The organism is Streptosporangium sp. NPDC002524, from assembly GCF_040295985.1.
GTDB lineage: Bacteria > Actinomycetota > Actinomycetes > Streptosporangiales > Streptosporangiaceae > Streptosporangium.
Genome location: NZ_JBEOWK010000003.1, coordinates 400,372 through 495,075, shown reverse-complemented (window position 1 = coordinate 495,075; position 94,704 = coordinate 400,372). Strand labels below are relative to the sequence as shown.

Here is a 94,704-nt window from a genome sequence, read left to right as displayed (position 1 = left end):
CCCGGGAGACGACCGGGTTGATAGGCTGGAAGTGGAAGCGCAGTAATGTGTGGAGCTGACCAGTACTAATAGGCCGAGGACTTGACCACAAAGCAACTTTTGCTCGCGTCCACTAGGCAATTCTGAGACAACAAACAGAGGTTTGTGTGTTTCATAGGGTTACGGCGGTTATGGCGAAGGGGAAACACCCGGTTACATTCCGAACCCGGAAGTTAAGCTCTTCAGCGCCGATGGTACTGCACCGGGGACGGTGTGGGAGAGTAGGTCACCGCCGGACAATCATTCATGAGGGCCCCCACCATTGTGGGGGCCTTCGTTGTTGTGTGCTGTGACGAGGCAGACGAGGCAGGGGCCTTCACCGCTGGGTGGGGGCCTTTTTCGCGTTGTGGTGGCGTTCTTTGGACGCTCTTCGGCTCTGTCCCGGTCCTCATGAACAACGCGGTGACGTCGGGTCAGACGGCTTCGTGGCCCTCTCAAGAATCGCTCGCAACGGACCCGCTGTCATGGCCATGATCATTTGTGGTTGCGGAGGGAAGGGTGTGTGGACTTTCAGGGGCTTGCTAGGCTGGACAGGCCGGGCCACCCCACCTGCGGGTGGCCTTCGTCGCGCCAGACCACGATAGGGCGGGGCAGCGATAGCGAACGGGGCGCACCCCGCGGCCGGAGACCGCCCGCACAGCGAATCGTCCTATTCGATCGAAGAGACGATCGAAGAGATGGGACGCGCTCGCAGAGTGAGCCAACGAATGGACCAGAAGTGAACAGTGACAACGGGCCTGAGGGCGCCGGCCGACGCGAAGAGGGCGAAAACCGCGGATCCGGTGGCCAGGGAGGCCACCGCAGCGATCGCGCAGGTGGTGACAGGGGACGTCCGGGCGACGGTCCCCGATATGGTGAGCGCCAAGAGGGGCGCCCGAGTGGTTCTTACGGCTCTCGTGATCGTGGCGACCGGCCGTCCTACAACCGTGACGACCGTGGTTCTGGTCGCCCTGCGTTCAACCGCGACGACCGCCCGGGTGGCGGACAGAGGCCCTCAGGGCCGCGCGGCGAGGGTCAGCGTTCTTACGGTGACCGTGACCAGTCCCGCGGTGGTTCCTACGGAGCCCGTGACCGCGGGGACCGGCCGTCCTACAACCGCGACGACCGTGGTTCCGGCCGTCCCCCGTCCAGCCGCGACAACAGCGGTGAGCGCAGGCCGTTTAACCGCGACGACCGCCCCGGTGGCGGGTATCGCGGTGATCGTCCTTCGTTCAACCGTGACAGTCGTGACAGCCGTGGTGGGGACCGTCCGCCGTTCAATCGCGATGACCGTGGTTCGGGGCGTCCTCCGTTCAACCGCGATGACCGTCCCGGTGGTGAGCGTCGTTCCTACGGGGATCGCGATCAGTCGCGTGGTCAGTATGGTTCGCGTCCTGACAGTGGTGAGCGCAGGCCGTTCAACCGTGACGACCGCCCCGGTGGGGGGCGTCCTCCGTTCAATCGTGACGACCGGCCGGGTGGTGGTTACCGGGGTGATCGTGGTGATCGTCCTTCTTTCAACCGTGACAGTCGTGACAGCCGTGGTGGGGACCGTCCGCCGTTCAATCGCGATGACCGTGGTTCAGGTCGTCCGCCGTTCAACCGTGACGACCGTCCCGGTGGTGAGCGTCGTTCCTACGGGGACCGTGACCAGTCGCGTGGTCAGTATGGTTCGCGTCCTGACAGTGGTGAGCGCAGGCCGTTCAACCGTGACGACCGCCCCGGTGGCGGGCGTCCTCCCTTCAATCGTGATGACCGTCCCGGTGGCGGGCGCCCGCCGTTCAATCGCGATGACCGTCCCGGTGGTGGCTACCGTGGTGATCGGCCCGGTTTCAACCGTGATGATCGTGGTGGGGACCGTCCGTCGTTCAATCGCGATGACCGTGGTGAGCGCAGGCCGTTCAACCGTGACGACCGTCCCGGTGGGGGGCGCCCGCCCTTCAATCGCGACGACCGGCCGGGTGGTGGTTACCGGGGTGATCGCGGTGATCGGCCTTCGTTCAACCGTGACAGTCGTGACAGCCGTGGTGGGGACCGTCCGCCGTTCAACCGCGATGACCGTGGTTCGGGGCGTCCCCCGTTCAATCGTGACGACCGTCCCGGTGGTGAGCGTCGTTCGTACGGGGACCGCGACCAGACCCGTAGCCGCTATGGTTCGCGCCCGGATGGTGAGCGCCCGCCGTTCAACCGTGACGATCGTTCCGGTGGGGGGCGTCCGCCGTTCAATCGCGATGACCGTCCCGGTGGCGGGTATCGCGGTGATCGGCCCGGTTTCAACCGTGATGATCGTAGTGGGGACCGTCCGTCGTTCAACCGCGACGACCGTGGTGAGCGCAGGCCGTTCAATCGTGACGACCGTCCCGGTGGCGGGCGTCCTTTCGGGAACCGCGACCGCGACGGTGAGGGGTCCCGTACCCGCTACGGCCGGGATGACCGGTCCGGTGGCCGTGACGAGGCTCCCAGCGGCCAGCGTGAGGAGTTGCCGGAGCTCGCCCCGGACATCACCGCGGAGGAGCTCGACAAGGAGATCCGCGAAGAACTGCGTTCCCTCCCGCTCGACCTCGCGGAGCTGATCTCCCGCCACCTGGTGGCGGCCGAGAGGGCTCTCGGTGAGGACGACGCGGAGCGGGCGTACGAGCACACGAAGGTCGCCCGTCGCTTCGCGGCCAGGATCGGGGTGATTCGCGAGGCCGTCGGCATCGCGGCCTACCGCGCGGGCCACTTCTCCGAGGCGCTCAGCGATCTGCGCGCGGCTCGCCGGATGACGGGCTCCGACTCGTTCCTGCCGATCATGGCGGACTGCGAGCGTGGCCTCGGCCGTCCCGAGCGCGCCCTTGATCTGGTCCGCTCCAAGGAGGCCGAGCGGCTCGACCGCGTCGGCAAGATCGAACTCGCCATCGTGGAGTCCGGCGCCCGGAGGGATCTCGGCCAGAACGACGCCGCGGTCATCACCCTCCAGCGCCTTCCCGAGCTGCGTGACACCCGTCCTCAGCCCTGGTCGGCCCGCCTCGCCTTCGCCTACGCCGACGCGCTGTCGGTGGCGGGTCACGAGGGGCCGGCCACCGAGTGGTTCGGCCGGGCGATGGCCTTCGACGAGGACGGCGAGACCGACGCGGCCGAGCGTTACGCGGAGCTGACGGGCGCCGTCATCGAGGATCTCGAAGAGGACGACGACGAGGACGGGGAGGTCATCGACGATGACACCCGCTCCCAGGGCGGCGCCGGTGACGAGATCGACACCGATGAGGGCGACGACGGCGATGTCGACGAGGACGGTGATGACGTCCTCCACATCGACGATGACGCCGACATCGACGACGTCGCGGATCTGGACGCGGAGATCGAGGCCGAAGACGATCTCTTCGACGACGAGTTCGGCGAGGGCCGGGCCGCTGCCGGTGACGCTCCGGACAACGGCTCCTCCGGCGAAGGGGACTCTCCCGAGAAGGTCTCCGAGTCCGGGAAGAGCTCTGAGCCCGGGAAGGTCTCCGGGGCCGAGAAGGGCACCGAGTCTGGCAAGGGCACCGAGTCTGACAATGTCTCCGAGGAGACGGTCGACGCCGAGCGGAAGGTGAAGGAGAAGCCCGGCAAGGTGGAGCGCGCTGTCGGCCCGGCCTTCATCGAGCCTGACTTCGGCGACATTCTCAGTGACGCCCCCGATGCCGGCTCTGACGAGGACGACGACCTGGACGAGGATCGGGACGGGGACGACGAGCAGGGCCGGAGCCGGGGCAAGACCGAGAAGAAGTAGTTTCCGAGGACCTTCACCACATTCCGGGTGGGCGAGCCGTGCACCCGGAATGTGGAAGGCGCCTTCAGGATGATCCCGGCCTCACGTCCTCATGGCTGGACCCGGTCCAGCCAGTGCAGGATGCCGGCCACGTTGGACGTGGGGCCGCTCAGCAGCTCGAACCGCTCGGCGGTCGTCTCGTCCATGTTCAGGGCCGCGTAGCGGCTGCGGGTGCGCTCCCTGACCATGGCGGCGGCGTGATCCAGCTCCATTTCCTCCGTACGGGCCTGGCGGGTCGTATCGACCCAGACGCGAAGCTCCTCGGCGGAGCGTCCCAGGATCTCCTGCACGTCCGCGACCGGCCCGTAGTGACTGAAGAGCAGTCTCTGCGGGCCCAGCGCCTCGAACAGGGCGATCGAGTCCAGCGCGGTCCGCAGGTCGAAGTCCGGCGGGGGCGTGGCGGGGCGCAGGTCGCCCGTTTCGGGAAGGTAGACCCCGGCCGCGTCGCCGACGTAGAGGTCTCCGGTGCCGGAGTCGATGAGCCCCACATGGTGTCTGGCGTGCCCTGGTGAGTAATGGCTGTTCAGGGTGCGTCCGTTGCCGAGGTCGATCGTGCCGGTGTCGCCGAGCGCGCGGATCCGCGAGGCTTCCGTGGGGGAGAGCTCGCCGAACAGGGTGTCCAGTTTGTCGCCCCAGACCATCCGCGCGCTGGCCATCAGCCTGGACGGGTCGGCGAGATGCCGGGCACCCTTCTCGTGAACCACGATCTCCGCGTCCGGGTAGAAACCGGCGATGTCGCCGACCCCGCCCGCGTGATCCAGGTGGATGTGCGTGACGACGACCGTGGCGAGATCTCCCGGGCCGACGCCCAACGCGGTCAGCGCGTCCCGGACCACGGGAGCGGAGGTGGAGGTACCGGTCTCCACCAGGCAGGGACGGTCTCCGAGGATCAGGTATCCGGCCGTGATGCTCGTATATCCGGCCATCCTCGTGTCGATCTCATAGACGTCCCCGCCGAGGGCGGTGATGTTTTCCACAGGCCACCTCATAACTGGAACCGGCGTCCACAGAACAGTATTCGGCCATTCCTGCGCGGCTCACATCGTAGAGAGTCGTCCTCGACCGGCAGGATCGAGGAGGATCGCATGGATCGTAACGAGGTCATTCTCGTGGGCCGCCTACCTGAGGCGGCCCACATCAGGTTGTTGCCGAGCGGGAGCAGGCTCGGCACCTGGCGTCTGATCGTCCGGCGGCAGCACCGCGGGCGTGGTGCGCGGGTCGACACCATTCCGTGCGCGTCGTTCGAGCTCGAGGTGATCGAGGCCGTGGCGGGCTGGCTGCCCGATGACATCGTCGAGGTGACGGGTTCGCTGCGCCGCCGCTGGTGGGGAAGTGAGGGGTCGAAATCGTCCGGGTACGAGGTCGAGGTGTGTTCGGTGAGACGTCTCGAGCGCAGGGTGACCACGATCCTGACCGGAGACGAGGGAGCTCCGGTGCCCGCCCCGCCTCGGTCGATGCGCTCACTGCTGCACGCGGAGCCGGGGGATGCCGGGCAGGAGGACGCGGGACAGGGGGACGCAGGACGGGGAGACGCGGGGCTGAGGGATACCGGGCAGGAGCACACGGGGCAGGGGGCGGAGCCGCGGCTCACCTCGGCCAAGCCCGGTCTCACCTCGGCCGGACCGGCTCTCGCTCCGACCGGACCGGATTCCGCCCCGGTCGAAGAACCGAATTCCGTCCTGGCCGGACCGGTTTCCATCCCGCCGGTTGGGCCGAATGTCGCTTCGGTCGGATCGACTTCTGCTCCGGTTGGGTCAAACATCCCTTCAGCCGGACCGGCTTCTGCTCTGGCCGGGCCAAATGTCACATCGTTCGGATCGACTTCCGCTCTGGTCGGGTCGGATATCACTTCGGCCGGAAGACCGGATTCCGCCTTGGTTGGACCGGATGTCACCTCGGTCGGATCGGATCTTGTCGGGCCGGATTCCGTCCCGGTCAGACCGGGGCCCGTCCCGGTCGGGTGGGATTCGGGTCCGGGCGGGCCGGGGCTCACTCCGGTCGGGCGGGATCCCGCCTTGGCGGGGCCTGACAACCTCAGCCCGCCTCGATCGGATCTCGCGCCGGAAGAAGGTGCGGCGGTGGCGATGCCGGTAGCGGTGCCGGTGCAGCGAGCCGTGGAGGCGTCGGTTTCGGGCCGCTCGCGGGCACCTCATCTCGCGACGCGCGCGGACGCGGTCTCCGGAGCGAACAAGTGACTGATGTCCTTCTTCACGTACGTCCGAGATCGCGGGATCCCGGAGTTGCTCGGGATCTCGGAGTTGCTCGGGGACCCGGCGTCCTCTCGGGATTCGGGCTCCTCGGACTCTCAGGGACTGGGCTTCTCGGAGGGCGGGTTCTTCGTGGGTGGTGTCCGCGCGGGGGTGAGCAGGCGCAGGACGAGGCCGGTCCTGGGCTTCGGGCCGAAGGAGGTGGATTTGCGAGGCACCCGCTCCCCCTGAGCCGCGACCGCGAGCACATCGTCGACGGCGAGCGGGCGCAACAGCACCGCGGTCCCACCGGAGGTCTGTGCGAGCCGTACGGCGGCCTCCGGGTCGTGGTGGACGATGCGCACCGACAGCTCGTCGTCCCGCATCCCCCAGACCTTCGGCAGGAGAAACTCCGCGAGGACGGAGGTGTTAAGCGCTCGCCACCTGGTCGAGCGCTCGGAGGGCATGGCGTGTTCGAGCTGGTCGGGGTCGGGGTCGCTGAGAAGGTGGGTGAGCCCGCCGGAGGAGAGCAGGTAGGCCGGTCCGCTGGTCTCGTCCAGCGCGGCCAGGCCTTCCGACAGGTCCGGGTGCTCCTGCACTCGCCACGAGCCCTTGGCCTTGGCCAGCGCCTCCTCGAGCGGCAGTTGGGGAATGACCCGGTGGATGGCCTTCAGATCCGGTGGATAGGCACTGGAGTCCACCAGGAGCGCAAGACCGAAGTCCCACGGCTCGGGCTCCACGGTGCTCAATGGCGTCGCCGATTCCACAGGTGCCATCGATTCCACGGAGCTCAGCGGCATCGCCGGTTCCGTGGGTGCCGCCGATTCCACGGAGGTCACGGGTGTGGTGGGTTCCGTTGGGGTCACCGGTTCCACCGATGTCAGGGGGTTTCCTCGTGTCAAGGAGTCTTCCTGTGTCAGGGGAGCTTCCTCTGTCAACGGAGTCACGGATCTCGTGGCATGCGCGGGCTCCGCCGGTGTCACGGGTGCGGGGTTTGCCGGTGTCACCCCTTCCACGGTCTCCACCCACCCCGAGGGCGTCCCTGCCGTGCCTGTCGAGGCTGCTGTGTCGGTCGTGGCCGTGGCTTCGCTTGGGGGAGTGGCACGGTGTTTCCGCTGGAGCGCGAGGTAGGTGGCGTAACGATGGTGCCCGTCGGCGATGAGGGCCTGGCGGGGGCGGAGGTCGGCGTCGATGGAGGCGAGTTCCCCGGTGTCGGTGACGGCCCACAGCCGGTGCCTGACCCCGTCGTCGGTCCTCGTCTCCACCAGCGGAGGCCGGGACGCGGCGACACGGTCGACGAGGCGGGTGGTGGCGCCGCCCGCGCCGTCGTAGAGCAGGAAGATGGGTTCGAGGTTGGCCTCCGTGGTGCTCATCAGCGCCAGCCGGTCGGCGACCGGTCCGGGCATCACGTTCTCGTGAGGCAGGACGATGTGCAGTTCCGGACCGGCCAGGCCCACGTCGCCGATGATCCCGCGCTGCAGGACCCCGGGGCCCGACTGCTCGTAGACGTAGACCGCGGGCGTCTCGTCGGCGGCAAGCACCCCGGAGGAGAGCCATTGGTGAAGCGTCTCTCGCGCCTCGGCGTATCTGTGCTGGTCGGTGCCGGGAAGGATCAAGCGCACCACGTTGTTGGGATGGGTGTCGAGCAGCTTTCGCACGCCGGCCTCGTCGATGAGGTCGTAAGGCGGTGAGGTGACCCCGGCCAGATCGTCGACCGTGAACCGTACGCCACGGAACGGGCGTAGCACCAGCCCGCCGGGTATCGGCAGTTCAGGATTCGCCATAGAGGGCATGCTGCCATAAAGGCCTGAAACGGCCGGGGGCCGCTTCGAGTCTGTGGTGCCCGGTCCGTCAGGGAATCGGCCAGATCTGTCGTCTGTCGATGAAGGAGGCCTCACATAATGGTCCAAGGACGTGGCGGTCCGTCTGATTCCCCCAGCCCCGAGACGGGCGCTCCGGTCGGGGACGTCTACGAATGGTTCCAACGAGGGATGAGATTGCTGGCCGAGGGCAGTCCGGCGGCGGCGGCCGCGCTGCTGGAGCGGGCGGCCGACGCGGAGCCGGAGTCACGGAGCATCCGGGAGGCTCTCGCCAGGGCACAGTTCAACTCCCGGCAGTACTCCGACGCCGCCGACAGTTTTCGATGGATCATCGATGCAAATCCGGCCGAGGACTACGCGTATTTCGGGCTCGGGCTCGCCCTCTGGCGTACCGGGGACATGGAGGGGGCTCAGGAGCCGCTGGCCATCGCCGTCGCGATGCGCCCCGACCTGCGGCACTACGTTTCCGCGCTGAAAAGTGTTCGTGCCACGTTGCGCGCCCGCAGGATGTGATCTGTAAGAGTACGTCGCCTTGATCCCGTGTTCGCAGGATGTGATCCATGCAATTCATGCGATCCACGTGATCCATGCGGTCCAAGGCGGTTCGCGCGATCTGTGCGGGCTTGTCAGTGTGGTGGTAGGTGCCTGTCGTATGTGATCTGTGTGGGGTTGTCGGTGTGGCTGTGGGTGTCCGCTGTATGTGATGTGTGTGGGTTCGCTGGTGTGGTCGTCGGTGTCTGTCGTGTGTGATGCGTGTGAGGTCGCCGGTGTGACGGCGTGGGCGCCTGCCGTGCGCGAAGCCATGTCGGCCCGCAGGTGTGGCCCATAGTCGCTTAGTCGCTTGTCAGATGTGATCTGGGTGGGTTCGCCGGGTGTGATCCAGGCGTCTTCGTCGCATGGATCCGTGCGGGTGGTGGAACGCGGGTGATGAAATGGGCCGGTGGACACGAATACGCTGATCGACCCGTACGACACTCTTCTCCTTGACCTCGACGGGGTGGTGTATCTCGGGCGCGACGCCGTGCCGGCGGCTCCCGAGGCCCTGAACCGGGCGGCGGAGCGTGGTGTGCGCCTCGCCTACGTCACCAACAACGCCTCGCGCACCCCCGCGGCCATCGCCCAGCACCTGCGTGCGCTGGGCGCTCCGGCGGCCCCGGAGGATGTCGTGACCTCCGCCCAGGCCGCCGCGCGGCTCGTGGCCGAGCGGGTCGGACCGGGCGCCGCGGTGCTGGTGGTCGGCGGGATGGGGCTGCGCTCCGCGCTGCGCGCCCACGGGCTGCGTCCGGTCAGCACCGCCCTGGACGCCCCGGTCGCGGTCGTCCAGGGCATCGCTCCCGATCTCTCCTACGGCCTGCTGGCCGAGGGAACGCTCGCCGTGAGGCAGGGGGCGCTCTTCGTCGCCGCCAACGCCGACGCGACCATGCCGACCGGCAGGGGCGAGCTTCCCGGCAACGGCGCGATGATCAGGGTCATCGCCACGGCGACCGGGGTGGAGCCGATCGTCGCGGGAAAGCCCGAGACGCCCCTGCACCGGGAGTCGATGCTCCGTACCGGATCGCGGCGGCCCCTGGTGGTCGGTGACCGGCTCGACACCGACATCGAGGGGGCGAACAACGCGGGGGTGGACAGCCTGCTGGTCCTGACCGGGGTGGCGAGCCCGCTCGACGTGCTGACCGCCGTCCCACGGCACCGGCCCACCTACGTCGCGGGTGATCTGTCCGACCTGCACCGGCCCTACCCCGAGGTGCGGCGGAACGGGAACGGATGGACCTGCGAGGGGTGGACGGCCCGCTGGGAGGGGGGCGCGCTCACCCTCGAAGGCGAGGGCGAGCCGCTCGACGGGCTCCGCGCCGCGTCCGCCGCGACCTGGGAGGCGGTGGGCGAGGGCCGGGCGGACGAGGACGTGGTGAAGGCCGCACTCGACTTCGCGCTCCCGCCGCGCACCCCCCGTACCTCGCGCACCTCGCGCTCCGGCTGAGACGGCCGCCCCGGCCCCCTTGACTCCCGGACCCCTGACTTCCGGACCCCTGCTCCCGGCCCCTGACTCCCGGTCGTGCGGACCCCGCAGGGCTCACGCCGCGTGATGGCCGGGAGGCCGGAGCCGAATGGTCGTCGCAGGCTTCGGGGACGCCTCTCCCGCGTGATCCCGCCCCGGGGCGGGATCCTCAGAGCAGCTTGCGCAGGCGGAGGAGGTCGCCGAAGCTGGCGTCGACCTTGACCCGCCCGCTGAAGACGGCCCGTCCCATGTCGAGCTCCCCGTTGACGAGGGAGATGAGATCGTCGCTGCCGATGGTCAGTTTCACCTCGGCCTGCCTGCCGTCATTCGCGGCCAGATCCTCGAAGGGGCCGAGGCCGCCGTGGTGGATGTGGCCGTAGAAGGTGACGCCGAGGTCCTTGACGTGGCAGCTGATGCTGCGCTCGACCACATGCTTGGCGCGGCTTTCCTGGTCAACCTCGTCGAACTGCTCGCCGAGTTTGCGCAGTGCCACCCGGCACTCGTCGACGGTCGCCATCGCGTGGCGCTCCCTTCTCTCCCTGACCGATCCGAATCCCTTTTCAGATACGGACGGTAGCGTTCCACATGGGTACGGCATGCAATCCGGCGCGGGGGTGTGCCGGAGAAAGAGGCGTCTGTCATGGCGTCGGAACATCACGTGGGTACGCGCCGGCGGTCGCCGACCTTAATGGAATGACAACGAGCGAGGCCCCCGTGATAGTTCACGGTTTACCCATTTTTGGAGAACCCCTTCCCTGCCGGTCCACGCCGGTGCCCGATCGCCCCATACGAGACCGGGCGATGCGGGAAGGCGGGTCTCGTACGGGAGCGTGGGGACGGCTCGGGGACGGCGAGGCCGTGAGCGCGGGGGGCATGGTGAGGGCGGGGAAAGCGGGAGGGCCCGCCGTGAGGACGAGGGGCACGGGTTCCGATACGGTCGGGGAATCCACGGGCGCGGAGCCGCCGAGCGTCGTGCTCGTGCGGCGGCCGTGTCCGTGCGTTCGTACGGAGGAAGGGCCGCGGAGACGGCCACGAGGGCCGAGGCGGCCAGGAGCGGTTCCGGAGGGGGCGCATGACGGACCTGCTGGAGGAGACGGACGAGACGGGCGACGAGCGGGTGGACGCCGCGCTGGGCGGGCTGACCCGTCTCGGCGCCCTGCCCGTCTCGGCGCACGCGGACGTCTTCGAGGAGGTGTTCGGCGGGCTGGAGCGGGCGCTCGCCTCGGTGAACGACGCCTCGGGGCGGGAGCCCGCCGCGGTCGGCGACACCCCGGGCCGGGCGGCGATCACTCCGGCGCACGATGCGCCGGGACAGGGTTCGCCGAGCCAGGGCCAGGGCCAGGGGCAGGGGCCGGGGGCGGGGTCAGGGCCGGTTCCGACGCCCGGTGTCTCAAGGCAGGGGGCGGGCCCGAGGCCAGGGCCGAGACCGGGGCCGGCGTACGACGTCTCGGGGCGGCTGTCGGCTCTGGCGGACGGTGTTTCCAGAGCGGGCGGTGTTTCCGGATTGGACGGTGTCTCCGGACTGGACGGCCGTCCGGGACAGGGGACGGCACGCGGTGTCTCCGGGCGGGAACAGGGGCCGGAACCGGTGGACGGCGTCCAGGACGGGCGCCCGTGAGCCGGCGGACACGCCTCGACAGCGAGCTCGTCCGCCGGAAACTGGCGCGGTCCCGGGAGCAGGCGGCCCAGCTCATCGAGGCCGGCCGGGTCAGCGTCGGCGGCCAGGTGGCAGCCAAGCCCGCGACCCAGGTCGACACGGCCTCGGCGATCGTGGTCGCGGAGGCGGCCGAGGGGCCCGACTACGTCTCGCGGGGCGCGCACAAGCTCCTCGGCGCGCTGGAGGCCTTCGGCCCCCTCGGCCTCACCGTCGAGGGGCGTCGCTGCCTGGACGCGGGCGCCTCGACCGGGGGCTTCACCGACGTGCTGCTGCGCGCCGGAGCGGCCCACGTGCTGGCCGTCGACGTCGGGTACGGCCAGCTCGCGTGGTCGCTGCGGACCGACGACAGGGTCACGGTCATGGAACGGGTCAACGTCAGGGACCTGAAACCCGACATGGTCGGCGAGGCCCCCACCCTGATCGTCGGTGATCTCTCCTTCATCTCCCTGCGTCTGGTGCTGCCGGCCCTGGCCCTGTGCGCCGCCGGGCGGGCCGACTTCGCGATGCTGGTCAAACCCCAGTTCGAGGTCGGCAGGGAGCGGGTCGGCGCGGGCGGGGTCGTCCGCGACCCGGAGCTTCGCGCCGGGGCCGTGCGGGACGTGGCCGGGGCCGCGCGAACCCTCGGACTGAGCGTGCGAGGGGTCACCGCGAGCCCGCTGCCGGGCCCGTCGGGCAACGTCGAGTACGTCATCTGGCTGGGCAAGGGAGAGGGCGCTCCGCCGGTCCCCGACCTTGACGCGGAGATCGAACGGGCGGTGGCGGAAGGCCCCCGGTAGGTCCGAAGGCCCCGGTAGGTCCGGCAGGCCCCGGTAGGTCCGGCAGGCCCCCGGCAGGTCCGCAGGTCCGTCACCGGGGACTCCGAGACTCCGAGACCCCGGGACCCCGGGACCCCGGGACCCTGCAGACTCTGTAGACCCTGGACTCTGTAGACCCTGGACTCTGTAGACCACACCCCCTGGAGATCCCCGCAATTCTCCGGAACCCTCCGGACCCCCGAAATCCCCCTGCGAAGGGGATTCACACGATCATCGATGAGAGTTCCCGATCCACCGCCGGTCGCCCGCGTCGCCCGCCAGGAGAAATCCCTTGAGGTCCTACACCAGCTCCACAGGCGTTTCACCTCCCCGCAGGTCCGGCGGGGGCATCGCCGGGCACACTCGTAGTGGCCCGGTCGTCGCCATCGCCGGGCACGGTACCGAAACGCGCGGCGCCGCGCCGCGTCTCCTTCCCCGCCTCGGGGCGAGGGTCTCCACGCTCAAGGAGAGTCGATGACTGCCAAGCGCACCGTGCTGGTCACCGCGCACACCGGGCGGGAGGCGGCCGTCGACAGCGCCCGGATGGTGATCCAGCGGTTCGTGGACGCCGGGCTGAACGTACGCGTCCTCAGCGCCGAGGCCGACGAGATCGCCTGCGCCGGGGCCGACGTGGTGCCCGCGGGTTCGGCGGCGGTCGACGCCGCCGAGATGATGATCGTGCTCGGCGGCGACGGCAGCCTCCTGAGGGCCGCCGAGCTCGCCCGCCCGGCGGGGGTGCCGCTGCTGGGGGTGAACCTCGGCCACGTGGGCTTCCTGGCCGAGGCCGAGGTGGAGGACCTGGCGGACGCGGTCGACAGCGTGGTGGACGGCCGCTACGACGTCGAGGAGCGGATGACCATCGAGGTCACCGCCCGCCTCAACGGCAAGCTGCTGGCCGACAGCTGGGCGCTGAACGAGGCCACCGTCGAGAAGAGCGAGCGGATGCTGGAGGTGGTCGCCGAGATCGACGGCCGCCCGCTGTCGCGCTGGGGGTGCGACGGGGTGATCTGCGCCACGCCGACCGGTTCGACCGCGTATGCCTTCTCCGCCGGAGGCCCGGTCGTGTGGCCCGAGGTGGAGGCCCTGCTGCTGGTGCCCATCAGCGCCCACGCCCTGTTCGCCCGGCCTCTGGTGGTCTCCCCCCGCTCCAAGCTGGCGCTGGAGATCCAGACGGAGACGGCGGGCGCGGTGCTGTGGTGCGACGGCCGCCGCAGGTTCGACCTGCCCGCCGGGGCGAGGGTGGAGCTCAGGCGGGCCGAGCTGCCGGTACGGCTGGCGAGGCTGCACGGCCTGGAGGACACCGGGGCGCCGTTCACCGACAGGCTGGTCGCCAAGTTCGATCTCCCTGTACAGGGGTGGCGTGGCCGTGTGAGGCCCTAGTTCGTCCGGGCGGGCGACGCCTCGAGCGCGTAGGATCGTGCCCGCGCACCGCACTGATGTTCGGTGAATTCGATGTGACGGGAGGGACCAGTGCGACCTAGAGTCGAGGAGGTCCGCATCCAGGGGCTCGGCGTGATCGACGAGGCCGTCCTGGTGCTGGCGCCGGGATTCACCGTGGTCACGGGCGAGACGGGCGCGGGTAAGACCATGGTGGTGACCGGTCTGGGGCTGCTGTTCGGCGGCCGGGCCGACCCCGCCCGGGTCCGCCCCGGCTCCGGCAAGACCACCATCGAGGGCACGCTGGTCGTCGACCCCGCGGGACGGGTCGCCCAGCAGGTGCAGGACGTGGGCGGCGTGGTCGAGGACGGCGAGCTGATCATCTCGCGGACGGTCTCCGTCGAGGGGCGCAGCCGCGCCTGGCTGGGGGGCCGCACCGTCCCCGTCGGCACCCTCACCTACCTGGCCGAGGACCTGGTGGCCGTGCACGGCCAGATGGACCAGCAGCGGCTGCTGCAGCCGGGCCGCCAGCGGGCCGCCCTCGACCGCTACGCCGGTGAGGAGCTGGTCAAGCCGCTGCGGGCCTACGAGCAGGCCTACAAGCGGCACAGGAAGGCCGCGGAGCAGCTGGCCGAGCTGACCACCAGGGCCAGGGAGCGCGCCCAGGAGGCCGACCAGCTCAGGTTCGGGCTCGGCGAGGTCGAGAAGGCCGACCCCAAGGCCGGCGAGGAGATCGAGCTGCGCGAGGAGGAGGAGCGGCTCTCCCACGCCGACTCCCTCAGGGGCGCGGCGGAGACGGCGCACCGGGCGCTGCTCGGCGACCCGCTGTCCGGCGAGCAGGCCATGCCGGACGCCATCGCGCTCGTCGGCGAGGCCCGTACGGCCGTCGAGGCGGTGCGCGACTTCGACCCCACGCTCGCCGGGATCGCCGACCGGCTCGCGGAGGCGGGCTATCTGATCTCCGACGTCGCCACCGAGCTGGCCGCGTACTTCGAGTCGGTCGACGCCGACCCGGGCAGGCTCGCGGTCGTGCAGGAGCGGCGGGCCGTGCTCACCCACGTCATCCGCAGGTACGGCCAGGACACCGCGGAGGTGATCGCCTGGGCCGCGCGGGCCGCCGCCCGGGTGGCGGAGCTCGACGGCGACGACGACCGCATCGGCGAGCTCACCCGCGAGCACGAGGAGCTCACCGAGCTCCTCACCGAGCTGGCCGCCGAGCTGACCCGGGTCAGGACGGCGGCCGCGGAGCGGTTCGGGCAGGCCGTGACCGAGGAGCTCACCGCGCTGGCCATGCCGCACGCCAGGGTGGTGGTCACCATCGCCGCCGCCCCCGAGTTCGGCCCGCAGGGCGTCGACGAGGTCGAGCTGCGCATGGCGCCGCACCCGGCCTCGCCGCTGCTGCCGCTGAACAAGGGCGCCTCCGGCGGTGAGCTGAGCCGGGTGATGCTCGCCATCGAGGTGGTGTTCGCCGGGGCCGACCCGGTCCCGACGTTCGTCTTCGACGAGGTCGACGCGGGCGTGGGCGGCAAGGCCGCGGTGGAGATCGGCCGCAGGCTGGCGCGGCTGGCCCGCACCTCCCAGGTGATCGTCGTCACCCACCTCCCGCAGGTCGCGGCCTTCGCCGACCAGCATCTCGTCGTGGAGAAGGCCGACGACGGGAGCGTGGTGCGCAGCGGCGTGATCGCCCTCGACAAGGACGGCCGGGCCCGGGAGCTCTCCCGCATGCTCGCCGGGCTCGAGGACTCCGAGCTGGGCCGCGCGCACGCCGAGGAGCTGCTGTCGATCGCCGCCGCCGACAAGGCGTGAGCGAGCGGGCCGCCGACGAGGCGTGACCGGGCGGGCCGCCGACGAAGCGGGACGGGGCGTGATCGGGCAGGCCGCCGACGAGGCGGGACGAGCCGTGACGGGGCGGCGGAAACGGCTCGAACGAGCCGGATAACGAAGTGACGGGGCATGTGACGGGTTGAGAGAGTAATTCGGATGTTCCGGGGGAGCAGGGGCCGGGGGTTTCGGGTGACGGATCTGACACGCTGCCGGCTGTTTGGCTCTCCCGGTCGTTCCCTCTGGCAGGATGGTCGTGATGAAGGTGCCGATTGACGGGCTGAAAGACAGGCTCACCGGGTACCTCCGCCGCAGGAAGGTCACCGACCTTCCCGGGGTGACGGCAGTGGCGAGAATCGATCGGCGGACCAAGAGGCTGACCAAGCGCCTCAGGGCCGGGGAAATCGCGATTATCGATCACGTTGACGTTGACCGGGTGAGCGCGGAGGCGCTTGTCGCGTGCGGCGCGGCGGGTGTCGTCAACATCGCCTCCGGCATCAGCGGCCGCTACCCCAACCTGGGCCCGCAGATCATCGTCGACGCCGGGGTGCCGTTCGTCGACAACGCCACCCCCGAGCTGTTCGAGCGGATCAAGGACGGCGACCTGGTCAGGCTGTACGAGGGCGTCATCCACCTCGACGACGAGGTGGTCGGCAAGGGCGACGTGCAGACGTCCGAGTCCGTCGAGGCCGCGATGAGCGAGGCGCGGGCCGGGCTGACCGTGCAGATCGAGGCGTTCGCGGCCAACACCATGGAGTACGTCCGCCGCGAGCGCGACCTCCTCATCGACGGGATCGGCGTCCCCGACGTCCGGACCGTCATGGAGGGCAGGCACGTCCTCATCGTGGTGCGCGGTTACCACTACAAGGAGGACATCGCCGCCCTCCGCCCCTACATCCGCGAGTACCGCCCGGTCATGATCGGCGTGGACGGCGGCGCGGACGCGCTGCTGGAGGCCGGATACCTGCCCGACATCATCGTCGGGGACTTCGACTCGGTCTCCACCAAGGCGCTCACCACCGGTGCCGAGCTGGTCGTGCACGCCTACCGCGACGGCAGGGCGCCGGGCCTGGAGCGGGTCCAGCAGCTGGGCCGCACCGCGGTGCTCTTCCCGGCGATCGGCACCAGCGAGGACATCGCGATGCTGCTCGCCGACGACAAGGGCGCCGATCTCATCGTCGCCGTCGGCACCCACGCGACCCTGGTGGAGTTCCTCGACAAGGGCCGCTCCGGCATGGCCAGCACCTTCCTCACCCGCCTGCGGGTGGGCAGCAAGCTCGTCGACGCGAAAGGCGTCAGCCGGCTCTACCGCAGCCGGATCTCCACACCGTCCCTGCTCCTGCTCGTCGCCACCACGCTGATCACCATGGGGGTGGCGATCGTCGTCTCCCCGGTGGGCAAGATCTGGCTGGACAGCATGCGCGACGTCTGGAGCGGCTTCATCTTCTGGCTGGTCGGACTCTTCTCGTGATCGATTTCCGCTATCACCTCGTCTCCATCGTCGCGATCTTCCTCGCGCTGTCGGTGGGCATCGTGCTGGGCACCACCCTGCTCGAGGACCCCGTCATCAAGGCGAGCGAGCTGGCCGTCAACCAGTTCCGCGAGGGCAACAGCGAGCTCCGCGACCAGGTGGAGGCCCTGCAGAAGCGCGAGGCCGCCAACGACGCCTTCGTGACCGCCGACACCCCTCGGCTGGTCAGGGACGCGCTCGCCGGCGAGAGCATCGTGATCGTCGAGGCCCCGGGCAGCACGGCGAGCGTGCGCGAGGCGGCGCAGCAGGTGATCGAGGAGGCCGGGGCGACCGTGACCGGCCGGATCACCCTCACCGAGCGATACGCCGACCCCGCCCAGGAGGGCTTCGTCGACAAGCTGGCCGTCGCCGCCAAGGCTCCCGAGACGGTCTTCTCCGTCGAGGACACGGCGTACGACAAGGCGGCCGAGGTGCTCGCCGGGGCGATCCTGACCAGTGACGCCAGCCAGGTGGGCAAGGAGCACCCGGCCGGGGCCGGCATCCTCGACGCCTTCCAGCGCGGCGGCCTGCTCACCGTCACCGGCGAGCCCGTCAAGCGCGCGGAGGCGGCCCTGGTGATCGTCCCGGCGGAGGCGTACACCGGGGAGACCGCGGCCGGGCAGGCGGGCGCGCTCGTGACGCTGGCGGTCGGCCTGGACGACGCGGGCCAGGGCACCGTGCTGGCCGGTACGCAGACCTCGGCCGCGACCGGCGGGGTCATCGCCGCGCTCCGCGAGGACACGGCCCTCACCGAGAAGGTCTCCAGCGTCGACACCGCCGATATGCCCGCGGGACGGGTCGTGGTGGTCTACGCTCTCCGAGAGCAACTCACCGGGCTGGCCGGCCAGTACGGCATCGGCCCCGGCGTCTCCGGCATCGAGCCCAGCGCGACGCCGACCCCCACGGCAGCCCCCTCGGCCGCCACGGCCACCTCCGGAGGATGACCCGATGGCTCGTCGCGCTTTTCCCCGCGCCCTCGCGGGTGCCCTCGCCGGCGCGTTCCTCGGCGCGGCCGCCGCGCGTGCCGCGTACACCGCCTTCACCCGCAGGCCCCCGGTCGGCGACGCGGAGACCTGGACGAGGACGAACCACCGGGGCGAGCCGATCACCCTGCTGGAGGGCCCGGCCTTAGTCGCCGGTGCCGGGGCCGCCGCGGCCGTGGTCCCGGGGCTGCCCGGCGGGGTCCGGGTGGCGGCGCTGCTGGCGGTGGCGGGCGGCGGCGGCCTCGGAGCCTACGACGACCTGTACGGCGCGACCTCGTCCAAGGGGTTCAGGGGGCATCTGAGCGCCCTGGCCAAGGGTGAGGTCACCAGCGGGGCCGTGAAGATCCTCGGCATCGGCGCGACCGGTCTCGCCGCCGCCGCCGTCACCTCCCGCGACCCCTTCGACGTGGTCGTCAACGGCGGGCTGATCGCCGGGAGCGCCAACCTGGCCAACCTCTTCGACCTGCGGCCGGGCCGCGCCGTGAAGGTGGGCCTGCTCGCCGGGGCGCCCCTGCTCGCCGCGGGGCTGCTCAAGAAGGACCCCGTCCCGGCCACCCTGGCCGCGCTCCCCATGGGGGCCGCCGCCGCGCTGCTGCCCGAGGACCTCGGCGAGCGGGCGATGCTCGGTGACGCGGGGGCCAACGCGCTGGGCGCGCTCCTCGGCCTGGCCGCCGCCGTCACGCTGGGCCGTCCCGGGCGGCTCGCCGTGCTCGGCACCGTGGTCGCGCTGACCGCCGCCTCGGAGAAGGTCAGCTTCACCAAGGTGATCGCGGGCAACCCCCTCCTGCACCGCGTCGACATGCTCGGCCGTCGCCCTGTGGAGCAGGCACCCACCCCCCGATGAGCACGAGGATCGCGCGGGGGGTCGCGGGAGCGGCACTCCTCATCGGAGTCGTGACCGTCCTGGCCAGGCTCGTCGGGTTCGGCCGCTATCTCGTCCAGTCGCAGAGCGTCGGCAACAGCTGCCTGGGCACCGCCTACAACACCGCCAACTACGTGCCCAACATCGTCTTCGAGCTGGTCGCGGGCGGGGTGCTGGCCGGGATGGTGGTGCCGGTGCTCGCCTCGGCGGCCTCCAGGTCCGGCGACGACCCCGAGGCGAGGGCGGAGGTGAGCAGGACCACCTCGGCGCTGCTCACCTGGGCGATGCTCGTCCTGGTGCCGCTGACGCTGCTCATCGTCGCGTTCGCCGGGCCGATCGTCGCGCTGCTCATGGGTGATCCGCACGGGTGCGGCGTGGCCGGCGTCGTCGAGGCCGGTACCGGCATGCTCGTCGTCTTCGCCCCTCGGATGATCTTCTTCGGGCTCGCCGTGGTGCTGTACGGGGTGCTCCAGGCCCACCGGCGCTTCATGGGCCCGGCCCTCGCGCCGCTGGTCTCCAGCCTGCTCATCGTCGCCTCCAACCTGCTGTTCGAGGCGGTCAACGAGGAGGCCGCCGACGACCTCTCGCGGCTCAGCGGCGCCGGGGAGCTGTCGCTCTCCCTCGGCGCGACCGTCGCCGCCGCCGCGATGGTGCTCACCGTCGCCGGCCCGGTCTCCCGGCTCGGGCTCCGGCTGCGGCCCACGCTGACGTTCCCGCCGGGCGTCGCGGCCAAGGCGCGCAGGCTCGCCACCGCCGGTCTCGCCGTGCTGGTCGCGCAGCAGGTCGCGCTGATCGTCGTGATCCGCCTCGCCAACGGCCTGGGCGGCGAGGGCGCGATCGCCGCCTACACCTACGCCTGGGCGCTGTACCAGCTGCCGTACGCGGTGCTCGTGATGCCGATCGCCACCAGCTCGTTCCCGGTGCTGTCCACCCGGGCGGCCGAGGGCGACACGCCGGGCTTCGACGCCCTGACCGCCTCCACCACCCGGGCCGTGCTGCTGGTGACGGGGCTCGCGGCCGGGGTGATGGCGGCGGTCGCCGTACCGGTGTCAAGGGTGTTCCTCAACGGGACCGCGGGGGGTGACCCCGCCGAGATGGCCAGGGGCGTCGCGCTGTTCGCGCCGGGCCTGGTCGGGTACGCGCTCATGCTGCACCTCGCCCGCATCCTGTACGCCTGCGGCCGGGGCCGGTCGGCGGCCGCCGCCTCGGTGACCGGATGGGCCGTCGCGCTGCTGGCCCAGGTCGTGCTCGCCCACACCGCGGGGGATCCGGCCGAGGTGGTCGGGCGGATCGCGCTGGGCAGCACCGTCGGCATGACCGTCGGCGGGGTGCTTCTCACCGTCGCGGTGCTCCGGGCCAGGGCGGCGGCCGCGCTGGCGGGGACGCCGCGCACCCTCCTGGCGACCCTGGCCGGCGGCGTCGCGGCCTGGGGCGCGGGGCTGGCCCTGGTCGGCGCCTTCGGCGCGGTGGCCACGTGGGCGTCCGTGGCGGTCGGGCTGGCCGCGGGCGCGGCCGGGGTGGCCGTGTTCGCGACCGTGGTGCTGATGATCGACAGGGAGGACGCCCAGGCGCTGCTGGCAAGGCTTCGCCGGGGTCCCGCGAGGGAGGAGGGTCGTTCCGATGGCTGATCAGGGCAGGCGCGTGGCGCTCGTGCTGGGGACGAGCGCGGGAGGGGTCGGCCGGCACGTGGCCATGCTGGCCGGGGGGCTGGTGCGCGGCGGCCACCGGGTGGTCGTGGCGGGCCCGCCGAGCACGGAGCGCGCCTTCGGCTTCGCCGCCCTCGGCGCGCGCTTCGCGCCCGTGCCGATCTCCGACCGGCCCCGCCCGCTCGCCGACCTGCGGGCGGTCCTGACGCTCCGGACGCTGCGCGGGGCGCACGTCGTGCACGCCCACGGCCTGCGGGCCGGGGCCCTGGCGGCGATCGCGCTGGCCGGGACCGGGACCGGCCTGGTGGTGACCCTGCACAACGCGGCCACCGCGGGAGGTGCCGTCGGCGCCGTATATGGCCTCCTGGAACGGATCGTGGCCCGCCGCGCCGACCGGATCCTGGTCGTCTCCCCCGACCTGGGGGAGCGGATGACCCGCCTGGGGGCCCGGCGGGTCGAGGCCGCCGTCGTTCCCGCGCCCTCGCTGCCCCCGTCGGGACGCGAGCCCGGCGACGTGCGGCGGGAGCTCGGCACGGGCGATCGGGTGATCTTCCTGACGGTCGCGAGGCTCGCCCAGCAGAAGGGACTGGAGACCCTGCTCGACGTCGCCAAGGCCCTGCGGGGGACTCGCGACGGGGCCCCGGGACCTGCGGGATCCGCGCGTGGCCGGGAGCCGGGGGAGCGGGCGCCCGGGGCGGTGTTCCTGGTGGCGGGGGAGGGGCCGTTGCGGGGGGAGTTGCGGGAGCGGATCGACCGGGAGGACCTGCCGGTGCGGCTGCTCGGCAACCGTTCCGACGTGGGGGACCTGCTCGCGGTGGCGAGGGCGCTGGTGGTGCCGAGCCGCTGGGAGGGGCAGCCGCTCACCGTGCAGGAGGCCCTGCGGGCGGGCACGGCGGTCGTCGCCACCGCCGTGGGAGGCATCCCGGCGATGGTGGGCGAGGCCGGGCTGCTGGTGCCGTACGGGGACATCGGGGCGATGCGCGACGCGGTCGCGAGGGTGCTCGCCGACGACGGGCTCGCCGGGGAGCTGGCCGAAGCCGCGGCGCGGCGGGGCCGGGGGCTGCCGGGCGAGCCGGAGGCGCTCGAGGCGGTGCTCGCGGTCTACGCGGGGCTTTCCTGAGCGGGTCCGCCGTTTTCCGAGCGGGCGCACCGTTCTCCGGGGAGGCCCGCCGTTTCCCGGGTGGGTCCACCGTTTGCGAGGGCGCCCGCCGCTTATGAGGGGCCCGCCGTTCGCGAGGGCGCCCGCCGCTTACGAGGGCGCCTGCCGCTTACGAGGGCGCCTGCCGTTTGCGAGGGCGCCTGCCGGGCTTTCCCGAGGGGGTCACCGTTTTCCGAGGGGGCCGGCCGGGCTTTCCCGGGGGATGCGCCGTTTGCGAGGGAGCCGGCCGGGCTTCTCCAAGGGGGCATACCAGGTTTTTCCGAGCTGGCTTGACGGGCTTTCCCGGAGAGCCCCGGCGGTGCCGCGGGCTTCCGGGAGGCCCGGAGGGCGCGAAGGGGCCGGTGGCGGGCGGTTTCCGAACCGGGGGAACAAGCGGAGTCGTCGCGATGTTGGATTAGGCGCCGCCATGCCGGACGCCTATACTGGCGTGGTTAGGGGGGGAGTATCCCTTCGCGGCAGTCTCGTCATCACGGTGTTGCCTCGCTCCACGAGGCCCCCGGGGCTGTCGGTCCGCGTTGTCGACCAGCTTCACGTCGACCATGCTTCACGCGGGCGGGAGAGACCTCCGGCAGTCTGTCGTGCGCGCCGCCGGAGGTTTATCAGTTGTGAATGTTCCTGTCTGGGTATGGTTCGCCGTCATCGGCGGACTCCTGGTCGTCCTCGCCTTCGATCTTTGGGTCGTCGATCGAGGCGAGGCCCGGGAGTTCTCCCTCAAGCAGGCCGGATTCTGGGTCGGCTTCTACGTCACCCTCGCCGTGCTCTTCGGCATCGGGCTGTGGGTCCTCGCCGGCCCCACCCCCGCGGGCCAGTTCATCGCCGGATATCTCACCGAGTACAGCCTGAGTATCGACAATCTCTTCGTCTTCTACATCATCATGACCCGCTTCGCGGTGCCGAAGGTGCACCAGCACAAGGTGCTGCTGATCGGCATCCTGATGGCGCTGGTCATGCGCGGCATCTTCATCGCGATCGGCGCCGCGGCCCTCGCCAACTTCGGCTGGCTGTTCTACGTCTTCGGCCTGTTCCTCATCTACACGGCCGTCCAGCTCGTCCGCCAGTTCGGCAAGGAGGAGCACATCGAGGAGAACGCGGTGCTGCGCTGGGCGCGGCGGGTGCTGCCGCACACCGACGACTACGTGGGCTCCAAGATCATCGTAAAGGTCGACGGCAAGCGCCTGGTCACCCCGCTGCTGATCGTCATGATCGCCATCGGCACCACCGACCTGCTGTTCGCGCTCGACTCGATCCCGGCCATCTTCGGCCTGACCACCGACGCCTTCATCGTCTTCACCGCGAACGCGTTCGCCCTGATGGGCCTGCGCCAGCTCTACTTCCTGCTGGGCGGTCTGCTCCAGAGGCTGGTCTACCTCAGCTTCGGTCTTGCGTTCATCCTCGGTTTCATCGGGGTTAAGCTGATCCTCGAGGCTCTGCACTCCAGCGGTGTCTCCTGGGCCCCCGCGGTGCCGATCTGGTTGTCGCTGACGGTCATCGTCGTCACGATGATCGTCACCACCGTGGTCAGCTTGATCAAGGCCCGGCGTGACATGCGCGCGGGCAAGGAAAACACCACCCCGGCGAGTGTCGAGCAGGGCTAGCGAATCGGCGTGTGAGGCGCTTTGCTTGTCTCATTGCGCCTTATAAGGGCTGAGAGATGGGTAACATCCTGCCCCAGAGCGGGTAGACATACCGGTCTAATGCCGCAAGACATCACAAAGGTTCCCTGTGTCCCACGATTCAGCAAGCCACAGGCCAGGCCCGCTGGGCCTGGCACGTGGCGTCTCCCCGTGGTTGCTCCCGACCGTGGCCGCCGCCGCCGTGACCTCCCTGCTCAGCCGCCGTGACCGGCGCTGGGCACTGGCGGCGGTCCCGCTGACCGCGCTCACCGGCGGGATGCTCTGGTTCTTCCGCGATCCAGATCGCACTCCGGGCACCGGGCGGATCCTGTCGCCCGCGGACGGCGTGGTGCAGAGCATCGACCCGTGGCCGGACGGCCGCACCCGGGTCGCGATCTTCATGAGCCCGCTCGACGTGCACGTCAACCGGGCGCCGATCGCCGGTACGGTCACCTCGATGGAGCACGTCTCCGGCGGCTACCTGCCCGCGTTCAACAAGGACAGCGACACCAACGAGCGGGTCGTCTGGCACCTGGACACCGCGCTCGGCGACCTCGAGCTCGTCCAGATCGCCGGCGCGGTCGCGCGCCGCATCGTGCCCTACGTGGCCGAGGGTACGAAGGTCGCCAGGGCCGAGCGGATCGGCCTGATCAGGCTCGGCTCGCGGGTCGACGTCTACCTTCCCGAGGGGATCGCCCCGGCCGTCTCCGTGGGCCAGAAGACGGTCGCGGGGGTGACGGGTCTTGACCACGGCTGACGCGAGCTGGCCGATGGACGAGACGGACGACGAGCCACGAGGACCCGTGGGCAAGGCGTTCCGCCTGTCGGCCGCGGACTCCCTCTCCCTCGGCAACGCCCTCTGCGGCTTCCTCGCGGTCTGCGTGCTCGCCTGGTCGGCCATCAGCGCGCTGCAGCAGGACAAGCCCTTCGCGGCCGACCCTCGCTTCTTCGGCACCGCGGTGGTGCTCCTGCTGATCGGCGCCACCTGCGACCTGTTCGACGGCCTGGTGGCCCGCAAGTTCCGTGCCTCGGCCATGGGCGCCGAGCTGGACAACCTCGCCGACGTGATCAGCTTCGGCTTCGCGCCCGCCTTCATGGTGGTCATCTGGGCGGGGTTCAACCAGCAGATCCCCTTTCTGCTGGTGATGGCCGCGGCGTCGTCCGTGCTGCTGGCCGGGGTCGTCCGGCTCGCGCGCTTCGCCTGCGTGAAGACCAAGAGCGGCGACTTCATGGGGCTGCCCATCCCGATGGGCGCGATGACCGTGGTCTCGATCGTGCTGCTGTTCCCCCCGTCGATCTGGACGATCCTGCCCGTCTTCGGGGTGGCGTACCTCATGGTGAGCCGGATCGAGTACCCCAAGCCCAAGGGCAACCTGGCGGCCGCCGTGCTCGCCTGGATGATGATCAACGTCGCCTGCCTCACCATCTGGGTGGCGGGCCTGGCCGGCGGCGACACGCTGATCAAGGTCGGGGCGGTCATGCAGATGACGATCGTGGCGGCCATCCCGCTGCGGGTCCTGATGTTCAAGCGGGAGAAGCGCAAGGAGCAGCGCAGGACGTCCGCCGGGGTCGGCTGACCGCCCGGGGCGCGCTCGCGCCGGTTTCCCCGGTTTTCCCGATTTCCCCGGTTTTCCCAAGGGCATGGCGGATGGTCGTATGTACGCCATGCCCGGATCCGTTCTCGTCCCGGAATGCCGCGGCACGCTTCCCATGTCCGGCGTGGCTGCGTTCAATTGCCTCATGGCAGCTGAGCCGCATGAGCACACCCGCACCTATTTCCTCGGCATCCTCGCCCGCGAGTTGGAGCTGAGGGGCATGAGCGTGACGCTCAGGCGGAGCCCGCCGGCGCTGCGGGTGAGCGATCCCGAGGCGGCGATGTTCAACGAGACCCTCGACTGCGTCCCGCTGGCCGAGGGCTGGTTCTACCGCTGGTCCTGGGGTGACCTGGTCGAGCGGGTGGAGGATCCGGCCAAGGCCGCCGACCGGATCCTCCGGGTCTTCGGAGGCTGACACCCGCCTTTCACGCGCCCGCGCGGCTCGCGTACCAGGGGCCGGGCGCGAACGGTGTGCCCGAGCGCCTTTCACGCGCCCGCGCGGCCCGCGTCCTGGATCTTCCCAGACGGTACGGCGGGGGACCGGCCGCCCGGCCGTCTCGTCAGGGGCGGTGCGACCCGCGCGGCGGGGGATCACCGGCCGTACCCGCCGTACCGTCCGGGCGGGGGGTCACCAGCCGCGTTCGCGCCACTCGGGCAGCGAGGGGCGCTCGGCGCCGAGCGTGGTGTCCTTGCCGTGGCCCGGATAGACCCAGGTGTCGTCCGGCAGCCGGTCGAAGATCCGCTCCGACACGTCGGCGAAGAGCTGGGCGAACCGCTCGGGGTCCTTGTTGGTGTTGCCGACGCCGCCGGGGAAGAGCGAGTCGCCGGTGAACAGGTGGCCCGGGTGGTACAGGGCGATCGAGCCGGGGGTGTGCCCGCGCAGGTGGATCACCTCCAGGCTGACCACGCCGACGGTGATCCCGTCGCCGTGCCCGACCTCCAGGTCCACCGGCACCGGCAGGGCGCCCGCGTCGAGCGGGTGGGCGATCACCGAGGCGCCGGTCGCCCTGGCGACCTCCTCCAGGGCCTGCCAGTGGTCGCCGTGCTGGTGGGTGGTGACGATCTTGCTGATCGGCCGGTCGCCGATGAGTTCGAGCAGCCGGTCGGGCTCGGCGGCCGCGTCGACGAGCGCGCCGTCGCCGGTCTGGGTGCAGCGGATCAGATAGGCGTTGTTGTCGAACGGGCCGACGGCCAGCTTGGCGATCGTCAGGGCGGGCAGCTCACGCAGGTCGGCGGGGCCGCCGACCTGAACATCACCGGTGTACGTCACGGATTCTCCTCGGACGGGGTCGCGGGAGGGTGAGGCGGTGCGCGCCCCGCCCTCGTACCCCTCATCATTCCGCCCGGCGGGCGGGCCGGGGCATAAGAGGGGGTGTTCACATCGTTGAAACCGTGGGCCACCTGCCAGGTCTGGGCGAAGGCCGTAGTCTGGGAAGGACGGGAAAACGACTCCGGACGCCGGTCCGGAAAATTGTCGGCCCCTCTCGCTAGTCTTCCCGCGACTACTTCCAACCCTCTATCAACGACGTCGGGACTGCTGTGGCTGACCGCCTCATCGTGCGTGGTGCACGTGAACACAACCTCAAGGACGTCTCGCTGGAGCTGCCGCGAGACTCTCTGATCGTCTTCACCGGACTGTCGGGTTCGGGCAAGTCCAGCCTGGCCTTCGACACGATCTTCGCCGAAGGTCAGCGCCGGTACGTCGAATCGCTGTCGGCGTACGCGCGGCAGTTCCTCGGGCAGATGGACAAGCCCGACGTCGACTTCATCGAGGGGCTCTCGCCCGCGGTGTCGATCGACCAGAAGTCGACGAGCCGCAACCCCCGTTCCACCGTCGGCACGATCACCGAGGTGTACGACTACCTGCGCCTGCTCTGGGCGCGGATCGGCAAGCCGCACTGCCCGCAGTGCGGGCGGGCGATCGCCAGGCAGAGTCCCGAGCAGATCGTCGACCGGGTGATGGAGCTGGAGGAGGGCACCCGCTTCCAGGTGCTCGCCCCGGTGGTCCGCGGCCGCAAGGGCGAGTACGCCGAGCTGTTCGCCCAGCTCCAGGCGAAGGGCTTCGCCCGCGCCCGCGTCGACGGCACCGTGGTCCGGCTGGACGAGCCGCCGACGCTGAAGAAGCAGGAGAAGCACGACATCGAGGTGATCGTCGACCGCCTGGCCGTGAAGGAGGGCGCGAGCAGCCGTCTCACCGGCTCGGTGGAGACCGCCCTGGGCCTGTCGGGCGGGACGATCACCCTGGAGTTCGTCGACCTGCCCGAGGACGACCCCAACCGCGAGCGCTTCTACTCCGAGCACCTCCACTGCCCCTACGACGACCTGTCGTTCGAGGAGCTGGAGCCCCGCTCGTTCTCGTTCAACTCGCCCTTCGGCGCCTGCCCGGAGTGCACGGGCCTGGGCGTCCGGATGGAGGTCGACCCCGACCTGGTCGTGCCCGACCCGGAGCGGCCGCTGGGCGAGGGCGCCCTGTCCCCGTGGGCCGGCGGCCACACCAGCGACTACTTCGTGCGCCTGGTCGAGGCGCTCGGCCTGACCATGGGGTTCGGGCTCGACACCCCGTGGGAGCGGCTCCCCAAGAAGGCGCAGAAGGCCCTGCTGTACGGCCACGACGAGCAGGTCCACGTCCGCTACAGCAACCGCTACGGCCGCCAGCGCTCCTACTACACCACCTTCGAGGGGGTCATCCCCTGGGTGCAGCGCCGCCACGGCGAGTCCGACAGCGACGGCATGCGCGAGAAGTACGAAGGCTACATGCGGGAGATCCCGTGCCCGGCCTGCGAGGGGGCGAGGCTCAAGCCGGTCTCGCTCGCCGTCACGGTCGACGACCGCTCGATCGCCGAGGTCTCGTCGATGTCGATCGGCGACTGCGCGGCGTTCCTGGCGGGGCTGAAGCTGTCCGAGCGCGACATGCAGATCGCCGAGCGGGTGGTCAAGGAGATCAACGCCCGGATGGGCTTCCTGCTCGACGTGGGTCTCGACTACCTGACCATGGACCGGGCCTCCGGCACCCTCGCCGGTGGCGAGGCGCAGCGCATCCGGCTCGCCACCCAGATCGGCTCGGGCCTGGTCGGGGTGCTGTACGTGCTGGACGAGCCCTCGATCGGCCTGCACCAGCGCGACAACCAGCGGCTGCTGGAGACGCTGATCAGGCTGCGCGACATGGGCAACACGCTCATCGTGGTCGAGCACGACGAGGACACCATCGCCGCCGCCGACTGGGTGGTCGACATCGGCCCCGGGGCGGGCGAGCACGGCGGCCAGGTCGTCGTCTCCGGCACCGTGGCCGACCTGCTCGCCTCCGAAGACTCGATGACCGGCGCCTACCTGTCCGGCCGCAAGACGATCGCGATCCCCGCGGCGCGTCGCAAGCGCGACAGGAAGCGGCAGATCACCGTGAAGGGCGCCCGCGAGCACAACCTCAAGGGCGTCGACGTGGAGTTCCCGCTGGGGCTGCTGACCGCGGTCACCGGGGTCTCGGGGTCGGGCAAGTCCACCCTGGTCAACGACATCCTCTACAACGCGCTGGCCAAGGAGCTGAACGGGGCGCGCACCGTCCCCGGCCGCCACGCGCGGGTCAACGGGATGGACCTGGTCGACAAGGTCGTGCACGTCGACCAGTCGGCGATCGGCCGCACCCCCCGGTCCAACCCGGCGACCTACACCGGCGTCTTCGACAAGGTCCGCGACCTGTTCGCGCAGACCACCGAGGCCAAGGTCCGGGGTTACCAGAAGGGCCGGTTCAGCTTCAACGTCAAGGGCGGCCGGTGTGAGGCCTGCTCGGGAGACGGCACCCTCAAGATCGAGATGAACTTCCTGCCGGACGTCTACGTGCCCTGCGAGGTCTGCCACGGGGCCCGTTACAACCGGGAGACCCTGGAGGTCCACTACAAGGGCAAGACGATCTCCGAGGTGCTCGACATGCCGATCGAGGAGGCGCTCGGCTTCTTCGACTCCATCCCGGCGATCAAGCGCTACCTGAAGACGCTGAACGACGTCGGCCTCGGCTACGTCAGGCTCGGCCAGCCCGCCACGACCCTGTCCGGCGGCGAGGCCCAGCGCGTCAAGCTCGCCTCCGAGCTGCAGCGCCGCTCCACCGGCCGGACGATCTACGTGCTCGACGAGCCCACCACCGGCCTGCACTTCGAGGACATCCGCAGGCTGCTGGGGGTCCTGGGCAAGCTCGTCGACGGCGGCAACACGGTCATCGTCATCGAGCACAACCTCGACGTGATCAAGACCGCCGACTGGCTGATCGACATGGGCCCCGAGGGCGGCTCCCGGGGCGGCAGCGTGCTCGCCGTCGGCACGCCCGAGGAGGTCGCGCTGGTCGACGAGAGCCACACCGGCCGCTTCCTGCGCAAGATCCTCGGCAGCTGAGGGCCGGGTCCGGGACCGGGCTCCCCCGTCAATACCCTTGACGCGGAAGCCCGGTTCCGGGCTGGGACGACGTCGGGGGAAGGGCCGGGATGAGCACGCAGGAGGCCTCCATTACGCCCGCGCGCAGGCAGGTGATCGCCGCCGCGGGGGCCGTGGCGTGCGGGGCGGCGCTGGCCGGGTGCGGGGGCGGGGAGTCCGCCGCCGCCGCTGTGCCGCCGGGGATCAAGGGGAAGGTCGTCGCGCGGACCGCCGACGTGCCGGTGGGCGGCGGCAAGGTGATCGCCAAGTGGAAGATCGTGATCACCCAGCCGTCCCCGGGGGTGTTCCGGGCGTTCTCGGCGAGCTGCCCGCACCGGGGGTGCGCGGTCGGGAGGGTCGGGGACGGCGTCATCCGCTGCCCCTGCCACGGCAGCGAGTTCGCCGCCGACTCCGGCAAATGCCTCAAGGGTCCGGCGGAGGCGCCGCTGGTCCGGTACGCGCTGAGGGTCGAGGGCGACGGGATCGTCATGGTCTGACGGGTTCGTGCCGCCTCCCTCTTCAAGGAGGCCAGGGACGCAGCCTCGCCGGGCTCGAAGCCCGCGGCGAGGGTTTCCAGGGGGATTCTCCGGATGGCCCGGAAAGAGGGCCGAGGTGGTAATTCTTCACAGTCTCCTGACATGACGTACGGCATGCTGAACCGTCATCGGGGTGCCAGCCGTACCTGAAGATGATGATCCTGGAGGATATTCATGACTGAGACGACGCGTCGTACGGTGATATTGAGCGCGGGCGGGGCCGGGATGGCCGCGGTCCTGACCGCGTGCGCGGGGTACGGGGAGCCCGCGGCGGACGGCGGGGACACGTCCTCGACCGCCTCCTCGCAGGCGCCGGAGGCGGCCGAGACGACCGCGGGCGCCGAGGGGGGCGACTCCGGGGCGAAGGCCCTGGCCAAGACCGCGGACATCCCCGAGGGGGGCGGCAAGGTCTTCAAGGACGAGAAGATCGTGGTCGTCCAGCCGGCCGCGGGCGAGTTCAAGGCGTTCAGCTCCGTCTGCACCCACCAGGGGTGCGACGTCGACAAGATCGCGGACGGCACCATCGACTGCCCGTGCCACGGCAGCAAGTTCAAGATCACCGACGGTTCCGTGGCGAACGGCCCGGCCACCGAGCCGCTGGAGGAGAAGTCGATCAAGGTGGACGGCGACTCCATCGTCCTCGCCTGAACCCGGCCGCGGGCCCGCCGCCGGGAGGAACGTCCCGGCGGGGGGCCGGGTGCCCCCCGGCGGCTCTCGTACGGCCCGGATCACCTCGCGACCTCCCCTCGGCCGGCCCATGAGGCCGTGACCCGGTCCCCGAGCGGAGGGCCGGGCCACCGGGCCGTGTCCCGGCCGGCCCTCCTCGCGGACCGCGGGGAGGCCGCGAGGGGAGCCGGGCGAAGGCCGCGCGAGCCGGACCGGAAGGCCGTGAGAAAGACCTGGCCGGAGGGGCGTGCGGCATCCGGGCGGGAAAGTCCCGGAGGCCGTGAGAAGGACCGATCCGGAAGGGCGCGGAGGGTCTGGCCGGAAGGTCGTGTGGAGAGCCGGGAGGGAAGGTCCCGGGGCCCGGCCGGAGGCCGCGAGAAGGATCGGGCCGGAAGGGCGCGGAGGGTCTGGCCGGAAGATCGTGCGGAGAGCCGGGAGGGAAGGTCGGCGGGAAATCTGTAAGGAAACCTGTCGGTCGGGGCCGATAGGCTTTCCGTGTGGCGAGATCTGTGGGTGGTCCGGTGAGTTTCCGGCCGAAGCCGGGGTCCATCCCCGAGTCCCCGGGCGTCTACCGGTTCAAGGACGCCGAGGGCCGGGTCATCTACGTCGGCAAGGCCAAGAGCCTGCGCCAGCGGCTCAACTCCTACTTCGCCGACTTCGCGGGCCTGCACCCGCGCACCCAGACCATGCTCACGACGGCCGTGGGCGTCGACTGGACGGTCGTCGGCACCGAGGTCGAGGCGCTCCAGCTCGAATACTCCTGGATCAAGGAGTACGACCCCCGGTTCAACGTCAAATACCGCGACGACAAGTCCTACCCCTACCTCGCGGTCACCATGGGGGAGGAGTTCCCCCGGGTCCAGGTGCTGCGCGGCGCCAAGCGCAAGGGCATCCGCTACTTCGGCCCCTACTCCCACGCCTGGGCGATCAGGGAGACCGTCGACCTGCTGCTGCGGGTCTTCCCGATCAGGAGCTGCTCGGGCGGGGTGTTCAAGCGGGCCGCGCAGATCGGCCGCCCCTGCCTGCTGGGCTACATCGACAAGTGCTCCGCCCCCTGCGTGAGCCGGGTCACCGCCGAGGAGCACCGGGCGCTGGCCGACGACTTCTGCGAGTTCATGGCCGGCAACACCGGCCGGTTCGTCAGGCGGCTGGAGCGCGAGATGCGCGAGGCCGCCGTCGCGCAGGAGTACGAACGGGCCGCCAGGCTGCGCGACGACATCCAGGCGCTGCAGCGGGCGATGGAGAAGCAGGCCGTGGTCCTCGGCGACAACACCGACTGCGACGTGATCGCCCTGGCGGAGGATCCGCTGGAGGCCGCCGTCCAGGTGTTCTACGTCCGCAGCGGGCGGATCAGGGGCCAGCGCGGCTGGGTGGTCGACAAGGTCGAGGAGGTCGCGCCGGGCGAGCTGGTCGAGCAGTTCCTCCTGCAGATGTACGGCGACGCCGCCGCCGAGGCGCTGCCCAGGGAGGTGCTGGTGCCCGTCCTGCCCCCCGACGCCGAGGCGGTCACCGAGCTGCTCGGCGAGCACCGCGGGGCACGGGTGGAGATCAGGGTCCCCCAGCGCGGCGACAAGAGGTCGCTGATGGAGACCGTCGAGCGCAACGCCGTAGAGTCCCTGAAGCAGCACAAGCTGAGGCGGGCCAGCGACCTGACCGCGCGGAGCAGGGCGCTGCAGGAGGTCGCCGACGCCCTCGACCTCGACCAGGTGCCGCTGCGCATCGAGTGCTACGACGTCTCCCACATCCAGGGCACCGACGTGGTCGCCTCCATGGTGGTGTTCGAGGACGGCCTGGCCCGCAAGAGCGAGTACCGCAGGTTCTCCGTGCGCTCCACCGAGGGCGACGTCGCCTCGATATACGAGGTGATCTCCCGCCGGTTCAAGCGCTACCTGGAGGAGCGCTCCACCGTCGGGGAGCTCGACGCGGCCCCCGAGACCGATCCGGCCGGCCCAGCTGATCCGGCCGACTCGGCCGACCCGGCCGATCCAGGCGGTTCGTCCGGTTCGGCCGGTTCATCCGGAGAGGCCGGCGGAGGACCGGAGGATCTGCGGACGCCGGGCATCGACCCCGAGACCGGCAGGCCGCGCAAGTTCGCCTACCCGCCCAACCTCGTCGTCGTCGACGGCGGTCCCGCGCAGGCCGCGGCGGCCCGCAGGGCGCTCGACGAGCTGGGCGTGGACGACGTGGCGGTGTGCGGCCTGGCCAAGCGGCTGGAGGAGGTCTGGCTGCCCGGCGAGGACCTGCCGGTGATCCTCGCCCGTTCCAGCGAGGCCCTTTACCTTCTCCAGCGGGTGCGCGACGAGGCTCACCGCTTCGCCATCACCTACCATCGATCCAAACGGTCGAAGAGCGTCAAGGAAAGCGCTCTGGACGAGGTCCCCGGTCTCGGCCCGGCTCGCAGGCAGGCGTTGATCAAGCATTTCGGATCGGTGAAGCGGCTGCGGGAGGCGACTGCGGCACAGATCTGCGAGGTTCCCGGGATCGGCCCCTCGACGGCCGAGACGATCGTGTCGGCCTTGAAGGGGCAGAACCCATGAGCGACGAAAGAGAGCCCGCGTTCGTTCTCGTCACCGGAATGTCGGGGGCGGGGCGGAGCACCGCCGCCAAGGCCCTGGAGGACCTGGGGTGGTTCGTCATCGACAACCTGCCGCCCGGGTTGCTGTTCGCGATGGCCGAGGAGGCGGGCCGGGTGAAGCTGGCCGCCGACAAGGTGGCCGCGGTGGTCGACGTGCGCAGCCTCGCCTTCACCAGCGACCTCAACAGCGCGATCGAGGAGCTGGAGGGGCGCGGCGTCGCCGTGCGCGTGGTGTTCCTTGAGGCGAGCGACGAGGAGCTGGTCCGCAGGTTCGAGAACGTCCGCCGCCCGCACCCGCTGCAGAGCGACGGCCGCCTGGTCGACGGGATCGCCCGCGAGCGCGGCATCCTGCGCGAGGTCCGGGCCAACGCCGATCTGGTGATCGACACCTCCAACCTCAACGTCCACGAGCTGCGCGGGAAGATCGTCGCCTTCTTCGGCGGCGAGGACCGTCCCGGCCTGCGGGTCAACGTCGTCTCCTTCGGCTACAAGTACGGCCTGCCCGTCGACGCGGACCTCGTCGTCGACTGCCGGTTCCTGCCCAATCCCCACTGGGTCCCCGAACTTCGCCCCATGAACGGACTGGACGCCCCCGTACGGGAGTACGTTCTCAACCAAGCGGGTGCGAAGGAACTCCTCGACGCCTACGAGGAGGTGTTCGCCATCATCGCCTCCGGCTACACCCGCGAGGGCAAGAGCTACGCCACGCTCGCCGTCGGCTGCACCGGCGGCAAGCATCGCAGCGTCGCCATGGCCGAGCAGATCGGTGGCCGGCTCCGCGATAGGGGTGGCATGGAGGTGCAGGTGAGCCATCGGGATGTGGGCCGGGAGTGATTGAGGGTCTCAAGATCGTCGCCCTGGGTGGGGGACACGGGCTGTACGCCTCGCTGTCGGCGTTGCGGAGGGTCACCTCCCGGCTGACGGCGGTGGTCACCGTCGCCGACGACGGAGGGTCGAGCGGCCGTCTCCGCCGGGAGCTCGGCGTGCTTCCCCCGGGAGACCTGAGGATGGCCCTCGCCGCCCTGTGCGGCGACGACGAGTGGGGGCGCACCTGGAGCGAGGTCGTCCAGCACCGCTTCCGCAGCGAGGGCGACCTGCACGGCCACGCGATCGGCAACCTGCTGATCGTGGCGCTGTGGGAGCGGCTCGGCGACACGGTCTCCGGGCTCGACTGGCTCGGGCGGCTGCTCGGCGCGCACGGGCGGGTGCTGCCGATGTCCTCGGTGCCGCTCGACATCGCCGCCGAGGTCGAGCTGGACGGCGAGGTGAGCACGGTACGCGGCCAGGTGGCCTGCGCCCTCACCCCCGGCCGGGTCCGGGCGATCTCGCTGCTGCCCGAGGACCCGCCGGCGTGCCCCGAGGCCGTCCAGGCGGTCCTCGACGCCGACTGGGTGGTGTTCGGCCCCGGTTCCTGGTTCACCAGCGTGCTGCCCCACCTGAAGGTGCCCGAGCTGGCCGAGGCGCTGCACACCACCCGTGCGCGCCGCCTGGTCGCCCTGAACCTCGCCCCGCAGCCGGGGGAGACCGACGGCTTCTCCCCTCAGAAGCACCTGGAGGTGCTGCGCCAGCACGCGCCCTCCCTGGAGATCGACGTCGTCGTGGCCGACACCGGGGTGATCGAGGACCGTGACGAGCTGGAGAAGGCCGCGGCCGACCTCGGCGGGCGGCTCGTGCTCGCCTCCGTGGCGGACGAGGACGGCTCCCCGCGACATGATGCGCAACGTCTTGCCTCCGTCCTGGACGAGATTTTCCGTGAGAAGCGTTGATCCTGGTCAGCGGTGCTCAGGAGTGCGAGAAACTTCTGTGAGCCCGATTTATCTCGGGCCGCATGGGGTCTGTATGGGGGAGGACGAACGCGCATGGCGATGACAGGTGTGGTCAAGGACGAGCTGAGCAGGCTGCCGGTCCTGAAGCCTTGCTGCCGTAAGGCCGAGGTGTCGACGCTGCTGCGGTTCGCGAGCGGGTTGCACCTGGTGAGCGGCCGGATCGTGATCGAGGCCGAGCTTGACACCAACGTCACCGCCCGGCGGCTGATCAAGGACATCGGTGAGGTTTTCGGGCACAAGGCGGAGGTGCTCGTCCTGGCCCCGGCCGGATTGCGCAAGGGTTCCCGTTACCTCGTGCGGGTCTACCGCGACGGGGAGGCGCTCGCCCGCCAGACCGGTCTGATCGACAACCACGGGCGCCCGGTCCGCGGCCTGCCCCGCCAGGTCGTCGCGGGGGCGACCTGCGACGCCGAGGCGGCCTGGCGGGGGGCGTTCCTGGCGCACGGCTCGCTCACCGAGCCGGGGCGTTCGATGTCGCTGGAGGTCACCTGTCCCGGGCCGGAGGCGGCGCTCGCGCTGGTCGGGTCCGCGCGGCGGCTGAAGATCCACGCCAAGGCCCGCGAGGTGCGCGGGGTCGACCGGGTGGTGGTCCGCGACGGCGACGCCATCGGCGCGCTGCTCACCAGGCTGGGCGCCCACGACAGCGTGCTGGCCTGGGAGGAGCGGCGGATGCGCCGCGAGGTCCGCGCGACGGCCAACCGGCTCGCCAACTTCGACGACGCCAACCTGCGCCGTTCGGCCCGCGCCGCGGTCGCGGCGGGGGCGAGGGTCCAGCGGGCCCTGGAGATCCTCGGGGAGGAGGCCCCCGAGCATCTGGTGATCGCCGGCCGCCTGCGGGTGGAGCACAAGCAGGCGTCCCTGGAGGAGCTCGGCCAGCTCGCGGACCCGCCCCTGACCAAGGACGCCATCGCCGGCCGGATCCGCCGCCTGCTGGCCATGGCCGACAAGCGCGCCCAGGACATCGGCATCCCCAACACCGAGGCCAACCTCACCGTCGACATGCTGGCCCCGTAGGTCCCCCGCGGGAAGGCCCCCCTTGGCTCAGGAGCTCAGGAGCTCAGGAGCTCAGGTCAGGGCTGCTTCCTGGGCTCGAAGTAGTTCACCCGGTCGGCCTCGTCCGGCTGCGGGACGGACGAGGCGGCGCGGGCGTCGTGGGCCGCGCGGGCGGCCTTGACGCGCCTGTTCACGAAGCCGAAGCCCGCGTAGGCGGCCACCACCCAGAACAGCAGCGACATGGGGTCGCTCCTGATCGCGTCGGGGAAGGCGTCGAGGACCCGGGTGACGGCCGTGCCGTAGTCCTCGCCGGACAGCCGCGCCCAGACGATGACGGCCCCGGCGATCTGGCCGAGCGCGGCGCCGGCGAGGGAGAGGAAGGCGGCCAGCGGCGGCAGCACGGGGCTGGTCGGCCTCACCGCGATCATGGCGAGGCCGACGAGGAGGCCGACGCCGATGGCGGCGAAACCGATCTCGTACCCGCTGAAGGCGATGAGCGCGCCGTAGGCCGCGGCACCGGCGACGGTGGCCAGGAGACCGGTGATAATGCCTGGTAGGAGCCCGTTCCCCAGGTGCGGATCTTTGTCTGTCATAGGGGTTCCTCTTGAGGTTGGAGGTATTTGCGGTGACGAGTCGGGCACTTTACTTGAATGGTGCGATACCTGTTCGTGGGTTAACGAATAACGGAGCACCCCCTCAAGTGGTCTAGGCCAATTTGGGTCCGATAAGGTTCGTGGTTGAGGTTTCAGCCCGCCCCAAGTCGCCGATCCCGAGAGACCGGCGCATCGACGTACGAGGAGATCGGCACCGTGACCATCCGCGTAGGCGTCAACGGATTCGGCCGCATCGGCCGCAACTTCTGGCGCGCGGTCGCTGCCAGCGGCAAGGACATCGAGATCGTCGCGGTCAACGACCTGACCGACAACGCCACCCTCGCCCACCTGCTGAAGTACGACAGCATCCTCGGCCGCCTGCCGTACGAGGTGAAGAGCACCGCCGACGAGATCATCGTGGACGGCAAGACGATCAAGGCCTTCGCCGAGCGCGACCCCGCCAAGCTGCCCTGGGGCGACCTGGGCGTGGACGTCGTCGTCGAGTCGACCGGTTTCTTCACCGACGCCAACAAGGCCCGCGTGCACGCCGAGAACGGCGCCAAGAAGGTCATCATCTCGGCCCCGGCCAAGAACGAGGACGTCACCGTCGTGATGGGCGTCAACCACGACAAGTACGACCCGGCCAACCACACGATCATCTCCAACGCCTCCTGCACCACCAACTGCCTGGCGCCGATGGCCAAGGTCCTCAACGACACCTTCGGTATCGAGAAGGGTCTGATGACCACGATCCACGCCTACACGCAGGACCAGAACCTGCAGGACGCCCCGCACAGCGACCTGCGCCGCGCCCGCGCCGCCGCGATCAACATCGTGCCGACCTCGACCGGCGCCGCCAAGGCCATCGGCCTGGTGCTGCCCGAGCTCAAGGGCAAGCTCGACGGCTTCGCGCTGCGCGTGCCGATCCCCACGGGCTCGGCCACCGACCTCACCGTCGAGGTCGGCCGCGACACCACCGTCGAGGAGGTCAACGCCGCGCTCAAGGCCGCGGCCGAGGGCGAGCTCAAGGGCTACCTCACCTACAGCGAGGACCCGATCGTCTCCTCCGACATCGTGACCGACCCCTCGTCCTGCATCTTCGACGCGCCCCTCACCAAGGTGATCGGCAACCAGGTCAAGGTCGTCGGCTGGTACGACAACGAGTGGGGTTACTCCAACCGCCTCGCCGACCTCATCGAGCTGGTCGGCGCCGACCTCTGATGAAGGACATCTCCGAGTTCGACGTGGAGGGTCGGCGCGTCCTGGTGCGCGCCGACCTCAACGTCCCCCTGGAGGGGGACGCCATCACCGACGACGGCCGCATCCGCGCCTCGGTGCCGACGATCAAGGAGCTCGCGGGCCGGGGTGCCCGCGTGGTCGTCGTCGCGCACCTGGGACGCCCCAAGGGCAAGCCGAACCCGGAATTCTCCCTCGCCCCCGTCGCCGAGCGGCTGGGTGAGCTCCTGGGCGCCGACGTCGCCTTCGCGACAGACGTGGTCGGCACCTCCGCCCAGGAGGTCGTGGAGGCACTCCAGGACGGCCAGGTGGCCCTCCTGGAGAACCTGCGCTTCGAACCGGGCGAGGAGTCCAAGGACGACGCCGAGCGGGCCGAGTTCGCCGCCAAGCTCGCCGCCTTCGCCGACGTCTACGTGGGCGACGGCTTCGGCGCGGTGCACCGCAAGCACGCCAGCGTCTACGACGTGCCCGGCCTGCTGCCGCACGCCGCCGGACGGCTGGTCCTGGCCGAGGTCGAGGTGCTCAGGAAGCTGACCGACGAGACCGAGCGGCCGTACGTCGTGGTGCTCGGCGGCGCCAAGGTCTCCGACAAGCTCGGCGTGATCGGCAACCTGCTCACCAAGGTCGACCGGCTCCTCATCGGCGGCGGCATGGCCTACACCTTCCTGGCGGCCCAGGGCTACGAGGTCGGCAGGTCGCTGCTCCAGAAGGACCAGCTCGACAAGGTGCGGGGCTTCCTCGACGAGGCGGCCAGGCGCGACGTGGAGATCGTCCTGCCGGTCGACGTGCTGGCGGCCGTCGAGTTCGCCGAGGACGCCGAGTACGAGGTGGTCGACGCCACCGCGATCCCGGCCGACCGCGAGGGGCTCGACATAGGCCCGCGCACCCGCGAGCTGTTCGCGGGCAAGCTGGCCGACGCCAGGACGGTGTTCTGGAACGGCCCGATGGGCGTCTTCGAGTTCGAGGCCTTCTCCGGCGGAACTCGCGCGGTCGCCGAGGCGTTGATCGCCTCGAAGGCCTTCACGGTCGTCGGCGGGGGAGACTCGGCCGCCGCCGTGCGCGGGCTCGGCCTGGCCGAGGACGGGTTCTCGCACATCTCCACCGGTGGCGGGGCCAGCCTCGAATACCTGGAGGGCAAGACCCTCCCCGGACTCGTGGCCCTGGAGCGTTAGAAGTGAACCCACGCGGTGAGCGGAGTGGCCGGTCGACGACCGATGCCGTCCGCGTAGTCAACAGGGAGTGGTGAGCGAACGATGAGCACACCTCGTAAGCCGCTCATGGCAGGCAACTGGAAGATGAACCTCAACCACCTCGAGGCCATCGCGCACACCCAGAAGCTCGCCTTCGCGCTGAACGACAAGGACTTCGACCGGGTCGAGGTGGCCGTGCTGCCGCCGTTCACCGACCTGCGCAGCGTGCAGACCCTCGTCGACGGCGACAAGCTGCGGATCGTCTACGGCGCGCAGGACCTGTCGCAGCACGACGGCGGCGCCTACACCGGCGAGATCTCCGGGACCATGCTCGCCAAGATCGGCTGCACCTTCGTGCTCGCCGGGCACTCCGAGCGCCGCCAGTACCACCGCGAGGACGACGACGTCGTCAACGCCAAGGTGCAGGCGGCCTACCGGCACGCGCTCACCCCCATCCTGTGCGTGGGGGAGGGCCTGGAGGTGCGCCGGGCCGGTGGACAGGTGGCCCACAGCGTCGCCCAGCTCGACGGCGGGCTCCGCAAGGTCAGCGCCGAGCAGGCCGCCTCCGTCGTGCTCGCCTACGAGCCGGTGTGGGCGATCGGCACCGGCGAGGTGGCCACCCCGGACGACGCGCAGGAGGTCTGCGGGGCACTCCGGTCACGACTCGCCGAGCTGTACGACGCCGAAGTGGCCGCCGGTGTCCGTATCCTTTACGGTGGGTCGGTCAAGTCTGACAACATCGCGGGCATCATGGCGCAGCCTGATGTCGACGGTGCCCTGATCGGTGGCGCGAGCCTCGACTCCGGGGAGTTCGTCAAGATTTGCCGTTTTGGTGAATTGTCGAGCTGACTGAGCCATTCGGTGGGTGCGACTTGACAGCACGTCATACCCTCTTAGAGCAAGTTTGAATCGTCACGCCTTCGGCGTACACACGGGTCGTGCCCGGACGCGGGACACGCGCACATAGGGAACAGGTCAACGGTGACAATCGGAATCTCCATCGCCCTCATCCTGTCGAGCTTGCTGATGATGCTGCTCGTCCTGCTCCACAAGGGCAAGGGCGGTGGTCTCTCGGATCTGTTCGGTGGCGGTTTCTCGTCGTCGTTCGGAGGCTCCTCCGTGGTGGAGCGCAACCTCGACAGGCTCACCGTCATCACCGGTGTCGTCTGGTTCGTCTGCATCATCGCGCTGGGCCTGCTTCTGCGGCCCTGACCCGGCTTCGACAGGCGTGACAGTGGTTCAGTCCCCGCATCCCCAAGCGGCGGGGCCATCGAGCAAGGAGTTCATCCGTGGGTAGTGGCAACGCGATCCGTGGCAGCCGTGTCGGTGCCGGCCCGATGGGGGAGGCGGAGCGCGGCGAGGCGGCCCCCCGTGTGCGGGTGCCTTTCTGGTGCGCGAACATGCACGAGACGCGCCCCAGTTTCGCCAGCGACGCGGCCGTTCCCGAGTTCTGGGACTGCCCCCGGTGTGGCCTCCCCGCCGGTCAGGACGAGGCGAACCCGCCCGCGCCGCCGCGCAACGAGCCGTACAAGACGCACCTCGCGTACGTGAAGGAACGCCGCAGCGACAAGGACGGCGCGCAGATCCTGGCCGAGGCCCTGGAGCGGCTGCGCTCCTCCTCGCGCCCGATCTACTAGCGGCGCCCGTCGCGGCATTCGCGTAAGCGCCTGAAAGGCCCTCGTGGGAGATCCTCACGGGGGCCTTTCGCGTGCCGCGGCCGCGACTCGCCGGGAGCGGCGGGGCGGCGCCGGGCGCTCGCGGGACGCCCCGGGCCGGGGCGCGCCGCCGTGCGCCGCGCCTGGCTAGGGCCTGTTGGGCATGTCAGGCCTGTGCGGCATGTCTGACCTGTTGGATGAGTCGCCCATGTGGGAGAGATCTCTCTTCTGTGCCATGCCGGACATCTTCTTGGAGCCGATCGCCACGGCCCCCAGTCCGAGCAGGAGGATGACGATGCCGGTGACGACGTTGTTCCAAGCGCTTCCCCTCGTCGCCGAGCCGGTGATCCAGGGGGACACGATGGTCCAGATCCCGATGACCGGCGCGACCCAGCTGATCCCGTACGTCCGGCCGTAGGCGGACGCGAAGGCGAGGGCCAGGGCGGCGACCGCGATGCCGGTGACGAGGTTGCTCACGGCGAGCCTGGACAGGCCGTTGAAGCCGACCACCCAGGGTGAGATCGCCAGATACAGGCCCGCCAGGAGGCCCAGTCCCTCGATGGTCTGGGCCATCGAGCTGGAGCCCGCTCGTTCGTACCTTTCCCGCATCTCGATGAGATCGGGGTGGTGTTCCAGACTTGTGGGTCTCGTCATGCCCTATTCCCCCTTGCCGCTCTTCGGTAAATCTCGATTTCCCGCCAAAGCGGATTTGTGCTGATATACCCGACATAAGCTCCAACCAGCCCAAAAAGGGACAAGATTGGCTAATGACATCACCGGGAGACGGGCTCCGATGGTCTACCCGGGCGGGGCCCGCCCCGCCGTGATCTCCCGTGGAGCCGGGGGCCGCTGTGATCGCCGCGATGACGCCGGGGGCACCGGGGTGGCGCCGGACGTCCTGGGTACGGGATGAGCACACCCCTCGCGCGCACACGGGGAGCCGGGGGAGAGCGAGGTTGCCCGGAGGTGACCTTATGGACGAGAAGGACGAGAAGGACGAGAAGACGGGAACGCACGACCACCCGAGGAGCGCGCTGAACCTGCGGCTCTTCCTGGCGGTCTTCGGCCTGGTGGTGTGCACGGCCCTCGCCGTCCTGTCGGCCTGGGCCGGGATCACCGCGCTCGCCGTGAGCATGGCCGCGCTGGCGGCCGTCGCTGTGGTGGACATCGTGGTGGTCGGGATCAAAATCGCCCGCAGACGCCGGCGCGGCGAGCGGCACACCCTCTTCGAGTAGGGCCGCCCCGGTGGTGAGGAGCCCGTCTCACCTCGATCGGTCGTCCAGGGCGAAGGACAGGTAGCGGTCGGCGGAGCGGCGCACGGCCTCGGCGCCGCCGGTGCGCACGACCCGCTTCCACCAGCCGCCGTAGACGCGTTCGAAGGAGTACGGCTCCAGCAGCGACAGGGCGCGGCGGATCGTGCCGGGACGCTCGGGGATGAGGTTGGGGTAGCTGTACATGAAACTCACCCAGCGGCGGTCCTGGACCACCTGGAGGATGTCGCCGGAGAACAGGGCGCCCTCGCCCTCCTCGCCGTCGCGCCAGTGCATGACCTGGCCGCCGTCGAAGTGGACGCCCGCGTTGATCAGCGTCAGCCCCTCGCGGATCTCGTGGGTGTCGCCCTCCCAGAACACGACGGAGTCGTCGGGGCGGGCCACCCAGTCACGGTCGGCCGCGTGGATGTGGATCGGCGCGTCGAAGGCGTGCGCCCACTCCACCATCGAGCCGTAGAAGTGCGGGTGGCTGATCGCGATGGCGTCGACCCCGCCGAGCTCGGTGACCTGCCTGACCAGGTCGTCGTCGAGATGGCTGATCATGTCCCACAGCACGTTGCCGCCGGGCGTGCGGACCAGCAGCGCCCGCTGGCCGATGGCCGTGGCGGGGTCGCTGCCGACCCCGACCACCCCGGAGCCCTCCTCGGCGACCAGCGGCCGGTGCCCGGTCGCGCGCAACTCGTCCAGGGAAGTCCAGCGCTGCCCCTCCCAGCCGACGTACTGCCGCTCGTCCTCACAGATCGGGCAGTCGTCCCGGGGGGCGGCGTACTGGACCCCGCAGGTGACACAGATGGGCAGGTCGTTCACGGTGACTCCTCGGATCGGGGTTCGCCCCCACCATAAGATCACCGCGCTCGCCGGGGCGGCGAGGGGTGCGAGGGAGCGCGCCCTCCTCCGGCGGGTTCCGGCGCGATGCCGGACGCCTTCTCCGGGGCGGCCCGCGGGCGACCGGGCTCGCGGGGTCAGCGGCGGTAGACCTCCTGGCCGTCGACGAAGGTCATCGCGACCTTGGTGCGCCAGATGTCGGCGGCCGGTTCGGTGAAGGGGTCGCGGTCCAGGACGACGAGGTCGGCGCGGTTGCCGGGGACGATGGTGCCCGCGTCGTCGTCGTGGTTGATCCGGGCCGAGCCCGCGGTGTAGGCCGTCAGCGCGGTGGCCAGGGTGAGGCTCTGGCCGGGCAGGAACGGGGTCTGCGCCGTCGGGTAGCCCGCGTGGATCGAGCCGCCGGGTTCGGTGCGGTTGACGGCCACGTGCATGCCCTGGATCGGGTCGGCGTCGGAGACCGGCCAGTCGCTGCCCGCGCAGAACAGGGTGCCGTTGCGCTGCAGGTCGGCGAAGGGGTACTGCCAGGCGGAGCGCTCCTCGCCCAGGAAGGGGAGGGTCAGCTCGTCCATCTGGGCGTGGTGGGTGGCCCAGAGCGGCTGCAGGTTGGCGGTCACCCCGAGCCGCGCGAAGCGCGGCAGGTCGGACGGCTCGACGATCTGCAGGTGCGCGACGTGGTGCCGGTTGGCCGGGTCGGTCCCCTCGAAGCTGTCCAGCGCCTCGCGGACGGCCCGCTCGCCGATGGCGTGGAAGTGCACCTGGAAGCCGTGCCGGTCCAGCTCGGCGACGCACTCCTTCAGCAGCACGGGGTCGACGTACGACAGGCCGGTGCCGCCGCAGCGGCAGTAGGGCTCGATCACCGCGGCGGTGAAGTTCTCGGTGATGCCGTCCTGCATGATCTTCACCGAGCCGGCGCGGAACCGTTCCAGGCCCTCGGCGGAGCGGCGCCGTTCCAGCAGTTCGGGGATCTGCTCGGCGCCGCGCGCCCGGTCCCACCACAGCGCGCCCACGACACGGGCCCGCAGCGCGCCGGAGGCCGCCGCCGAGACGTACGTGGGCAGCTGGTCGTCGTAGCCCGCGTAGGAGCCGACGATGGCGTCCTGCCAGCCCGTGACGCCGAGGGAGAACAGGTGCTTCTGGGCCTCCATCAGCGCGTCGTGCAGGTCGCTCGCCGTTGGGCGGGGGGTGAGCAGGCCGACCAGGTCCATCGCGCCCTCGTGCAGCACGCCGCTCGGCGTGCCGTCGGCGTCGCGCTCGATCCTGCCGTCGGCGGGGTCGGGGGTGTCGCGGGTGATCCCGGCCAGCTCCAGGGCCCGGCCGTTCACCCACGCGGCGTGGTGGTCGCGCTGGATCAGGTAGACCGGGCGGTCGAAGACGTCGAGCTGGGAGCGGTGCGGCAGGCCGCCGGGGAAGGCCGACATGTCCCAGCCGCCGCCGTCGATCCACTCGTGGCCGGGGTGGGAGTCCGCGTAGGCGGTGATGCGCTCCAGGTACCTCGGCAGGCCGTAGACGCCGGACAGGTCGCACCTGGCCCGCTCCAGGCCCGCCTGCACCGGGTGGAGGTGCGCGTCGGTGAACCCGGGGGTGAGCAGCCCGCCGTCCAGGTCGACGGTCTCGTGGCCGGGGGCGGCCAGAGGGATGACGTCAGACTCCGCGCCCACGGCGGCGACGCGGCCGTCCCTGACCAGTACCGCCTCGGCGAAGGCGTCGGCGGCGAGGAAGACCCTGCCGCCGCGGAAGAGGATGTCGTTCACTCGTTTCCCATTCGGGTGGCGGGCGGGCAGGTCATGGCTCTCCTCGGCGTCGGTGCTCTCTGCGTTGCCTGGATTCTCGGCGTTCTACTGGGTTCTCGGTGTTTTCAGTGTTTTCAGTGTTTTCCGGGTCTCTGGGTTTTCGCGTTCTCGGGTACGGCGATGGTCCCAGCGTCCGGTGACGCGCCGGTTCAGCGGCCGGTTATGGAGTCGGCGACGCGGGCCAGCACCGAGGTGCGGCCGAGCCCGGCCTTCTCCCTGGCGTCGGCCCGGCGGTAGAGGTCGTACATGGTGTGCACGCCGATCCACCGCAGCGGTTCCACCTCCCAGCCTCGTACCTTGCGGTCCACCCAGGGGAGGGAGGCGAGCTCGGTGTCCTCGCGCAGGATCAGGTCGCGCAGGGTACGGCCGGCGAGGTTGGTCGTGGTCACCCCGTGGCCGGTGTAGCCGCCCGCCCAGCCGATGCCGGTGGTGTGGTCGACGTGCACGGTGGCGCACCAGTCGCGGGGCACGCCGAGCACCCCGGACCAGGCGTGCGCCACGCGAGAGGCCCGCAGCGCGGGGAACATCCCGGTCAGCAGCTCCCAGAGCGCCTCGATCGTCCACTCGTGGGTGTGGCCCCGGTCGTCCACCCGGGAGCCGTACAGGTAGGGCTTGCCGCGCCCGCCGAACGCGATCCGGCCGTCGGCGGTGCGCTGGGCGTACATGTAGTAGTGCGCCATGTCGCCGAGCAGCTCGTGGCCCGCCCAGCCGATCTCGTCCCACAGCGCGCCCAGCGGCTCGGTGACGATCATCGAGCTGTTCATCGGCAGCCACGCCCGGTGGTACTGCCTCAGCTCGGCGGTGAAGCCCTCGGTGGCGCGGATGACGTACTCGGCGCGGACGGTCCCGTACGGCGTGCGGGCCTCGCGCGGGGCGATCTCGGTGACCGGGGTGCGCTCGAAGATCTCCACCCCGAGGTTCCGTACGGTCTCGGCCAGGCCCCTGGCGAGCTTGGCGGGCTGGATCCTGGCGCAGTGCGGGCTCCAGATCGCGCTCACCGCGCCGTCCACCCGCAGGCGTTCCTCCCGCTCGGCGGGGTCGAGCAGCCGCACGTCCTCCTCGGTCCAGCCCCAGTGGCGCTCGTGGGCGAGCAGCTGGTGCAGCCGCCGGTCCTGGGCGGTGTTGGTGGCGACCGTGGTGACGCCGCCCTTGACGATGTCGGCGTCGATCTTCTCGTCCTCGGCGACGGCGACGACCTCGTCGATCGTCTCGAACATCACCCGCTGCAGCCGCCTGGCCGCGTCCGCGCCGTGCGTCCTGGCGTAGCGCTCGGGGGTGCCGGCCAGCTCGCCGACGAGCCAGCCGCCGTTGCGCCCGGAGGCGCCGTACCCGGCGAACTCCTTCTCCAGCACGACGACCCGCAGGCCGGGACTCGCCTTCTTGAGGTAGTAGGCGGTCCACAGGCCGGTGTATCCGGCGCCGACGATGGCCACGTCGGCGTCGAGGTTCCCGGCGAGGGGGGCGCCGGGGGCGGGGATGCCGAGGGAGCGATACCAGAAGGAGACGTCTCCGTTGACGAAGTCCCCGCTCAGGGGAACGCGCGTGCTCATGGCCTCATATCCTGCTATATCCGTCTATCCGGGTGTGCCTGTCAACGGAAACCGTTGTAGAAACGCCGTACTGCCGAGTAATGAGTGATCTTCCCAGACGTAACGATGGGCTCACTCATGTGTAGCAGTCCCGTAACAGTGTCAAGAAAGGCTATCCCGTAACAGAGGGAGCGTTCTGATGGGGTTTCTGAGGATTCGTACGACCGTTGACGAGCGGCCGGGCCGGCTCGCCTCGCTGGCCGCCGCACTCGCCGCCAAGGGCGGCAACATCCTGGGTCTGAGCGTGCAGACCGACGCGGACGGCACGGTCGACGAGTTCGTCACGGACATCCCCGCCGGTGCCGAGGCGGTGCGCGAGGCGCTGGAGGCCGCGGGAGGGCGCCGGGTCCAGGTCGTCACCGCCACCGCCCACGAGCTGACCGACGAGCCCACCCGCGTCCTGCTGCTCGCCTCCCGGCTGCGCATGACGCCCTGGCGCCTGCCCGAGCTGCTGGGAGAGCTGCTGCGCGCCGACGACTCCCGCTGGGTCTACGGTGCGGAGATGAGCGATCTTCCGGACCCGACCCTGCTGACCGTTCCCGTGGCCGCGCGCCGCGCGATCAGGGTCCGCCGGGCCGAGCTGCCGTTCACCCTGACCGAGGCCGCCCGCGCGGCCTCCTTCGTCCGCCTGGCGCAGCCCCCCGTCGAGCAGTCCGGGACCGACCGCGAGATCACGCTCTCCGACGGCGTCGAGGTCGAGGTCCGCCCGCTCACCCGGCTCTACCGCGAGGCCGTACGCGACCTGCACGACCGCTGCTCGCCGGAGGCCCGCAGGTTCCGCTACTTCACCTCGATGCCGGTGCTGCCGCCGAAGGTCTTCGACCGGCTCTGCGACCGCAGCCACGGCCAGTCGATCGTCGCCGGGCACGACGGCCAGGTCGTCGGGCTCGCCAACCTGATGTTCACCCCGGATCCCGGCATCGCCGAGATGGCGTTCCTGGTCGAGGACCGCTGGCAGGGCAGGGGGCTGGGCACCGCCCTGGCCGGGATGCTCGTCCGCCAGGCCCGCGACCTGGGCTTCGCCGAGGTGAGGGCGACCCTGCTGTCCGACAACGTCCGCATGCGCAGGCTCCTGGTCTCGCTCGGCGCGACCCTGAGCTACACCGAGGACCCCGGCGTGGTCGAGGCCAGGCTGGCCGTGGGCGTGATGGCGACGGCATCCCCGAGCTGACCCCATCGCGTGGCCTCCCCGTTTCGAGATCGCTCAGGGGTCCCGAAGCGGGGAGGCCGCATCTCTCCCGCGTCCCCGCCTCAGGAGGCCTGCCCCTCCTGGGGCGGGGGCGTGTCGTCGTTCCTCCGAGGGGCGGCGCCGTCGCCGTCGGTGTCCTGGTTGTTCCGGGGTGCGGCGGTGCCGTCGCGTGGGGTGCCGGGAGCGTCTTGGGGGGAGATGTCGGCGGTGTCGCGTGAGGTGCCGGGAGTGTCTTGGGCGGTGTCGCGTGAGGTGTCGAGAGTGTCTTGGCCGGTGTCGGCGGTGTCGCGTGAGGTGCCGGTGACGTCGCGGGAGGTCTCGATGGCGTCCAGCCTGCGCTCGATCCGGTCCAGGCTCTCCTGGATGCGCTCCAGCCTGGCGGAGAACGCCGCTCCCATGACGTGGAAGCCCTCCTCCGCCGACACCGCGCGCTCGGGCCCGCGCCGCCCGAGCAGCGTGATCACCTGGGCGCGCACGGCCTCCAGGCGCGCTCCCCGCCTCGTCAGCACCTGGGCGGCCACGCCCTCGCCCTCGCGGAGCAGCCCGAGCAGGATGTGCTCGGTGCCGATGTAGTTGTGGTGCAGGCCGAGCGCCTCGCGCAGGGACAGTTCGAGGACCTTCTTGGCGCGCTGGGTGAACGGGATGTGGCCGCCGGGGCTTTTCCCGCCCCTGCCGATGATCTCCTCCACGTCGTTCCTGACGCGCTCGCCGCTGATGTCGAAGGCGCGCAGGGCACGGCCGGCGACGCCTTCCTCCTCCAGGATCAGCCCGAGCAGGATGTGCTCGGTGCCGATGTGGCCGTGGCCGAGCCGCCTGGCCTCCTCCTGCGCCAGGACCACGACACGGCGGGCACGGTCGGTGAAGCGCTCGAACACGGGAAGCCTCCGTGAGGGGTGTCGAGGTGCTTGACCCCCACTATGCGTCAGACGGCCGGTGAGCGGGAGGACATCTCCCCGGGCAATTGTCACCCTCCTGTCGGCGAAAGCTTACATTTTTGAGTTAGATTCACGATAAATGGCTTTCGCGGACGGGGGTCGCGTGCGTAGGGTCCCCGCATGACGACCGACGCCTTCATCGACGCCCTGCCCAAGGTCGAGCTCCACGTCCACCTGATCGGCTCCGCCTCGGTCCCCACCGTGCTGGAACTCGCCCGCCGCCACCCCGACGGGGGCGTGCCCACGGACGAGGAGGAGCTGCGCGCCTTCTACAGGTTCACCGACTTCCCGCACTTCGCCCGGATCTACCAGGCGGTCAACGCACTGGTCCGCGAGCCGGAGGACGTGGCGACCCTGGTGCTCGGCCTCGCCGCCGACCTCGCCGCGCAGAACGGCCGCTACGTCGAGCTGACCGTCACGCCGTACGCCCACCACGTCGTCGGCATGCCGATGCGGGAGGTCACCGAGGCGCTCGACCTGGCCGCCCGGCGCTCCCGCGAGGAACACGGGGTGCGGATGGCGTACGTCTTCGACATCCCCGGCGAGTACGGGGCCGAGGCGGCCCGGGTCACCCTGGACCACGCGCTGCGGGAACCTCCCCAGGCGCTGGTAGGTTTCGGGCTGGCCGGGATCGAACAGGAACGCCCGAAGTATCGCGACGTCTTCGCGGACGCCTTCCGCGCCGCCACCGCCGCCGGGCTGCGCAGCCTGCCGCACGCGGGGGAGATGACCGGCCCCGAGACCATCTGGGAGGCCCTCGACCTCCTGGGCGCCGAGCGGATCGGCCACGGCACCTCCTGCATGGACGACCCCCGTCTCGTCGCCCACCTGCGCGAGACCCAGATCCCCCTGGAGGTCTGCCCCACCTCCAACGTCTGCACCGGCCAGATCGCCCGCATCGAGGATCATCCCCTGCCCCGCATGCTCGAGGCGGGCCTGTTCGTCACCCTCAACAGCGACGACCCGCCCATGTTCGCCACCACCCTGAGCCGCGAGTATCGCGTCGCCGCCGACCAGCTGGGCCTGGACCGCGAGACCCTCACCACCCTGGCCCGCAACGCCGTCGAGGCCTCGTCCATGGACCAGGCTGACAAGAAGGAGATCCAACACGAGATCGACACCGTCGCCGCCCAGCACACGGGGACGACGCTCTGACAGCTCAGGGAGAGGAGATCCGGCTCAGGCTTGAAGGGATCTTGGAGGCTGCCGCCCTGTCCAGGAGGAAGAGGGTGCTCCGGCTGCCCCGGGCCCCGGCCGCCGGGACCTGCATCGTCCCCGAGTCCGACAGTGCGAGCCGTACCGCTCCCGCCTTCTCCTCGCCGGCGGCGATCACCCACACGTCTCGGGAACCCTGGATGACGGGCAGCGTGAGCGAGACGCGGGTGGGTGGGGGCTTGGGCGAGCCGTGCACGGCGACCACCGGGCGGGTGTCGTACAGGGCGGGCATGCCGGGGAAGAGCGAGGCGATGTGGCCGTCGGGGCCCATGCCCAGCATCATGAGGTCGAACGCCGGGGCCGGGCCGTGGTCCTCGGGGCGGGCGGCGCGGCGCAGCTCCTCGGCGTACGCCTCGGCCGACTCCTCGGCGGTCATGCCGGAGTCGGGGCCGCGCATCACGTGGACCCGCTCGGGGTCGAGGTCGAGGTGGTCGAGCAGGGCCTTGCGGGCGCCGGTCTCGTTGCGCTCGGCGTCACCGTCCGGCAGGAAACGCTCGTCGCCCCACCAGATGTCCACCTTGCGCCAGTCGACGGCGTCCTTGGCGGGGGAGGCGGCGATCTCGGCGAGGGTGGCGATGCCGACGGTCCCGCCGGTCAGGACCAGGTGGGCCGAGCCCTTGGCCGACTGGGCGTCGACGGCTCGGACGATCACCCGGGCGGCGACGGCCTTGGCGAGCACGTCGGCGTCGCGGTGGGTGATCACGGTGGGAACGCTCACGGGACTTCTCTTTCGAAAGGAGGTGCCCCGCGGCCGTGGCCGCGGGGCACGCGCGGCTCAGGACTTCTTGGTCTGGGCGAGTCGCTGGATCGCGGCCGCGTAGATCTCGTCGGGGTCCAGCCGCCGCAGCTCCTCGGCGAGCAGCTCCGACGTCGGGCGCCGGGTCAGGGCGACCCTGCGGTCCGGCTGGCCGGGACGCGACAGCGTGGCCATGCGGCCGTCGCTCCGGACGATGGTGATGTCACCCTCGGCCGAGACCAGCTTGACCGCGGTCAGGCCGGGCCCGGGGGAGTCGGCGACCTTCACCGAGGCGCCGAGGCGCTCGCCGAGCCAGGCCGCCAGCAGCAGGGCGCTGGCATGGCCGGACACGGCCTCCACGGTGCCCCGCTTGACCTTGCCCACCGGCTGGTCGAACGCGGCGGCCAGCAGGCTCCGCCACGTCGTCAGCCGGGTCCAGGCCAGGTCGGTGTCGCCGGGCACGTAACCGCGGGCCCGGCCGGTGATCGACTTGACCGAGTCTGACGCCGACCGCGCGTCGATGATGCGGCGCTGGGCCAGCATGCCGATCGGGTCCTTGGACGGGACCTCGGGGCAGTCGCTGGGCCACCAGGCCACCACCGGGGTGTCGGTGAGCAGCAGCGGGCTGACCACCGAGTCGGCGTGCCTGGTCAGCTCCCCGTACAGGCGCAGCAGGATCACCTCGCCCGGGGTCGACTCGCCGAACCGGATCTCGGCGTCGAGCCGGTTCGGCTCCTCGGAGTCGCGGGGGATGACGACGAGGATCCGGGAGGGGTGCTCCCTGGCCGCCTCGGTCGCCGCCCGGACCGCGTCGTACTGGTCGCTCTCGCCGCAGACCACCACCAGGGTCAGCACCATGCCGACCGCCGGGGTGCCCATCTGGTGGCGCAGGTGGGTGAGCTGCGAGGAGATCTTCGAGGCGTTCGTGCCGCTGAGCATGAAACTGGTCATCTACAGCCGCCTCCAGGAACGCCCGTCGCGGGCCATCATCTCGTCGGCCGAGGCCGGCCCCCACGTGCCCGCCGGATACTCCTCCGGCGGGCCCTGGGTGCTCCAGAACTCCTCGATCGGGTCGAGGATCTTCCACGACAGCTCGACCTCGCGCTGGTGCGGGAAGAGCGGCGGGTCGCCGATGAGCACGTCCAGCAGCAGCCGCTCGTAGGCCTCGGGGGAGGACTCCATGAACGACTCGCCGTAGGCGAAGTCCATCGAGACGTCCCGCACCTCCATCGCGGTGCCGGGCACCTTGGAGCCGAACCGCACCGTGATGCCCTCGTCCGGCTGCACCCGGATGACCAGGGCGTTCTGCCCCAGGATCTCGGTGTCGTCCTTGCTGAACGGCAGGTGCGGCGCCCGCTGGAACACCACGGCCACCTCGGTGACCCGGCGGCCGAGCCGCTTGCCGGTGCGCAGGTAGAACGGCACCCCGGCCCAGCGCCGGTTGGCGATCTCCACCTTGATGGCGGCGTACGTCTCGGTGATCGAGTCGGGCGGGATGCCCTCCTCCTGGGTGTAGCCGATGACCGGCTCGCCGCCCTGCCAGCCCGACCCGTAGCGGCCGCGCGCGGTGGCCAGCGACAGGTCCGACGGCAGCCGCAGCGCCTTGAGGACCTTCTCCTTCTCCCTGCGCAGCGAGTCGGCCCCGAACGACGTCGGGTCCTCCATGCCGACCAGGGCCAGCAGCTGCAGCAGGTGGTTCTGGATCACGTCGCGGGCCGCGCCGATGCCGTCGTAGTATCCCGCCCGGCCGCCGATGCCGATGTCCTCGGCCATCGTGATCTGCACGTGGTCGACGTAACTGCGGTTCCAGATCGGCTCGAACAGGTTGTTGGCGAAGCGCAGCGCCAGGATGTTCTGGACCGTCTCCTTGCCCAGGTAGTGGTCGATGCGGAACACCGAGCTCTCCGGGAAGACCGCGCTGGTGATCGCGTTGAGCTCCTGGGCGCTGCGCAGGTCGTGCCCGAAGGGCTTCTCGATCACCACCCGGCGCCAGGACCCGGCGGGACCGTCGGCCAGGCCGGTCCGCTTCAGCTGCTGGACCACGACCGGGAAGAACTTCGGCGGCACCGACAGGTAGAAGCCGTAGTTGCCGCCGGTGCCCCGGGTCTGGTCGATCTCCTTGAGCATCATCGCCAGCGCGTCGAACGCGCCGTCGTCGGTGAACTCGCCCCGGCAGAAGAAGATGCCCTCAGACAGCTGCTTCCAGACCTCCTCGCGGAACGGCGTCCGGGCGTGCTCCTTGACGGCGTCGTGGGCGAGCTGCGCGAAGTCCTGGTCCCGCCAGTCGCGGCGGGCGAAGCCGACCAGGGAGAAGCCCGGGGGCAGCAGCCCGCGGTTCGCCAGGTCGTAGATCGCCGGCAGCAGCTTCTTGCGCGCCAGGTCGCCCGTGACGCCGAACAGCACCAGCACGCACGGCCCCGCCACGCGCGGCAGGCGCTTGTCGCGCGGGTCGCGCAGCGGGTTGGCGTCGATCAGGGCCTCGGTGATGCCCGCGGTCGCGGCGGCGGTGGCCGTGGTGGCCGTGGGCGTGACGGCCGCGGGCGGCACCTTCCCGTGCGCGCCCGCCGCCGGGGCGGCCGTCGTGCCCGCGGCGTCCGCCGTGGCGGTGACGCCCTCCCCGGCCCGCGTGGCCTCCCCGGCACCCGCCGGGGAGCTCTCCTTGCTCATACGAACCTCCAGCGGCCCATCAGACCTCCCGCGCGGCGGCGAGCAGGCGCGCGACCCCGGCCGCGCGGTCGGTCAGGTGCAGCCGTACGGTGGGACGCCCGCGGCTGACCAGCGCGCCCTGGTCGCCCAGAGCCTGGGCGAGCTGGAGGCGGCCCAGGGTGTAGGGCTTGCCGGGGACCTCGACGTCGTTCTCGACGACCCCGGTGATCTGCAGGAACACGCCGTTCTGCGGGCCGCCCTTGTGGTACTGGCCGGTGGAGTGCAGGAAGCGGGGGCCCCAGCCGAAGGTGACCGGGCGCTCGGTGCGGATCGCGAGCATCCCGCGCAGCGTGGCCGGGTCGGCCCCGCTCCACACGTCCGTCATCTCCTCGAACGAGGCGCCCTCGGCGTACGGGGCGTCGAAGGCCGCCTCGCGGTCGAGGTAGGCCATCACCGCGAGGTAACCGCGCTCGGGGATCGACTCCAGCAGCCGGGTGAGCACGTCCGACAGGTCCTTGACGTCCTCGGAGCCGGGGAACTCGCCGTACACCTCCACCGGGCCGTCGACCAGGAGCGGCGTGCCGACCGGCAGCTCGGCCCGGTCGAGCAGCTTGGCGGTGTTCTCCTTGGACTCGGCCACGTTCGGCTGGTTGAACGGGTCGATGCCGAGGACGCGGCCCGCGACGGCCGTGGCGTACTCCCAGACGAGGAACTGCGCGCCCAGCGGGCCGACGACGGTCACCGTGGCGTCGGTGTCGATCCCGGCGAGCAGCTCGTCGTCGGCGTCACCGGGGTCGGCGCCCACGACGGGCAGGATGCCCTTGCCGGACTTGCCGGTGGACTCGGCGACCAGCTGCTCGATCCAGTCGGGCAGGCCGTTGATCTCCGAGAGGCTGTCCTCGATCACGAGCTTGTCGCGCCCGGCCGCCGCGGCGGCGCCCAGGGCGGCGCCGAGGTCGAGACCGGGGTTGCCCTCGGTCCGCGACAGCAGCGGCAGCACCTCGGCCGCGTCGTCGAGCAGCCGCTCGACGTCGGCGCCCGCCAGCGCGCTGGGCACCAGGCCGAACGCCGTCAGGGCGCTGTAGCGGCCGCCCACGTTCGGGTCGGCCAGGATCACCTGGTAACCCGCCTCGCGGGCGCTCGCCTCCAGGGGCGAGCCGGGGTCGGTGACGACGACGATCCTGCCCGCCGGGTCGATCCCGGCGTCGCGGAAGGCCTTCTCGTAGATCCGCCGGTGGCTGTCGGTCTCGACCGTGCCGCCGCTCTTGCTGGCGACGACCAGGATCGTGCTCTCCAGCCGGTCCTCCAGCGCGCGGCGCACCTGGCCGGGGTCGGTGGTGTCGAGCACGGTCAGCGGCACGTCGGCGGAGGCGGTGATCACCTCGGGGGCGAGGGAGGAGCCGCCCATGCCCGCCAGGACCACGTGGTCCAGGCCCTCGGCGCGGGCCCGCTCGACCAGCGCGCCGATCTCGGGCAGCAGCTGCCTGCTCGTCCGCGGGAGGTCGAGCCAGCCGAGGCGGACGGCCGCCTCGGCCTGGGCCTCCGCGCCCCACAGCGTGGCGTCGCCGGAGGCCAGGGCCTGGGGGACCCCCTCGGAGGCGAGCTGCCCGACGGTCTCGCCGGCCTGCTCGGTGAGGTCGTCGTCGCCGAACGTTACGGACAATGACATGTGTTCCTCACGCCTTCTTCAGCTCGGAGGAGACGGTCTCCAGCAGCTCTTTCCAGGAGGCCTCGAACTTGTCCAGGCCATCCTTCTCGAGGAAGTTCACGACGTCGTCGTAGTCGATCCCGGCCTCCTTGAGGGCGGCCATGGTGTTCCAGGCCTCCTCGTAGGAGGAGCGGATCGTGTCGCCGGTGACGTCGCCGTGGTCGGCCGTCGCGTCGAGGGTCTTCTCCGGCATGGTGTTGACCGTGCCCGAGGTGACCAGCTGGTCGACGTAGAGGGTGTCGGGGTAGTCGGGGTTCTTCGTGCCGGTGGAGGCCCACAGCGGGCGCTGCGGCCGGGCTCCGGCCGCGGCCAGCGCCTGCCAGCGCGAGGACTCGACGACCTCCTCGAAGGCGGCGAAGGCGAGGCGGGCGTTGGCGACCGCGGCCTTGCCCCTCAGCGCGAGGGCCTCGGGGGTGCCGATCTTGTCCAGGCGCTTGTCGATCTCGCCGTCCACCCGGCTGACGAAGAACGAGGCGACCGACTCGATGGCCGACAGGTCGAGGCCGTTGGCCTGCGCCTTCTCCAGGCCGGTGAGCCAGGCGTCCATCACGGCGCGGTAGCGCTCGAGCGAGAAGATCAGCGTGACGTTGACGCTGATGCCCTCGGAGATCGCCTGGGTGATCGCGGGCAGGCCCTCGACGGTGGCGGGGATCTTGATGAACAGGTTGGGCCGGTCGACCAGCCACCACAGCGCGCGCGCCTCGGCGACGGTCTTGTCGGTCTCCCTGGACAGGCGCGGGTCGACCTCGATCGACACCCGCCCGTCCACCTGGCCGCTGGCGTCGAAGACCGGCCGCAGCACGTCGGCGGCCCAGCGGATGTCGTACGTGGTGATGGCCCGCACGGCCTCCTCGACGTCGACGCCGCGGATCTTCAGGTCGTGCAGCTGGCCGTCGTAGGCGTCGCCCTTGCTCAGCGCCGACGCGAAGATCGTCGGGTTGGAGGTGACGCCGACCACGTGCTTGTCGCCGATCAGCGACTGCAGGTTGCCCGTACGCAGGCGCTCGCGGCTGATGTCGTCCAGCCAGATGGAGACGCCCTGCTCGGAGAGCTTCTTCAGGATCTCACTCATGATCAGTTTCCCGTCGTCTCGCCCTTGTCGGCTCCGGTCTTGGCGAGGCTCGCCTTGGCGGCGGCGGCCACGCGCTCGGCGGTGAGGCCGAACTGCTCGTAAAGGGTCCTGTAGGGGGCCGAGGCACCGAAGTGCTCCAGGCCGACCACCACGCCCTCGTCTCCCACGAACTCCCGCCAGCCCAGCGAGATTCCCGCCTCCACCGCCACGCGGGCGCGCACCGAGGTGGGCACCACCGTCTGCCGGTAGGCCGCGTCCTGGGCCTGGAACCACTCCACGCACGGCATCGACACGACCCGGGTGGCGATGCCCTGCGCCTCCAGGATGTCGCGGGCCCCGAGGGCGATCTCGACCTCGGAGCCGGTGCCGATCAGGATCACGGACGGCTGCCCGTCGGAGGCGTCGCGCAGGACGTAACCGCCGCGGGCGACCTTCTCCGCGTCGCCGGTGCCCTCGAAGACCGGCAGGTTCTGGCGGGTCAGCGCCAGCGCGGCCGGGCGGTCGTTGTGCTCCAGCACGACCCGCCAGGCGGCGGCCGTCTCGTTGGCGTCGGCCGGGCGGACCACGTCGAGGCCGGGGATCGCGCGCAGCGACCACAGGTGCTCGACGGGCTGGTGCGTCGGGCCGTCCTCGCCCAGGCCGATGGAGTCGTGCGTCCACACGTAGGTGACCGGCAACTTCATCAGCGCCGCCAGCCGCACGGCCGGGCGCATGTAGTCGCTGAACACCAGGAACGTGCCACCGTAGGGGCGGGTGCCGCCGTGCAGCGCGATGCCGTTGAGGATCGCCCCCATGCCGTGCTCGCGGATGCCGAAGTGCAGCGTGCGGCCGTAGGGGCCGCCGGGGAACGCCTTGGTCTGGAACTCCTCGGGGACGAAGGACGGCTCGCCCTTCATCGTGGTGTTGTTGGACTCGGCCAGGTCGGCCGAGCCGCCCCACAGCTCGGGCAGCACCGGCGCGAGGGCGCTGAGCACCTCGCCGGAGGCCTTGCGGGTGGCGACGGAGGAGCCGATCTCGAAGGACGGCAGCGCCTCGGTCCAGCCGTCGGGGAGCCTGCGCGCGGAGATGCGGTCGAACTCGGCGGCGCGCTCGGGGTTGGCCTCACGCCAGCTCTGGTAGAGCTTGTCCCACTCGGCCCGCACGGCCCGGCCGCGCCCGACGACCTCGCGGGCGTGCTCCAGGACCTCGGCGGGGACGTCGAAGCTCTTCTCGACGTCGAAGCCGAGGATCTTCTTGGTCGCGGCGACCTCGTCGGCGCCCAGCGCCGAACCGTGGATCTTGCCGGTGTTCTTCTTGTTGGGGGCGGGCCAGCCGATGATCGTGCGCAGCCGGATGAACGACGGCCTGCCGGTCTCGGCGCGGGCGGCCTCCAGCGCCTGGTACAGCGCCTCGACGTCCTCGACGTAGTCGCCCGTCCGTGTCCAGTCGACGGTCTGGGTGTGCCAGCCGTACGCCTCGTAGCGCGCGACGACGTCCTCGCTCAGCGCGATCTGGGTGTCGTCCTCGATCGAGATGTGGTTGCTGTCGAAGACGACGGTGAGGTTGCCCAGCCGCTGGTGGGCCGCGAGGGCGCTCACCTCGTGGCTGATGCCCTCCTCGATGTCGCCCTCGGAGGCGATGCACCAGATGTTGTGGTCGAACGGGCTCGCGCCCGGAGCGGCGTCCGGGTCGAACAGGCCGCGCTCGCGGCGGGCGGCCATCGCCATGCCGACCGCGTTGCCGATCCCCTGGCCGAGCGGGCCGGTGGTGGTCTCGACGCCGATGGTGTGGCCGTGCTCGGGATGGGCCGGGGTCAGGCTCTCCCACTGGCGCAACCCCTTGAGGTCGTCCAGGCTGAGGCCGTACCCCGACAGGAAGAGCTGGATGTAGAGGGTCAGGCTGCTGTGACCCGCGGAAAGGACGAACCGGTCACGGCCCGCCCAGGAGGGATCTGACGGGTCATGCCGCATCACCTGCTGGAACAGCAGGTACGCGGCCGGCGCCAGGCTCATCGCGGTGCCGGGGTGACCCGATCCCGCCTTCTCTACCGCGTCCATGGCCAGGGCCCGTACGACGTCGACCGCGCGGCGGTCCAGGTCGCTCCATTCGAGGGCTGGCACGAGTTCACTGCTCAAGTGCTCGATCTCCGGATCTAATCGTGTGATGGTGGCGCCGGTCTGGTATTTCCCGCCCACACCGGACCCTAACGGTTTCGCCCTGGCTACCGTGGCGTAGGTCGGCCCGGGGCGGGTCCGCGGGATCCGTCAGGCGGCGCGCGCCCCCATCGCAGGAGCCCCTCTCGCGCCGCTTCCGCACCCCGTGCCGGGACCGGCCCCCCCTGCAACTACAGTGAGTCCTCAAGGCTGGCTGGTGCCCGCATTCACGGATCCGCTCTAATCAGAGGTTACGCGTTGACCCCGCACGTGCTGGAAGCGCCTTAGATGGTGCTCACCGACAAGCAATCGACGGCCCTCACCGAGGGGGGCACGGCCCCCGAGGCCGCGCCGCGCTCCTTCGGCGACGTCGTGAAGGCGTACGTCGCCCTCACGAAGCCGCGGATCATCGAGCTGCTGCTGATCACGACGCTGCCGGTGATGTTCCTGGCCGCCAAGGGCCTGCCGCCGCTGTGGATCGCCGTCAACACGCTGGTGTTCGGCACCCTGTCGGCCGGCAGCGCGAACGCGCTGAACTGCTACATCGACCGTGACATCGACGCGGCCATGCGCCGCACCCGCCGCCGCCCGCTCGCCCGCGACCTGGTGCCGCCGGCGAACGCGCTGATCTTCGGGATCATCCTCGGCGTGCTGTCCACTCTTGGACTGGGTTTGACGGTGAATTGGCTCGCCGCGGGCCTGTCGCTGGGCGCGAACCTGTTCTACGTGCTCGTCTACTCGATGATCCTCAAGCGGCGGACCTCGCAGAACGTCGTCTGGGGCGGCATCGCCGGCTGCATGCCGGTGCTGATCGGCTGGGCGGGCGTCACCGGCAGCCTCGACTGGGCCCCCGTGGTGCTCTTCGGCGTGGTGTTCTTCTGGACGCCGCCGCACACCTGGACCCTCGCGATGCGCTACAAGGAGGACTACGCGGCGGCGAAGGTCCCGATGCTCCCGGTGGTCGCCACCGAGCGCCGCGTGGTGCTGGAGAGCATCGTCTACACCTGGGCCACGGTGCTCTGCTCGCTGCTGCTGTGGCCGATCGCCGGGACCACGCTCCTCTACCCCATAGTGGCCGCCGTCCTGGGCGCCGCCTGCCTGTGGGAGGTCCACCGCCTCCTCGGCCGGGTCAACGCGGGCAAGACCGGCGTCGACCTGCGCCCGATGCGCTTCTTCCACTGGTCGAACGCCTATCTGGCGCTGCTGTTCCTGGCCGTCGCGATCGACTCGATGTTCGTTTGATCTTCGCCCGATGCCCGCCTGACGCTCATCCGACACTCGTCTGAGTCATCTCACACGTACGTTCTCCTGCGGTGCGTCCGTTTCCGCGCCCCTGACCCGGGGGAGACGTTTTCCGGGGGAAGATGTTTTCTTGACCGGCCCGGGGCGGGCCTGGTCGTGGGGAGGGTGATTCGTGGTGTTCGGGAAACCCTGGGAGCCGGATTCCGGCCCCGGCCGCGGGGGCGGCTCGTCACCCGGCACGGTCCCGGGATCCGCGGCGGCCGGGCGCGCGGGCCGGGTCCGCCGGGCGGTCCACCGGGTTCCCGGTGGCGCGGGGTCCGCCGGCCCCGGGGCGGTGATCCCCCCGTTCGAGTCGCGGGGCGGGTACCAGCGGTTACGGTGGCCACATGGCCGGCCATGACCCCCGCTGGGTGCTCAGGGACCGTCCGTCGGTCACGCTGATCGTCGGGCTCGTCCTGGCGGGACTGTGCGCCCTGGTGTCGTTCTCCTTCGACGTGCTGAACGGCGACCCCGTCTACTTCTTCATCGCCCTGGGCCTCGCGCTCGCGCCGGTGCCGGTGCTGCTCGCCGCGGTGCTGGCGCTCGACCGCATCGAGCCCGAGCCGCGCGGCAACCTGCTCTTCGCGTTCGCCTGGGGCGCGGGCGTGGCGGTCCTGGTCGCCGGGGTGATCAACTCCTTCAACCTGATCTACATCGAGAACACCGTCCAGCTGGGCTACGACTACGCGCGCAACCTCACCGCCACGTTCGGCGCCCCGGTGGTCGAGGAGACGATGAAGGGCCTGGTGCTGCTGGGCCTGCTCAGGTTCAAGCGCGCCGAGCTGGACGGGCCCACCGACGGCATCATCTACGCCAGTATGGTCGGCCTCGGCTTCGCCATGAGCGAGAACGTGAGCTACTACGTGGCCGCGCTCGACGAGATGGGCGCGCAGGGCCTGGCGGTGACCGTCGTGCTGCGCGGGATCCTCTCGCCGTTCGCGCACCCGCTGTTCACGTCCATGATCGGTGTCGCGGTGGCCTACGCGGCGCAGCGCCGGGGGCCGGGGCGGATCTTCGTCATCGCCGCCGGGTGGGTCGGCGCGATGCTGCTGCACGGCATCTGGAACGGCTTCGCCACCTACGTCGGCATCGCCGGCCTGGCCGTCGCGTACCTGCTGCTGATGACCGTGCTGTTCGTGCTGATCTGGATCATCTTCCGCGACCGCAAGCGCATCATCGCGCTCATCCAGACCTACCTGCCCGCCTACTGGGCGACGGGGCTGGTGTCCTCGGGCGACGTCGCGATGCTCTCCTCCCTGCCCGGCCGGCGCCAGGCCCGGCAGTGGGCGAGGAACCACGGGGGCAGGACGGCCCTGCGGGCGATGAGCGACTACCAGCTCGCGGCCACCGAGCTGGGCCTGCTCCACGAGCGGGCCAGGGGCCACGTGATCGACGAGCGCACCTTCAACGAGGAGCAGCGGGCCCTGCTGGAGTGCATGGCCGGAGCCCGCGCCCGGTTCCCCGCGCCCTCGGCGGGTCACGCCTCCGGCGCCCCCGGCCACGCGCCGGGCGGCCCCGGCCATCCGCCGCAGGGCGGGTCGTTCAGCCGGTAGGGCCGCTCCGGTCACCCGGCCGAGCTGTCCCCGGCCGTGCGAACGGTTCCGGGCGGTTTCAGACGCGGACGGGGTCGCGTTCGCCGGTGATCGTCTCCGGGACGTCACGCGGCCCGTGCGGGCCGGTCGCGAACAGCACCCGCAGCGCGCAGAGCCAGACCAGGGCCGCGCCGAGCACGTGCAGGTTGACCAGGGCCGCGGGCACGCCCAGGAAGTACTGGACGTATCCGACGACCCCCTGCGCGGCCTCCACGGCCAGCAGCGTCCACGCGGCCCGGCGGGCGTACCCGGGCGCGTCGGTGATGTGCAGCGCGAACGCCAGCGCGAAGGTGAGGCCGACCACCACGTAGGCGACGTCGGCGTGGATCCTCGCCACGGTCTCGATGTCGAAGCCGAACCGGGAGGCCATCTCGTCCCCGGAGTGCGGCCCGGTGCCGGTCACCACCACGCCCACGACGAGCAGGGCGAACACGGCGGCGACGAGCGCGACGGCGAGCGTGCGGACGTGGCGGTGGACCGGCCGCCCGGTCACGGCCCGGCTCTCGCCCCTGTTCTCGCCTTTGTTCTCGCCCTTGTTCTCGCTCTGCCTGGCGCGGGCGTACAGCGCGTACGCCGCGGCGGTCATGCCGATGGAGACCAGGAAGTGCACGCTCACGGTCACCGGGTTGAGCGCGCTGCGCACGACCAGGCCGCCCCAGAGCCCCTGGAAGGCCACGCCGATCGGCTGCAGCCAGGCCAGTCTGACCAGGTCGGGGCGGCGGGACGACAGGCGCAGGGCGGCGACCAGGCAGGCCACGCCGACGGCCAGCACCAGGAAGGTGAGCATCCGGTTGCCGAACTCGATCGCCATGTTCAACGGCGAGATGTCGGCGTGGGCCACCGGGGTGAAGCTCTCCGGCGTGCACCGGGGCCAGGTGGGGCAGCCCAGGCCCGAGCCGCTGACCCGTACGGCGGCGCCCGTCACCGTGATCCCGATGTTGACGGCGACCGCCGCCAGCGCCCAGCGGCGCAGCGTGAGGAGGGTCGGCGGCCCCACGATCCGCGCCGCCTTCGCGGCATGCCGGAGGATCAGGTCGAGGAGGTGGTTCACGGCTCACATGCTAGGCGGCGAGGTGCGCGGTCCCGTCCCGGACCCCGGGTACCGGCCCGCCGGCACGGGCCGCCCTCCGCGAGACGGCGTGCCGTACGGGCCGGTGGGTAGGGGTGCGCTTGAATCGATGACATGCGGGATATGCCCGTTTTGGTGCGTTGATCCGATAAAAGGTATGTGACATAGTACTGGCGAGCCCGAGGCGTGGGAGCGAGGTGGAACATGCCGGACGTCGTGGTCGTCGGCGCCGGGGTCGTCGGCGCCGCCTGCGCCTACTACGCCGCCCGCGCGGGCCTGGACGTGGTGGTCGTCGACCGGGGCGCGGTGGCGGGCGGCACGACGGGCGCGGGCGAGGGCAACCTCCTGGTCTCCGACAAGGAACCGGGACCCGAGCTCGACCTGGCGCTGCTCTCCAACCGGCTCTGGCGGGACCTGGCCGGGACCGGTACCGCCGGTGGGGCTGGTGGAGCCGACGGGTCTGACGGATCTGACGGGACTGACGGGTCCGGGGCCGGGGGGTCACGGGGCGGGGCGGGGAACGGGCCCGCCGGTGGACCCAGCACCAGCACCAGCACCGGCACCGGCACCGGGTCCGGGCCGGTCGGTGACGGGCCGGGGTTCGAGCCGGGCGGGGGGTTCGAGTACGAGGCCAAGGGCGGCCTGGTGGTCGCCGAGACGGACGAGATCCTGGCCACGCTCACCGGCCTGGCGGCCAGGCAGGGTGTCGAGCACGTCGCCGTCGCGCCGGGGGAGCTCGGCGACTACGAGCCCCACCTGGCGAAAGGGCTCGCCGGAGGCGTGTTCTACCCGCAGGACGCCCAGGTCCAGCCCATGCTGGCGGCGGCGAGGCTCATCCGGAGGGGCGCCGAGCGGTTCGGCCACGGCGCCCTGATGCTGCGGACCGGCGTCACGGTGACCGGCTTCGTCCGCGACGGCGGCCGGGTCGCCGGCGTCACCACCGACCACGGCGACATCCTCGCCGGGGCCGTCGTCAACGCCGCGGGCACCTGGGGCGGCGAGATCGCCGCGCTGGCCGGGGTGCGCGTCCCGATCCTGCCCAGGCGCGGCTTCATCCTGGTCACCGAGCCCCTCGCCGGGCCGCTGATCAGGCACAAGGTCTACACCGCCGCCTACGTCACCGCGGTGGCCAGCGACGCGGAGGGGCTGGAGACGTCCGCCGTCGTGGAGAGCACCCCGGCGGGGCCGGTGCTCATCGGCGCCAGCCGCGAGCGGGTGGGATTCGACCGCACGGTCTCCGTCCCGGTACTCGAACGCCTCGCCCGCCAGGCCGTGGAGCTGTTCCCCGCCCTCGCGGCGTACCGGGCGATCCGGGCCTACTGTGGTTTTCGTCCCTACTGCCCGGACCACCTCCCGGTGATCGGGGAGGACCCCCGGGCACCCGGGCTCTACCACGCCTGCGGGCACGAGGGGGCGGGCATCGGCCTCGCCCCGGCGACCGGCCACCTGATCGCCCAGCTCCTGGCCGGTCTCCGTCCCGACCTGGACCTCAGCCCCTTCCGCCCGGACCGCTTCGCCGGGGAGGTGTCGTGACCTCCTCACAGAGCCGCGGCCGTCTCCCTTTTCGAGAAGGTGCCCGATGAAGGATCAGTACCGCCTGGTGAGGGCGCGGCCCGAGCCGGAGTTCGAGATCAGCGTGGACGGCGCGCCCGTCCCGGTTGTCCCCGGCCAGACCGTCGGCGCGGCCATGCACGGCGCGGGCGTCCGTTCCTGGCGCACCACCAGGTTCGGTGGGCGCCCGCGCGGGCTGTTCTGCGGCATCGGGGTCTGCTTCGACTGCCTGGTCACCGTGAACGGGACCCCGTCCCTGCGCGCCTGCCTGACCGAGGCGCTCCCGGGAGACCTGGTGACCACCGGCGACACCTCCGGCGGCACCTCCGGCGACGAGGGGGAGGGGTGAGGGGCCGATGACGCGGATCCACGACCTCGCCGTCGTCGGCGCGGGCCCCGCGGGGGTCGCGGGCGCGCTCACCGCGGCCCTGTCCGGGCTGGACGTCGTGCTCATCGACGGGGCCGCCAGGCCGGGCGGCCAGTACTTCCGGCACCCCGCCGAGGGTTTCCACGCCGCGCGGCCCGGTGCGCTCCACCACGGCCACCACGGCCACCACGGCCACCACGGCCACCACGGCCACCACGGCCACCGCGGCCACCGCGGCCACCGCGGCTTCGGCAGGTTCGCCCGCCAGTGGGAGACGCTCCGCGAGCGCGCTGAGGTGCTGATGCGCCACCGGGTCTGGGCGGTCGAGCGCGCGGACGGGGTGGTCACCGTGCGGTGCCTGGAGGGGGATCGTGAGGAGCGGCCCCGCGCGGTGGCCGCGCGCGGGCTGCTGATCGCCACCGGCGCGCACGACCGGCCGCTGCCGTTCCCCGGCTGGGACCTGCCGGGGGTGCTCACCGCGGGCGGCGCGCAGGCGCTGCTCAAGGGCGACCTGGTCCTCGCGGGCAGCGGGGTCGTGGTCGCCGGCACCGGCCCGTTCCTGCTCCCCGTCGCCGCGGGCCTGGCCCGCGCCGGAGCCCGGGTGCTCGGGGTGCACGAGGCCAACGGCGGGTTCGGGCTCGCCAGGCACCCGCTGCTCGCCGCGGGACGGGCCGGGGAGGCCCTCGGGTACGGAGCGAGCCTGGCCCGCCACCGGATCCCGTACCACCGTCGCGAGGCGGTGGTCGCCGCGCACGGCGACACCGCGCTGACCCACGTCACCGTGGCGAGCCTGGACCGCGACTGGCGGCCGGTCTCGACGCGGACCGTCGAGTGCGACACCCTCGCCTTCGGCTACGGCTTCGTCCCCCAGCTCGACCTGCCGGTCCAGCTGGACTGCGACACCCGCCGCGACCCCGACGGCAGCCCGGTCGTCGCGGTGGACGAGGGCATGCGCACCAGCGTGCCCGGCGTCTACGCGGCGGGGGAGTCCACCGGTGTCGGCGGGGCCGCGCTCGCCGAGGTGGAGGGGCGCGTCGCGGGCCGGTCCGCCGCCGCCGACCTGGGCCGCCCCGTGCCGCCCGACCCGGCTCTGTCCCGGCGCAGGAATCGGCTCGCCACCTTCGCCCGCGCCCTTCAGGAGGCCTACCCGGTACGGTCTGGCTGGCGGGAGTGGCTGCGCGACGACACGCTCGTCTGCCGCTGCGAGGAGGTGCCCCTGTCGGCCGTACGGGAGGCCCAGGCCATGGGGGCCGTCGACGCGCGTTCCGTCAAGCTGCTGGCCCGCCCGGGGATGGGGTGGTGCCAGGGCAGGATGTGCGGCTACGCGGTCGCGTGCCTCGCCGGTGAGGACCCCGCGCCGCCCCGGCGCCCGATCGCCCAGCCCATCAGGCTCGGAGACCTCGCCGCGCGGTCGGGGTCCTCCCCGGACCTGGATCTGGAACCGGATCTGGAACCGGACCTGGACCTGGATCCGGACCCGTCACCGGACCCGTCACCGGATCCGGGCCCGGATCTGGGCCCGGATCGGCTGGGGACCTCGCGCCGGGACCGTACGGGAGCTTCCGCGAACCCGGTCCCGGCCCCGGACCTGAGCTTGGACCCGGTCCCGGACCCGTACCGGCTGGAAACCCCTCGGAAGGACGAAGCATGACGACCCCCGCGAAGCCCTGGCACGGTGTGACCGTGGCCACCGCGCTGCCCCTGGGCGCGGACCTCTCCGTCGACCTGGACGGCTACGCCGAGCACTGCCGGTGGCTGGTCGCCTCCGGGTGCGACGGCGTCGTGCCGAACGGGTCGCTGGGCGAGTACCAGACGCTGACCCCCGAGGAGCGGGCCTCGGTCGTGGAGACCGCGGTCGCGGCCGTCGGCGGTGACCGGGTCATGCCGGGGGTCGCCGCCTACGGTGCCCTGGAGGCCCGGCGCTGGGCCGAGCAGGCCGGTGAGGCCGGGTGCCGCGCGGTGATGCTGCTCCCGCCGAACGCCTACCGCGCCGACGACAGGACCGTGGTGGAGCACTACCGGGAGGTGGCGCGGGCCGGGCTGCCGGTGGTGGCCTACAACAACCCCTTCGACACCCGGGTGGACCTCACCCCCCGGTTGCTGGCCACCCTGCACGCCGAGGGGCTGATCGCCGGGGTCAAGGAGTTCAGCGGGGACGTGCGCCGCATCTACGAGATCGCCGAGCTCGCCCCCGGGCTGGACGTGCTCGCCGGGGCCGACGACGTGCTGCTGGAGCTGGTCACCGCCGGCGCGGTCGGCTGGGTGGCCGGATTCCCCAACGCGCTGCCCGAGTCGACCGTGGCCCTGTACCGCGCGGCCGCCTCGGGGGACACGGCCACCGCGCTGCCGCTCTACCGCGCGCTGCACCCGCTGCTCCGCTGGGACTCCAGGCCGGTGTTCGTCCAGGCCATCAAGCTCTCCATGGACCTGGCCGGGCGCAACGGCGGTCCGTGCCGCCCGCCCAGACTCGGCCTCGGCCCCGAGCAGGAGGCCGCCGTGCGCGCCGCCACGGAGAAGGCCCTGGCCGAGGGCCTGCGGTAGACCTGCCCCGTACCTTTTCACCTGCCCCGTACCTTTTCGCCGTGAGGAGAGTCGGATGAGAACGAAGAGGGTCTTCCACGCGGTGGACTCCCACACCGAGGGCATGCCCACCCGGGTGATCACCGGCGGGGTGGGGGTCATCCCCGGCTCGACCATGGCCGAGCGGCGCGAGCACTTCCTGGCCGAGATGGACCACATACGCACCCTGCTCATGTACGAGCCGCGCGGCCACTCGGCGATGAGCGGGGCCATCCTGCAGCCGCCTACCCGGCCCGACGCCGACTACGGCGTGCTCTACATCGAGGTCTCCGGCTGCCTGCCCATGTGCGGGCACGGCACCATCGGCGTCGCCACGGTCCTCGTCGAGACCGGGATGGTCGAGGTCGCCGAGCCGGTCACCACCATCCGGCTGGACACCCCCGCCGGCCTGGTCGTCGCCGAGGTCCGGGTCGAGGACGGCGCCGCCATGGAGGTGACCATCACCAACGTGCCCTCCTTCAGCGCGGGCCTGGACCGCGTGGTCAAGGTGCCCGGCGGCGGCGAGGTCGTCTACGACCTCGCCTACGGCGGCAACTACTACGCGATCCTGCCCGTCGAGTCGGTGGGCCTGCCGTTCGAGCGGTCGCACAAGCAGGCGATCCTCGCCGCCGGTCTGGCGATCATGGGGGCGATCAACGAGCAGGACGAGCCGGTCCACCCGCTGGACCCCGGCATCCGGGGCTGCCACCACGTGCAGTTCACCGCGCCCGGCTCCGACGCCCGGCACTCGCGGCACGCGATGGCGATCCACCCCGGCTGGTTCGACCGCTCGCCGTGCGGCACCGGCACCAGCGCCCGGATGGCCCAGCTGCACGCCAGGGGTGAGCTGCCGCTGGACACCGCCTTCGTGAACGAGTCGTTCATCGGTACGCGCTTCGTCGGGCGGCTCACGAGGGAGACGGAGGTGGCGGGCCTGCCCGCGGTGGTTCCGGCCATCACCGGGCGGGCGTGGGTCACCGGCACCGCCCAGTACTTCCTCGACCCCCGCGACCCGTTCCCCGCCGGTTTCCTCCTCTGATCCCGGCCTGACCGGCTGGGGAGGCCGCCGTCGGCGGCCGGGACCACCGGCACAGGGTTCCTCCTCCGGCTCCGGCCTGACCTCGACGTGATCCCGACGCGATCCCGACCTGACCCCGGGCTGACCCCCGTGATCCCGGCCTGACCTCGGCTGATCCCGATCTGATCCCGATCTGATCCCGGCCTGCCCTCGACCGCTCCGAGCTGCGGACACGTGCCCGTACCGGAGCCGTTCCCGGCGGGCCATGCCTCGTGGCCAAAACGGCGTCTTAACGCTAACGGTCTTGTTTCGGCCCTTGACGTGTATCTGCGTTGCACGTGCAATATCACGCATCACCGGACGTGAGGAGCCGCGCATGCGTGCCACCCCCCTGAAGTGCTTCACCTCGCTGGCCGTTCTCGGTCTCCTGGTCACCGGATGCGGGCAGGGACTGCTCGGTGACGGCGGCGCAGGCCAGACGGCCGCCGCGAAGGACGAGCCGATCGTCCTCGGCATGCTCATCCCGCAGTCGGGCAGCGAGGCCGCCATCGGTCCCTACATGAGCAACGCGGCACAGCTCGCGATCGACGAGATCAACGCCAAGGGCGGTGTGCTCGGCCGCAAGCTGGAGCTGAGGACCGCCGACGACGCCTGCGACGCCCAGTCCGCGGCGGCGGGCGCCAACAAGCTGGTCACCGAGGGGATCGACGTCTCCGTGGGCGGCTACTGCTCCGGTGCGACGCTCCCCACCCTGCCGATCTTCGGCAAGGCCAACATCCCGATGATCATCCCGGCCGCCAACTCCCAGGAGCTGGTCGACCAGAAGCTCAAGCACGTCTTCCTGATCAACGGCACGGGCTCCCAGCAGGCCGCGGCCGCGGAGAAGTGGATCGCCAAGCAGGAGTCCAAGAGTGTCGCGCTGATGCACGACAACACCAGCTACTCCAAGGACATCGCGCTGCGCACCCAGGCCCTCCTGGAGGCGCCCGACGGGGCCGAGGCCGTGATCACCGAGGCGGTCACCCCGAAGGAGAGCGACTACAGCGCCAACATCACCAACGTGCTGGCCAAGAAGCCCGACTTCGTCTACTGGACCGGCTACTTCCAGGAGGGCGGTCTGATCGCGCGCCAGCTCCGGCAGGCCGGGTACAAGGGCTCCATCATGGTCGGCGACGGCTCGGTCTCCCCCAAGCTGGTCGAGATCGCCGGGGACGAGGCCGCCGAGGGCCTCTACGCCACGATGACCCAGACGCCCGACACCCTTGAGGGTGCCGAGGGCTGGATCGAGGCGTACAAGAAGAAGTACTCCTCCGAGCCGGGCCCCTACTCCAACCAGGCCTACGACGCGGTGCGGCTCGCCGCCGAGGCGGTCGGCAAGGCGGGCGCCACCGACGGCGACAAGGTGATCGCGGCGCTGGAGGCGATCGACGGCTTCTCGATGTTCTCCGGGCCGCTGAAGTTCACCCCCGAGCACACCCTGGCCAACGGCGGCTTCCAGATCCTCGTCGTCAAGGGTGACAAGTTCGCCCTGCAGGACGCCCTCCAGTGACGCAGCTCGTCTGGAACGGCCTGTTCGTCGGCTCGTTCTACGCCCTGGTGGCCCTGGGCTACAGCATGGTCTACGGGATCATCAAGCTGCTCAACTTCGCCCACGGTGACCTGTACATGCTGGGGGCGTTCGCCGGGTTCGCCATTCTCGGCGCGGTCGGCGGCGTGTCCTCGGCGACGGCCCTGCCGCTGCTGCTCGCGGTGCTCCTGGCGACCATGGCCGTCACCGGCCTGGCCGGGGTGGCGCTGGAGCGGATCGCCTACCGCCCGCTCCGCCGCGCCCCCCGGCTCTCCCTGCTGATCACCGCGGTCGGGGCCTCCTTCGCCCTGGAGTACGGGATGCGCGCGGTGGCCGGGGCCGACCCGCGGGTCTACCCGGTGCGGCTGGGCGGCACCTCGCTGGAGATCCTCGGCGCCCGGCTCACCGTGCAGCAGGTCGTCCTGGTCGGCGTGGCGGTGCTCCTCATGGCAGGGCTCAACCTGCTGGTCACCCGCACCCGCGAGGGCCGGGCCATGCGGGCCATCGCGCTGGACCCGCGCACCAGCGCGCTGATGGGCATCGACGTCAACGCGGTGATCTCCCGTACCTTCTTCATCGGCTCGGCGCTGGCGGGCGCCGCGGGCGTGATGGCCGGGGCCTACTACGGGAAGATCGACTTCATGATGGGCTTCCTGATCGGGCTCAAGGCCTTCACGGCGGCCGTCATCGGTGGCATCGGCAACATCCCCGGCACGATGCTCGGCGGCCTGCTGCTGGGGCTGCTGGAGTCGTTCGGCACGTTCTGGCTGGGCGGTGAGTGGCGCGACGTGTTCGCCTTCGGGGTGCTGATCCTGTTCCTGACGGTGCGGCCCACCGGCCTGCTCGGCGAGCGCGTCACGGAACGCGTGTGACCGGCCCCGCCGGAAGCACCGGCCCCGCCACGCCCGCCGAACCCAGTGGACCCAGTGGACCCAGTGGACCCGCCGGGCCTGCCGAACCCGGTGGATCCAGCGAACCCAGTGGATCCGCCAAACCCACCAAGCCCGCCGGATCCAGCGGACCCGCCGGGTCCACGGCGACCAAGGTCCGCCGCCGCGGCACCGACAGGCCCCCCACCCGGGCGTCGAAGCTGCTGCAGAACCGGTGGGCCGGGATCGCCGGGCTGCTGATCGCGCTGCTCGCCCCCTTCGTCAACGCCACGCCGTACGCGCTGTCGGTCATGACCAGCGCGGCCATCGCCGTGATGCTCGCCGCCGGGCTGAACATCGTGGTCGGCTACTGCGGCCTGCTCGACCTGGGCTACGTCGCCTTCTTCGCGGTCGGCGCCTACACCAGCGGCGTGCTGGCCACCCGCTTCGACCTGCCGCTGCTCGCCACGGTGCCCGCCGTGCTCGTGGTCACGGTCGTCGCCGGGATCGTCATCGGCGCCCCCACCCTGCGCCTGCGCAGCGACTACCTCGCCATCGTGACCCTCGGCTTCGGGGAGATCATCCGGATCACCGCCAACAACCTGGACGTCACCGGCGGCCCCTCCGGCATCTACGGCATCCCGCACCTGGTCGAGCACCCCGCGGCCTTCTACTACGTCACCGTGGCCGTCGTCTCGCTGGCCGTCCTCGGCGCGGCGCGGCTGGGCCGCTCCCGCCTGGGCCGGGCCTGGCGCTTCGTCAGGGAGGACGAGGACGCCGCCGAGGCGATGGGCGTGCACACCTACCGGGTCAAGCTCGCCGCCTACATCGCCGGGGCGGTCTGGGGCGGCCTGGCCGGGGTGCTGTTCGCCGCGCAGCTGTCGGCCATCTCGCCGGGCAGCTTCACCTTCCTGTCGTCGGCGCTGGTGCTCATGGCCGTGGTCCTCGGCGGCATGGGCTCGGTGCCCGGCGTCGTCGTCGGCGCCGTCGTGATCAGCATCCTGCCGGAGATCCTGCGCGACCTCGCCGACTACCGGTTCTTCCTGTTCGGCGTGCTGCTCATCGTGTTCATGCTCCTGCGACCGCAGGGGATCTGGCCGGCTCGTTCCAGGGAGGTCCCGTGAGCCTGCTGAGCGTGGACGGCCTGCGCCTGACCTTCGGCGGGCTGGTGGCCATCGACGGCCTGTCGTTCTCGGTGGACGAGGCGGAGATCGTCTCCGTGATCGGGCCCAACGGGGCGGGCAAGACGTCGGCCTTCAACTGCGTCACCGGCTTCTACCGGCCGACCTCCGGCCGGATCACCCTGCGCGGCAGGGACCTGCCGGGGATGCGGCCCTCGGCCATCGCGGGCCTGGGCGTCGCGCGGACCTTCCAGAACCTGCGCCTGTTCGGGGAGCTGTCGGTCCTGGACAACGTACGCGCCGGATCGCACCTGTGGTTGCGCCAGAGCGTCCTGGACGCCCTGCTGCACACCCCGCGCTACCGGCGCTCCGAACGCGAGTGCACCGAGCAGGCCCACCACTGGCTGGACTTCGTCGGCCTGCGCGGCGACCGGTACGGGCAGGCCCGCCACCTCCCGTACGGCGAGCAGCGCCGCACGGAGATCGCCCGCGCCCTGGCCCGCCGCCCCGACCTGCTGCTGCTGGACGAGCCCGCGGCCGGGCTCAACCACGGCGAGAAGGCCGAGATGCTCGACCTGATCCGGCGCATCCAGGCGCTGGGGGTGGCCATCGTGCTCATCGAGCACGACATGGGCCTGGTCATGGAGGTCTCCGAGCGCGTGGTCGTGCTCAACTTCGGCAGGGAGATCGCCGACGGCCGTCCCGAGGACGTCCGGCGCGACCCGGCCGTCATCGAGGCCTACCTCGGCGGCGACCCCACCGCCGCGAAGGACGAGGCCGACGGGATCGACGGGCCCGGCGGGACCGGCGGTGCCGGGAGAGACGAGACCGCCGGGAAGGACCGTACGGCCGGGGGAGACGCCAATGCTTGACATCGACGGGCTGGACGTCCACTACGGCGGCGTGCACGCCCTGCGCGGCCTGTCGCTCAGTGTCGCCGAGGGGGAGATCGTCGCCCTGCTCGGCAACAACGGCGCGGGCAAGACCACCACGCTGTCCGCGATCTCGGGGCTGCTGCGGCCCTCGGGCGGCACGGTGGTCTTCGACGGCAAGGCGATCACCAGGGAGAAGCCGCACCGGATCACCGCGCGCGGCCTGGTGCACGTCCCCGAGGGCCGCAGGATCTTCAGCACGCTCAGCGTGCACGAGAACCTCCAGCTGGGCGGCTACCTGGTCCGCGACCAGGCGGAGGTCCGCACCCGGATCGAGCGCGTCTACGAGCTGCTGCCCCGCCTGGCGGAGCGGCGCGCCCAGCAGGGCGGCACGCTGTCGGGCGGCGAGCAGCAGATGCTCGCGATCGGCAGGGCGCTGGTCACCGGGCCCCGGCTGCTGCTGCTCGACGAGCCGTCCATGGGCCTCGCGCCCCTGGTGGTCGCCTCGGTCATGGAGCTCATCGCGGGGATCAACGCCCAGGGCACCTCGGTCCTGCTCGTCGAGCAGAACGCCGTGGCCGCCCTGGGGATCGCGCACCGCGGCTACGTGATCGAGAACGGCGAGTGCGTCCTCGACGGGCCCGCGGCCGAGCTCCGCCGGGACGCCCGGGTGGTCGAGGCCTACCTCGGCGGGGTCCGGGAGGGCGGGCGGGGATGACCGGCGGACCCGCCACCGGCTCCGTACCACCCGGATCGGCCCCCGGGTGTTCGGAGACGCGCACATGGCCTGGGAGGATGTGGGGGTGGCGGGTTCCGCCGACCAGGCGTGGACGCGAGCGACACGAGAGGCTCCGGTATGGCTCCTAGGGCGGACGGCCGGCTCGACCTGCCGGCCGTGAGCGAGCGGCAGAGCCTGCGCGAGCAGGTGTCCCACGCGCTCAGGGCGGCCCTCATCACCGGTGAGATGCGACCCGGCATGGTCTACTCCGCCCCGGTCCTCGCCGCCCAGTTCGGGGTCTCGGCGACCCCGGTGCGCGAGGCCATGCTCGACCTGGCCAAGGAGGGCCTGGTCGAGGCGGTGCGCAACAAGGGCTTCCGGGTCACCGAGCTGTCCGACCGGGACCTGGACGAGCTGACCGAGATCCGCAGGCTCATCGAGGTGCCCACGGTGACGCAGCTGGCCGACGCCGGTCGCGCGCCGAGCTTCGAGGGCCTGCGCCCGCTGGCCCAGGCGATCGTCGACGCCGCCGAGCGCGGCGACCTGATCGCGTACGTCGACGCCGACATCCGCTTCCACCTGGACCTGCTCGCCCTGGCGGGCAACTCCCACCTCGTGGAGGTGGTCCGCGACCTGCGCAACCGGGCCCGCCTGTACGGCCTGTCCTCCCTGCACCGGAGGGGCACCCTCGCCGACTCCGCCCGCGAGCACCTCACCCTCCTCGCGCTGCTCTCCGAGGGGGACGCGAGCGGCGCCGAACGGCTGATGCGCGCCCACATCCGCCACGTCCGCGGCATCTGGGCCAGCCGGCCCGAGTAGCGCGGCCCGGCGGCCGGAGCGACCGGGGGTGCCCTGGAGGCGCCGGACGGCCGGCCGGAGGCCGCGGGTGGCGCCTCCAGGGCACCCGCCAGGGGAACGGGTCCGGCGGGCGGCGTCCAGACCGGGGCGGGTCAGCGGGTCAGCGGGTCAGCAGGTCAGCGGGACAGCGGGACAACAAGGCAGCGGGTCAGCCGGCGCTGCGGGTGGCGCCCACGCTGGCGACGACCACGCAGCCGATGGCGGCCCACTCACGCATCTGGAGCACCTCGCCCAGCACCAGCAGCCCGACCAGCGCCGCCACCGCGGGCTCCAGGCTCATCAGGATGCCGAAGACACGCTTGGGCATCCTGCGCAGCGCCTCCAGCTCGATCGAGTAGGGGATGACCGACGACAGCAGGCCCACCCCCAGCCCGATCAGCAGCAGCTCCGGCTGGAGCAGGTCGGTGCCGCCCGAGGTGATCCCGACGGGGGCGACCAGCAGGCAGGAGACGATCATCGCCAGGGAGAGGCCGGTGCTCCCGGGAAAACGCCGGCCGACCGAGGCGGACAGCAGGATGTAACCGGCCCAGCAGGCCGCCGCCACCAGGGCGAAGGCGATCCCGGCCCAGCTGATCCTGGACGCCGTCGTGTCCCACGGGGCCAGCAGCGCCACGCCCGACCCGGCGAGCGCGACCCAGAGCAGGTCGAGGCGGCGGCGCGAGGCCGCCACCGCGACGCCGAGCGGGCCGAGGAACTCGATCGCCACCGCGACGCCCATGGGCAGCCGGGCCAGCGCCTCGTAGAACGACAGGTTCATCACGCCCAGCGTCACGCCGAACGCCACCCCCGCCCCGAGGTCCGCCCGGGACAGCCCGCGCAACCGGGGGCGGGCGATCGCGCCCATGATCAGCGCCCCCGTCGCGATCCGCAGGAACACCACGGCGCTCGGTGGCAGCTGGGAGAACAGATCCTTGGCGAAACCCGCGCCCACCTGCACCGACAGGATGGCCAGGATCACCAGCCCGGACGGCGGGACGGCGTCGGAGGCCGCCTTCAGCAGCTCCCCGGGCCTGGGCAGGCCCCGCTTGTACGGCTCGGCGGGCCCCCGCAGGCCTTCGGCGGTCACGATTCTCCTCTTGCCAGGTGCAAAGTTATCAATGGCACCTTACTTTTCGCGGCCCTCGTTTTCAGGGACGTCCGCGATGCGAGACGCTCCTCCCGCTCCCGCTCCCGCCACGATGCGGGCGGTGATCCCGGCCGATCCGGATCCCGACTTGGATCCGACCCGGATCCCGGGTCGGATCCACCCCGCCGGAGCACCCGGACCCGCTCGCGACCGGTCTCCCGCCCCTCCACGGATCACCGAGTCCACCGGTCGCCGGGCCGGCCGGGTCACTCCCAGCGGAACGTCCGGGAGGTCAGGAAGAGCGACACCGCGGCCCACGCCGCGAGGATCGCCACGGCGGCGAGGGGGAGTCCCGCGCCGTCGCTCAGGACCGCGCGGAGCCCTCCGGTCAGCGCCGAGATGGGCAGTAGCTCCAGCACCGGCCGTACCGCCTCGGGGAACTTCGCCAGCGGGAAGGCGACCCCGCCGCAGGCGAGCAGGAGCAGGTAGACGAGGTTCGCCGCGGCGAGCGTGGCCTCGGCGCGCAGCGTCCCGGCCATCAGCAGGCCGAGCCCGCTGAACGCGGCGGTGCCCAGCACGACCAGCAGCAGCGCCGCGAGCGGCGAGCCGGTGGGGCGCCAGCCCAGGGCGAGCGCCACCGCGCAGATGACCGCCACCTGGACGACCTCCACGGCGATCACCGCGAGCGTCTTGGACAGCATCAGCCCGGCCCGCGACAGCGGGGTCGCGCCCAGCCGCTTCAGCACGCCGTAGCGGCGCTCGAAGGCCGTCGCGATGGCCTGCCCGGTGAAGGCGGTGGACATCACGGCCAGCGCGAGCACCCCGGGGGTCATGAAGCCGATCCGGGAACCGCCGCCCACGTCGAGGATCGGGGCGGAGGAGAGGCCGACGAGCAGCAGCACCGGGATGATCATCGTGAGCAGCAGCTGCTCGCCGTTGCGGAGCGTCGCCCGGATCTCCGCGCCCGTCTGGGCCGCCACCATCCGGCCCAGCGGCGCGGCTCCGGGAGCCGGCGTGAGGTCCAGGGTCGTCATGGGGCTCTCCTGCGGTCTGGCCCGCGCTCCGGCCCCGGCTCCGGCCGCGTCCGGCCGCGCGCGGGGCGGCGGCGAGGGGGGTTCTGGGATGTCACCGGAGCGACGGGTTCCCGGGACGTCACCGGGCCCGAGGACTTCGGGAGCGTCACCGAACTCGGGGACTTCGGGGATGTCACCGGACTCAGAGACGCCGGGAACGTCACCGGGCTCGGGGACGCCGTGAGCGTCACCGGAGCGACGGGTCTCGGGAGTGGCACCGCCGCCGGGGATTCCGGGGGCGTCACCGGAGCTCACGCCCGGTCAGCTCCAGGAAGACGTCCTCCAGGGTGCGCCGCTCGATGCTGAGGTCGTCGGCGGTCACCCCCTCGGCGGCGCACCAGGTCGTCACGGTGGCGAGGAGGCCCGGCGCGACCTGCCCCTCGATGATGTAGTGCCCCGCCGGAGACTCCTTGGCCGCGCTGCCGGCGGGCAGGGCGGCGAGCAGCTCGTCCAGGCAGAGGCCGGGCCGGGCGCGGAAGCGCAGCTGGCGCTCGGCGCCGGTGAGGGAGGAGGGCGTGCCCTCGGCGACCACCCTGCCGCGGTCGATGATCACGATCTGGTCGGAGAGCTTCTCCGCCTCGTCCATGTGGTGGGTGGTGAGCACCACCGAGACCCCGCTCGCGCGCAGGTCACGTACCAGCTCCCAGCAGGCGTGCCTGGCCTGCGGGTCCAGGCCCGCGGTCGGCTCGTCGAGGAAGACCAGCTCGGGACGGCCGATGACCGCCCCCGCCAGCGAGACGCGCTGCTGCTGGCCGCCGGAGAGCCTGCGGTACGGGGTGCGGGCGTGCTCGCTCAGCCCCAGCCGCTCCAGTAGCGCCGCCGGGTCGAGCGGGTGGGCGTGGAAGCGGGACATCAGCCGCAGCCACTGCCCGCAGCGGGACGCGGGGGGAACGCCGCCCGCCTGGAGCATCACCCCGACCCTGGCCCGCAGCTCCGGTCGCGACGGGTCGAGCCCGAGCACCCTCACGGTGCCGCCGTCGGCCCCGCGGAACCCCTCGCAGATCTCCAGGGTGGAGGTCTTGCCGGCCCCGTTGGGGCCCAGCACCGCGGTGACCGCGCCTCGGGCGGCGCTGAAGGTCAGGCCGTCGATCGCGGTCGTCCGGCCGTATCTCTTGACCAGGTCGACGATCTCGACGGCTGGGGAGTCCATGGCCACGAGTTTAGGGACTGCGCCCGCCGGTCCCGTTCCCGGACCACGCGTCCGGGGCCGTCCCGGCCCCGTTCTCCGGCCGGTGCCGGACCTGTCCCGCCTGGCGCGTGAAGGTTTTTCTGAGGAAATTTCCGAAATACAGGAATTCGGATGACCGGCTGTTGGTTGGGACGCTTCGGCCTCTGTGGGCCTGCCGTCGCCCGTGACCCGAGGGCACGGCCCGCAACCAAGTGGCCCTGAAGCACCTTGAACCGCCTTGAAGCACCTTGAAACACGTGGCCCGCGACCGAAGCGGCCCGCAACCGAAAAAGGGGATACGGGTATGACCGCGGCCGTCGTCGAGCCGGAGGTGGCGCCGATCGCACGGCGCAGGACACTGCTACTGCTCATCCTGGGCGCGCTGTCGGCGGTCGGTCCCCTCTCGATCGACATGTACCTGCCCGCCTTCCCCTCCATCGCCGCCGACCTGGGCACCGGGCAGGCGCAGGTGCAGCTCACCCTCACCGCCTGCCTCATCGGGTTCTCCGTCGGCCAGGTCGTCGCGGGCCCGATCAGCGACACGCGCGGCCGGCGCGGCCCGCTGCTCATCGGCATCACCGCCTACGCCGCCGCCTCCCTGCTGTGCGCCTTCGCCCCGTCGGCGTACGGGCTGGTGGGGTTCCGCCTGCTCCAGGGCGTCGCGGGCGGCGCCGCGCTGGTGATCGTCCGCGCGGTCGTCCGCGACCTGTACGAGGGCGCGGCCATCGCCCGCATCTTCGCCACCCTCATGCTCGTGACCGGCCTCGCGCCGATCCTGGCCCCCGTCGCGGGCGCGCAGCTGCTCGACCACACCTCCTGGCGGGGCGTGTTCGTCGCGCTGAGCGTCGCGGGACTCCTGCTGCTGGCCGCCGCCCTGTCCGGGGTACGCGAGACGCTGCCCGCCGGACGGCGCGAGAGCGGTGGGCTCCGGCACACCCTCGTCACCTTCTGGCACCTGCTCCGCGACCGCTCCTTCATGGCCGCCACCCTGTCCGGGGGGCTGGGCTTCGCGGCCATGTTCGCCTACATCTCCGGGTCGCCGTTCGTGCTCCAGGACGTCTACGACACCTCGGCGCAGACCTTCTCCCTGGTGTTCGGGCTGAACGCGCTCGGCCTGACCGTCACCGCGCAGATCGGCGGGCGCCTCGCCGGGCGCCTGGACCCGGCCAGGCTGATCCTCGCCGGGCTGTTCCTGAGCGTGGCCGGGGCCGCCGGGGTGCTCGTCACGGCCCTGTTCCACCTGCCCCTGGCGGTACTGGTCGCCGCGCTGTTCGTGATGATGTGCGGGGCGGGCTTCGTCCTGCCGGGCAGCGCCGCGCTCGCCCTCGCCGGGCAGCCCCAGCAGATCGCCGGGAGCGCGGCCGCGCTGACGGGCGTGCTGCAGTTCGCGCTCGGCGCGCTCGCCGCCCCGCTGGTGGGTCTGGGCGGCGAGGGATCGGCCCTGCCGATGGCCGTCGTCCTGGCCGGTTTCACCCTCGCCGCGCTCGCCGCCTTCGTCGGCCTGCGGGGCGCCTCGCGGAGCGTTTCCCCAGGTTAGGTAAGGCTTACCTGCGTGACAAACCACATTCGGTCGACCGTACATCGGGTTTGTAACTGGGGAAGCAATTACGGCACACTGATGTTGTGAAATACGTGACCGGGATGCAGGGCACCGACGGATCCGCCGCCGCGCGGCCCTCCGGCGTGTCCGCCGAGCGCAGCACGCGAGCGCGTGTCGCCCGGCTCATCCTGGAGCACGGGCCCGTCACCGCCGCCGCCCTCGGCGAGCGGCTCGGCCTCACCCCCGCCGCCGTCCGCAGGCACCTCGACGCCCTGCTGGCCGAGGGGATGGCCGAGGCCCGCACCGCCAGGCCGCGAGGCCAGCGCGGGCGCGGGCGACCGGCCAAGCTGTTCGCGATCACCGACGCGGGCCGCAGCGCCTTCGAGCACGCCTACGACGGCCTCGCCGGGAGCGCGCTGCGTTTCCTGGCCGAGCGCGTGGGCGAGGAGGCCGTGGCGGAGTTCGCCCGGTCGCAGGTGGCCGGCCTGGTCGACCGCCTGAGGCCGAGGATGAGCGAGGTCCCCGCCGACCAGCGGGTCCGCGTCCTGGCCGAGGCGCTGTCGGCCGACGGCTACGCCGCCTCGGCGAGCAAGGCCAGCCTCGGCGGCGAGCAGCTGTGCCAGCACCACTGCCCGGTGGCGCACGTGGCCGCGGAGTTCCCGCAGCTGTGCGAGGCCGAGACGGAGGCGTTCGCGCGCATCCTCGGCACCCCCGTGCAGCGGCTCGCGACCATCGCCCACGGCGACGGCGTGTGCACCACGCACGTGAGTCCCCACAGGACACCCGGGCCGGGCGCGCGAGAGCGCGCGCCCGGCTTACCGATACCTGATCCGGCGCCACCGCCGGCCATCCACGAAACGATCGACACATCGAGCAAGGAGACCGGAAGGTGACTGTCACCGACCGCCCGGAGCTGGAAGGCCTCGGGAATTACAAGTTCGGCTGGGCCGACTCGGACGCCGCGGGAGCGACGGCCCGGCGTGGCCTGTCCGAAGAGGTCGTCCGCAACATCTCCGCGCTGAAGAGCGAGCCGGAGTGGATGCTGGACCTTCGTCTGAAGGGGCTGCGCCTTTTCGGCAAGAAGCCCATGCCCAACTGGGGCTCCGACCTCAGCGGGATCGACTTCGACAACATCAAGTACTTCGTGCGCTCGACGGAGAAGCAGGCCGCCTCCTGGGAGGACCTGCCCGACGACATCAAGAACACCTACGACAAGCTCGGCATCCCCGAGGCGGAGAAGCAGCGCCTGGTCGCCGGCGTCGCCGCCCAGTACGAGTCCGAGGTGGTCTACCACAAGATCCGTGAGGACCTTGAGGAGAAGGGTGTCATCTTCGTCGACACCGACACCGCGCTCAAGGAGCACGAGGAGATCTTCAAGGAGTACTTCGGGACCGTGATCCCCGTCGGCGACAACAAGTTCGCCGCGCTGAACACGGCCACCTGGAGTGGCGGCAGCTTCATCTACGTGCCGCCGAACGTCAACGTGGAGATCCCGCTCCAGGCCTACTTCCGGATCAACACCGAGAACATGGGCCAGTTCGAGCGGACCCTGATCATCGTCGACGAGGGCTCCTACGTCCACTACGTCGAGGGCTGCACCGCGCCGATCTACTCCTCCGACTCGCTGCACAGCGCGGTCGTGGAGATCATCGTGAAGAAGAACGCGCGCTGCCGCTACACGACCATCCAGAACTGGTCGAACAACGTCTACAACCTGGTCACCAAGCGCGCCGTGGCGTACGAGGGCGCGACCATGGAGTGGGTCGACGGCAACATCGGTTCCAAGGTCACCATGAAGTACCCGGCCGTCTACCTCATGGGCGAGCACGCCAAGGGCGAGACCCTCAGCGTCGCCTTCGCCGGTGAGGGCCAGCACCAGGACGCCGGGGCCAAGATGGTGCACCTCGCGCCCAACACCAGCTCCTCGGTGATCTCCAAGTCCGTCGCCCGCGGCGGCGGCCGCACCTCCTACCGCGGTCTGGTCCAGATCGAGGAGGGCGCCCACGGCAGCGCCAGCACCGTCAAGTGCGACGCGCTCCTCGTCGACCAGATCAGCCGCTCCGACACCTACCCCTACGTGGACGTGCGCGAGGACGACGTCTCCATGGGGCACGAGGCCACCGTCTCCAAGGTCTCCGACGACCAGCTCTTCTACCTGATGAGCCGTGGCATGGGCGAGGACGAGGCGATGGCGATGATCGTCCGGGGCTTCGTCGAGCCGATCGCCCGCGAGCTCCCGATGGAGTACGCCCTGGAGCTGAACCGCCTGATCGAGCTGCAGATGGAAGGAGCCGTCGGCTGATGGGTCTCGACACCGGAAAACCTCTGTCGACCCTCCACGAGAAGGCCTCGTACGACGTGGCCGACTTCGCGGTGCCGACCGGCCGGGAGGAGGAGTGGCGCTTCACGCCGCTCTCCCGGCTCAAGGGCCTGCACGAGGGTGTCGCGGCCTCCGCGAACGTCGTCGTGCAGGTCGACGCCGCACCCGAGGTCACCGTGGAGACCGTCGGCCGCGACGACCAGCGGGTCGGCAAGTCCTACGTGCCCGCCGACCGGGTCAGCGCCCAGGCCTACGCCTCCTTCGAGAAGGCCACCGTGGTCACGGTCGCGCGCGAGGCCGTCGCCTCCAAGCCGACCGTGATCACCTTCACCGGGTCCGGGCAGGGCGCCGCGTACGGCCACACGGTCGTGAGGCTGGAGCCGATGGCCGAGGCCGTGGTCGTCCTCGACCACCAGGGCAGCGCCGTCTACGCCGACAACGTCGAGTTCGTCGTGGGCGAGGGCGCCACGCTCAAGGTCGTCAGCCTGCAGGACTGGGCCGACGACGCCGTGCACGTCTCCCACCACCACGCCCTGCTGGCCAAGGACGCGACCTTCCGCGGCTTCGTGGTCACCCTCGGCGGCGACCTGGTCAGGCTCTCCCCGTCGGTCTCCTACGACGGCCCCGGCGGCGACGCCGAGCTGAACGGCCTCTACTTCGTCGACGCCGGCCAGCACCTGGAGCACCGCCTGCTCGTCGACCACTCCAGGCCCGGCTGCCGCAGCAACGTCGACTACCGCGGCGCGCTGCAGGGCCAGGACGCCCACGCGGTCTGGATCGGCGACGTCATCATCCGCGTCGAGGCCGAGGGCACCGACACCTACGAGCTCAACCGCAACCTGCTGCTCACCGACGGCGCCCGCGCCGACTCGGTGCCCAACCTGGAGATCCTCACCGGCGAGGTCGCCGGGGCGGGTCACGCCAGCGCCTCGGGCCGTCTCGACGACGAGCACATCTTCTACCTCCAGGCCCGCGGCATCCCCTTCGAGGACGCGCGCCGCCTCGTCATCAGGGGCTTCTTCGCGCAGCTGCTGGAGAAGATCGAGGTCCCCGAGCTTCGCGAGCGGGTGCTCGCCCGGGTCGAGGCGGAGCTCGAGAAGTGACGTTCGAGAAGGTCTGCAAGCTCGCCGACATCCCCGACGAGGGTGTGATCGGCCTCGAGGTCGGCGAGACCCCCGTCGCCCTGGTCCGCCAGGGTGAGGAGGTCTTCGCGCTGCACGACGTCTGCTCCCACGCCGAGGTGAAGCTCAGCGAGGGAGAGGTCTACGACGGCGCCCTGGAGTGCTGGCTGCACGGCTCGTGCTTCGACCTGCGCTCGGGCAAGCCCACCGGGCCGCCCGCGAACAAGCCCGTCCCCGTATACCGAGTAAAGATCGATGGCGACGACGTCCTCGTCTCGCTCTCGAAGGAGTCATAAAGTGTCTGACACGAGCCGAGTTCCGTCGGGTTCCACCCTGGAGATCCGCGACCTGCACGTCACCGTCGCCGACAAGGAGATCCTGCGCGGCGTCAACCTGACCGTGCGCGCCGGCGAGACCCACGCCATCATGGGCCCCAACGGCTCGGGCAAGTCCACGCTCGCGTACGCGATCGCCGGCCACCCCAAATACACCATCACCAGCGGCCAGGTCCTGCTCGACGGGGTCGACCTGCTGGAGCTCACGGTCGACGAGCGCGCCCGCGCGGGCCTGTTCCTCGCCATGCAGTACCCGGTCGAGGTCCCCGGCGTCAGCGTCTCCAACTTCCTGCGCACCGCCGTCACCTCCGTCCGCGGCGAGGCCCCCAAGCTCCGCGAGTTCGCCAAGGACCTCAAGGCCGGCATGGACGCCCTGTCCATCGACTCGGCCTTCGCCCAGCGCAACGTGAACGAGGGCTTCTCCGGCGGCGAGAAGAAGCGCCACGAGATCCTCCAGCTGGAGCTCCTCAAGCCGAAGATCGCCGTGCTCGACGAGACCGACTCCGGCCTCGACGTCGACGCGCTGCGCGTGGTCTCCGAGGGCATCAACCGCTTCCGCTCCGACGAGACCGGCGTGCTGCTCATCACCCACTACACCCGCATCCTGCGCTACGTGAAGCCGGACTTCGTCCACGTCTTCTCCGCCGGGCGGATCGTGGAGCAGGGCGGCCCCGAGCTCGCCGAGAAGCTCGAGGCGGAGGGCTACGAGGCCTACACGAAGGCGTCGGCCTGATGGACACCGGCCTTGACGTGGAGAGGATCAGGAAGGACTTCCCGGTCCTGTCCCGCGAACTTCCCGGCGGCAGGCCGCTCGTCTACCTTGACTCGGGCAACTCCTCGCAGAAGCCGACCCAGGTGGTCGAGGTGATGCGCGAGCACATGGCGATGCACTACAGCAACGTCGGCCGCGCGATGCACGTGCTGGGCGCGGAGTCCACCGAGGCGTACGAGGACGCGCGCGACAAGGTCGCCGCGTTCGTCGGCGCGCCCGGCCGCGACGAGATCGTCTTCACCAAGAACGCCTCCGAGGCGCTCAACCTGGTGGCGTACGCCTTCGGCAACCCCATCGGCGAGGACCCGCGCTTCCGGCTCGGGCCGGGCGACGAGATCGTCATCTCCGAGATGGAGCACCACTCCAACATCGTGCCGTGGCAGATGCTCGCGCAGCGCACCGGCGCGACCCTGCGGTGGTTCTCCGTCACCGACGAGGGCCGCCTGGACCTGTCGAACCTCGGCGAGCTCGTCAACGAGCGCACGAAGGTCGTCTCGATCGTGCACCAGTCGAACGTGCTGGGCACGGTCAACCAGGTCGCCCCGGTGCTCGCCAGGGTCCGCGAGGTCGGCGCGCTGATGATGCTCGACGCCTCCCAGTCGGTGCCCCACCAGAAGGTGGACGTGGCCGCGCTGGGCGTCGACTTCCTCGCCTTCACCGGCCACAAGCTCCTCGGCCCCTCGGGGATCGGCGTGCTGTGGGCCCGCGGCGAGCTTTTGTCGGCGATGCCCCCGTTCATGGGCGGCGGCGAGATGATCGAGGCGGTCTGGATGGACCACTCGACCTACGCGCCCGCGCCGCACAAGTTCGAGGCGGGCACCCCGCCGATCGTCGAGGCCATCGGCCTCGGCGCGGCGATCGACTACCTGTCCGAGATCGGGATGGACGCCGTCGCGCGCCACGAGCACGAGCTCACCGCGTACGCGCTCGGCGCCCTGGGGGAGATCCCGGGGCTGCGGGTGATCGGCCCGCTGGACCTCGCCGACCGGGGCGGCACGGTCTCGTTCACCCTGGAGGGGATTCACCCGCACGACGTCGGGCAAATTCTGGATGACAACTTCGGGGTGGCCGTGCGCGTGGGGCACCACTGCGCCCGCCCGCTCCACCTGAGGTTCGGGATTCCCGCGACCACGCGGGCGTCCTTCTACCTCTACAACACACCGGCCGAGATCGACGCCCTGGTCCGCGGCCTCCACCACGTGCGGAAGGTGTTCGCCTAGCCATGCCCGAGCAGTCGAGCCGGTGGACGGGCGAACGGCGGGCGCGAGGCGCCCGCCGCACGGCGCGCGGCGACGCACGAGCGCACGGCGCAGCGAACGAGAAGGTGAGCACGGCCCTATGATCGCCGAGTCCATGTACCAGGAGCTGATCCTGGAGCACTACAAGCACCCGCAGGGGAGGGGGCTCCGCGATCCGTACGACGCCGAGGTCCACCACGTGAACCCGACGTGTGGTGACGAGATCACCATGCGCGTGAAGCTGGGCGACGGAGGCAAGGTCGAGGACGTCTCCTACGACGGGCAGGGCTGTTCCATCAGCCAGGCCGCGGCCTCCGTGCTGCACGAGCTGGCCACCGGCTCGACCGTCGACGAGACCCTCGGCGTCGTGGACGAGTTCACCCGGCTCATGCAGGGCAGGGGGAAGGTCGAGGCGGACGAGGACGTGCTGGGCGACGCCGTCGCCTTCGCCGGGGTCGCCAAGTTCCCCGCCCGGGTGAAGTGCGCGCTACTGGCGTGGATGGCCTACAAGGACGCGGTCGTGAGGAGCAGCGAATGAGCAAGGCAGTAGAGACCCCCACCACGGCCTACGACGGGGACACCACCCATGACGAGGTCATGGAGGCCCTGAAGGACGTCGTGGACCCCGAGCTCGGCATCAACGTCGTCGACCTGGGCCTGATCTACGGGCTCCACCTGGACGCCGCCGAGGCCGCCGAAGGCGCCGAGGGCGGCACCGACGGCGCCGTCCTGCCGGTCGCCACCATCGACATGACGCTGACCAGCGCGGCCTGCCCGCTGACCGACGTCATCGAGGACCAGGCGCACTCGGCCCTGGAGGGCATGGTCTCCGACGTGAAGATCAACTGGGTGTGGCTCCCGCCGTGGGGCCCGGACAAGATCACCGACGAGGGCCGTGAGCAGCTCCGGATGCTCGGTTTCAACGTCTGAGAAGCGGTCCCGGGTACGGCTCGCACCCCCCGGGGTTCGGGCCGTACCCAATTGTGTGAGAGGATTTCGGAGGCCGGGAAGAAAAGCCCGGCCAGGAGTGTTGACTCCAACCGACGGACAAGCGGTCGGCTGATGCCGAACGCCCCGACCGAACCTGGCACTGCGAACGCCGGGTATGCTTGATCGTGGTTTGACTGCGTGCGGGTAAGCTAGACCCGCCCCGTGCGGTGCGCCTCGACTTGCACCGCACTACCGCCCCCATGTGGGCGTTGATCCAGCGCGGCCTCAGGCCGTGCGTTCCAGGCTCGTCCTTTCGCAGAAGTGACGTGCCCCGTTCTTCTATCGAAAGGCACGAGTCTTCGTGACCATGCTTGACGCTGTTCTGCCCGAAATTACTGACATCACCGAGATCTCCCAGGCCCCCGCAGGCGTGTCCGAGTTCACCCTCCTCGGTCTGCCGAAGCCGCTGGTGACCGGTCTCTCCCGTTCGGGCATCGACAGTCCCTTCCCCATCCAGCGGGCCACGATCCCCGACATCCTCGCAGGTCACGACGTCCTCGGCCGCGGCCAGACCGGCTCCGGCAAGACGCTCGCCTTCGGCCTGCCGATGATGACCCGCATCGCCGGCGCCAAGGCCCGCCCGGGCCACCCGCTGGCCGTCGTGCTGGTCCCGACCCGCGAGCTCGCCATGCAGGTGACCGACGCGCTGGAGCCGCTCGGCCGCGGCCTGTCGCTGCGGATGAAGACCGTCGTGGGCGGCATGTCCATGGGCCGTCAGATCGAGGCGCTGCGCCGCGGCGTCGAGGTCGTCGTGGCCACCCCCGGCCGCCTGACCGACCTCATGCAGCAGGGTGAGTGCATGCTGGACGAGGTCCAGGTGACGATCCTCGACGAGGCCGACCACATGTGCGACCTCGGCTTCTTCCCGGTCGTCAGCGCGATCCTGCAGCAGACCCCGGCCGACAGCCAGCGCCTGCTGTTCTCCGCCACCCTCGACGGCGACGTCGACAAGCTGGTCCGCCGCTTCCTCACCAACCCGGTGACCCACTCGATGGCCCCGGCCGCCTCCTCGGTCGACACCATGGAGCACCACGTGCTGGAGGTGCACCGCGACGACAAGTTCCCGGTGACCGCCGAGATCGCCAACCGCGAGGGCCGGACCATCATCTTCGTGCGGACCCAGCACGGCGTCGACCGGCTGTGCAAGCAGCTCGCCCAGGTCGGCATCCGGGCCGGCGGCCTGCACGGCGGCAAGCGCCAGAACCAGCGCACCCGCATCCTGGCCGAGTTCAAGGAAGGCACGATCAACGTCCTGGTCTGCACGGACGTCGCGGCCCGCGGCATCCACGTCGACAACATCAGCCTCGTGCTGCACGTCGACCCGCCCCAGGACCACAAGAGCTACCTGCACCGCGGTGGCCGTACCGCCCGCGCCGGGGAGAAGGGCACCGTCATGACGCTGGTGCTCCCCAACGAGCGCCGGTCCACCGACTCGATGACCCGCCGCGCGGGCATCAAGCCGTTCCGCATCAAGGCCACCCCGGGCCACCCGCGCCTGGAGGAGGTCGCCGGTGCGCGTACGCCCAGCGGCGAGCCGATCCCGGTCTGGGAGCCCTCGGCGCCGGCCGCCAAGCAGCGTCAGGGCCGCGGCGGCTTCGGCGGCAACGGTGGCGGCGGGCGTGGCCCGCGCCGCTTCCGCTCCGACCGTCCCGCCCACGGCGCCGGTGAGGGCCAGCAGCCTCGCGAGCGTTCCTTCGGTGACGACAACCGCGGCACCGGTGCCGCCGGTGGCGGCCAGTACCGCTCCGAGCGCCCGGCCGGCGGCGGTTACCGTTCCGAGCGTCCCGCGGGCGGTGGCTTCCGCTCCGAGCGTCCCGCCGGTGGCTACCGCGGTGGCGAGCGGCGCGAGCCGTTCCGCGCCGACCGCCCGGCCCCGGCCGGTGGCGGCTACCGTTCCGAGCGTCCCGCGGGCGAGCGCGAGCCGTTCCGCGGCGACCGCCAGGGCGGCGGCTTCCGCGGCGGCGAGTTCCGCGCCGACGGCCGCGGCTCCGCGCCGCGCGGCGGCGGCAGCCGCTACGGCCGCTGATCATCTCGTAGGGCCCGAAGGTCCTACCGCTCGACCCTGAGGGGCCGGTACGGCGTCACGCCGTACCGGCCCTTCGGCTTTTCCCGGCCTCCGGGTTTCCCGGCCTCCGGCTTTTCCGGCTTTCGGCTTTTCACGGCCGGGTCCGGAGGCCGGACGGGATCAGCCCGTGCTCACCCCGGGATCACCATGGCGAGGGGCGCGGGTCGACACGCACGTGGATCACGTAGTGCCAGCCGCTCGTCTTCCTCTCGAACTCGTAGAACCGGGTCTCCTCGATCGGTTCGAGCGGGATGCTCTGCTCGAGGAGCAGGTCGTCCCCGATGTAGTCGTCCTCCATCAGGGTGAGGCGCACGCTCTGGCTCGCGTGGAACAGCGGCTCCTTCATGGGGCCTCCGTACACCATGATCGTGCGGTCCCTGGGGCACCTGTAGTCGTTCAGCGTCCAGGCGCACCTGTGCTGGGCGAGCGACATGGTCCGGCCGGCCCAGTTCGGATCCGGCCACAGCTCGACGACCTGGCTCGTCGGCGGCAGGATGCTGGGGCCGGTGGCCTTGAGGTAGACCTCGTCGTGCCCGTTCTCCTCGAGGTCGTAGGCGATCACGCTCTCGATGGAGACGCTCACGTACTCGGAGGGGGCGGTGGTCGTCGCGACGGACGCGGCGGACGCTGTGGACGCAGTGGACGCAGTGGACGCAGTGGACGCAGTGGACGCTGTGGCGGCCGTACCCGTGGAGAGCAGGACGGCCGCGCAGACGGCGGCGGTGAAGAAAGATCTGATGTTTCTCACGCCCTCACCTTGCACAGGGAGGGCTTGCGGGTGGGTTGGAGGCGGCTTGGACCTCAGGTCGTCCGGGGGCGCGGGCCGCGCCGGGCCGCGCCGGATCTCGTGGTTGACGATCTAGCTCTGGTCGTCATTATGGCTTTATATCCCGCTTTTTCTGTTCGGCTTTGAATCTCCTGGGGAGACCGGGCGCCCTCGCGGGGGAGTGCCTTCGTGATCGACCGATGTGTTTGGGATATCCGAGATAAGAGGATAAATGCGCCTTTCGTGGTTCAGCCTCCGTGTTCTCGTCCGCCTTCCCCTCGTCGTCCTGCTGGCCGGGGCCTTCGCCGTCGTCCCCGCCGTCGTTCCCGCCGCCCTTCCTTCCGGCGTTCCTTCCGCGTCCGCCGCGCAGAGTTACCGCGTCCTGCAGCTCAACCTCTGCCACAGCGGCGTCAACACCTCCTGTTTCAACGGGGACGACGTCATCCAGGAGGCGCTCGGCATCATCGCCGCCAGGCAGCCGCAGGTCGTCACGCTCAACGAGATCTGCCGCGACGACCTGGCCCGGCTCGCCCCCTCGATGGGGGACGGCCACCGGGCGTTCGCCCCCGCGCTGCGGCCCGACGGCACGCCGGTGCGCTGCGTCAACGGGGACGAGTACGGCAACGGGCTGATCTTCCGCGCCACGGGGGCGACAAGCTTCTCCGGCGTGTACGCCACCCAGGACGGCGGGAGCGAGCGACGCGTCTACGTGTGCGCCGAGTTCCCCGACCTGACCGGGTGCGCCACCCACCTGTCGACCACGGGGAACGTCGCGATGGCGCAGTGCAGGGCCGCCATCGCCATGCTGCGCGACCGGGGCGCCGCCACCAGGCCGACCTTCCTGGCGGGTGACCTCAACATGAGGTACGCGCCGCTGTTCGGGCAGAACGTGCAGAATTGCAACTCCGCTCCCTTCTTCAGGAAGGGGGACGGGGCCGTGCAGCACGTGTTCGCGGCGAGCATGGGCTTCGAGCGCACCGACGTCATCTCCATGAGGTACACCGACCACCCCGCGCTGCTCGTCACGCTGACCAGGCCCTGACGAAGCCCCGGCGCGGCGCCTTGGGATCCCGCGCGGGCGGGGGCCTCCGGGGTGAGCCTGGGCGGGGTGAGCGGGACGGCGAGCCGGGTCGGCCCGTCGGGGGCGTGCGGGACGGTGACGTCCGGGGGCGCCGGTCTCCTCGTGAGCCCCTCCGGTCCGGCCCCGGGGGATTGCAGCTGAACCGGTCCATCTGACTATTGACAGTGCAAGGCGTTGACTTTACGGTCACGGTACTTATCCGGTTCAGCAAGCGCATGCGGTCGCGTTTACATCGGTTGGGAGCGCTCCCATGCTGGAGAGGAGACAGTCGATGCGGATTCGGCGAAGGTTCGCGATCCTCGGCGCGGCGGCCTGCGTGGCCTGCGTGACCGTGGCCGGGTGCACCGGAGGGTCCACGACGCCGTCAGCTCCGAGCGCGGCGCCGCAGGGTTCCGGCGGAGCGGCTCCACCGGCCGGAGCGGGCGGGACGAGTGGCGCGGACGCCGCGTTCCCCCGTAACGAGACCCTGTACACCAGCGGCACCCAGTGGGGTCCCCCGGTCAACTGGAACCCGCTGCGGACCTGGGACTCGGCCACCGGCACCAAGGGGCTCGTCTACGAGACCCTGTTCCTGTACGACCCGCAGACGGACAAGTTCACCCCCTGGCTCGCCGAGAGCGGCACCTGGACGGACGACAAGACCTACGAGCTCAAGCTCAGGCAGGGGGTCACCTGGGCCGACGGCAAGCCCTTCGTCGCCGACGACGTGGTCTTCACGGTCGAGCTCGGCAAGATGAAGACCGTCCCCTACGCCAACCTGTGGGACTGGCTGGAGAAGGTCGAGGCGGTCGACCCGGGCACGGTCAGGTTCACCTTCTCCGAGGCCAACTACCAGCAGTGGGCCAACTGGGTCTACGGCAACGCGATCGTCCCCAAGCACCTCTGGGAGGGCCTCTCCGAGGAGGAGGTGCTGAACGGCGTCAACGAGAAGCCGGTCGGCACCGGGCCGTACGCCTACCACAGCCACGACCAGGACCGGATGGCCTGGGTCAAGCGCGACGGCTGGTGGGCCACGGCGGCGCTGGGCAAGGACGTCAAGCCCAAGTACGTCGTCGACATCGTCAACTCCAGCAACGAGGTCGCGATGGGCCTGCTCCTGCAGAAGGGCCTGGACCTCAGCAACAACTTCCTGCCCGGGGTGGCCAACCTCGTCAAGGGAAACTTCGGCGTCCAGACGTACTATCCGGAACCGCCGTACATGCTCTCGGCCAACACCGCCTTCCTGGTGCCCAACACCACGAGGAAGCCGATGGACGACCCCGCCTTCCGCAAGGCGCTCGCCAACTCCATCGACACCAAGAAGATCGTCGAGGGCGTCTACGGCAACCTGGTCAAGGCGTCCGGCCCGACCGGCCTGCTGCCGCAGTGGGACAAGTACGTCGACCAGGCCGTGGTGAGCGAGAAGGGCTTCGCGTTCGACACCGCGAAGGCGAAGAAGCTCCTCGCCGACGCCGGGTACAAGGACGGCGACGGCGACGGGTTCGTGGAGAACAAGGACGGCTCCAAGGCCTCGCTGAAGGTGATCGTCCCGGCCGGGTGGACCGACTGGATGGAGGCGAGCCGGGTCATCGCCGAGGGCGCGAAGGCCGCCGGGATCGACCTCACCCCCGAGTTCCCCGACTTCAACGCGCTGGTCGACCAGCGCACGTCCGGCAAGTTCGACCTGCTGCTCAACAACGAGCGGCAGCTGTCCAACACCCCCTGGATGTACTACGACTACATGTTCCGGCTGCCGGTCAACAAGCAGCAGAACACCGTCAACTTCGGCCGCTACGAGAACAAGAAGGTCTGGGACCTCGTCCAGGAGCTCGACGGCAAGAAGGCAGACGACGCCGAGGGCATGAAGCGGGTCACCTCGGAGATCCAGAAGATCCAGCTGGACGATCTGCCGGTGATCCCGCTCTGGTACAACGGCCTGTGGGCGCAGACCAGCAACGCGGTCTGGACCAACTGGCCGTCCTCGGCCCCGGGCACCCCCAAGACCCCGCCGACCATGTGGCGCAACTGGCTGGAGCTGGGCGGGGTGCTCACCCTGACCGAGCTGAAGCCCGCCGGGGGCTGACCCCGCGATCCTCACCCCCTCCCCGCGCGCCACCCGCACACACACCTGGGCCATTCGTCCGGACGCCCGCTCGGACGCTCGCTCGGACCCCGTGCGAACCGCTCGCGGGCCGCGCGGGGAGGGGCCCATCTCGCCGATTCTGGAGGATCGCGTGCGACGCTATTTCGGCCGGAAGCTGCTCGTGTACGGGCTCACCTTCCTCGTGGCCGTCACGATCAACTGGATGATCCCGCGCTTCATGCCGGGCGACCCGGTCCAGAGCATGCTGGCCAGGGCCAACGTGTCACAGCCCGCCGCCGTGGAGGCGATGCGCGTCCACTACACGAACCTGTTCGGGCTCGACCTGCCGCTCTGGCGGCAGTACGTCAACTTCTGGGCCGCGCTGTTCCGGGGCGACCTGGGGACCAGCATCTGGCTGTTCCCCACCCCGGTGACCGACGTCATCGTGGGGGCGGTGCCGTACACGCTGGCGCTGCTCGTCCCGTCCATCCTGCTCAGCTGGTGGGCGGGCAACCGGTTCGGCGCCTTCGCGGCGAGGCGGAGGTGGCTGGACAACACGGCGCTGCCGATCGGGTACGTGCTCACCGCCACGCCCTACATGTGGCTCGCCATCCTGCTGGCCTGGGGGCTGGGCGTGGTGGCGGGGATCTTCCCCGTCTCCGGCGGCTACAGCTTCTCCATGCGGCCCAACTGGTCGTGGGAGTTCCTCGGGGACCTGGCGCTGCACTGGTTCCTGCCGTTCGCCTCGCTCTTCCTCGTCGCGTTCGGCGGCTGGGCGATCGGCATGCGCAACATGATCATCTATGAGCTGGAGGCCGACTACTCCACCTACCTGTCCTCGCTCGGGGCGTCGCGGCGGCTCATCCGGCGCTACGCGTTCAGGAACGCGATCCTGCCGCAGATCACCGGCCTGGCCCTGCAGCTCGGCGTGCTCGTGGCCGGAGCCCTGGTCACCGAGATCGTCTTCTCCTATCCGGGACTCGGCCACCTCATCCTCAAGGCGATCCAGAACCAGGACTTCTTCCTGCTGCAGGGGGCCTTCCTGTTCATCGTCGTGGGCGTGCTGATCGCCAACTTCGTCATCGACATCGTCTACGTCCTGGTCGACCCGCGTACCAGGACCGGGATGGGAGGGGAGGCGGCATGACGGCCGTGCCCGCCGACAGGAACACCGGGCGCCGCGAGGGCCTGTACTTCGCGCTGCGCAACGGAAAGCTCCTGGCGGGGCTGGTCGTGCTGGTCCCGCTGATCGTCCTCGGCGTCGCCGCCCCCGCGATCGTCGGCGGCGACCCGAACGCCTACGTCGCCGCCCCCGCCTCGCCGCCCTCGGCCGAGCGCTGGTTCGGCACCACCATGTTCGGCCAGGACGTCTTCGCCCAGTTCGTCTACGGCCTGCGCGTCACCTTCCAGGTGGGGGTGCTCGGCGGCGGGCTCGCCGCGGTCATCGGCATGGCGGTCGGCTTCACCGCCGGATACCGGGGCGGGCTGGTCGACGAGGTGCTGAACATGCTCACCAACATCGTCCTGGTCCTGCCCGCGCTCGCGGTGCTGCTGATCGTCAACGCCTACCTGGGCATCCGCAGCGTCGGCGTGCAGGCGCTCTTCATCGGGCTCACCTCCTGGCCCTGGGCGGCGAGGGCGATCAGGGCCCAGACGTTCTCGCTGCGCTCGCGCGACTTCGTGGACCTGGCCCGGCTCAGCGGCGTGCGCACCTGGAAGATCATCGCCAGGGAGATCGCGCCCAACATGAGCTCGTACCTCTTCATGACCTTCATCCTGCTGTTCGGCGGGTCGATCCTGATCGCCGCCTCGCTCGACTTCATCGGCCTCGGTCCCAGCGAGGGCGTCTCGCTCGGCCTGATGCTCAACAACGCGGCCCGCTGGAGCGCCCTGCACCTGGGCATGTGGTGGTGGTTCGTCCCGCCGGGGGCCGGGATCACCGCCGTCGTCGGCGCCCTCTACGTGATGAACGTCGGCCTGGACGAGGTGTTCAACCCGAAACTGCGGGAGCTGTAGATGACTCTGCGTGTGAACGACCTGCGGGTCCACTACCGGACCCTGCGCGGCGAGGTGCGGGCGCTCGACGGGGTGGGTTTCGACGTCGGCGACGGCGAGATCCTCGGCCTGGCGGGCGAGTCCGGCTGCGGCAAGACGACCCTCGGCAAGAGCCTCATCAGGATGGACGGCCGGATGCGGCTCGCCGGGGGCGGCGCGGAGCTGGACGGCGAGGAGCTGCCGATCGGCGACGACCGCCGGATGAACCCCTTCCGCTTCAAGCGGGTCTCCCTCATCCCGCAGTACTCCATGAGCGCGCTGAACCCCACCCGCAGGATCGGCCGGATGATCGCCGAGCTGCTCGCCTCCCGGGGCGAGCGCCTCGACGCCGCCGAGCTGGAACGCCGCCTCGACCTGGTCGAGCTGCCGCGCGACGTGCTGGATCGCTACCCGATCGAGCTGTCGGGCGGGATGAGGCAGCGGGTGGTGATGGTCGTCTCCACCCTGCTCGACCCGTCCCTGCTCATCGCCGACGAGATCACCTCCGCGCTCGACGTGTCGACCCAGAAGGCCGTGGCCAGGACCCTGCTGGAGTTCAGGGACCGAGGCTTCGTGCGCAGCATGATCTTCATCACCCACGACATCTCGCTCACCTACCAGATCGCCGACACGATCATGATCATGTACGCGGGAAAGCTGGCCGAGAAGGCCCCGGCGGACGTGATCGTGGGGGAGCCGCGCCACCCGTACACGCGGATGCTGATCTCCTCGCTGCCCGAGGTCGGCGTCCGGCACGCCGAGCGCAGGCTGTCGGGCATCCCCGGGAGGCCGCCCTCGCTGCTCGACCCGCCCTCCGGCTGCCGGTTCAGGGACCGCTGCCCGATCGCCTTCGGCAGGTGCGCGGAGGATCCGCCGCCGGTCGAGGTCGCCCCCGGCCACCACGTCGCCTGCTGGAAGGCCTGACCCGGAGGGGTTCCGACGATGCAGAGACCCGCAGGGACCGGACGATGCCGACCCGGAGGGGTTCCGACGATGCCGAGACGCGAAGGATTTCCGATGACGCCGAGACCCGGAGGATTTCCGGCGACGCCGAGACACGAAGGGTTCCCGACGATGCCGAGACTCGAAGGGGTTCGACGGTGCTGAGACTCGAAGGGGTCACCAAGACCTACCGGGTGGGGGCCTTCGGCACCGCGACCCTCACCGCCGTCGACGACGTGAGCCTCGACCTGGCGCCGGGGGAGGTGGTCTCCCTCATCGGCGAGAGCGGCAGCGGCAAGACGACCCTCGGCAAGACCGTCCTGGGGCTGCTCCGCCCGACGAAGGGCACGATCACCCTCGACGGCGCCCCGGCCAGGCCGGGCAAGGCGTACTACCGGCACGTGCAGGGCGTGTTCCAGGACCCGTTCAGCTGCTACAACCCGATCTTCAAGGCCGACCGGGTGCTCCGGATGATCAAGGACGAGTACTTCCCCGGCGTCGCCGCCTCCGAGTGGGACGGCAGGATCGACACCTCCCTCAAGGACGTCGGCCTCGACCCCGGGCAGGTCCTGGGCCGCTACCCGCACCAGCTCAGCGGCGGCCAGCTGCAGCGCCTGCTGATCGCGAGGGCGCTCCTGCTCGACCTCAGGTACCTCGTCGCCGACGAGATCACCAGCATGCTCGACGCGTCCACCAGGATCGACGTCCTCAACCTGCTCGCCGACCTGAAGTCGCGCGGCCTCGGCGTGCTGTTCGTCACCCACGACCTGTCGCTGGGCAACTACATCAGCGAGCGGGCCGTGGTCCTGTACCGGGGGCGGGTGGTCGAGTCCGGTCCCACCGGCATGGTGTTCGGCAACCCCCTCCACCCGTACACGGCCAGGCTGCTGTCGTCGGTGCCGAGGCTCACCGCCCGGTGGGACGGCGAGCCGGTCCCCTTCGCCGGGGACGTGCGAGAGGGGCCCTCCACGCTGGTGGAGGCCGAACCGGGTCATCTCGTCCGGCGGGACGACACCGACATCCACGGGAGTGTGAATTGAGGGCGCTACACGACGGCTGGACCCTTCACCAGGTGGGCGGGGGCGT

At 71.1% G+C, this 94,704-nt stretch carries 83 protein-coding genes, 2 rRNA genes and 1 pseudogene (1 of these 86 only partly in view); 64 read left to right on the top strand and 22 right to left on the bottom strand.

Features of this window, described 5'->3' with window-relative positions:
* Window positions 1-89, top strand: a 23S ribosomal RNA gene (locus ABT053_RS07140); the annotation flags it as partial.
* Window positions 90-160: 71 nt separating this feature from the next.
* Window positions 161-277 (top strand): 5S ribosomal RNA (rrf, locus tag ABT053_RS07135).
* 1,323 nt (window positions 278-1,600) lie between these two features.
* Here the strand turns inward: rrf and ABT053_RS07130 are convergent.
* Complete coding sequence (locus ABT053_RS07130; protein ID WP_350967964.1) at window positions 1,601-2,602, bottom strand: hypothetical protein; 1,002 nt, start codon at window positions 2,600-2,602, stop codon at window positions 1,601-1,603.
* Here ABT053_RS07130 and ABT053_RS07125 point away from each other — a divergent pair.
* A complete protein-coding gene (locus ABT053_RS07125) occupies window positions 2,498-3,769 on the top strand; it encodes a hypothetical protein (protein ID WP_350967963.1) in 1,272 nt (423 codons plus the stop codon). The genes ABT053_RS07130 and ABT053_RS07125 overlap by 105 nt on opposite strands.
* 89 nt (window positions 3,770-3,858) lie before the next feature.
* Here the strand turns inward: ABT053_RS07125 and ABT053_RS07120 are convergent, their stop codons facing one another.
* Entirely contained in the window at window positions 3,859-4,797 is a 939-nt protein-coding gene (locus ABT053_RS07120) for an MBL fold metallo-hydrolase (protein WP_502991707.1), read from the bottom strand.
* Window positions 4,798-4,893: 96 nt separating this feature from the next.
* Here ABT053_RS07120 and ABT053_RS07115 point away from each other — a divergent pair, with 96 nt between their 5' ends.
* Window positions 4,894-6,003: a hypothetical protein gene (locus ABT053_RS07115; protein WP_350967961.1), complete on the top strand. Its 1,110-nt coding sequence runs from the start codon at window positions 4,894-4,896 to the stop codon at window positions 6,001-6,003.
* Window positions 6,004-6,113: 110 nt separating this feature from the next.
* On the opposite strand, the gene ABT053_RS07110 is transcribed toward ABT053_RS07115, so the two are convergent.
* Complete coding sequence (locus ABT053_RS07110; protein WP_350967960.1) at window positions 6,114-7,778, bottom strand: DUF1015 family protein; 1,665 nt, start codon at window positions 7,776-7,778, stop codon at window positions 6,114-6,116.
* A gap of 117 nt (window positions 7,779-7,895) precedes the next feature.
* Between ABT053_RS07110 and ABT053_RS07105 the strand changes: the two genes are divergently transcribed.
* Both ABT053_RS07105 and ABT053_RS07100 read left to right on the top strand, forming a co-directional pair.
* Window positions 7,896-8,327, top strand: coding sequence for a tetratricopeptide repeat protein (locus tag ABT053_RS07105; RefSeq protein ID WP_350967959.1), 432 nt, complete (start codon window positions 7,896-7,898; stop codon window positions 8,325-8,327).
* A gap of 427 nt (window positions 8,328-8,754) precedes the next feature.
* Entirely contained in the window at window positions 8,755-9,792 is a 1,038-nt protein-coding gene (locus ABT053_RS07100; RefSeq protein ID WP_350967958.1) for an HAD-IIA family hydrolase, read from the top strand.
* Window positions 9,793-9,979: 187 nt separating this feature from the next.
* Here ABT053_RS07100 and ABT053_RS07095 read toward each other — a convergent pair whose 3' ends face one another.
* Window positions 9,980-10,327, bottom strand: a complete 348-nt coding sequence (locus tag ABT053_RS07095) for an SCP2 sterol-binding domain-containing protein (RefSeq protein ID WP_350967957.1) — start codon at window positions 10,325-10,327, stop codon at window positions 9,980-9,982.
* A gap of 555 nt (window positions 10,328-10,882) precedes the next feature.
* Between ABT053_RS07095 and ABT053_RS07090 the strand changes: the two genes are divergently transcribed.
* From ABT053_RS07090 to ABT053_RS07030, 13 genes are all read left to right on the top strand, one after another.
* Window positions 10,883-11,428 carry a hypothetical protein gene (locus ABT053_RS07090; RefSeq protein ID WP_350967956.1) on the top strand — a complete coding sequence of 182 codons (546 nt, stop codon included), beginning with the start codon at window positions 10,883-10,885 and terminating at the stop codon, window positions 11,426-11,428.
* On the top strand, window positions 11,425-12,243 hold the full coding sequence (locus tag ABT053_RS07085) for a TlyA family RNA methyltransferase (protein WP_350967955.1): 819 nt from the start codon (window positions 11,425-11,427) through the stop codon (window positions 12,241-12,243). The genes ABT053_RS07090 and ABT053_RS07085 overlap by 4 nt, the downstream gene beginning before the upstream one ends.
* Window positions 12,244-12,735: 492 nt before the next feature.
* The gene (locus tag ABT053_RS07080) at window positions 12,736-13,641 is read left to right on the top strand and encodes an NAD kinase (protein ID WP_350967954.1); all 906 of its coding nucleotides are present in this window, start codon (window positions 12,736-12,738) and stop codon (window positions 13,639-13,641) included.
* A gap of 90 nt (window positions 13,642-13,731) precedes the next feature.
* On the top strand, window positions 13,732-15,444 hold the full coding sequence (gene recN / locus ABT053_RS07075) for a DNA repair protein RecN (protein ID WP_350967952.1): 1,713 nt from the start codon (window positions 13,732-13,734) through the stop codon (window positions 15,442-15,444).
* A 274-nt stretch (window positions 15,445-15,718) separates the two neighbouring features.
* Complete coding sequence (steA, locus tag ABT053_RS07070) at window positions 15,719-16,930, top strand: putative cytokinetic ring protein SteA (RefSeq protein ID WP_350967951.1); 1,212 nt, start codon at window positions 15,719-15,721, stop codon at window positions 16,928-16,930.
* Window positions 16,927-17,913 (top strand): copper transporter, encoded by a 987-nt coding sequence (locus ABT053_RS07065; RefSeq protein ID WP_350967950.1) that lies wholly within the window; start codon window positions 16,927-16,929, stop codon window positions 17,911-17,913. Before steA ends, ABT053_RS07065 begins: the two co-directional genes overlap by 4 nt.
* A 4-nt stretch (window positions 17,914-17,917) precedes the next feature.
* Window positions 17,918-18,796, top strand: a complete 879-nt coding sequence (locus ABT053_RS07060; RefSeq protein ID WP_350967949.1) for a hypothetical protein — start codon at window positions 17,918-17,920, stop codon at window positions 18,794-18,796.
* Window positions 18,793-20,442, top strand: a complete 1,650-nt coding sequence (gene murJ / locus ABT053_RS07055) for a murein biosynthesis integral membrane protein MurJ (RefSeq protein WP_350967948.1) — start codon at window positions 18,793-18,795, stop codon at window positions 20,440-20,442. The genes ABT053_RS07060 and murJ overlap by 4 nt, the downstream gene beginning before the upstream one ends.
* Complete coding sequence (locus ABT053_RS07050) at window positions 20,435-21,580, top strand: glycosyltransferase family 4 protein (protein WP_350967947.1); 1,146 nt, start codon at window positions 20,435-20,437, stop codon at window positions 21,578-21,580. The genes murJ and ABT053_RS07050 overlap by 8 nt, the downstream gene beginning before the upstream one ends.
* A 644-nt stretch (window positions 21,581-22,224) precedes the next feature.
* Window positions 22,225-23,214: a TerC family protein gene (locus tag ABT053_RS07045; protein WP_350967946.1), complete on the top strand. Its 990-nt coding sequence runs from the start codon at window positions 22,225-22,227 to the stop codon at window positions 23,212-23,214.
* Window positions 23,215-23,341: 127 nt separating this feature from the next.
* Window positions 23,342-23,989, top strand: a complete 648-nt coding sequence (locus ABT053_RS07040; RefSeq protein ID WP_350967945.1) for a phosphatidylserine decarboxylase — start codon at window positions 23,342-23,344, stop codon at window positions 23,987-23,989.
* Complete coding sequence (gene pssA, locus ABT053_RS07035) at window positions 23,976-24,809, top strand: CDP-diacylglycerol--serine O-phosphatidyltransferase (RefSeq protein WP_350967944.1); 834 nt, start codon at window positions 23,976-23,978, stop codon at window positions 24,807-24,809. Before ABT053_RS07040 ends, pssA begins: the two co-directional genes overlap by 14 nt.
* A gap of 163 nt (window positions 24,810-24,972) precedes the next feature.
* Window positions 24,973-25,242: a hypothetical protein gene (locus tag ABT053_RS07030; RefSeq protein ID WP_344749577.1), complete on the top strand. Its 270-nt coding sequence runs from the start codon at window positions 24,973-24,975 to the stop codon at window positions 25,240-25,242.
* 213 nt (window positions 25,243-25,455) lie between these two features.
* Here the strand turns inward: ABT053_RS07030 and ABT053_RS07025 are convergent, their stop codons facing one another.
* A complete protein-coding gene (locus ABT053_RS07025) occupies window positions 25,456-26,097 on the bottom strand; it encodes an MBL fold metallo-hydrolase (RefSeq protein WP_350967943.1) in 642 nt (213 codons plus the stop codon).
* 269 nt (window positions 26,098-26,366) lie between these two features.
* Here ABT053_RS07025 and uvrA point away from each other — a divergent pair, with 269 nt between their 5' ends.
* From uvrA to whiA, 7 genes are all read left to right on the top strand, one after another.
* Window positions 26,367-29,207 (top strand): excinuclease ABC subunit UvrA, encoded by a 2,841-nt coding sequence (uvrA, locus tag ABT053_RS07020; protein WP_350967942.1) that lies wholly within the window; start codon window positions 26,367-26,369, stop codon window positions 29,205-29,207.
* Between the two features lie 89 nt (window positions 29,208-29,296).
* Complete coding sequence (locus tag ABT053_RS07015; protein ID WP_350967941.1) at window positions 29,297-29,722, top strand: Rieske (2Fe-2S) protein; 426 nt, start codon at window positions 29,297-29,299, stop codon at window positions 29,720-29,722.
* Between the two features lie 213 nt (window positions 29,723-29,935).
* On the top strand, window positions 29,936-30,409 hold the full coding sequence (locus ABT053_RS07010; protein ID WP_350967940.1) for a Rieske (2Fe-2S) protein: 474 nt from the start codon (window positions 29,936-29,938) through the stop codon (window positions 30,407-30,409).
* A 527-nt stretch (window positions 30,410-30,936) separates the two neighbouring features.
* On the top strand, window positions 30,937-32,964 hold the full coding sequence (gene uvrC / locus ABT053_RS07005) for an excinuclease ABC subunit UvrC (RefSeq protein ID WP_350967979.1): 2,028 nt from the start codon (window positions 30,937-30,939) through the stop codon (window positions 32,962-32,964).
* Entirely contained in the window at window positions 32,961-33,836 is an 876-nt protein-coding gene (gene rapZ / locus ABT053_RS07000; protein ID WP_350967939.1) for an RNase adapter RapZ, read from the top strand. The genes uvrC and rapZ overlap by 4 nt, the downstream gene beginning before the upstream one ends.
* A 14-nt stretch (window positions 33,837-33,850) precedes the next feature.
* Entirely contained in the window at window positions 33,851-34,768 is a 918-nt protein-coding gene (locus tag ABT053_RS06995) for a gluconeogenesis factor YvcK family protein (protein WP_350967978.1), read from the top strand.
* 93 nt (window positions 34,769-34,861) lie between these two features.
* A complete protein-coding gene (gene whiA, locus ABT053_RS06990; RefSeq protein ID WP_329079024.1) occupies window positions 34,862-35,842 on the top strand; it encodes a DNA-binding protein WhiA in 981 nt (326 codons plus the stop codon).
* 56 nt (window positions 35,843-35,898) lie between these two features.
* Here whiA and ABT053_RS06985 read toward each other — a convergent pair whose 3' ends face one another.
* Window positions 35,899-36,414: a hypothetical protein gene (locus tag ABT053_RS06985; protein WP_350967938.1), complete on the bottom strand. Its 516-nt coding sequence runs from the start codon at window positions 36,412-36,414 to the stop codon at window positions 35,899-35,901.
* Between the two features lie 216 nt (window positions 36,415-36,630).
* On the opposite strand from ABT053_RS06985, the gene gap reads away from it, so the two are divergent.
* From gap to ABT053_RS06960, 5 genes are all read left to right on the top strand, one after another.
* Window positions 36,631-37,635 carry a type I glyceraldehyde-3-phosphate dehydrogenase gene (gene gap / locus ABT053_RS06980; protein WP_350967937.1) on the top strand — a complete coding sequence of 335 codons (1,005 nt, stop codon included), beginning with the start codon at window positions 36,631-36,633 and terminating at the stop codon, window positions 37,633-37,635.
* A complete protein-coding gene (locus ABT053_RS06975; protein WP_350967936.1) occupies window positions 37,635-38,822 on the top strand; it encodes a phosphoglycerate kinase in 1,188 nt (395 codons plus the stop codon). The genes gap and ABT053_RS06975 overlap by 1 nt, the downstream gene beginning before the upstream one ends.
* Window positions 38,823-38,903: 81 nt before the next feature.
* Complete coding sequence (gene tpiA, locus ABT053_RS06970; protein WP_350967935.1) at window positions 38,904-39,689, top strand: triose-phosphate isomerase; 786 nt, start codon at window positions 38,904-38,906, stop codon at window positions 39,687-39,689.
* Window positions 39,690-39,821: 132 nt separating this feature from the next.
* On the top strand, window positions 39,822-40,052 hold the full coding sequence (gene secG, locus ABT053_RS06965; protein WP_030905020.1) for a preprotein translocase subunit SecG: 231 nt from the start codon (window positions 39,822-39,824) through the stop codon (window positions 40,050-40,052).
* Between the two features lie 77 nt (window positions 40,053-40,129).
* Window positions 40,130-40,477 (top strand): RNA polymerase-binding protein RbpA, encoded by a 348-nt coding sequence (locus ABT053_RS06960; protein WP_012892502.1) that lies wholly within the window; start codon window positions 40,130-40,132, stop codon window positions 40,475-40,477.
* A gap of 165 nt (window positions 40,478-40,642) precedes the next feature.
* On the opposite strand, the gene ABT053_RS06955 is transcribed toward ABT053_RS06960, so the two are convergent.
* Entirely contained in the window at window positions 40,643-41,149 is a 507-nt protein-coding gene (locus ABT053_RS06955; protein WP_350967934.1) for an SPW repeat protein, read from the bottom strand.
* 320 nt (window positions 41,150-41,469) lie between these two features.
* Between ABT053_RS06955 and ABT053_RS06950 the strand changes: the two genes are divergently transcribed.
* Window positions 41,470-41,730 carry a DUF6343 family protein gene (locus tag ABT053_RS06950; protein ID WP_350967933.1) on the top strand — a complete coding sequence of 87 codons (261 nt, stop codon included), beginning with the start codon at window positions 41,470-41,472 and terminating at the stop codon, window positions 41,728-41,730.
* 27 nt (window positions 41,731-41,757) lie between these two features.
* Here the strand turns inward: ABT053_RS06950 and ABT053_RS06945 are convergent, their stop codons facing one another.
* The 3 genes from ABT053_RS06945 to ABT053_RS06935 all read right to left on the bottom strand — a co-directional run bounded on the left by ABT053_RS06945 (window position 41,758) and on the right by ABT053_RS06935 (window position 45,931).
* Window positions 41,758-42,573 carry an MBL fold metallo-hydrolase gene (locus ABT053_RS06945; protein WP_350967932.1) on the bottom strand — a complete coding sequence of 272 codons (816 nt, stop codon included), beginning with the start codon at window positions 42,571-42,573 and terminating at the stop codon, window positions 41,758-41,760.
* A 155-nt stretch (window positions 42,574-42,728) separates the two neighbouring features.
* Window positions 42,729-44,342 carry an amidohydrolase gene (locus ABT053_RS06940; RefSeq protein WP_350967931.1) on the bottom strand — a complete coding sequence of 538 codons (1,614 nt, stop codon included), beginning with the start codon at window positions 44,340-44,342 and terminating at the stop codon, window positions 42,729-42,731.
* 188 nt (window positions 44,343-44,530) lie between these two features.
* Window positions 44,531-45,931 carry an NAD(P)/FAD-dependent oxidoreductase gene (locus ABT053_RS06935; RefSeq protein ID WP_350967930.1) on the bottom strand — a complete coding sequence of 467 codons (1,401 nt, stop codon included), beginning with the start codon at window positions 45,929-45,931 and terminating at the stop codon, window positions 44,531-44,533.
* 178 nt (window positions 45,932-46,109) lie between these two features.
* On the opposite strand from ABT053_RS06935, the gene ABT053_RS06930 reads away from it, so the two are divergent.
* Window positions 46,110-47,141: a GNAT family N-acetyltransferase gene (locus ABT053_RS06930; RefSeq protein ID WP_350967929.1), complete on the top strand. Its 1,032-nt coding sequence runs from the start codon at window positions 46,110-46,112 to the stop codon at window positions 47,139-47,141.
* Window positions 47,142-47,590: 449 nt separating this feature from the next.
* On the opposite strand, the pseudogene ABT053_RS06925 reads toward ABT053_RS06930, so the two are convergent.
* A pseudogene (locus ABT053_RS06925) lies at window positions 47,591-48,034 on the bottom strand (Clp protease N-terminal domain-containing protein); the annotation flags it as partial.
* A gap of 180 nt (window positions 48,035-48,214) precedes the next feature.
* Here ABT053_RS06925 and add point away from each other — a divergent pair.
* The gene (add, locus tag ABT053_RS06920) at window positions 48,215-49,249 is read left to right on the top strand and encodes an adenosine deaminase (protein WP_350967928.1); all 1,035 of its coding nucleotides are present in this window, start codon (window positions 48,215-48,217) and stop codon (window positions 49,247-49,249) included.
* Window positions 49,250-49,253: 4 nt separating this feature from the next.
* Here add and pgl read toward each other — a convergent pair whose 3' ends face one another.
* Genes pgl through tkt form a run of 6 tightly spaced genes read right to left on the bottom strand, consistent with a single transcriptional unit; the run spans window position 49,254 to window position 57,507 of the window.
* Window positions 49,254-50,027, bottom strand: coding sequence for a 6-phosphogluconolactonase (gene pgl, locus ABT053_RS06915; protein WP_350967927.1), 774 nt, complete (start codon window positions 50,025-50,027; stop codon window positions 49,254-49,256).
* 57 nt (window positions 50,028-50,084) lie between these two features.
* On the bottom strand, window positions 50,085-50,996 hold the full coding sequence (locus ABT053_RS06910) for a glucose-6-phosphate dehydrogenase assembly protein OpcA (protein WP_350967926.1): 912 nt from the start codon (window positions 50,994-50,996) through the stop codon (window positions 50,085-50,087).
* A complete protein-coding gene (gene zwf, locus ABT053_RS06905) occupies window positions 50,997-52,712 on the bottom strand; it encodes a glucose-6-phosphate dehydrogenase (protein ID WP_350967925.1) in 1,716 nt (571 codons plus the stop codon).
* A 19-nt stretch (window positions 52,713-52,731) separates the two neighbouring features.
* Window positions 52,732-54,360 (bottom strand): phosphoglucose isomerase-related protein, encoded by a 1,629-nt coding sequence (locus ABT053_RS06900; protein WP_350967924.1) that lies wholly within the window; start codon window positions 54,358-54,360, stop codon window positions 52,732-52,734.
* Between the two features lie 7 nt (window positions 54,361-54,367).
* Window positions 54,368-55,471, bottom strand: coding sequence for a transaldolase (gene tal, locus ABT053_RS06895; protein WP_350967923.1), 1,104 nt, complete (start codon window positions 55,469-55,471; stop codon window positions 54,368-54,370).
* Window positions 55,472-55,473: 2 nt separating this feature from the next.
* The gene (gene tkt, locus ABT053_RS06890) at window positions 55,474-57,507 is read right to left on the bottom strand and encodes a transketolase (protein WP_350967977.1); all 2,034 of its coding nucleotides are present in this window, start codon (window positions 57,505-57,507) and stop codon (window positions 55,474-55,476) included.
* A 384-nt stretch (window positions 57,508-57,891) separates the two neighbouring features.
* On the opposite strand from tkt, the gene ABT053_RS06885 reads away from it, so the two are divergent.
* On the top strand, window positions 57,892-58,845 hold the full coding sequence (locus tag ABT053_RS06885) for a heme o synthase (RefSeq protein WP_350967922.1): 954 nt from the start codon (window positions 57,892-57,894) through the stop codon (window positions 58,843-58,845).
* A gap of 386 nt (window positions 58,846-59,231) precedes the next feature.
* Window positions 59,232-60,437: a PrsW family intramembrane metalloprotease gene (locus ABT053_RS06880; protein ID WP_350967921.1), complete on the top strand. Its 1,206-nt coding sequence runs from the start codon at window positions 59,232-59,234 to the stop codon at window positions 60,435-60,437.
* 58 nt (window positions 60,438-60,495) lie between these two features.
* Here ABT053_RS06880 and ABT053_RS06875 read toward each other — a convergent pair whose 3' ends face one another.
* On the bottom strand, window positions 60,496-61,527 hold the full coding sequence (locus ABT053_RS06875; protein WP_350967920.1) for a COX15/CtaA family protein: 1,032 nt from the start codon (window positions 61,525-61,527) through the stop codon (window positions 60,496-60,498).
* Window positions 61,528-61,749: 222 nt separating this feature from the next.
* On the opposite strand from ABT053_RS06875, the gene ABT053_RS06870 reads away from it, so the two are divergent.
* The 11 genes from ABT053_RS06870 to ABT053_RS06820 all read left to right on the top strand — a co-directional run bounded on the left by ABT053_RS06870 (window position 61,750) and on the right by ABT053_RS06820 (window position 73,006).
* Window positions 61,750-63,078 (top strand): NAD(P)/FAD-dependent oxidoreductase, encoded by a 1,329-nt coding sequence (locus ABT053_RS06870; RefSeq protein ID WP_350967919.1) that lies wholly within the window; start codon window positions 61,750-61,752, stop codon window positions 63,076-63,078.
* 46 nt (window positions 63,079-63,124) lie between these two features.
* Window positions 63,125-63,445 (top strand): (2Fe-2S)-binding protein, encoded by a 321-nt coding sequence (locus tag ABT053_RS06865; RefSeq protein ID WP_350967918.1) that lies wholly within the window; start codon window positions 63,125-63,127, stop codon window positions 63,443-63,445.
* Window positions 63,446-63,452: 7 nt separating this feature from the next.
* Window positions 63,453-65,114, top strand: a complete 1,662-nt coding sequence (locus tag ABT053_RS06860) for an FAD/NAD(P)-dependent oxidoreductase (protein ID WP_350967917.1) — start codon at window positions 63,453-63,455, stop codon at window positions 65,112-65,114.
* Complete coding sequence (locus ABT053_RS06855) at window positions 65,111-66,004, top strand: dihydrodipicolinate synthase family protein (RefSeq protein ID WP_350967916.1); 894 nt, start codon at window positions 65,111-65,113, stop codon at window positions 66,002-66,004. Before ABT053_RS06860 ends, ABT053_RS06855 begins: the two co-directional genes overlap by 4 nt.
* Before the next feature lie 55 nt (window positions 66,005-66,059).
* On the top strand, window positions 66,060-67,061 hold the full coding sequence (locus ABT053_RS06850; RefSeq protein WP_350967915.1) for a proline racemase family protein: 1,002 nt from the start codon (window positions 66,060-66,062) through the stop codon (window positions 67,059-67,061).
* Between the two features lie 355 nt (window positions 67,062-67,416).
* A complete protein-coding gene (locus ABT053_RS06845) occupies window positions 67,417-68,589 on the top strand; it encodes a branched-chain amino acid ABC transporter substrate-binding protein (RefSeq protein WP_350967914.1) in 1,173 nt (390 codons plus the stop codon).
* Window positions 68,586-69,479, top strand: a complete 894-nt coding sequence (locus tag ABT053_RS06840; RefSeq protein WP_350967913.1) for a branched-chain amino acid ABC transporter permease — start codon at window positions 68,586-68,588, stop codon at window positions 69,477-69,479. The genes ABT053_RS06845 and ABT053_RS06840 overlap by 4 nt, the downstream gene beginning before the upstream one ends.
* Window positions 69,476-70,600, top strand: a complete 1,125-nt coding sequence (locus ABT053_RS06835; protein WP_350967912.1) for a branched-chain amino acid ABC transporter permease — start codon at window positions 69,476-69,478, stop codon at window positions 70,598-70,600. Before ABT053_RS06840 ends, ABT053_RS06835 begins: the two co-directional genes overlap by 4 nt.
* Entirely contained in the window at window positions 70,597-71,469 is an 873-nt protein-coding gene (locus ABT053_RS06830; protein ID WP_350967911.1) for an ABC transporter ATP-binding protein, read from the top strand. Before ABT053_RS06835 ends, ABT053_RS06830 begins: the two co-directional genes overlap by 4 nt.
* The gene (locus tag ABT053_RS06825; protein WP_350967910.1) at window positions 71,462-72,187 is read left to right on the top strand and encodes an ABC transporter ATP-binding protein; all 726 of its coding nucleotides are present in this window, start codon (window positions 71,462-71,464) and stop codon (window positions 72,185-72,187) included. The genes ABT053_RS06830 and ABT053_RS06825 overlap by 8 nt, the downstream gene beginning before the upstream one ends.
* Window positions 72,188-72,325: 138 nt before the next feature.
* Window positions 72,326-73,006: a GntR family transcriptional regulator gene (locus ABT053_RS06820; protein WP_350967909.1), complete on the top strand. Its 681-nt coding sequence runs from the start codon at window positions 72,326-72,328 to the stop codon at window positions 73,004-73,006.
* Window positions 73,007-73,193: 187 nt separating this feature from the next.
* On the opposite strand, the gene ABT053_RS06815 is transcribed toward ABT053_RS06820, so the two are convergent.
* The 3 genes from ABT053_RS06815 to ABT053_RS06805 all read right to left on the bottom strand — a co-directional run bounded on the left by ABT053_RS06815 (window position 73,194) and on the right by ABT053_RS06805 (window position 76,334).
* Entirely contained in the window at window positions 73,194-74,111 is a 918-nt protein-coding gene (locus tag ABT053_RS06815) for an EamA family transporter (protein ID WP_350967908.1), read from the bottom strand.
* A gap of 266 nt (window positions 74,112-74,377) precedes the next feature.
* Complete coding sequence (locus ABT053_RS06810; protein WP_350967907.1) at window positions 74,378-75,145, bottom strand: ABC transporter permease; 768 nt, start codon at window positions 75,143-75,145, stop codon at window positions 74,378-74,380.
* Window positions 75,146-75,425: 280 nt separating this feature from the next.
* Window positions 75,426-76,334 (bottom strand): ABC transporter ATP-binding protein, encoded by a 909-nt coding sequence (locus ABT053_RS06805; RefSeq protein ID WP_350967906.1) that lies wholly within the window; start codon window positions 76,332-76,334, stop codon window positions 75,426-75,428.
* 322 nt (window positions 76,335-76,656) lie between these two features.
* Here ABT053_RS06805 and ABT053_RS06800 point away from each other — a divergent pair, with 322 nt between their 5' ends.
* From ABT053_RS06800 to ABT053_RS06755, 10 genes are all read left to right on the top strand, one after another.
* Window positions 76,657-77,889 carry a multidrug effflux MFS transporter gene (locus ABT053_RS06800; protein ID WP_350967905.1) on the top strand — a complete coding sequence of 411 codons (1,233 nt, stop codon included), beginning with the start codon at window positions 76,657-76,659 and terminating at the stop codon, window positions 77,887-77,889.
* A 104-nt stretch (window positions 77,890-77,993) separates the two neighbouring features.
* Entirely contained in the window at window positions 77,994-78,785 is a 792-nt protein-coding gene (locus tag ABT053_RS06795) for a helix-turn-helix transcriptional regulator (protein ID WP_350967976.1), read from the top strand.
* Entirely contained in the window at window positions 78,782-80,194 is a 1,413-nt protein-coding gene (gene sufB / locus ABT053_RS06790; RefSeq protein ID WP_350967904.1) for a Fe-S cluster assembly protein SufB, read from the top strand. Before ABT053_RS06795 ends, sufB begins: the two co-directional genes overlap by 4 nt.
* The gene (gene sufD / locus ABT053_RS06785) at window positions 80,194-81,315 is read left to right on the top strand and encodes a Fe-S cluster assembly protein SufD (protein ID WP_350967903.1); all 1,122 of its coding nucleotides are present in this window, start codon (window positions 80,194-80,196) and stop codon (window positions 81,313-81,315) included. The genes sufB and sufD overlap by 1 nt, the downstream gene beginning before the upstream one ends.
* Complete coding sequence (locus ABT053_RS06780; protein ID WP_350967902.1) at window positions 81,312-81,629, top strand: Rieske (2Fe-2S) protein; 318 nt, start codon at window positions 81,312-81,314, stop codon at window positions 81,627-81,629. Before sufD ends, ABT053_RS06780 begins: the two co-directional genes overlap by 4 nt.
* A 37-nt stretch (window positions 81,630-81,666) precedes the next feature.
* Complete coding sequence (sufC, locus tag ABT053_RS06775; RefSeq protein ID WP_350967975.1) at window positions 81,667-82,401, top strand: Fe-S cluster assembly ATPase SufC; 735 nt, start codon at window positions 81,667-81,669, stop codon at window positions 82,399-82,401.
* Complete coding sequence (locus tag ABT053_RS06770; protein WP_350967901.1) at window positions 82,401-83,660, top strand: cysteine desulfurase; 1,260 nt, start codon at window positions 82,401-82,403, stop codon at window positions 83,658-83,660. Before sufC ends, ABT053_RS06770 begins: the two co-directional genes overlap by 1 nt.
* Window positions 83,661-83,778: 118 nt before the next feature.
* Window positions 83,779-84,216, top strand: a complete 438-nt coding sequence (gene sufU, locus ABT053_RS06765; RefSeq protein ID WP_350967900.1) for a Fe-S cluster assembly sulfur transfer protein SufU — start codon at window positions 83,779-83,781, stop codon at window positions 84,214-84,216.
* Complete coding sequence (locus tag ABT053_RS06760; RefSeq protein ID WP_350967899.1) at window positions 84,213-84,608, top strand: metal-sulfur cluster assembly factor; 396 nt, start codon at window positions 84,213-84,215, stop codon at window positions 84,606-84,608. The genes sufU and ABT053_RS06760 overlap by 4 nt, the downstream gene beginning before the upstream one ends.
* Before the next feature lie 367 nt (window positions 84,609-84,975).
* Window positions 84,976-86,694 carry a DEAD/DEAH box helicase gene (locus ABT053_RS06755; RefSeq protein WP_350967898.1) on the top strand — a complete coding sequence of 573 codons (1,719 nt, stop codon included), beginning with the start codon at window positions 84,976-84,978 and terminating at the stop codon, window positions 86,692-86,694.
* 181 nt (window positions 86,695-86,875) lie between these two features.
* Here ABT053_RS06755 and ABT053_RS06750 read toward each other — a convergent pair whose 3' ends face one another.
* Window positions 86,876-87,481 (bottom strand): hypothetical protein, encoded by a 606-nt coding sequence (locus ABT053_RS06750; protein ID WP_350967897.1) that lies wholly within the window; start codon window positions 87,479-87,481, stop codon window positions 86,876-86,878.
* 250 nt (window positions 87,482-87,731) lie between these two features.
* On the opposite strand from ABT053_RS06750, the gene ABT053_RS06745 reads away from it, so the two are divergent.
* The 7 genes from ABT053_RS06745 to ABT053_RS06715 all read left to right on the top strand — a co-directional run.
* Window positions 87,732-88,541, top strand: coding sequence for a hypothetical protein (locus ABT053_RS06745; protein ID WP_350967896.1), 810 nt, complete (start codon window positions 87,732-87,734; stop codon window positions 88,539-88,541).
* A gap of 310 nt (window positions 88,542-88,851) precedes the next feature.
* The gene (locus tag ABT053_RS06740) at window positions 88,852-90,642 is read left to right on the top strand and encodes an ABC transporter substrate-binding protein (protein WP_350967895.1); all 1,791 of its coding nucleotides are present in this window, start codon (window positions 88,852-88,854) and stop codon (window positions 90,640-90,642) included.
* A gap of 151 nt (window positions 90,643-90,793) precedes the next feature.
* The gene (locus tag ABT053_RS06735) at window positions 90,794-91,789 is read left to right on the top strand and encodes an ABC transporter permease (RefSeq protein ID WP_350967894.1); all 996 of its coding nucleotides are present in this window, start codon (window positions 90,794-90,796) and stop codon (window positions 91,787-91,789) included.
* Window positions 91,786-92,658, top strand: coding sequence for an ABC transporter permease (locus ABT053_RS06730; RefSeq protein ID WP_350967893.1), 873 nt, complete (start codon window positions 91,786-91,788; stop codon window positions 92,656-92,658). Before ABT053_RS06735 ends, ABT053_RS06730 begins: the two co-directional genes overlap by 4 nt.
* Window positions 92,659-93,600, top strand: coding sequence for an ABC transporter ATP-binding protein (locus tag ABT053_RS06725; RefSeq protein WP_350967892.1), 942 nt, complete (start codon window positions 92,659-92,661; stop codon window positions 93,598-93,600). It abuts the gene before it with no gap.
* 176 nt (window positions 93,601-93,776) lie between these two features.
* A complete protein-coding gene (locus tag ABT053_RS06720) occupies window positions 93,777-94,658 on the top strand; it encodes an ABC transporter ATP-binding protein (RefSeq protein WP_350967891.1) in 882 nt (293 codons plus the stop codon).
* Window positions 94,655-94,704, top strand: partial view of a glycoside hydrolase family 2 protein gene (locus ABT053_RS06715; protein ID WP_350967890.1) — the beginning only. Its footprint extends 2,491 nt past the window's final position; only the first 50 of its 2,541 coding nucleotides appear in the window; its start codon is at window positions 94,655-94,657; its stop codon lies beyond the right edge, outside the window. The genes ABT053_RS06720 and ABT053_RS06715 overlap by 4 nt, the downstream gene beginning before the upstream one ends.

Excerpts from the sequence above, each read along its gene's own strand:
- ABT053_RS07120 (WP_502991707.1), bottom strand. The coding sequence starts at position 4,797 with ATGAGGTGGCCTGTGGAAAACATCACCGCCCTCGGCGGGGACGTCTAT.
- ABT053_RS07115 (WP_350967961.1), top strand. The coding sequence starts at position 4,894 with ATGGATCGTAACGAGGTCATTCTCGTGGGCCGCCTACCTGAGGCGGCC.
- ABT053_RS07110 (WP_350967960.1), bottom strand. The coding sequence starts at position 7,778 with ATGGCGAATCCTGAACTGCCGATACCCGGCGGGCTGGTGCTACGCCCG.
- ABT053_RS07105 (WP_350967959.1), top strand. The coding sequence starts at position 7,896 with ATGGTCCAAGGACGTGGCGGTCCGTCTGATTCCCCCAGCCCCGAGACG.
- ABT053_RS07095 (WP_350967957.1), bottom strand. The coding sequence starts at position 10,327 with ATGGCGACCGTCGACGAGTGCCGGGTGGCACTGCGCAAACTCGGCGAG.
- ABT053_RS07090 (WP_350967956.1), top strand. The coding sequence starts at position 10,883 with ATGACGGACCTGCTGGAGGAGACGGACGAGACGGGCGACGAGCGGGTG.
- ABT053_RS07080 (WP_350967954.1), top strand. The coding sequence starts at position 12,736 with ATGACTGCCAAGCGCACCGTGCTGGTCACCGCGCACACCGGGCGGGAG.
- steA (WP_350967951.1), top strand. The coding sequence starts at position 15,719 with ATGAAGGTGCCGATTGACGGGCTGAAAGACAGGCTCACCGGGTACCTC.
- ABT053_RS07060 (WP_350967949.1), top strand. The coding sequence starts at position 17,918 with ATGGCTCGTCGCGCTTTTCCCCGCGCCCTCGCGGGTGCCCTCGCCGGC.
- murJ (WP_350967948.1), top strand. The coding sequence starts at position 18,793 with ATGAGCACGAGGATCGCGCGGGGGGTCGCGGGAGCGGCACTCCTCATC.
- ABT053_RS07050 (WP_350967947.1), top strand. The coding sequence starts at position 20,435 with ATGGCTGATCAGGGCAGGCGCGTGGCGCTCGTGCTGGGGACGAGCGCG.
- ABT053_RS07030 (WP_344749577.1), top strand. The coding sequence starts at position 24,973 with ATGGCAGCTGAGCCGCATGAGCACACCCGCACCTATTTCCTCGGCATC.
- ABT053_RS07015 (WP_350967941.1), top strand. The coding sequence starts at position 29,297 with ATGAGCACGCAGGAGGCCTCCATTACGCCCGCGCGCAGGCAGGTGATC.
- ABT053_RS07010 (WP_350967940.1), top strand. The coding sequence starts at position 29,936 with ATGACTGAGACGACGCGTCGTACGGTGATATTGAGCGCGGGCGGGGCC.
- rapZ (WP_350967939.1), top strand. The coding sequence starts at position 32,961 with ATGAGCGACGAAAGAGAGCCCGCGTTCGTTCTCGTCACCGGAATGTCG.
- whiA (WP_329079024.1), top strand. The coding sequence starts at position 34,862 with ATGGCGATGACAGGTGTGGTCAAGGACGAGCTGAGCAGGCTGCCGGTC.
- ABT053_RS06985 (WP_350967938.1), bottom strand. The coding sequence starts at position 36,414 with ATGACAGACAAAGATCCGCACCTGGGGAACGGGCTCCTACCAGGCATT.
- ABT053_RS06975 (WP_350967936.1), top strand. The coding sequence starts at position 37,635 with ATGAAGGACATCTCCGAGTTCGACGTGGAGGGTCGGCGCGTCCTGGTG.
- tpiA (WP_350967935.1), top strand. The coding sequence starts at position 38,904 with ATGAGCACACCTCGTAAGCCGCTCATGGCAGGCAACTGGAAGATGAAC.
- ABT053_RS06955 (WP_350967934.1), bottom strand. The coding sequence starts at position 41,149 with ATGACGAGACCCACAAGTCTGGAACACCACCCCGATCTCATCGAGATG.
- ABT053_RS06950 (WP_350967933.1), top strand. The coding sequence starts at position 41,470 with ATGGACGAGAAGGACGAGAAGGACGAGAAGACGGGAACGCACGACCAC.
- ABT053_RS06935 (WP_350967930.1), bottom strand. The coding sequence starts at position 45,931 with ATGAGCACGCGCGTTCCCCTGAGCGGGGACTTCGTCAACGGAGACGTC.
- ABT053_RS06930 (WP_350967929.1), top strand. The coding sequence starts at position 46,110 with ATGGGGTTTCTGAGGATTCGTACGACCGTTGACGAGCGGCCGGGCCGG.
- add (WP_350967928.1), top strand. The coding sequence starts at position 48,215 with ATGACGACCGACGCCTTCATCGACGCCCTGCCCAAGGTCGAGCTCCAC.
- ABT053_RS06910 (WP_350967926.1), bottom strand. The coding sequence starts at position 50,996 with ATGACCAGTTTCATGCTCAGCGGCACGAACGCCTCGAAGATCTCCTCG.
- zwf (WP_350967925.1), bottom strand. The coding sequence starts at position 52,712 with ATGAGCAAGGAGAGCTCCCCGGCGGGTGCCGGGGAGGCCACGCGGGCC.
- ABT053_RS06900 (WP_350967924.1), bottom strand. The coding sequence starts at position 54,360 with ATGTCATTGTCCGTAACGTTCGGCGACGACGACCTCACCGAGCAGGCC.
- tal (WP_350967923.1), bottom strand. The coding sequence starts at position 55,471 with ATGAGTGAGATCCTGAAGAAGCTCTCCGAGCAGGGCGTCTCCATCTGG.
- tkt (WP_350967977.1), bottom strand. The coding sequence starts at position 57,507 with ATGGACGCGGTAGAGAAGGCGGGATCGGGTCACCCCGGCACCGCGATG.
- ABT053_RS06885 (WP_350967922.1), top strand. The coding sequence starts at position 57,892 with ATGGTGCTCACCGACAAGCAATCGACGGCCCTCACCGAGGGGGGCACG.
- ABT053_RS06880 (WP_350967921.1), top strand. The coding sequence starts at position 59,232 with ATGGCCGGCCATGACCCCCGCTGGGTGCTCAGGGACCGTCCGTCGGTC.
- ABT053_RS06870 (WP_350967919.1), top strand. The coding sequence starts at position 61,750 with ATGCCGGACGTCGTGGTCGTCGGCGCCGGGGTCGTCGGCGCCGCCTGC.
- ABT053_RS06865 (WP_350967918.1), top strand. The coding sequence starts at position 63,125 with ATGAAGGATCAGTACCGCCTGGTGAGGGCGCGGCCCGAGCCGGAGTTC.
- ABT053_RS06860 (WP_350967917.1), top strand. The coding sequence starts at position 63,453 with ATGACGCGGATCCACGACCTCGCCGTCGTCGGCGCGGGCCCCGCGGGG.
- ABT053_RS06855 (WP_350967916.1), top strand. The coding sequence starts at position 65,111 with ATGACGACCCCCGCGAAGCCCTGGCACGGTGTGACCGTGGCCACCGCG.
- ABT053_RS06850 (WP_350967915.1), top strand. The coding sequence starts at position 66,060 with ATGAGAACGAAGAGGGTCTTCCACGCGGTGGACTCCCACACCGAGGGC.
- ABT053_RS06845 (WP_350967914.1), top strand. The coding sequence starts at position 67,417 with ATGCGTGCCACCCCCCTGAAGTGCTTCACCTCGCTGGCCGTTCTCGGT.
- ABT053_RS06825 (WP_350967910.1), top strand. The coding sequence starts at position 71,462 with ATGCTTGACATCGACGGGCTGGACGTCCACTACGGCGGCGTGCACGCC.
- ABT053_RS06820 (WP_350967909.1), top strand. The coding sequence starts at position 72,326 with ATGGCTCCTAGGGCGGACGGCCGGCTCGACCTGCCGGCCGTGAGCGAG.
- ABT053_RS06810 (WP_350967907.1), bottom strand. The coding sequence starts at position 75,145 with ATGACGACCCTGGACCTCACGCCGGCTCCCGGAGCCGCGCCGCTGGGC.
- ABT053_RS06805 (WP_350967906.1), bottom strand. The coding sequence starts at position 76,334 with ATGGACTCCCCAGCCGTCGAGATCGTCGACCTGGTCAAGAGATACGGC.
- ABT053_RS06800 (WP_350967905.1), top strand. The coding sequence starts at position 76,657 with ATGACCGCGGCCGTCGTCGAGCCGGAGGTGGCGCCGATCGCACGGCGC.
- ABT053_RS06795 (WP_350967976.1), top strand. The coding sequence starts at position 77,994 with ATGCAGGGCACCGACGGATCCGCCGCCGCGCGGCCCTCCGGCGTGTCC.
- sufD (WP_350967903.1), top strand. The coding sequence starts at position 80,194 with ATGGGTCTCGACACCGGAAAACCTCTGTCGACCCTCCACGAGAAGGCC.
- ABT053_RS06770 (WP_350967901.1), top strand. The coding sequence starts at position 82,401 with ATGGACACCGGCCTTGACGTGGAGAGGATCAGGAAGGACTTCCCGGTC.
- sufU (WP_350967900.1), top strand. The coding sequence starts at position 83,779 with ATGATCGCCGAGTCCATGTACCAGGAGCTGATCCTGGAGCACTACAAG.
- ABT053_RS06760 (WP_350967899.1), top strand. The coding sequence starts at position 84,213 with ATGAGCAAGGCAGTAGAGACCCCCACCACGGCCTACGACGGGGACACC.
- ABT053_RS06755 (WP_350967898.1), top strand. The coding sequence starts at position 84,976 with ATGCTTGACGCTGTTCTGCCCGAAATTACTGACATCACCGAGATCTCC.
- ABT053_RS06745 (WP_350967896.1), top strand. The coding sequence starts at position 87,732 with ATGCGCCTTTCGTGGTTCAGCCTCCGTGTTCTCGTCCGCCTTCCCCTC.
- ABT053_RS06740 (WP_350967895.1), top strand. The coding sequence starts at position 88,852 with ATGCGGATTCGGCGAAGGTTCGCGATCCTCGGCGCGGCGGCCTGCGTG.
- ABT053_RS06730 (WP_350967893.1), top strand. The coding sequence starts at position 91,786 with ATGACGGCCGTGCCCGCCGACAGGAACACCGGGCGCCGCGAGGGCCTG.
- ABT053_RS06725 (WP_350967892.1), top strand. The coding sequence starts at position 92,659 with ATGACTCTGCGTGTGAACGACCTGCGGGTCCACTACCGGACCCTGCGC.